Origin of the sequence: Flavobacterium columnare (assembly GCF_014844295.1) — a bacterium.
Taxonomy (GTDB): domain Bacteria; phylum Bacteroidota; class Bacteroidia; order Flavobacteriales; family Flavobacteriaceae; genus Flavobacterium; species Flavobacterium columnare.
In genome coordinates this window covers 473,872-589,214 of record NZ_CP054494.1, presented here as the reverse complement: position 1 = coordinate 589,214, position 115,343 = coordinate 473,872, and the positions used below count along the sequence as shown (strand labels likewise).

General features: G+C 32.9%; 75 protein-coding genes and 4 tRNA genes. 76 read left to right on the top strand and 3 right to left on the bottom strand.

Translation table 11 applies throughout. From position 1 onward, the window contains the following. Positions 1–190: 190 nt before the first annotated feature. The 20 genes from HUE53_RS02650 to HUE53_RS02555 all read left to right on the top strand — a co-directional run bounded on the left by HUE53_RS02650 (position 191) and on the right by HUE53_RS02555 (position 22,560). Positions 191–1,114: a 1-aminocyclopropane-1-carboxylate deaminase/D-cysteine desulfhydrase gene (locus HUE53_RS02650; RefSeq protein WP_014166200.1), complete on the top strand. Its 924-nt coding sequence runs from the start codon at positions 191–193 to the stop codon at positions 1,112–1,114. A gap of 177 nt (positions 1,115–1,291) precedes the next feature. Continuing rightward, positions 1,292–2,233 carry a glucosaminidase domain-containing protein gene (locus HUE53_RS02645; protein ID WP_065213106.1) on the top strand — a complete coding sequence of 314 codons (942 nt, stop codon included), beginning with the start codon at positions 1,292–1,294 and terminating at the stop codon, positions 2,231–2,233. Between the two features lie 151 nt (positions 2,234–2,384). After that, a complete protein-coding gene (gene hemL / locus HUE53_RS02640) occupies positions 2,385–3,671 on the top strand; it encodes a glutamate-1-semialdehyde 2,1-aminomutase (RefSeq protein WP_014166198.1) in 1,287 nt (428 codons plus the stop codon). 150 nt (positions 3,672–3,821) lie between these two features. Beyond that, positions 3,822–4,304, top strand: coding sequence for a c-type cytochrome (locus HUE53_RS02635; RefSeq protein WP_014166197.1), 483 nt, complete (start codon positions 3,822–3,824; stop codon positions 4,302–4,304). An 8-nt stretch (positions 4,305–4,312) separates the two neighbouring features. Then, positions 4,313–6,286 carry a Sec-dependent nitrous-oxide reductase gene (gene nosZ, locus HUE53_RS02630; protein ID WP_014166196.1) on the top strand — a complete coding sequence of 658 codons (1,974 nt, stop codon included), beginning with the start codon at positions 4,313–4,315 and terminating at the stop codon, positions 6,284–6,286. A 92-nt stretch (positions 6,287–6,378) separates the two neighbouring features. Next, complete coding sequence (locus HUE53_RS02625; RefSeq protein WP_060382935.1) at positions 6,379–6,957, top strand: hypothetical protein; 579 nt, start codon at positions 6,379–6,381, stop codon at positions 6,955–6,957. Next, positions 6,954–7,385, top strand: coding sequence for a nitrous oxide reductase accessory protein NosL (locus HUE53_RS02620; protein ID WP_060382934.1), 432 nt, complete (start codon positions 6,954–6,956; stop codon positions 7,383–7,385). Before HUE53_RS02625 ends, HUE53_RS02620 begins: the two co-directional genes overlap by 4 nt. Then, positions 7,349–8,587: a nitrous oxide reductase family maturation protein NosD gene (locus tag HUE53_RS02615; RefSeq protein WP_065213107.1), complete on the top strand. Its 1,239-nt coding sequence runs from the start codon at positions 7,349–7,351 to the stop codon at positions 8,585–8,587. The genes HUE53_RS02620 and HUE53_RS02615 overlap by 37 nt, the downstream gene beginning before the upstream one ends. A gap of 53 nt (positions 8,588–8,640) precedes the next feature. Further along, entirely contained in the window at positions 8,641–9,300 is a 660-nt protein-coding gene (locus HUE53_RS02610; RefSeq protein ID WP_317040006.1) for an ABC transporter ATP-binding protein, read from the top strand. 4 nt (positions 9,301–9,304) lie between these two features. After that, positions 9,305–10,072 carry an ABC transporter permease subunit gene (locus HUE53_RS02605; protein WP_014166193.1) on the top strand — a complete coding sequence of 256 codons (768 nt, stop codon included), beginning with the start codon at positions 9,305–9,307 and terminating at the stop codon, positions 10,070–10,072. 28 nt (positions 10,073–10,100) lie between these two features. Further along, entirely contained in the window at positions 10,101–10,544 is a 444-nt protein-coding gene (locus HUE53_RS02600) for a CopD family protein (protein WP_014166192.1), read from the top strand. Positions 10,545–10,831: 287 nt separating this feature from the next. Next, positions 10,832–11,200: a hypothetical protein gene (locus HUE53_RS02595; protein ID WP_060382923.1), complete on the top strand. Its 369-nt coding sequence runs from the start codon at positions 10,832–10,834 to the stop codon at positions 11,198–11,200. A gap of 98 nt (positions 11,201–11,298) precedes the next feature. After that, entirely contained in the window at positions 11,299–12,204 is a 906-nt protein-coding gene (locus HUE53_RS02590; RefSeq protein WP_065213109.1) for a hypothetical protein, read from the top strand. 6 nt (positions 12,205–12,210) lie between these two features. Beyond that, complete coding sequence (locus HUE53_RS02585) at positions 12,211–14,199, top strand: TonB-dependent receptor (RefSeq protein WP_065213110.1); 1,989 nt, start codon at positions 12,211–12,213, stop codon at positions 14,197–14,199. Between the two features lie 24 nt (positions 14,200–14,223). Further along, on the top strand, positions 14,224–15,108 hold the full coding sequence (locus tag HUE53_RS02580; protein WP_065213111.1) for an MbnP family protein: 885 nt from the start codon (positions 14,224–14,226) through the stop codon (positions 15,106–15,108). Positions 15,109–15,365: 257 nt separating this feature from the next. Further along, the gene (locus tag HUE53_RS02575; RefSeq protein ID WP_192188682.1) at positions 15,366–16,400 is read left to right on the top strand and encodes a cytochrome-c peroxidase; all 1,035 of its coding nucleotides are present in this window, start codon (positions 15,366–15,368) and stop codon (positions 16,398–16,400) included. Positions 16,401–16,426: 26 nt separating this feature from the next. Continuing rightward, positions 16,427–16,795, top strand: a complete 369-nt coding sequence (locus HUE53_RS02570) for a hypothetical protein (RefSeq protein ID WP_014166186.1) — start codon at positions 16,427–16,429, stop codon at positions 16,793–16,795. A 554-nt stretch (positions 16,796–17,349) separates the two neighbouring features. Then, positions 17,350–19,491: a TonB-dependent receptor gene (locus HUE53_RS02565; protein WP_192188681.1), complete on the top strand. Its 2,142-nt coding sequence runs from the start codon at positions 17,350–17,352 to the stop codon at positions 19,489–19,491. Between the two features lie 86 nt (positions 19,492–19,577). Further along, positions 19,578–21,146 carry a PepSY domain-containing protein gene (locus HUE53_RS02560; protein WP_225556168.1) on the top strand — a complete coding sequence of 523 codons (1,569 nt, stop codon included), beginning with the start codon at positions 19,578–19,580 and terminating at the stop codon, positions 21,144–21,146. 58 nt (positions 21,147–21,204) lie between these two features. Further along, the gene (locus HUE53_RS02555) at positions 21,205–22,560 is read left to right on the top strand and encodes a glycoside hydrolase family 19 protein (RefSeq protein ID WP_014166183.1); all 1,356 of its coding nucleotides are present in this window, start codon (positions 21,205–21,207) and stop codon (positions 22,558–22,560) included. A gap of 174 nt (positions 22,561–22,734) precedes the next feature. Here HUE53_RS02555 and lysS read toward each other — a convergent pair whose 3' ends face one another. Next, positions 22,735–24,426 carry a lysine--tRNA ligase gene (gene lysS, locus HUE53_RS02550; protein ID WP_065213115.1) on the bottom strand — a complete coding sequence of 564 codons (1,692 nt, stop codon included), beginning with the start codon at positions 24,424–24,426 and terminating at the stop codon, positions 22,735–22,737. Positions 24,427–24,599: 173 nt separating this feature from the next. Between lysS and HUE53_RS02545 the strand changes: the two genes are divergently transcribed. The 3 genes from HUE53_RS02545 to lipB all read left to right on the top strand — a co-directional run bounded on the left by HUE53_RS02545 (position 24,600) and on the right by lipB (position 25,923). Then, a complete protein-coding gene (locus HUE53_RS02545) occupies positions 24,600–24,797 on the top strand; it encodes a hypothetical protein (protein WP_065213116.1) in 198 nt (65 codons plus the stop codon). A gap of 140 nt (positions 24,798–24,937) precedes the next feature. Further along, complete coding sequence (locus tag HUE53_RS02540; RefSeq protein WP_075348551.1) at positions 24,938–25,201, top strand: hypothetical protein; 264 nt, start codon at positions 24,938–24,940, stop codon at positions 25,199–25,201. Positions 25,202–25,224: 23 nt separating this feature from the next. After that, a complete protein-coding gene (gene lipB, locus HUE53_RS02535) occupies positions 25,225–25,923 on the top strand; it encodes a lipoyl(octanoyl) transferase LipB (protein WP_192188679.1) in 699 nt (232 codons plus the stop codon). Positions 25,924–25,997: 74 nt separating this feature from the next. Here lipB and HUE53_RS02530 read toward each other — a convergent pair whose 3' ends face one another. Beyond that, entirely contained in the window at positions 25,998–26,657 is a 660-nt protein-coding gene (locus tag HUE53_RS02530; protein ID WP_014166180.1) for a ribonuclease HII, read from the bottom strand. 198 nt (positions 26,658–26,855) lie between these two features. Between HUE53_RS02530 and HUE53_RS02525 the strand changes: the two genes are divergently transcribed. From HUE53_RS02525 to HUE53_RS02395, 27 genes are all read left to right on the top strand, one after another. Further along, positions 26,856–29,843, top strand: coding sequence for a SusC/RagA family TonB-linked outer membrane protein (locus HUE53_RS02525; RefSeq protein ID WP_077225853.1), 2,988 nt, complete (start codon positions 26,856–26,858; stop codon positions 29,841–29,843). Between the two features lie 10 nt (positions 29,844–29,853). Next, entirely contained in the window at positions 29,854–31,269 is a 1,416-nt protein-coding gene (locus HUE53_RS02520; protein ID WP_065213118.1) for a RagB/SusD family nutrient uptake outer membrane protein, read from the top strand. Between the two features lie 74 nt (positions 31,270–31,343). After that, positions 31,344–33,260 carry a putative porin gene (locus HUE53_RS02515; RefSeq protein ID WP_065213119.1) on the top strand — a complete coding sequence of 639 codons (1,917 nt, stop codon included), beginning with the start codon at positions 31,344–31,346 and terminating at the stop codon, positions 33,258–33,260. A 150-nt stretch (positions 33,261–33,410) separates the two neighbouring features. Continuing rightward, positions 33,411–34,772 (top strand): pyridoxal-phosphate dependent enzyme, encoded by a 1,362-nt coding sequence (locus HUE53_RS02510; RefSeq protein WP_065213120.1) that lies wholly within the window; start codon positions 33,411–33,413, stop codon positions 34,770–34,772. A gap of 209 nt (positions 34,773–34,981) precedes the next feature. Then, positions 34,982–36,256, top strand: a complete 1,275-nt coding sequence (locus HUE53_RS02505) for a DUF2851 family protein (protein WP_192188678.1) — start codon at positions 34,982–34,984, stop codon at positions 36,254–36,256. A 44-nt stretch (positions 36,257–36,300) separates the two neighbouring features. Continuing rightward, entirely contained in the window at positions 36,301–36,522 is a 222-nt protein-coding gene (locus tag HUE53_RS02500) for a hypothetical protein (RefSeq protein ID WP_014166174.1), read from the top strand. A 2-nt stretch (positions 36,523–36,524) separates the two neighbouring features. Beyond that, entirely contained in the window at positions 36,525–37,421 is an 897-nt protein-coding gene (locus tag HUE53_RS02495; protein ID WP_106425337.1) for a ComEA family DNA-binding protein, read from the top strand. 25 nt (positions 37,422–37,446) lie between these two features. Continuing rightward, entirely contained in the window at positions 37,447–38,616 is a 1,170-nt protein-coding gene (locus HUE53_RS02490; protein WP_014166172.1) for an acyl-CoA dehydrogenase family protein, read from the top strand. A gap of 308 nt (positions 38,617–38,924) precedes the next feature. Then, positions 38,925–40,265, top strand: coding sequence for a flavin monoamine oxidase family protein (locus tag HUE53_RS02485; RefSeq protein WP_192188677.1), 1,341 nt, complete (start codon positions 38,925–38,927; stop codon positions 40,263–40,265). Positions 40,266–40,578: 313 nt separating this feature from the next. Then, positions 40,579–40,773, top strand: a complete 195-nt coding sequence (rpsU, locus tag HUE53_RS02480; protein ID WP_014166170.1) for a 30S ribosomal protein S21 — start codon at positions 40,579–40,581, stop codon at positions 40,771–40,773. 89 nt (positions 40,774–40,862) lie between these two features. Next, positions 40,863–41,756 carry a tyrosine-type recombinase/integrase gene (locus HUE53_RS02475; protein WP_014166169.1) on the top strand — a complete coding sequence of 298 codons (894 nt, stop codon included), beginning with the start codon at positions 40,863–40,865 and terminating at the stop codon, positions 41,754–41,756. A 37-nt stretch (positions 41,757–41,793) separates the two neighbouring features. Next, positions 41,794–42,096: a ribosome hibernation-promoting factor, HPF/YfiA family gene (gene hpf / locus HUE53_RS02470; RefSeq protein WP_014166168.1), complete on the top strand. Its 303-nt coding sequence runs from the start codon at positions 41,794–41,796 to the stop codon at positions 42,094–42,096. 100 nt (positions 42,097–42,196) lie between these two features. Further along, positions 42,197–42,270 (top strand) — tRNA-Thr (locus tag HUE53_RS02465). Positions 42,271–42,338: 68 nt separating this feature from the next. Next, a tRNA-Tyr gene (locus tag HUE53_RS02460) sits at positions 42,339–42,419 on the top strand. 78 nt (positions 42,420–42,497) lie between these two features. Then, positions 42,498–42,569, top strand: a tRNA-Thr gene (locus HUE53_RS02455). Positions 42,570–42,623: 54 nt separating this feature from the next. Next, positions 42,624–43,811 carry an elongation factor Tu gene (tuf, locus tag HUE53_RS02450; protein ID WP_014166167.1) on the top strand — a complete coding sequence of 396 codons (1,188 nt, stop codon included), beginning with the start codon at positions 42,624–42,626 and terminating at the stop codon, positions 43,809–43,811. Positions 43,812–43,864: 53 nt separating this feature from the next. Beyond that, positions 43,865–43,936, top strand: a tRNA-Trp gene (locus HUE53_RS02445). A gap of 15 nt (positions 43,937–43,951) precedes the next feature. After that, positions 43,952–44,149, top strand: a complete 198-nt coding sequence (gene secE, locus HUE53_RS02440) for a preprotein translocase subunit SecE (RefSeq protein ID WP_041253503.1) — start codon at positions 43,952–43,954, stop codon at positions 44,147–44,149. 9 nt (positions 44,150–44,158) lie between these two features. After that, the gene (nusG, locus tag HUE53_RS02435) at positions 44,159–44,710 is read left to right on the top strand and encodes a transcription termination/antitermination protein NusG (RefSeq protein ID WP_014166165.1); all 552 of its coding nucleotides are present in this window, start codon (positions 44,159–44,161) and stop codon (positions 44,708–44,710) included. Positions 44,711–44,773: 63 nt separating this feature from the next. Continuing rightward, positions 44,774–45,214 (top strand): 50S ribosomal protein L11, encoded by a 441-nt coding sequence (gene rplK / locus HUE53_RS02430; RefSeq protein WP_014166164.1) that lies wholly within the window; start codon positions 44,774–44,776, stop codon positions 45,212–45,214. A gap of 6 nt (positions 45,215–45,220) precedes the next feature. Further along, a complete protein-coding gene (gene rplA / locus HUE53_RS02425; RefSeq protein WP_014166163.1) occupies positions 45,221–45,910 on the top strand; it encodes a 50S ribosomal protein L1 in 690 nt (229 codons plus the stop codon). Between the two features lie 25 nt (positions 45,911–45,935). Beyond that, on the top strand, positions 45,936–46,439 hold the full coding sequence (gene rplJ / locus HUE53_RS02420; RefSeq protein ID WP_014166162.1) for a 50S ribosomal protein L10: 504 nt from the start codon (positions 45,936–45,938) through the stop codon (positions 46,437–46,439). 57 nt (positions 46,440–46,496) lie between these two features. Next, on the top strand, positions 46,497–46,862 hold the full coding sequence (gene rplL / locus HUE53_RS02415) for a 50S ribosomal protein L7/L12 (RefSeq protein ID WP_014166161.1): 366 nt from the start codon (positions 46,497–46,499) through the stop codon (positions 46,860–46,862). Between the two features lie 260 nt (positions 46,863–47,122). Next, positions 47,123–50,935: a DNA-directed RNA polymerase subunit beta gene (gene rpoB / locus HUE53_RS02410; protein WP_014166160.1), complete on the top strand. Its 3,813-nt coding sequence runs from the start codon at positions 47,123–47,125 to the stop codon at positions 50,933–50,935. A 76-nt stretch (positions 50,936–51,011) separates the two neighbouring features. Further along, the gene (gene rpoC, locus HUE53_RS02405; RefSeq protein WP_041253501.1) at positions 51,012–55,316 is read left to right on the top strand and encodes a DNA-directed RNA polymerase subunit beta'; all 4,305 of its coding nucleotides are present in this window, start codon (positions 51,012–51,014) and stop codon (positions 55,314–55,316) included. A 72-nt stretch (positions 55,317–55,388) separates the two neighbouring features. Continuing rightward, positions 55,389–55,661, top strand: coding sequence for a hypothetical protein (locus tag HUE53_RS02400; RefSeq protein ID WP_014166158.1), 273 nt, complete (start codon positions 55,389–55,391; stop codon positions 55,659–55,661). A 223-nt stretch (positions 55,662–55,884) separates the two neighbouring features. Further along, the gene (locus HUE53_RS02395) at positions 55,885–56,199 is read left to right on the top strand and encodes a DUF3467 domain-containing protein (protein WP_192188676.1); all 315 of its coding nucleotides are present in this window, start codon (positions 55,885–55,887) and stop codon (positions 56,197–56,199) included. Positions 56,200–56,702: 503 nt separating this feature from the next. Here the strand turns inward: HUE53_RS02395 and HUE53_RS02390 are convergent. Next, positions 56,703–58,292, bottom strand: a complete 1,590-nt coding sequence (locus HUE53_RS02390) for a peptide chain release factor 3 (protein ID WP_014166156.1) — start codon at positions 58,290–58,292, stop codon at positions 56,703–56,705. Between the two features lie 123 nt (positions 58,293–58,415). On the opposite strand from HUE53_RS02390, the gene HUE53_RS02385 reads away from it, so the two are divergent. From HUE53_RS02385 to HUE53_RS02260, 26 genes are all read left to right on the top strand, one after another. Further along, positions 58,416–60,110, top strand: coding sequence for a sensor histidine kinase (locus HUE53_RS02385; RefSeq protein WP_077225848.1), 1,695 nt, complete (start codon positions 58,416–58,418; stop codon positions 60,108–60,110). Continuing rightward, a complete protein-coding gene (locus HUE53_RS02380; RefSeq protein WP_014166154.1) occupies positions 60,110–60,721 on the top strand; it encodes a response regulator transcription factor in 612 nt (203 codons plus the stop codon). Before HUE53_RS02385 ends, HUE53_RS02380 begins: the two co-directional genes overlap by 1 nt. Positions 60,722–61,063: 342 nt before the next feature. Next, positions 61,064–61,216 (top strand): hypothetical protein, encoded by a 153-nt coding sequence (locus tag HUE53_RS02375; protein ID WP_158308445.1) that lies wholly within the window; start codon positions 61,064–61,066, stop codon positions 61,214–61,216. Between the two features lie 46 nt (positions 61,217–61,262). Then, the gene (locus tag HUE53_RS02370) at positions 61,263–63,092 is read left to right on the top strand and encodes a T9SS type A sorting domain-containing protein (RefSeq protein ID WP_192188675.1); all 1,830 of its coding nucleotides are present in this window, start codon (positions 61,263–61,265) and stop codon (positions 63,090–63,092) included. A 797-nt stretch (positions 63,093–63,889) separates the two neighbouring features. Beyond that, positions 63,890–74,341: a T9SS type B sorting domain-containing protein gene (locus HUE53_RS02365; RefSeq protein WP_192188674.1), complete on the top strand. Its 10,452-nt coding sequence runs from the start codon at positions 63,890–63,892 to the stop codon at positions 74,339–74,341. Positions 74,342–74,395: 54 nt separating this feature from the next. Next, positions 74,396–75,310: a PorP/SprF family type IX secretion system membrane protein gene (locus HUE53_RS02360; RefSeq protein WP_065212963.1), complete on the top strand. Its 915-nt coding sequence runs from the start codon at positions 74,396–74,398 to the stop codon at positions 75,308–75,310. Positions 75,311–75,320: 10 nt separating this feature from the next. Further along, positions 75,321–77,276 (top strand): OmpA family protein, encoded by a 1,956-nt coding sequence (locus tag HUE53_RS02355; protein ID WP_014165035.1) that lies wholly within the window; start codon positions 75,321–75,323, stop codon positions 77,274–77,276. A gap of 143 nt (positions 77,277–77,419) precedes the next feature. Beyond that, positions 77,420–79,375 (top strand): peptidylprolyl isomerase, encoded by a 1,956-nt coding sequence (locus tag HUE53_RS02350; RefSeq protein WP_077225907.1) that lies wholly within the window; start codon positions 77,420–77,422, stop codon positions 79,373–79,375. Positions 79,376–79,394: 19 nt separating this feature from the next. Beyond that, positions 79,395–80,747 carry a peptidylprolyl isomerase gene (locus tag HUE53_RS02345; RefSeq protein ID WP_014165037.1) on the top strand — a complete coding sequence of 451 codons (1,353 nt, stop codon included), beginning with the start codon at positions 79,395–79,397 and terminating at the stop codon, positions 80,745–80,747. Positions 80,748–80,850: 103 nt separating this feature from the next. Next, positions 80,851–82,497, top strand: a complete 1,647-nt coding sequence (locus tag HUE53_RS02340) for a hypothetical protein (protein WP_077225908.1) — start codon at positions 80,851–80,853, stop codon at positions 82,495–82,497. Positions 82,498–82,646: 149 nt separating this feature from the next. Continuing rightward, the gene (locus tag HUE53_RS02335) at positions 82,647–83,600 is read left to right on the top strand and encodes an AAA family ATPase (protein WP_014165039.1); all 954 of its coding nucleotides are present in this window, start codon (positions 82,647–82,649) and stop codon (positions 83,598–83,600) included. 2 nt (positions 83,601–83,602) lie between these two features. Beyond that, the gene (locus HUE53_RS02330; RefSeq protein WP_014165040.1) at positions 83,603–84,286 is read left to right on the top strand and encodes a carboxylesterase family protein; all 684 of its coding nucleotides are present in this window, start codon (positions 83,603–83,605) and stop codon (positions 84,284–84,286) included. A gap of 214 nt (positions 84,287–84,500) precedes the next feature. Next, positions 84,501–87,269 (top strand): bifunctional aconitate hydratase 2/2-methylisocitrate dehydratase, encoded by a 2,769-nt coding sequence (locus HUE53_RS02325; RefSeq protein WP_014165041.1) that lies wholly within the window; start codon positions 84,501–84,503, stop codon positions 87,267–87,269. A 427-nt stretch (positions 87,270–87,696) separates the two neighbouring features. After that, a complete protein-coding gene (locus HUE53_RS02320; RefSeq protein WP_097609473.1) occupies positions 87,697–92,724 on the top strand; it encodes a hypothetical protein in 5,028 nt (1,675 codons plus the stop codon). A gap of 28 nt (positions 92,725–92,752) precedes the next feature. Beyond that, a complete protein-coding gene (locus HUE53_RS02315; protein ID WP_192188673.1) occupies positions 92,753–98,095 on the top strand; it encodes a SprB repeat-containing protein in 5,343 nt (1,780 codons plus the stop codon). A gap of 11 nt (positions 98,096–98,106) precedes the next feature. Then, complete coding sequence (locus HUE53_RS02310; RefSeq protein ID WP_097609471.1) at positions 98,107–100,185, top strand: fibronectin type III domain-containing protein; 2,079 nt, start codon at positions 98,107–98,109, stop codon at positions 100,183–100,185. A gap of 57 nt (positions 100,186–100,242) precedes the next feature. Further along, positions 100,243–102,714: a hypothetical protein gene (locus HUE53_RS02305; protein ID WP_107317255.1), complete on the top strand. Its 2,472-nt coding sequence runs from the start codon at positions 100,243–100,245 to the stop codon at positions 102,712–102,714. Between the two features lie 79 nt (positions 102,715–102,793). Continuing rightward, complete coding sequence (locus tag HUE53_RS02300; RefSeq protein WP_192188672.1) at positions 102,794–108,235, top strand: DNA/RNA non-specific endonuclease; 5,442 nt, start codon at positions 102,794–102,796, stop codon at positions 108,233–108,235. A gap of 1 nt (position 108,236) precedes the next feature. Beyond that, positions 108,237–108,962: a hypothetical protein gene (locus tag HUE53_RS02295; RefSeq protein ID WP_065213135.1), complete on the top strand. Its 726-nt coding sequence runs from the start codon at positions 108,237–108,239 to the stop codon at positions 108,960–108,962. A 175-nt stretch (positions 108,963–109,137) separates the two neighbouring features. Then, the gene (locus tag HUE53_RS02290) at positions 109,138–109,692 is read left to right on the top strand and encodes an REP-associated tyrosine transposase (protein WP_192188671.1); all 555 of its coding nucleotides are present in this window, start codon (positions 109,138–109,140) and stop codon (positions 109,690–109,692) included. A 627-nt stretch (positions 109,693–110,319) separates the two neighbouring features. Further along, entirely contained in the window at positions 110,320–112,440 is a 2,121-nt protein-coding gene (locus HUE53_RS02285) for a hypothetical protein (protein WP_065213144.1), read from the top strand. Next, positions 112,440–113,171, top strand: coding sequence for a hypothetical protein (locus tag HUE53_RS02280; RefSeq protein WP_065213145.1), 732 nt, complete (start codon positions 112,440–112,442; stop codon positions 113,169–113,171). The genes HUE53_RS02285 and HUE53_RS02280 overlap by 1 nt, the downstream gene beginning before the upstream one ends. A 165-nt stretch (positions 113,172–113,336) precedes the next feature. Continuing rightward, complete coding sequence (locus HUE53_RS02275; RefSeq protein ID WP_155761334.1) at positions 113,337–113,507, top strand: hypothetical protein; 171 nt, start codon at positions 113,337–113,339, stop codon at positions 113,505–113,507. A 5-nt stretch (positions 113,508–113,512) separates the two neighbouring features. Continuing rightward, complete coding sequence (locus HUE53_RS02270) at positions 113,513–114,214, top strand: hypothetical protein (RefSeq protein ID WP_065213146.1); 702 nt, start codon at positions 113,513–113,515, stop codon at positions 114,212–114,214. Positions 114,215–114,391: 177 nt separating this feature from the next. Further along, complete coding sequence (locus HUE53_RS02265) at positions 114,392–114,547, top strand: hypothetical protein (RefSeq protein WP_155761332.1); 156 nt, start codon at positions 114,392–114,394, stop codon at positions 114,545–114,547. A 5-nt stretch (positions 114,548–114,552) separates the two neighbouring features. Beyond that, positions 114,553–115,302, top strand: coding sequence for a hypothetical protein (locus HUE53_RS02260; RefSeq protein ID WP_192188670.1), 750 nt, complete (start codon positions 114,553–114,555; stop codon positions 115,300–115,302). Positions 115,303–115,343 lie beyond the last annotated feature (41 nt).

Here is a 115,343-nt window from a genome sequence, read left to right as displayed (position 1 = left end):
CTACAAACAATAACACTTTTTTGTTTAATTTTTTTTATCAAAAAACAAGGTAAACACTGGGAATTGTTTAATTATTTGATTATTAGAGGTTTTTTTTTGAACTATCTTTATTTTTGTGTGAAATTTCTCATTTATTTAATAAAGTGAATATTCTAAAAACGTAATTTGTAAAAAAATATACCTTTGTCTAGTGAATAGCCTAATACAAAAAATAAATATCTCGTTACCTGATGGAATAACGCTTTTTATGAAGCGGGAAGATCAGATTCATCCTTTTATTTCTGGAAACAAATACCGGAAACTTAAATATAATTTAGACCATCTACAAAATAACCACTATGATACATTGGTAACCTTTGGTGGCGCTTTTTCAAATCATATTGCTGCAACTGCTTATGCTTGTAAAGAAAAAGGAATAAATTGTGTAGGTGTAATCAGGGGCGAAGAACTCTGGAAAGAAGTAAATCATAATCCAACCTTACGATTTGCACAAAAATGGGGTATGAAATTTGAATTTATAACTCGTGAGCAATACAGGGATAAAGAAAATGATGAATTCAAAAAAAGGATACAGTCTAAATATGGTATTTGTTATTGGTTACCAGAAGGAGGAACCAATGAGTTGGCCATTAAAGGATGCGGTGAAATTCTTAATACATCGGATGCGATGTATAATTATATATGTACAGCAGTAGGAACAGGAGGAACCGTTTCGGGGCTAATCAATAGTGCTTTATCCCATCAGAGAATTTTAGGCTTTCCAGCATTGAAAGGAGATTTTTTAAGAAGCGAAGTGCAATCATGGATATTAAATGATAATCAATGGGATATTATAAACGATTATCATTTTGGAGGCTATGCTAAAGTAACAGAAGAATTAATTTGTTTTCTAAATGATTTTTATACCCAAACGACCATACCGCTAGATCCTATCTATACAGGTAAGATGTTGTTTGGTGTAATTGATATGATCCATAAAGGGTATTTTGAACCAAGAACAAAAATTTTAACTATCCATACTGGAGGGTTACAAGGGATAGAGGGAATGAATCAATTGTTGGCTAAAAAAAATAAAACACTAATTCATTATGAAGATAGTTTAAAAAATCAATAATTTTGAGTTTTATTTTTGAAGTATGTATAAGAAAAGCCGATAGAGTTTTAAACCTTTTGATAGAAATAGAAAAAATACAAATATTTTAAAAAGAATGAAATTTTTAAAAATGAAAAACAAAATATAAAAGAGTTCGTTTAAGTTATATAACAAGAAAATATAAAATAAAATTACTCCATGAAAAAAATAATACATTTCTTTTTAGTTCTCTTCTTAGTGAGTTGCGGAGCTTCTAAGCCAACGATTCAAACGACTAAAAAAATAGTACATCCTACTAATCAAAAAAAAGGAACTCAATCTGAAAAAGAAATTACAAAGGATCAAAATCTTCGTAGATCAGAAGAATTAGTAGCAACCTCAAAAGTAAAAGTTACCCCCGAGATAGTCAATGGGTATGTTATGCAATTCAAAGAGGTAGCTATGAATAATATGAAAGAGCATAAGGTACCCGCTAGTATTATTTTAGCTCAAGGAATTTTAGAATCAGGTGCGGGTACTGGTACGCTTTGTCGTACTGCCAATAATCATTTTGGAATCAAATGTCATAAGGAATGGACGGGTGAATATGTGCGTTATGACGACGATGCCGCTCAGGAATGTTTTAGAAAATATCAAAACCCTTCTCACTCTTATCGTGATCATTCCTTGTTTTTAACCTCTCGTTCTTGGTATGCTCCATTATTTAAGCTTGATCCTTACGATTACAAAGGGTGGGCGTATGGACTAAAAAAATCTGGATATGCAACTGATCCTAAATACCCTGAAAAACTAATCTCTATTATTGAACGTTACAAGCTTCATGAATATGATTCTAAGGTTTTAGGTTTTGTTTTTATTCCCTCAGAAAAAACAGAAGGGACAGTAAAAGAAACGAAAACGATCGCACAAACCTCTTTGTCTAAAGAGGTATCCCCTCAAGTAAAAGACACAGTAAAAGTTTTAATAAAATCAAATACAATGTCAGAAATACCTACTACAGGTACAACTCATACCGTAGCACAAGGAGAAACGTTGTATGCTATTTCAAAAAAGTATAATACTACGGTAGAACAAATTCGTCAAAAAAACAATTTGATAGATAATGCAATAGCTATCGGACAAATATTAATAATTTTTTAGGAGCCCACTTTAGGGCTATTTTTTTAACGTAGTTTCCCGCTGTACAGCGCATCTGTTATTGTGAGTTAAAGAACTTTGTGGAGTAACAATACGATTTCACAATGGTTAGATGCTACCTTCATCGGGGCTAGATGCAAACATTAAGAAAAAAATGATTTATCAAAGAAGCAGTCAGTTATTTCAGGAAGCGGCAGAAGTTATTCCAGGAGGTGTTAACTCACCTGTACGCGCTTTTAAGTATGTAGGGGGAACCCCTATTTTTGTAAAAGAAGCCAAAGGAGCTTATTTATATGACGAAGATGGTAATCGATTAATCGATTATATCAACTCTTGGGGGCCTATGATTTTAGGTCATGCCTATGAACCTGTAGTAAAAGCCGTAATAGAAAAAGCACAAAAAGGAACCTCCTTTGGAATGCCTACTGAGTTAGAAACACAAATAGCAAAATTAGCGGTTTCTATGGTGCCTAATATTGATAAGATTCGATTTGTTAATTCAGGAACAGAAGCCTGTATGAGTGCTATTCGTTTAGCACGTGGGTTCACGAATCGTGATAAAATAATTAAATTTGCAGGATGTTATCACGGACATTCTGATTCGTTTTTAATCCAAGCAGGTAGTGGCGCTATTACTTTTGGTTCGCCCAATAGCCCAGGAGTAACAGAAGGAACAGCTAAAGATACCTTATTAGCCAATTATAATGATATTGATAATGTAAAAGCTTTGTTAGAAGCTAATAAAGAGCAAATAGCAGCCATTATCATAGAACCTGTTGCAGGAAATATGGGATGTGTACCCCCTAAAGAAGGTTTTTTACAAGCATTAAGAGAGGTTTGTGATGTTCATGGCACATTATTGATTTTTGATGAAGTAATGACAGGATTCCGTTTAGCAAAAGGAGGAGCACAAGAATTATTTAATATCAAAGCAGATATCGTTTGCTTTGGTAAAGTAATAGGAGGAGGACTACCAGTAGGAGCTTTTGCCGCACGAAATGAAATTATGAATTATTTAGCCCCACTAGGACCTGTTTATCAAGCAGGAACTTTATCCGGAAACCCCTTAGCAATGGCTGCTGGATTAGCTATGTTGCAAGCTTTAAATGAAGATTCAGAAATTTTTAATCGCTTAGATCAAAAAACAGCTTATTTAGAAAAAGGAATTCATGAAGTATTAACTAAAAATAATATTCTATACACAATTAATCGCGTAGGATCTATGATTTCAGTTCATTTTGATCAAACAGAAGTGATTGACTTTGAAACATCTAAAAAAGGAGATAATCAATATTTTAAAGATTTTTTCCATGGATTAGTACAAGAAGGCGTTTATATTGCACCATCGGCTTATGAAACCTGGTTTATTACTGATGCCTTGACCTATGAAGATTTAGATTTTACTATTCATGCCATAGACAAAGTGTCAAAAAAGCTATAAAAATAGAGTTGTACAAAAAGAAAGCCCGATGATCAATCATCGGGCTTTCTTTTTGTACGGAAATTCAATTGTTTTTTTTATGATTAGAGTCATAAGAGATTCGTTATGTTCGTAGGAAATTTGTATAACAATTATAAATAATGAAGAATTATGAAACGAATTTCATTAATCATTTTAGGCTTAACAATCCTAGTTTCATGTGGAAAGAAAGAGGGAAAAACAGAAGAATTTTCTAAATCAGCACAAGAGCAAGTAACTAAGCAAGAATCTAATTCAGACGCTTCTTCATACGATCCTAATAGAGGAGAAGGAAAGTTTGATAAAATTGAACTAGGAACTTTAGACCTAGCAAAAGCAACTGAAGGAGAAAAAGTTTCAGAAATAAAATGTACTTCTTGTCATAAAACTACAGATGAAAAACTAGTAGGACCAGGTTGGAAAGGAGTCACAGAAAGAAGAAAGCCAGAATGGATAATGAACTTTATAACGAATCCAGATCCAATGATTGATAAAGATCCAGAGCTTCAGGCGCAATTAGAAATTTGTTTAGTACGAATGCCTAATCAAGGACTAACAGATGACGAAGCTAGAAATATTTTAGAATATATGCGTAAAAACGATGGTGTTAAATAAGAGGAATTATGAATAAAAAGATTTCAAAGTTCGGATGGTTAATTTTAGTAACAGGAAGTATTTTTTCCTGTAAACCTAAAAATTCAGGTGATGCCGTAAGTGGCGATGCCGCTCAAAAGACTTATGTAGCACCAGGTAAATACGATGAGTTCTATAATTTTGTTTCAGGAGGATTTAGTGGACAATTAAGTGTGTACGGATTGCCAAGTGGTCGATTATTTAGAGTAATTCCCGTGTTTTCTGTAGATCCCGAAAAAGGATGGGGATATAGTGAAGAAACAAAGCCAATGCTGAATACTTCCAATGGATTTGTGCCTTGGGATGATCTGCACCATACGGAATTATCTCAAACAAATGGTGAAGTTGACGGACGATGGGTTTTTGGAAATGCTAATAATACGCCTCGTATAGCACGTATTGATCTAAAAACTTTTAAAACAACTGAAATAATTGAATTGCCCAACTCAGGAGGCAATCATTCATCGCCATTTATTACAGAAAATACAGAGTATGTAGTCGCTGGAACACGGTTTAGTGTACCAGCGGATTATTCAAATGGAGATGTTGAAATTAATACTTTTAAGAAAAACTTTAAAGGACACATAAGTTTTGTTAAAGTAGGTAAGGAAGGAGAGATGGATTTAGCTTTTCAAATCGTAACACCAGGCGTAAATTTTGATTTATCTCATGCGGGTAAAGGAAAATCTCATGGTTGGTTCTTCTTTTCTTGTTACAATACAGAGCAAGCGAATACGTTATTAGAGGTTAATGCTTCTCAAAAAGATAAAGACTTCATAATGGCAGTAAATTGGAAAAAAGCAGAAGAATATTTAAAAGCAGGAAAAGCCAAAAAAGAAACTGTAAAATACGCTCATAATAAATGGAATGATAAAACACATTCTGCTACTTCAGAAATTAAAAATGAAGTTATGGTTTTAGATGCAGCAGAACTAAAAGATATTTGTTATATGATCCCTTGTCCTAAGTCACCACACGGTTGTGATGTAGATCCTTCAGGAGAATACATTGTAGGTTCAGGAAAATTAGCGGCCTTAGTTCCTGTATTTAGTTTTGATAAAATGATAACAGCTATTAATCATAAAAAATTTGAAGGAACATTTGATGGAATTAACGTAATAAAGTACGAAGAAGCATTGCACGGAGAGGTTCAAAAACCAGGTTTAGGACCTTTGCATACAGAGTTTGATGAAAGAGGCAATGCCTATACGACATTCTTTGTATCGTCAGAAGTTGTAAAATGGGATTTGAAAACACTAAAAATACTAGACAGAGTACCAACCTACTATTCTGTTGGTCATTTATGTATTCCTGGAGGAGATACTAAAAAACCTTTTGGTAAATACTTAATAGCTTATAATAAAATTACAAAAGACAGATACCTCCCAACGGGACCTGAATTGGCTCAATCAGCTCAAATTTTTGATATTAGCGGAGAAAAAATGCAAATGATCTTAGATTTCCCAACAATAGGAGAACCTCATTATGCACAAGCAGCACCAGCAGATCTAATCAGAAATAACGGACAATTGAAGTATTATAAAATTGCCGAAAATAAGCATCCTTTTGCAACAAAAGGAGAAAAAGAAGCTAAAGTAGTAAGAAAAGGAAAAGTCGTTCATGTATACATGACCTCTATCCGATCGCATTTTGCTCCTGATAATATTGAAGGAATAAAACTAGGAGATGAAGTATATTTTCATGTTACCAATTTAGAACAAGATTGGGACGTTCCGCATGGTTTTGCTATCAAAGGAGCTGATAATGGAGAGTTACTCATTATGCCCGGCGAAACCGCTACCTTACAATGGATCCCTAAGAGAGTAGGTATGTATCCTATGTATTGTACTGATTTTTGCAGTGCTTTACATCAGGAAATGCAAGGTTATGTAAGAGTATCTCCCGCCAATAGTAAAGTACCCATTACTTATAGTGTAGGAACCAATTTACCTAATACAAAATAAAATTACTTACAAGACTGTCTAAGTGTATAGTACTTAGTAATAAAAGTCTATTGTTTAGACAGTCTTTAGTTATTATGCTAATATTTTTCAAAATGAAAAATCAAAGAGTATCATTAGTATCAAAAGGACTTCTAATAATTGTGTCAGGACTTTTTATGGGATCCGTTTTTTTTCCGCTATGGCAAATACAACTGGATGCCCCTCAGTACCCTGAAGGACTGGTTCTAAGATTATATGCTGATAAAATAGGAGGAGATGTTGATATAATCAATGGTTTAAATCATTATATAGGGATGGCAACCCTTCATACAGAAAACTTTTTTGAATTTAGGATCCTTACATTTATAATTGTAGGTTTTGGACTAGTTTCCCTACTACTCCTATTTTTAGATAAAAAAAAATATGTGGGATCTTTTTTAGTGCTATTTTTTTTATTCGTAATTCTATCAGCAATAGATTTTTACCGTTGGAATTACGAGTATGGACATAATCTAGATCCTAATGCTGCAATAAAAGTACCAGGAATGAGCTATCAACCTCCCTTAGTAGGTTATAAACAGTTATTAAACTTTGGAGCCTATTCTATTCCTGATAAAGGAGGCTGGATGCTAATAACTGCTGGAATAATACTGTTTTTTATAATGATTAATGAAAAAAATATACAATCATGAGAGTATTATATAGAATTTTATTGTTTTTCAGTTTTATTTTCTCATTATCGTGTGGCTCTGATAAACCCCAGCCCATAAAACTAAATATAGATTCTTGTGATTTTTGCAAAATGACCATTTCAAATCCTCAATTCTCTTGTCAGATAATTACAGATAAAGGAAGATGTTACAAGTTTGATGATCTCTCCTGTTTGCTTCAATACATTAGGAATACAAAAATAAAAGCAGTATATGTGTCAGATTATTTAAATAAAAACATGATTTCTGCAAACGATGGTTTTTTTGTAAAACATATCAATTTTAAAAGCCCAATGAATGGAAATATTGCTTGTTTTTCAAATTTAAAAGAAAGTAAAAAATATCAATCAAAACTTCATACAGATGTACTAAATTGGAAAGAATTAACTCAAATATACAAATCATATTAACTGCTTTAGCCTTAATTTTTTTTCAGAATTTGCAAGCAAAAACAATCGTCGTTAGCTATTCTATTAAAAAAGCTATAGAGCAGAGCGCAGACAATGATACAATTATTGTTCCTAAAAAAATATATCGAGAAGGAAATATCATGATTTCCAAAAAAATTGTTTTGATAGGCAAAGATTTTCCTCTAATTGATGGTGAAAACAAATTCGAAATTTTTTCAATAAATGCCGATAATGTTACCATAAAAGGGTTTAAAATAGTTAATTCAGGTTTTGCCGCACTTCAAGATCCTTGTGGAATTAGAGTGTATGACAAAGAAAATGTTGTTATAGAAAACAATATTTTAGATAATAACTTCTTTGGAATTTATATTCAAAATGGAAAAAATTGCCTGATTAAAAATAATAAACTAAAAGCTTATGGTCAGAAAGAACAATTAATAGGAAATGGTATTCATTGTTGGAAAAGCAAAAATTTAAGAATTATAGGCAATACAATAGAAGGACATAGAGACGGTATCTACTTTGAATTTGTAACAAATTCTGTTATTTGGAGAAATAGATCAAATAATAACATTCGTTACGGTTTGCATTTTATGTTTTCTCATGATGATGCTTATATAACAAATGTGTTTAAAAACAATGGAGCAGGTGTAGCCGTAATGTTTACTAAAAACGTTAAAATGTTTAATAATTATTTCGAAGAAAATTGGGGCGATTCTGCTTACGGATTATTATTAAAAGAAATATCAGATAGTTATATCTACAATAACAAGTTTGTTAGCAATACTTCGGGTATTTATATGGAAGGAACCTCCCGAATTTGGGTAGAAAAAAACCAATTCAAGAACAATGGATGGGGAATGAAAATTCAAGCCAGTTGTATGGATAACATTATAACGGATAATAATTTTATTAAAAACACCTTTGATGTAAGTACGAATGGGAGTTTAGTGATGAATACCTTTACTAAAAATTATTGGGACAAATACGAAGGATACGACATAAATAAAGATGGTTTAGGAGATGTACCTTATCATCCATTAAGTTTATTTGCTGTTTTAACAGAAAACATACCTTCAGCAATGCTATTGTATAGAAGTTTTATGATCATGCTTTTAGATAAATCCGAAAAAGTTTTACCAACCATTACACCCGATAATTTTGTTGATAATCACCCCAAAACAAAACCTTTGCTTTTATGATTGTAATTGATAATTGTAATAAAAAATTCGAAAAATTAAACGTGCTAAAAAACATGTCGATCACTTTAGAAAGCGGACAATGTGTTGCACTGATAGGCCCTAACGGTTGCGGAAAAACAACTTTAATCAAATCAATATTAGGAATGGTTATTCCTGATTCGGGAGCCATTTTTGTAAAGAACCAATCTATACAAAAAGATTTTTTGTACAGAAATAATATAGGTTATATGCCACAAATAGGACGATATCCAGAAGGACTAACCATTGGCGAAGTTATAGAAATGATAAAAGAACTAAGAAATTCAAAAGACAAATTAGATGAAGAGTTATTGCATTCTTTTGAAGTTCAAAAAATGTTTGATAAACCAATGGGCACATTATCAGGAGGAACTACACAAAAAGTAAGCGCTGTTTTAGCCTTTTTATTCAATCCTGATATTCTGATATTAGATGAGCCAACCGCAGGTCTAGATCCTTTAGCGGCTGAGATCCTAAAAACAAAAATTAATAAAGAAAAAGCAAAAGGAAAACTCATTATGATTACTTCTCACTTATTAAGTGAGTTAGACGACCTAATTACGCATATTATTTTTATGCAAGAAGGAGAAATACAATTCTATAAAACCATTAATGAACTAAAAAGTCAAACAGCTGAGGAAAAAATAAGCAAAGCCATTGCAAAAATTCTAAAACAAAAACTTTTTACAAATTAGAAAAATGAATTCGTTACTAAAAATAATTACAAAAGATATTTACAAGAATAAAATAATAGTAGCCTATACCATTATTTTATCTATTTTAAGTTGGAGTTCTTTTTTATTAGAAGACAATTCGTCAAAAGGAATACTAACCATCCTAAATGTAATTTTATTTACAGTACCTCTTGTTTCTATTTTATTTGCAACAATCTATTTATACAACAGCGCTGAATTTATAGAACTATTGTTAAGTCAACCTATTAAACGAAAAAAAATTTGGTCTAATTTATACCTAGGAGTATCCCTTTCATTAACCACTGCCTTTTTTATAGGAGCAGGAATTCCGTTGCTTATAAATTTTCCTGATAGTATAGGGATACTAATGTTAATTGTGGGGATCTTACTATCTATCATCTTTATTTCTTTAGCCTTTTTAGGTGTTGTTTTTATTCGAGATAAAGCCAAAGGAATTGGTGTTGCAATCATGATATGGTTATACTTTTCTATTTTGTTTGATGGAATAATTCTTTTTTTATTATTTCAATTTTCTGAGTATCCAATAGAAAATGCAATGGTTGGAATTACAATATTTAGCCCAATAGATTTAGCTCGTATTCAAATTTTATTGCACCTAGATGCTTCTGCCATGATGGGCTATACAGGAGCTATTTTTAAAGACTTTTTTGGAACGACATTAGGCGTAATGTTTTCCTTTTTATTCCTTTGTTTGTGGGCTTTTATACCTTTTGTAATTTCTTTAAGAAAATTCAAAAACAAAGATTTATAAGAACCCATTCAATCTAAAATAATACGATATGACACACCATCTTTTATTGATAATCCACCTATTAGCTGCTAGTGTTTGGGTAGGAGGACATCTTATCTTACTCATTAGATATCTGCCAAAAGCCTTAAAAAACAAAGACGTTGAAATTATTAAAAATTTTGAAAAAAAGTATGAACCTATAGGACTACCCGCTTTATTGATTTTGGTAGGAACAGGCGTATTAATGGCCTATCAATACAATGTTACACTAACAAGCTGGTTTTCTTTTGAATCGAATATTGAAAGAGTGATATCAATCAAATTATGTTTGCTCATGTTAACTTTAGTTCTAGCCATTCATGCGCGACTATTCATTATTCCTAAGTTAACTTCTAAAAACATTATTTTAATGGCTGTTCACATTTTACTGATAACACTTATTGGTATAAGTATGTTAATTGTAGGAAGCTTTGTTAGGTTTGGAGGATTATAGGTTGTACTTGTGATAGTATAAAATTTTAAAAATAAATAGAATTGTATGAGTTTACAGATATAAAAAATAGAAGATAACGTAAAAAATATTATTTCAAAAACAAATTGTTAAATGATAAATATCATAAGGGTTTAATTAAGATTGGCTTACATTTGTTTTACCTTATAAAAAAAGAATTATCGCATTTAAGTTTTATTAAAAAACCGATTGTGTTTGATCATAAAAAAGAAAACCAAATTTGTTTTTTAGTAAAGCTTATCTAAATTGTATACATTTGTACTTTAATAATGAAAGGGTTATATACCATATTGGCTTTTTTAATACTGTTGCGTCCTGTAATGCCAGTTATTGATTATGTAGTAAATTACAACTACATAGCTGAGGTATTGTGTGTAAATAAAGATAAACCTACGTTAGAATGTAATGGAAAGTGTCACTTAATGAAAGAGCTGGCAAAAGTTTCTGAAACTGAAAAACCCACACCAGATAAAAAAAATAACCTTTCAGAACGATATGAAATACTATTTTGTCAAAGTATTTTCGAGTTTGAATTTATAAAACCTATTGATATACAAATTCACCCATTTAGTAATTATACAAATTGGTATCAACTTCTTACTAAATGTAGTATCCTCAAACCTCCTATTTTTAGATAATTATTTATCGTCCCAATTTTTTTAATCGCGTACAGATGCTATAACATTTTAGCACTGTTCACTTGCGTTTTGCATAAAAAATAATCATTTAAGAAAGTATGAAATTTCTAAAGTATTGGAGTATTGTATTAGTTTATACAATGACTTCTTGTACATTGGAAAAAACAGATTATGAAGCAGAAATAGCAACTGTGGTAACTGAATACGCTGCTTTTAGAGAAGTTACTTCTTTAAAAGTAGGTAATTATAATATTTGTATTGAAGCACTTAACGGAACTTTTTATAAAGGATATAACGAAATTCATGTAAAAGTTTTTGATTTCAATACAAATAAAACAGTAGTTCCTACTTCAGTATCTTTTTTACCAATTATAACATTGGCAAATGATACAAAATCATCTTGTCCTCATCAATATAATATGAAGTACAAACCAGCAGAAGAATATTTTGCAGGGTATTCTGTCTTTACTGATGAAAATAAAGAAGGAACTTGGCAAATAAATATTAAAATGACAATCAATAACCAAGTGATGAGCGGTACCCAAACGATTCCAGTTCTTCCTCAAAAGAATAAAAATCTAGGTATGACCACTTTTACGGGAAATGATGGCGAAAAATATTATATAGCTTTGGTCGCCCCACAAAAACCTAAAGTAGCAGAAAATACATTAATTGCAGGAATTTATAAATACAATAAACCTACAATTTCGGAACCCAATGAATATTCTTTTACGGAAGTTAGGAATCATACGTTAAAGTTAGATCCAAGAATGCCAGAACCCTCTATGGGCAATCATTCGTCTCCTAATAATAAAGATTTGACACAAGAACAAGATGGTTTCTATCACGGTATAGTTAACTATACTATGACGGGCAATTGGACGCTCAATATGATATTATTAGACTCAAACGGAAAAGTAATAAAAGGAACCAATGTTCCAGAAGACTTTACTCCTGGAGTTCAAGGATTAAAGAGCTCTCTTTTTATTGATATTCTATTCTAAGACCTTATGAAAAAAATAGGATTACTAATATTTGTTAGTATTTGCTTTTTAACAAATGCACAAAGTATAGAGGTTAATAAGGATTCAGTAAAAGTGATAAAAGAAATTTATTTGAAAAAAATTCAGAAAAAAAAGAAGATCGAAACAGATCTAAAATTGGCTGTTTCAATAGACGAATTTCTAGCATCATCTCATACGATATCTTTTGTCAAAAGAGGCGCGTATGCTTGGGAACCATTATTAAACAATATGAGTAGCGAACGCTCCACAATTACTATTGATGGAATGCACATTTTTGGAGCCTGTACAGATAAAATGGATCCTGTTACCTCCTATCTAGAAGTAAATAATTTAGCTACTATTGATATCAAATCAGGACAACAAGGAGGATTACACGGAGCCACTATTGCAGGAAATATCAATTTAGTTAGAAAAAATAGCTCTTTTACTGAAAAAACAAAAATAGTAGGGAGTTTTCAAGGAGGATTTGAATCCAATAACCACCAGCTTTTTAATTTGGGAAATATAGCTTTTACAAACAACAAATTTGTGTTAGATGGAAGTATCGCTTATAGAGAAGCAGGTAATTATTTTGATGGTAAAAATAGAGAAATAAAACATTCTCAATACTCTAAATTCAACTCCTCATTAGGTTTAGCTTATAAAACAGGATTGCTTTCATCTTTAAAAGCGGATGTCGTTTTTGATATGGCAAAAAATGTAGGATTTCCTGCCTTGCCTATGGATTTATACCTTTCAAGAACCCTAATAACATCAGCCGCTTATAAACAGCTTTTTGATGACAAACGAATCAAAGTATGGGATACGAAAGTCTACTTCAATGCTATTGAACATTATATGGATGATACAACGCGCCCTGAAAATTTGGTTCACATGGATATGCCCGGATGGAGTACAACCTATGGATTGCTCTCTAAAGTAAGCATGAAAATGAATAAACTCTCCTCAGAATTTCAGTTCAATGCGTATACTAATTTATCCATTGCAGAAATGAGAATGTACCCACAGGACCGTAGTAACAGAACAATGTTTGCCTATAGTTGGCCTTGGGTAACTACACAATTTGCAAGTGTAGCTGTACAGAACTCATGGGATTTTTCAACAGAACGTCAGTTGTCTTTTGGTGTTTCTTTAGGAGCTCATTACAACTTTTCTAAATACATAGAATTTAATAGAATTTTTTATCCAAATAGTTCTCAAGAAAAAAATCGAATTTTGCCTAGTCTTAATTTAAATTATCAATACAAGAAAAAAGAGTATCATTTTTCTGTAGGCACAGGATATGGCCATAGAGCACCTTCTATTTCAGAAGGATATGGCTATTATATCTACAATAGTTTTGATAGATACGACTATATAGGAAACCCAGATTTAAAAAATGAAATTTCCTATGAAGTAAATGCAAGTGCAGGCTATAAAAATGCTACTGTAGGATTAGAAGCTAAGGTTAACCATTTTTACATTGAAAATTATATTGTGGGCAAAATCCTAAACATAGGAAGTCCTATGAATTACCAATCTATAGGCGTGAAAGGGTACACTTCCTTAGATCATGCAAAACTTTATAATGTAGTAGTTAGCTCCTTTTATAACTTAGGAGAACATATTCGTTGGGAAGGCTCACTAACTTACGCCAGAGGTATAGATAGTAAAGGGATTAATCTCCCGTTCATTAGACCGTTAAGTTATCTAACCTCCCTGCAATACAAACATTGTAATTTTGGTGCAAGAACAGCTATAAATGGTGATTTAGATCAAATACATTACAGCTCTTTATACGGCGAAGATCAAACACCTAAATACCTATTATGGGGAGCCTCAGTAGATTATGCAATTCTCTTTAACGAATACAAAATAACGTTGCAAACAGGAGCAGAAAACATATTAAACGAAAATTATAGCACGTATGCTGATTGGGGAAATATTAATAGAATGGGACGAAATATTTTTATCTCATTAAAACTCAATTTTTAAAAAAAATAAACACTTTAATTATTTATGAAAAATTTAAAAAAATATTATTTATTAGCTATATCATCATTCTTATTTTTGTCTTGTAGTAAAGAAGAAGATCAAAAAATACTTGAGCCAAACACATTTGCTAATGATGTAACATTGGTTTTTGAAAACACCTTCAAAAGTACCCCTATTGTACTTGGAGAACCTACTTCAACCGCTGTAACAACGAACGTTTCAGTAAACAACCAAAAACACCTCTTTAAAGAACTAAAGTATGTAGTTAGTAATATAAGACTGATAAAAGAAGATGGTACAGAAGTGCCTTACAACGTATCAAATCTTGATTTAGGAGCTATTGTAATAGACCAATCAAAGCCTGAAACACTAAGTTATACTTTATCAAAAATCCCTTATGGTAGTTATAAACAAATTAAATTTGGCTTAGGAGTAAAAAGTGATTTGAATAAAGTAGATCAAACAAAATTCCCTAAATTTTTTGCTAACGCTGGAGAAAATAAAACACAAATGATGTGGGAATGGGGAGCAGGTTATCGTTTTGTGAAAATTGAAGGTTATTATAGTGATGAAAACAAACCTCTTTCAATTCATACAGGAAGTACTGAAAAAAAAGATCCCAACAAAAATTTTGTTCAAGGAGTAGATGCTTATAGAGATATTACCTTGAATCTTCCAGTACAAGCAATTGTGAATAAAATGAACCCTAAAATTATTATAAATGCTGATTTTGATAAGTTATTAAGCGGAACAGAAAAAATAACGCTGATAACGAATGATAAAAATGATAACAATGCAACCCCAAGTGTTCATTCAGCTGTACAAATGATGCGTTTTGTAAACAATATAGGAGGAAACGGTACTACAAATGTTACAGGTATGTTTTCTGTTAGTAAAGTTCAAAATTAAAGATTAATATGGGGGGATTCAAAAAAACACAAACGTTTTGTTTTACTCATAAAGAGAAATAAAATAACGTGAGTAATAGTTTCATACGATAGTCAAAAACAAGAAACTATTGTTTTTTTGAGTTCCCTCTTTTGTAATTTTGATATGACGGTTTGAGTATGTAAAGAAGTTCATTGAACACCTATGATGAATTCAGGTTCGTGAAGTAAATACCAAAAATAAAAGCATACGATATTTACCGTTAAAAAAATAAAAAAATGAAATCATATATTTTACTTCTAATACTAGTGTCTACCTTATCCTCTTGTTCTAAGGACAAAGAAATAGACGTAGAACCAACATTTATTTCTGAATTTAATAATCCAGAAATTCTGATAGAAGCCCCTAAGTATTTTCCTCTATTGAATGGTTTTTTTCTTAAAAACAAACCCACAAAATACGGCGTACAGTTAGGCGAAAAATTGTTCAATGATAAAAGATTAAGTAGTAATAACTCTATTTCATGTGCAAGTTGCCACATTCAAGAAAATGCATTTACAGATAAAAAAACAAAAGCGATCGGAATTTTAGGACGAGTAGGATTACGTAATACACCTCCAATTCAAAATTTAGCCTTTATGAATTTTTATATGTGGGATGGAAACGAATTAGAATTAGAGCACCAACCTATCGTACCCATTATTACGAAAGAAGAAATGGGGTCTTCTATTCTAGAAATAATAACAAAAATACAAGGAGACAAAGAGTACCAAGAACTGTTTAAAAAAACGTATGGAGAGGATAAAATAACACAAGAAAAAATATTTAAAAGCATTGCACAATATGAATACACTTTAGTCACTTCTAATAGTAAATATGACCAAGTCATGAAAAAAGACCAAGATTTTACTCCTAATGAAAAAAAAGGATATGAGACGTTTAAACAAAAATGTGCCAATTGCCATGCCACAGAATTATTTACAGATCAATCGTTTCGAAATATAGGGTTTCCTATAAATCCTGATAAAGATGAGGTTGGAAGAGCAAGAGTAACAGGAAAAAAAGAAGACATACAAGCCTTTCGAGTACCCTCTTTAAGAAACATACAATATACAGCTCCTTACGGAAGTTTTGGGCAGTTTGCCTCATTAAAAGAAGTATTAGATTATTTTGATAAAGGCGTTTTAGATGCAGATAATTTAGATCCTATTCTTAAAAATAAAAACAACAAAATTGCATTAACAGAAGAAGAAAAAACAAATCTTATTCACTTCATGAATACATTAAGTGATCCAACATTCGTTAAAAAATAATTTTAAAAATCACTTACAAACCCTAAATGAAATTTACCCTTCTAATCTTAGTTTTATCATTTCTGCTACGTCCCGTAGAACCTATGGTTTCTTATATTATAAACTATGATTATATAAGCAACGTATTGTGTGAAAACAATGATAAACCTGAATTAAAATGCAATGGTAAATGTTATTTACAAAAACAAATGGCTAAAATAGCCGAAGAAGAAAAACCACTTCAAAAAGATACAAAACAAGTAAAAGTAGAACACGAAACCTTGTTTCTTTATCCCGTTTTAGAGAGTTTAATACCCATCAAAATTTTTAATTTCCAAAAAAATCATTTTGTATATACCAACCTATATAACTTTTTAAAAGAAAACCTCATTTTTCACCCACCTTCTTTATTTTAGAGGATTTTCAAAAAAAATATTTTTTAATAAAGCTTCATTTGTATTTCAGAATAGAAGAAGACATATTATTAGCTTTGTCCAATTTTCGTTCCTTTTTTTTAACCAAAGAAAATCTGAACAAAGTTAGACATACACCCTTTTTTTGAACCTTCCTCGTCAGTTAGCATAATAGGTATAATTATCTAAAAATAAAAACCAAGTAATATATTGTTAGAGAATACAAAAAAAACGACCTCTACAAAAACTATTTATCAAATAAAGATAAAAACAAACAAGGTTATTTCTTTTTAGATAACAAACCTCATAATCTTATGTCTTAGTCTAAAAAAAAACATAGTATTCATTTCATATTATGTATTCGACTTTATGATGCAAATAAAAAGAGTAAAGAAGATAAAAAAGACCCCAAAGTTTTTCCACAAATGAAGTTTTACTACATTCAGGACAAAAGAAGAAGAACCTTTTTAGATTCAAAATCATTTTATCTGTAATAAATTTCTAATACGTAATCTGGGGATAAAAAGAATAGTATGCTATAAAACAAAAATCTTCCAATGAAAATAAAAATAAAGATCATTACTCTTTTAGGAGTTATGAGTGTATGTGCACAAAATAAGAAAAATCAAGACACAACAAAAATCAACCAGATAGAAGAAATAGTTGTAACATCTAGTAGAATACACACTAAAAAAACAGAAACACCTGTTGCTATTTCTAAACTCACAGAAAAACAAATTACAGAAACAAAAGCAACAGCTGTGTATGAGTTAGTAAATAAAACAGCAGGCGTTTTAATGACTAATTTAGGAAATGAACAACATAGCATGTCTATCAGACAACCCATGACAACAAATGCTTATTTTTTATATCTAGAAGACGGTTTGCCTATTCGTCCCTTAGGTGTTTTTAACCACAATGCACTATTAGAAATCAATCAATTCAACATTGAAAGCATAGAAGTAGTCAAAGGTCCTGTTTCCTCATTATATGGGCCAGAAGCCGTAGGAGGAGCTGTTAATTTTATTTCAAAAAAACCGTCTGATAAACCACAATTAAAATTAGGATATCAAGGCGATCAATTTCATTTCAACCGCTTTCAAGCAATGGGTTCAGGAACTATAGGTAGGTTAGGATACCACATTGCCAGCTTATCATCCGTTCAAAAAAATGCTTGGATGACCTATTCAGACTATGATAAAAACAATATAAACGGGCGATTTGATTATACTTTTAATCCCAATCATAAACTTATTGCTACGGTTTTTTATGGAGAATATTATACCCAAATGAGTGGAAGTGTAAATGAACAAGATTTTTATGAGAGAACCTATAAAAGCCAAACTAATTTTGCTTACCGAAAATCAAAAGCATTGCGGACAAAATTAATCTATGAACTAAACTGGAATCAGAATACTATGACTTCTCTAACAACTTTTATGCGAGAGAACGAATTGGGTCAAAATCCATCGTATGCTATTAGACTTTCAGAAGATAAAAAAACTGCTACAGGAGAAATTAATTCTAATAATTTTACCAGTTATGGTATTGTAGCACAACACAATCAAAAGTTTAATTGGCTTAATACAACCCTAGTAGTAGGAGGTTTGTTAGATCGTTCTCCTATTGATTATGAGTCGTATAGAACGGATTTACAACCGATACTAAAACCAGGAACAACAATTGTTTCGCAATACGATTTTATTGCAGAACGACCAGATATTAGATTAAAAGTATACAACGGAACCATCTACAATTACGCAGTTTTTACACAAATAAAAACCGTGCCTATAAAAAATCTCGTTCTTACATTAGGAGGACGATATGATAAAATGAATTTAGAGTATTATAATGATATTAGTAAAAAAAATGGGACAAAAGATTATAATCAATCCACTTTTAAAGCAGGAATTAATTATAATCCATTAAAAACAGCAGGTTTTTATGCTAATTACTTACAAGGTTTTTCGCCTCCTAGTGTTTCTACTATTTTTGAAATCAAAGCAGGTACAGGAGGAAAAACAGGAGTTCCAGCTGAATTTAATTACGATCTAAAGTCTGCATTATTTTATAATTATGAAATAGGAGGTTGGTTATCCCTAATAAATTCCAAATTAAAAATAGATTATTCTTTGTACTATATGAAAGGGGAAAACGAATTAATCAACACCCGTTTAGTAGATAACTCAACAGATTATCGCTCTGCGGGAAAAACATTACACAAAGGAGTAGAATTTGGATTAAATTATGGCATCTCAAAATCTATTAATCTCAGAATAGGAAGTGCTTACTCAGAACATCAATTTGTAGAATTTGAGTTTCCAGAGAAATCTTTAGAAGGAATAAAAAATTTAAATGGGAAAGAAATGCCTTCAGCACCACGTTGGATAGCTAATTCAGAACTTAGTTACCATCCAAAAGAGTTGCCAAATTTTAGGATCTCAGCAGAGTGGCAGTACGTTTCAAGTTTTTTTCAAGATCAAATTAATACAACAAAATACCAAGGATATAACGTAATCAATGGAAGAATAGGCTACAAAATAAAAGGAATAGAAGCCTATTTAAATATAATAAATCTTACAGATCAATTATATGCTTACAATGTATCTAGAGGAAACTCATCAAAATCTTCCGCAAATTATACAGTAGCAGCACCCAGAACTTTTGTTTTTGGTGTGCAATACAACCTATCCTTATAAACTTAATAAAAATGTAAAATTTCTAAAATTCTAATCCCATACATTAATAATACTTTGAGTTTTAACTCATGAAACCCTATACAATAATGATAAAAACAATTATTCAAAAAATAAAGAAAAAAATAAAAAAGCGTATTTATAAAGGACATAAATTACTAGCCTATATAACCTTTATTCCTGTTGTATTGTGGTGTTTTTCAGGAATTACGCATCCATTTATGGCACATTTTTTTAAACCCCAGATAAAAAATGAATGGATTGAACCAAAGGTAATTAACATACCCAAAATACAAGTTTCTCTAAAAGAAATTTTGAGAAAAGAAAAAATTGAAACCTTCAAAAACTTTCGTTTCATTGAAATGAATAATGATTGGTTCTATCAGATAAAATTGATAGATAATTCGCTGGTTTATTTTAGTGCCACCAATGGCAAAAAAATAGAAAAAGGAGATGAAAAATATGCACAATATTTAGCACAATATTTTTTAGAGGATTATCAAAGTAAAATTTTAAAAGTCGAATACCTTACAGAATTTGATCATCAATACAAATATATAAATCGCTATTTACCCGTTTATAAAATTACTTTTGATAGAAGTGATAATATGCAAGTATATGTAGAAACAACCTCCAGTAAATTAGCCACCTTTAATCCGCTTTCTAGACAAGTTTTTATATGGTTTTTTGATACCTTCCATAATTGGTCATTTTTAGATGCTATTACGACCAATGAAATACGAATAATCCTTATGATTATTTTGCTAGGAACCATTATCGCATCTGCTTTATCAGGAATTATTATATACGGTTTTTTTTGGAAAATTTTTAAAAAAACACAAATTTCATCGGAAAACAAAACCCGGATTCACCATCGAAAATTAGGAATATGGTTTTCTCTACTGACCATTGGATTTGCGTTTAGTGGTGCATTCCATCTAACAAAAAAGTGGAATCCAAAGCCTGTTCAAGATATGGTATATGAACCCGTTTTGAATAGCAATAAAATAAAAATAAATCCAATAGAAATTGCCGTTAATAAAACAAAACTTCAAAATGTAAGCCTCATACAATTTGAAGATACAATTTATTACCGTTGCCAATTACAAGCTAATTTTAAATCTTTTGACCAAGATAAATCCAAAAAAGAAAAAAAGAAATTAGCTCCTGTAGCAGATGTTGTATATCTAAATGCACAATCTAACACTCTTGCCAAAGGTCTAGATCTGAAATATGCGGAATTTTTAGCCCATTATTTTGAAAATCCTTCAGTAGAAAACGCTCCTTGTTGTGAAAATCAAACCTCAGAAGAAACTAAAACGTGTGGTATTGATAGTGTTGAACTACTAGAAATTAAAGTTCTAACTGATTTTGATAATAGGGAATACGGTTTTGTAAATAAACGATTACCTGTCGTAAAATTAGCATACAATACTCCTGAAAAAACAACATACTTCGTAGAAACAGCAACTTCTAGAATTGCTTCGGTGATACAGAAAACAGATAGAACAGAAGGATACTCATTTGCAATTCTTCATAAATTTTTATGGATGGATTGGGCAGGAAAACCAATACGTGATTTAGTCATGACATTTGCAGCTATTACATTGCTAATATTAACTTTTTTAGGGATTAAATTATTAATTAAAAAAGAATAAATTTTTGTATTACAATCAAGATTGGTTAGTTTTATAAAACTAACCAATCTTTGTATTTATGAATTTTAAATTACTCAAATTCCGTTTTTTAACAATTGTTTTTGCCCCTTTCCAATTGCTGTATTCTCAACAAAAATTGTCAAGTATAGCAGATAAACAAAGTTTGTTAACAAACGTCCAATGGGAATCGTTATTTCCTAATCGAGCAGGATTAGCTTCTGGGCATCCACAAGGATATAGCACAGATTTTTTTTCCTATAATAATTTTATACAAGCCCGTAACGAAATGGCTGATTATTGGGTTAAAATTAGAAAAAAACAAGGTGTATATGGAGAACTCATAACCATAACTAAAAAATCTTCGCAAGTAGTCTATAATTATTCACAAGTAGACCCTTCATGGTATGCTAATACAACAGCTGAAACCGTCATTAATGTTGATTTTGCAGATTTTGTTAATACCTCCAACACCTTAAACAATACCCGAGAATTAGGCGCCTTTTTAGCGAATATATCAAAAGAAACCACAGGCGGATGGCAAACACCAGTAGGAGGAGGAAGTTTAGGAGATTATGCTAAATGGGGATTGTATTTTGTACATGAATTAGGGTATAATACAACTAATTCAGCAGGAGCATACAGTCAAGCCAGTACAGAATACCCCGCCAATCCTACAAAAGGATATTACGGACGAGGACCTATTCAATTGTCATGGAATTATAATTATGGACAATTTAGTAAGTTTTTATACAACGATAAAAATGTGTTATTAGATAATCCTGATTTAGTACAACAAGATGGCGTTTTAGCTTTTAAATCAGCTATTTGGTTTTGGATGATGCCGCAATGGCCTAAACCTTCTTGTCATCAGGTTATGCACGATCTTTGGGTGCCAAGTATAGGAGAATATGCTATGAACAAAATGTATTTAAAAGGATTTGCTCATACGAATAACATTATTAACGGGGGATTAGAATGTAGAGGTTCATCTAGTGCTGCTTTTACTGTAAAAGTAGTTTTACGTTCTGATTTATATAAATATTATTTGGGAATATTAGGTTTAAATCCTAATCAAATAGCTGCGGAAGATTCTGGACAATATACTACTACTTGTTTTCAAGATGCTTCTAACGCCATGCAAGACTATCAGAGTGCAAATGTTTTAGCAACGAAAGGATTTGATCTAGAAAGTTTTTCTTATGGTCCTAATCCCGTTCAAGAAAATCTTAAAATAAAATATAAAAAAACGATAGATCAAATAAATGTCTACGGATTAGATGGGAAAGAAATTCAGAAATTACGTGTTCAAAAGGCAAATTTTGAATTGGATTGTAGCAAATTTGAAAAAGGAGTTTATTTATTACAAGTTATAAGCGAAGGGGAATCGGCAATTTTTAGGATTATAAAAAACTAACCTTCTGGAATAGATAAAAAAATGATTTAAAAGAAATGTTTTAGTATTCAAATTATCACATCGACCATACGGGAAGTCACAGGATTAGTTTTTGCGATTTCTCCTTAGGGTCGATATGATTTACTTTTTTGCCAGCCTATTTGTATAAAATACAGCAATACAAGAAATGTTTAATTATAAAAGAACAACCGTTTTACTTTCGCCCTCAACGACTACTTTCGTCAAGCCCGCTTTTGTTAATTCTTTCATCGAAGCATCCCATTTTTTGCCACTCAAGCCTGATTTTTCTTTTAAAAGAGCTAAAGTTTGATTGTCTTCAACTTTTAGTAATTCAACGATAGTCTTTGCATCATCACTTATAGCTAATGGCTTTACTTCTGGACGCATTTGAGGGAAGAATAATACCTCCTGAATAGACGCATTATTGGTTAAGAACATAATTAAACGATCCATACCTATACCTAATCCCGAAGTAGGAGGCATTCCATATTCTAAAGCTCGTAAAAAATCTTCATCAATAATTCCATTGGCTTCATCATCTCCTTTTTGGGCTAACTCCATTTGCGCGACAAAACGTTCTCGCTGGTCAATAGGATCGTTTAGTTCTGAATAAGCATTGGCTATTTCTTTTCCACAAACCATTAACTCAAAACGTTCCGTTAACTCAGGATTATTGCGGTGTTCTTTAGTTAAAGGAGACATTTCTTTTGGATAATCCGTAATAAAAGTCGGCTGAATGAAATTACCTTCACATTTTTCGCCAAATATTTCATCAATTAATTTTCCTTTACCCATGGTATCATTTACCTCAATGCCCATAGATTTTGCTGCTTCACGTAATTCTTCTTCAGTCTTACCCGTTATATCAAAACCTGTAAATTGTTTGATCGCGTCAGTCATCGTAACACGAGCGTAAGGAGCCTTGAAATTTACTTTATGTTCACCAAAAGTAGCTTCCGTAGTACCATTAACTTGTAATGCACAGTATTCTAATAAATTTTCAGTAAACGCCATCATCCAGTTGTAGTCTTTATACGCTACATAAATTTCCATAGCGGTAAATTCTGGATTATGAGTCCTGTCCATACCTTCATTGCGGAAGTTTTTAGAAAACTCATATACGCCGTCAAATCCACCTACAATTAATCGCTTTAAATACAACTCATTAGCAATACGCATATATAAAGGGATATCTAAACTATTGTGATGTGTAATAAATGGGCGTGCTGCCGCTCCTCCGGGGATAGACTGTAAAACAGGTGTTTCTACTTCCATGTAACCAGCGTTGTTAAAAAATGTACGCATGGCAGTAAAGAGTTTCGTTCTTTTTACAAATACCTCTTTTACTTGTGGATTTACTACCAAATCCACATAACGCATACGGTAACGTAGTTCAGGATCTATGAATTCGTCAAAAACCTTACCTGTTTCGTCTGTTTTAGGCATTGGTAAAGGACGTAACGTTTTACTTAAAAAAGTAAAGTTCGTTACACGAATACATTGTGCGCCTACTTGTGTAGTAAATAATTCACCTTCTATTCCTATAAAATCGCCTAAATCCACTAACTTTCTAAAAACTGTATTGTATAAGGTTTTATCCTCTCCAGAGCAAATAATATCTCGGTTAAAATATGCTTGAATACGTCCTTCGCTATCTTGAATTTCACTAAAACAAGCTTTTCCTTGGTCGCGGTTACTCATCAAACGACCCGCTACTACAACCTTCTTACCTTCTTCAAAAGATTCCTTTATTTGTTTCGAAGTATGATCTACTGGATACAAATTAGCGGGATACGGATTGATACCAAGTTCACGTAACTTGGTCAACTTTTCTCTTCTGATGATTTCTTGTTCTGAAAGTTGCATAACATTATTTTTTTAAAGACAGCAAAGATAACCATAAGTTTAAAAGTTTAAAAGTTTTAAAAGTTTAAAATTCAAGTATTGTATAACTATATTATTTGTTTTTGTGATTTATTTGAAAAATATTGATTTTTTGAGAGTTTTAGAATCTGTATCTTTGGCAAAAAGAAAATGAGATGAAACGTTTTTTATGTTTATTATTGCCCTTGGTTGTGTTAACAAGTTGTGTTTTTACAGAAGAAATAGAAATAAATCAAGACGGATCAGGGAAATATGCTTTTGCTATAGATGGCTCTAGTTTGATAGCTATGATGCCAAAAGATAGTTCAAATTTAGGAAAAACAATTGCTATTTTCTTTGGAAACATTTTTTAAATCCGTAACAGATTTACAACAGTTAATAGAAGGAATGGAAAGCTTTCAAAAATTGACCAAATCCAGTAAAATACAACAAATACAACGAATAGGGAACTTAAGTGTTTTGTTAGAAAACGGAGTTAAAATGAATTATTTGTATGATGGTAAAAAATTCTTTAGAAAAGCCATTACTACCAATCAACCGTTTAAAAAAAATAGATGCCAATTTCTTAGCGAAATATAAAACGATTTTAGAAGCATCTAAATATGTGGTAAAATACCATTTTCCTAAAGCAGTTAAAACCGTATCAAACAAATCCGCGGTATTTTCTAAAGATAGAAAAATAGCAACCATAGAATTTAAATGGGATGAAATAGTGAAATCCCCAGAATGTTTAAATTTAGAAGTCCAATTCAAATAAATTATTTATAATTAAATACAATAATGAGTAGAAAAGTAAAATTCCAAGATTTGGGATGTCAAGATTATAAAAAGACATGGGATTATCAAGAAAGCTTATTTGCTGAAATTGTAGCCCAAAAAATGCTAAAGAGAGACGATTCAAAAGTAGAAACAGATAATTATTTTTTGTTTGTAGAGCATCCTCATGTTTATACTTTAGGAAAAAGTGGAGATTTATCAAATCTATTGTTGTCTGAAAAACAATTAGAAGAAAAAGGAGCCACGTTTTATAAAATAAACAGAGGAGGAGATATAACCTATCATGGACCAGGACAAATTGTAGGTTACCCAATTTTAGATTTAGAAAACTTTTTTACCGATATACATAAATATTTGCGATTACTAGAAGAAGTTATTATTCAAACTTTAGCTGAATATGGCATAGCATCCGAACGAAGTGAAGGAGAAACAGGAGTATGGATAGGAGTAGGAACTCCCTTTGTTAGAAAAATATGCGCTATGGGGGTTCGTGCCTCTCGTTGGGTAACCATGCACGGTTTTGCATTAAATGTAAATGCTGATTTAGGGTATTTTGATCATATTATTCCTTGTGGTATAAAAGGAAAGGCAGTAACCTCTCTTCATGTTGAGTTAGGAAGACCAGTAGATGAAGAAGAAGTAAAAAAGAAAATATTAAAATATTTTAATGATTTGTTTAATACGGATTTAGTATCGTTATAGACTCAGAATAACAAACAAAATCGTGAAACTTTAATTTGTTTTCTACGATTTTGTTTGTCTAAAAAAATAATTATTTATAAGTCCAATACAAACTGTTCAGGGAGTAATTTAAAAGACTTCCTGTGGTATTTTGTGACCCCATATTTAGCAATAGCTTCTCTGTGATCTTTTGTAGGATATCCCTTGTTTTTACTCCAATTATACATTGGAAATTCTTCATGAATTTTATTCATATATTCGTCTCTATGCGTTTTAGCTAAGATAGAAGCAGCAGCTATATTCATGTATTTACTATCCCCTTTTATAATACTTTCGTTAGGGATGGATTTTAAAAAAGCTATTTCTTCAAGCTTTAAGTTGTAGCCAGTTAGGGTTTTGATTCCTAGTTTTCCCAATAAAGGACGGTTTCCATCAATAATGATAAAATCGGGTTTTTGCTTCAACTTCAAAATGCTTTCCTGCATAGCCTTCATAGAAGCATTAAGAATATTGATTTCATCAATTTCTTCATTCAAAATATGCGTTACCGCAAAGCCCAATGCTAAATTTTCAATAGTAGGTCTTAAAACATCCCTCTTTTTTTCAGATAATTGTTTAGAATCGTTTAAAGAATCAATATTAAAATTTTCTGGAAGTATAATAGCGGCTGCTGTAACGGGTCCTGCGAGGCACCCCCTGCCGGCTTCGTCACATCCGACTTCTATTGCGTAATTGCTGAATTTTAAGGATAACATAGTTTGTATAGTAATAAAAAGTGCTTAATTTTTAGGTTTATTGAAAAGTAAATAATAAGTTTTTATAAAAATTATAGAAGCAGCAAAGGTACTTTATAAAGTTTAACATTTATAAAAAATGAATATCTATAGATAATATTTGGGAAATTAAGAAATATTTAAGAAGTTTGCGGGATAACTAACTCAAATAAAATTAATATGAGATCAAAGTTCAAATGGATTTTTACGCTACTGTTAGCGTTAACAATGCAGTTTTCTTTCGCTCAAGAGAAAGCAATAACTGGGGTGGTTACAGACGCAAATGGTCCACTACCAGGGGTAAATGTTGTAGTAAAAGGTACACAACGTGGGGTTTCATCCGGATTTGACGGTAAATATAGTATTAAGGCAAAAGAAGGCGAAACTTTAGTTTTTTCATTTATGGGAATGAGAGAAGTATCTAAAGTGGTGGGTGCTTCTAATGTAATGAATACTGTAATGCAAAGTGATGCAAAACAATTTGGAGATGTTGTTATTGTAGGTTTTGCTAAACAAGAAAAGAAAAAAATGATTCAGTCAGTGGTAACTGTAGGATCTGATAAAATTAAAGATGTTCCTGTTGCTTCAGTTCAAGATGTTCTTCAAGGTCAAACTTCAGGTGTTCAAGTTGTTTCTTCTTCAGGAGTAATTGGTTCTGCACCCGTTGTAAAAGTAAGAGGTGTTGCCTCTATTACGGCAGGAGCTAGGCCTTTGTATGTTGTTGATGGAGTGCCATTGAATGATGTTAATTTAACTTCTGCTCAAGGAGGTCAGGCTTTAAATCCAATTGCAGACCTAAATCCTGCAGATATAGAGAGTATGTCTGTATTAAAAGATGCTGCGGCAACTTCAATTTATGGATCTCGTGGGTCAAATGGAGTTATTCTTATTACTACAAAAATGGGTAAGAGAAATCAAGATGCTAAAGTTGCGGTTGGTTTTACTACTTCCTTTACAAATTATACAGATGCAATGAAAATGATGAACGCGTCTCAGTATAAGGAATATAATGCTAAATTTCCTCAAGCGTTAACAAATTCAGGAGTTTCGATTGATGACATAGGGGAGACTAATTTTGATTGGTTAAATGCTGTTTCGAGAACAGGTGTTTCTATGGGTTCGGATGTTTCAGTTTCAGGAGGTTCTGAAAAAACAACTTATTTTTTAGGAGGGAGCTATGCTAAACAATCGGGCTTTATTGTTGGTAACGGATTAGAGAAATCTGCAGGAAGGCTTAATATTAATACAGAGGCAAATTCTTGGCTAAAAGTTGGAATGAATTTAGGGGTAACTACTTCTAAAATAGATAGAGTTGCTTCTGAAAATTCAGTAAATGCTCCGTTTACATCTGCTTTTTTACAAGAACCTTACGTAACACCCTACGATTCGAATGGTAATTTTCAACGTACAGGTTTTATAGCTAACGTTGTAGCAATAGAAGCTTTAGATATAAATGACTTAATTACGAATCGTATAACAGGTAATGTATTTGCAGATTTTAAATTATTTAAGCCTTTAACCTATAGAGTAGAAATTGGTTTAGATAGATCTTCAATTGAGGAATTTAGACGTGAAAAAGATATTAATCAAGCAGGTGGTTCTGCTTCGGATTATCAAGCTGTTCAGCAGAAGACTGTTTTTACAAATACTTTAAATTTTAATAAAAAGTTAGCTGAAAAAATTAATTTAAATGCCTTAGTAGGTTTTACTGCAGAAAATACTGAAGTAAGAGATATTAGCGTAGCAGGTACAGTTTTTGCTTCTGATGATTTCTTGAATGTTACTTCTGCAGTTATAAAATCAACTACTGATAATACTAACGCTCAATCTAGATTAAATGGTTATTTTTCACGTTTAAATCTTGATTATGATTCAAAATATTTATTAGAGGCTTCTTTTAGAAGAGATGGGTCTTCTAGATTTGGATCTAATAATAGATTTGGTAATTTTTGGGCAATTGGAGCAGCTTGGAATATTGCCAGTGAAAACTTCTTAAAAGAAAGTAAATATATTAGTGAATTAAAATTAAAAGCTAATATGGGAGTTTCTGGTAATGATAGAATTGGAGATTATGTTTGGAGAGAGCGTGTTAATGGTGGCGTTTATCCAAATTATAATGAAACTTCTGGTTTAGCATTATACAGATTTAGTAATCCAAATTTAAAATGGGAAAGATCAGAATCTATTGATTTTGGATTGAATTTAGGTATGTTTAGCGATAGAGTTAAAATTGCTGTTGATGTTTATAGAAAAGTAACTTCAGATTTATTGTTAAATAAATTGTTGTCTACAGCTGATAATGATGGTGTTAGAACTTATTTGATCAATGCTGGTAAAATGGAAAACAGAGGTTTAGATTTAGATTTTAATTTTGATGTTTTAAGAGATTCAAAATTGAAATGGACTACAAATTTAAATTTTAACTTTAATAGAAATAAAATATTAGAACTAAATTCTGATGCTTCTGTGGATGCGCAAGGAAATAAATTTATAGGAGGATCTACTTATCAAAGAGCAATCGAAGGATATTCTGCCAATACTTTTTACTTAGTGCCTTATTTAGGAGTTAATAAAGAAACGGGACATGCTGAATGGTTAGATATAAATGATAATCCAACTACTACTTATTCTACAGCAAATAGAAGAATTGTTGGAGATGCAAACCCTGATTTTACAGGGGGATGGTCTAATAATTTGAAGTATGGTAACTTTGATTTATCTACATTAGTTAACTTTAGTTACGGGAATGATATATTTGTTGACGGATTACGTTTTGTTGATCGTGCAACGTACTCTTACAATCATAGAGAAGTTGTAGGTAATGTGTGGCAAAAATCTGGAGATGATGCATTTACTCCAAATCCTACTTCTCCTACATTCAGAACCGTTCAAAATGCTTCAACTAGACAATTGAAGGATGGTTCTTTTGCTAGATTGAAAAATGTAACTTTTGGGTATAATTTTCCTATGAATAAGTTTAGTAAAAGTTTTATATCATCTGTAAGAATTTATGCAACTGCACAAAATTTATATACATTGAAAAATAAAGAGTTAGAAGGTATTGATCCAGAGGTGTCTAATTCGATTTCTGCTGGTATCCAAGGTGAAACATTTTTTACTGCCCCTCAAACTAAAACGTTTTTGTTTGGTACACGTTTAACTTTTTAAGCTTTTAAATATGAAATATATATATATATCAACACTTTTTCTAACATTTGCAATTGGTTGTCAAACGGATTTAGATGTTAAAGCACAGGATGAATCTTCTCGTGAAGTGGTATTAACTACAGGACTGGGAGTGAAGTCTTATGTAACAGGATTATACGGATTAGCACAACAAGAAGGTGCTTTTGGGGGGGTTCCACAATTGTTAGGAGACTGGCAGTCAGATAATATTGGTTTTAGAGGTACCTTTCCAACGCTACAAGAAATAAGAGATTATACAACTGTACCAACAAATGGGAACGTTGCTTCAATATGGCAAGATCATTATGAGATAATAACTCAGGCTAATACGGTGATTAATAAAGCTTACTCAGCTCCAGATGTTAACTTTTCAAAAGAAGAAAGGGATGAGGCTGTAGGTGAGGCTAAGTTTATGAGAGCTTTAGCTTATTTTCAACTAAATTGCTTATTTGCACAACCAATTCAAACAGCTGGAGTTAACGGTTTGTCTGTTCCATTAATTACTAAGCATATTAACTCTGTAGACGAAATTGGTATAAGAAATACTCCTAGAGCTACTATTGGTCAAGTATATGCTGAAATTGAAGCAGACTTATTAGATGCAATTAGTAAAATTAAAACTTTTAATAGAGCAAGAGCTAATGTAGGAGCTGCTAAGGCTTTATTGGCTCGTGTTTATTTATATCAAGATAAATTTTCCCAAGCAGCAGATTATGCAAATCAAGTTATAGGAATGAACAATGAGTTTGTATTAGCTACAAACTATTTATTTTACGATAATAAGGATTCTTATGAGCACATATTTAATTTAGTTAGTTTGTCTAATGATAGTCAGTCGGGGAGTAATGAAAATGGACCATCAGTTAGTTTCTCAACTCTAACTAATTCAGCTGCTAATGGAGGAAGAGGAGATTGTCCTTTTTCTGCAAATTTGAATGCCGCTTTTGCGAATTCAGGAGATTTACGTTACACATTAAAAAGAAGAGATGTAGAAAAAACAGGAGTTCCTTTTTACACAACGAAATATAATGACGGACTTAATCAGTCGTCAGATTATTCTGTAATTCGTATTTCTGAAATGTATTTGATTAGAGCTGAAGCTAATTTAAGAGCAGGAACAGTAATAGGAGACACTCCAGTTAATGATGTTAATAAAATTAGAAGACGTGCAAATCTTCCTGATTTGACAGTTGTAACATTAGATGATATTATAAATGAAAGACGTTTTGAGTTTTGTTTTGAAGGTCATAGACGAATGGATTTATTACGTAATGGAAAGCAACTAAGATTATCAGGAACTGTGCCAGCACCAGCTGAAACAGCCCCTGGTAAACCAAGAGTGATTTTACCAATTCCTCAAAGAGAATTGGACTTAAATAAGAATTTAGTTCAAAATCCTAGTTACTAATAAAAAAGCCCTCGCTCAGCGAGGGCTTTTTTATCTCTTCTCTTTTCCCTATTTTTGTACTTCATTAAAAACCTATGAAGTATTTTTTTTATTTAATTATTGCTTTAGTTGTTATACCAACATTTGGACAAAATGACTTGTCTGAAATTAAAAACGACACAGTTCGTAAATCCCTACGAGAAGGTCGAAAAGAAAACCCTAAAGCCCCTCATAACTGGTATAAAATTTATAATCTAAAAAGAGACACTACTTTTGTTGATACCTCACTTACAATAAAAAGTGATTATAAGTTTAATCTACTCAGAAAAGATAACTTCGGCTTGTTGCCGTTTGCTAATGATGGTTATGTATATACTGTTCTAAACTATGGTTTTAAAGCACCTAATGCGTTACCCGCTATAGGTTTTAATGCTAAACAATTTAATTATCTGCAATCAGAAGACATCTTCTATTATAATGTACCAACTCCCTTGACAGAATTGTATTTTAAAACTGTTTTAGAACAAGGACAAAGTATAGATGCTTTTATTACATTAAATACTTCTAAAAATCTTAATTTTTCATTAGCCTACAAAGGATTACGATCATTGGGGAAATATCTAAATTCATTATCAAGTACAGGAAACTTTAGATTTACTTCAAGTTATCAAACTCTCGGTAAACGTTATGGATTTAATGTACACTTTACAAGTCAAGATTTTACCAATCAAGAAAATGGAGGAATTCTAAATGATACCGATTTTATTTCTGGGGATCCTCAATTTAGTCAACGTTCAAGATTAGATATAAAACTAAAAGAGGCAAAATCCCTTTTTGAAGGAAAACGTTATTTCGTAGATCAATATTTTCGTTTAAATCGTAGTCAAAAAGCTAATAATATATTATTGGAACATCAGTTTAAGTACGAAATATTTAATTTTAGTTTCGAAAAAACTACTAAAACAGATTATTTTGGTCTAGGCTATGAAAATTCTAACTATTCAGATTTGACTAAATCATCTGTCCTTTATAACAAAATAGGAGCTACTTTTTTTAACACCTCAATAGGCAAGTTTAATGTGTTTATTGAAGACAATCGTTTTCGTTATGGGTATAATCGTTTAGTGATTGAAAACCAGCAAATAAAAGTTCCAGCTCGAAATGATTTTTCAGTTCAAAATATAGGAGGGAAATATTTTTATCTAACAAAAAAGATGAGAGGAGAAGCCCTTTTTTCAAAAGCTTTTTCAAAACACACAAACTCTACTATAGATATATTTACAAAATACACTTTAAATGATAAAAATAGTTTTTCAGCTAGATACACTAATTTAAGCAAATTGCCTGATTTAACCTCCTCCCTTTACCAAAGTGATTTTGTAACATATAATTGGAAAAATTCATTTGATAACGAAAAAATTAATTCATTTCATTTGAATGCCCAAACACAATGGGGAGCAGTTGAAACTCAGTTTGTACTGCTTCATAATCATATTTATTTCAGTAATGATGATTTAACACAAAAAACATTGCTGACAACACCTAAGCAATATAAAGGATCTATAAATTATTTTTCAGTAAAAATACAAAAAGAATTAAAGGTTGGGAAGTGGTCACTCGATAATAGTATTTTATATCAACAAGTAGCCCAAACAGAACAAATTTTAAATGTTCCCAAATTTTTGACACGCAATAGTTTGTATTTTTCAGATCAATATTTTAAAAAAGCTTTATTCTTACAAACAGGGATCACCTTTCAGTATTTTACTAATTATTATGCTAACGGTTATAATCCTTTGATTGGTGATTTTTATACCCAAAATCAAAGTCAGATAGGAAATCATCCTATAATTGATTTTTTTGTTAATGCTAGAGTACGTCAAACAAGAATTTTTTTGAAAGCAGAACATCTTAATACTACTTTCAGAAATAATGATTTTTTTGCAGCACCAGGTCAGCCTTATAAAGACTTTCTAGTGCGTTTTGGATTAGTGTGGGATTTCTTTCAATAATCATGAATTTCTAATACTGAAAATCATTAGATTAAGCTACACTTTCAAATCTCTTGAAATTTGAAATCTGTATTCAGAATATTTATACCTTTGCAAAGAGGTTGGTAAAGAATAGTTTAAAAATAAGAAAAACATTATAAAAATAAAAGTATGCAATACGCAAAGAACATACTAGAAACAATTGGTAATACACCTCTAGTAAAGTTGAATAAAGTAACGGCTGAGATTAACGCATTGGTTCTAGCAAAAGTTGAAACCTTTAATCCAGGTAATTCTGTAAAAGACCGTATGGCTATCAAAATGATTGAAGATGCAGAAGCGGATGGTCGTTTAAAACCTGGAGGAACTATTATTGAAGGGACTTCTGGAAATACAGGAATGGGACTAGCTTTAGGCGCCATTATTAAAGGCTATAAACTAATCTGTGTAATTTCAGATAAACAATCAAAAGAAAAATGTGATATACTAAGAGCAGTAGGAGCAAAAGTAGTGGTTTGTCCAACAGATGTTGAACCTACAGATCCTCGTTCGTATTACTCTGTTTCAAAACGTTTAGCAGAAGAAACACCTAATGCGTGGTATGTAAACCAATACGATAACCCAAGTAATGCACTAGCCCATTACGAACAAACAGGACCTGAAATTTGGGAACAAACAGAAGGGAAAATTACACATTTTGTAGTAGGTGTGGGTACAGGAGGAACTATATCAGGAGTTGCTAAATACTTAAAAGAGAAAAATCCAAATGTTAAAATTTGGGGAATTGATACCTATGGTTCTGTATTTAAAAAATACCATGAAACCGGTATTTTTGATGAAAATGAAATATATTCCTATATAACAGAAGGCATTGGAGAAGATATTTTACCCAAAAATGTTGATTTTTCTCTTATAGACGGTTTTACAAAAGTTACAGACAAAGATGCTGCCGTCTATACACGTAAGATAGCCCTAGAAGAAGGGATATTTGTTGGGAATTCAGCAGGTGCAGCCATTAAAGGATTATTACAACTAAAAGACGAATTTAAGCCAGATGATGTAGTAGTCGTTTTATTTCACGATTCAGGAAGTCGTTATGTAGGCAAAATGTTTAATGATGATTGGATGCGCGAACGAGGCTTTCTAGAAGAAGAACTAACCAAAGCAGAAGATTTAATAAAAGACCATATCGAAAAGCCACTTGTTATTGTCCGTACTGAAGAATTAGTTTCACACGCCATAGAAAGAATGCGTAAATATAAAATTTCTCAAATACCAGTTGTTGATGTAAATGGATTTGTTGGATCTGTTGATGAATCAGACCTTTTTCAAAGCTATATAACAGATAAAAAGACTGCTGAAAAACCAATTAAAGAGGTAATGGGAGCGCCATTTCCAATAGTAGCTAAAGGAACCCCTATAGACGAAGTTTCTAAATTAATTACTAAAGATAATCAAGCGGTATTAGTAGATTTAGGAGAAGGAAAACACCATATCATTACAAAATATGATATCATTAATTCGATAAAATAATAAAATATAAAATCAAAAGAATATGTGATATTTAAATTACATAGTTCACATAATAAAATTCAGTTAAACCTAATTAATTCATTTATAATGAGTTTTTTAGGTTTTTTTTGTAAATTTATGATAGAAATAAAGTCAAACCCTATACTGCTAAAAAAAGCTAATATAGTTAAGACTTTTTGTACGCCTTATTAATTTTATACGCCTTTACCATGAAAGAAGAATTTTTACATTATGTATGGAAAAATAAAAAATTTCCTTTACACTCTTTAAAAACCGCACAAGGAGAAAATCTTCAAGTGCTTCATTCAGGAGTTCAACTAAATCAATCAGGTCCTGACTTTTTTAATGTTCAACTGATAATTGATGGTCAAAAATGGGCAGGAAATGTAGAAATACATTTAAAAACTTCAGATTGGTACCACCATCACCACCACCTAAATGATCAATATGACAATTGTATTTTACATATAGTATGGGAACATGATATATCTGTTTTTAGAAAAGACAATACAGAAATTCCCGTTTTAATACTTCAAAACTATGTTCCAAAAGAATTAATTACTCAATATGAAAAGCTAAAAATAAAAAAGAAATGGATAAATTGTGAGGGAAAATTAAACCAAATCCCTGAATTTATTATTTCTAATTGGGTAGAACGTTTGTATTTTGAACGGTTAGAACTAAAAAATGAATCCATAAAAAAACTACTAGAAGAAACAAACTACGATTGGGAAGCCGTTTTTTTTATAACCCTAACTAAAAACTTTGGGTTAAACGTAAATGGAGAGGCTTTTTTGAGTCTAGCTCGAACGATTCCTTTTTCGATACTTAAAAAAGAAAGTTTTGATCTAAACTATATAGAAGCCCTATTGTTCGGTATGGCAGGACTTCTACCACTCGAGCCTCAAGAAAATTATGAGAAAGATCTAGTAGAATTGTATGAATACATCAAAATCAAATATCGGCTAAAACCAAATCATATAGAACGTTTTGAGTTTTATAGATTACGTCCTGATAATTTTCCAACGATTCGTATTGCTCAAATAGCAATGCTTTATCATATTCAAAAAAATATTTTTACGTTAGCCACAGACGCAACTAGTGTTGAAGATTTTTATAAAATTTTCTCAGTTGGAGTTTCCGATTATTGGGAATCCCATTACAACTTTCAAAAAAAATCGAATCATAAAGAAAAAAAAATATCCAGAATGTTTGTAGAATTATTACTTGTCAATGCTATCTTACCCATTCGGTTTGCTTATACACAATATAAAAATAAGAATGATATAGATCTAGATCTAATGCTAATCGAAAAAATCAGACCTGAAAAAAACAAAATAATAGATTATTTTGAACATTATGGCGTAAAAGCTAAAAATGCAATGCAATCACAAGGCCTAATTCAGTTAAAAAAGAAATACTGTGATGCTAATCGTTGTTTACAATGTGCCATTGGTGTTGAATTTTTGAAGTCTGAAAAATAAATTGTAGATTTACTAAAGTATTTTATCTCATTTTTTATTGCACAATGATATTAAAACTTAAATATTTTTTTGAACGACAAGGGTTTCATATCGCTTCAAGATTAGCTGATCGTTTAGGTATGAGAGCAAATAGTATACGTTTGTTCTTTATTTATATTTCGTTTGTTACTGTAGGACTTTGGTTTGGAGTCTATCTTACGATAGGATTTCTAATGAAATTAAAAGATTTACTCAGAGCTAAAAGAACTTCTGTTTTTGATTTATAATTATGCTTCAATCACTCAAACATTATTTTGAATATACAAGAAATCAACGCATAGCACTGTTGTTCTTGATTGTTTTGAGTGTACTGCTCCAAATGGCATATACCTTTATTGACTTCTCAGAAGATTCCAATCCAACAGCAGAAGAAAAAAAATGGCTTGCTCAACAAACTGTGATAGATTCGTTAAAAAATAAAAACACACAAGAGGAATACAAAATACATCCTTTCAACCCCAATTTTATTACTGATTTCAAAGGTTATAAGCTAGGGATGTCAGTAAAGGAAATCAATCGTTTGTTTGCTTATAGAAAAAGAGGTAAATATGTTAATTCAGCAGAAGAATTTCAGAAAATAACAAAAGTATCAGATTCTTTATTAGGTTCAATATCATCTTATTTTAAATTCCCCGACTGGGTTTCAAAAAAAAAACATTCGGATAATGTGAAATACAGATCATTTACCGAAGCCCAAAAGACGATAAAAAAAACAAATACTTGGGTACAGAAAGATATTAATTTAGCTACGAAAGAGGATTTAATGAAAATATACGGTATAGGAGATGTTATTTCAGATCGGATACTCAAAAGTAGAGAATCTTTGGGAGGCTTTGTATCTATGGATCAAATACAAGAGATATGGGGATTATCTCCTGAAGTTATTACGGAATTAAACAAAAAATTCACATTATTTAAAGTCCCAGAAGTTTTAAAAATAAAAATTAATGAAGCCTCTACCAAAGAACTTTTAAAAATCCCCTACATAAAATATCCTGTAGCCCGCGAAATAATTGGGTTTAGAAGTATGAATAACGGAATTCATTCAGTAGATGATTTACTTGAAATTAAGAATTTTCCAGTTGATAAAGTAAAAATAATTACCTTATATTTGGACTTTAAATAAATAGCAAGAAGAACAATACAACTTTATGAACTCAATTTATTTTACAGAAGACCATCAATTATTCAGAGAGAGTTTTCGCGATTTTTTACAAAAAGAAGTAGTACCTCACATTGAAAAATGGGAAAAAGAAGGAACGATAGAACGTTTTATCTGGAAAAAATTTGGAGACATGGGATTCTTTGGATTAAATTATCCTGAGGCTTACGGTGGGTCAAATCTTGACTTATTCTATACAGTTATATTTTTAGAAGAACTACAAAAAGTAAAATCATCAGGTTTTGCCGCTGCTATGTGGGCTCATGCCTATTTAGCAATGACACACTTAAATGCAGAAGGAGATGAACGTATTAAGCAAGAGTATTTAGCTCCAAGTATTGCAGGTAACAAAATAGGTGCGCTTTGTATTACAGAACCTTTTGGAGGTAGTGATGTGGCAGGTATGCGAACAACAGCAGAACGTAAAGGAAGTAAATTTGTGATTAATGGCTCTAAAACATTTATTACAAATGGAGTCTACGCGGATTATTACGTTGTGGCTGCGAAAACGAATCCAGCTCTGGGAAATAAAGGAATTAGCATATTTTTAATAGATGCTAATACACCAGGTATCTCAGCAACTAAATTAAATAAATTAGGATGGAAAGCGTCTGATACAGCAGAATTAGCATTCGATAATGTAGAAATTCCTTTAGAAAACTTAATGGGAGAAGAAGGAAAGGGATTCCCTTACATAATGCAACATTTTGCATTAGAACGCCTAATAATGGCAATTAATGCACACGCTCGAGCTGAATATGCAATAGATTATACATTAGGATATATGTCAGAACGAGAAGCTTTTGGAAAATCAATTAATAAATTTCAAGCTTTACGTCATACAATGGTAGAACATACAACAGAAGTTGAACATTGTAAAGTCTTTAATTATGCAGCTGTAGCTCGTTTAAACAAAGGAGAATATGTAGTAAAAGAAGCTACTATGGCAAAATTAAAGTCAACTAAAGTAGCGGATTTAGCAATTTATGATTGTTTACAAATGCTAGGGGGATACGGTTATATGGAAGAATATCCCTTAGCCCGTTTGTTAAGAGATAGTCGATTAGGGCCCATTGGAGGCGGAACATCTGAAATCCTAAAAGAAATTTTATCAAAAATGATTATTGATAATAAAGATTATCAACCAGCAGTAAAGTAATACCTAAAAAAGCATAATATGTTTAAGTGAGATACTAAAAAAGTTTTCGCTCCACTAATTATTTTTTCCAAATTACGCATTAGCCTTTCTAAAGAAAGATAAAATCATGAAAAATACATAAAAATTATGCCTTGGTATAAATTTTATATTGAGGATAAAAAAGTAAACGTATTTTCAGATTTAAAGACAGTTTTTCTTACAAATAAATTTTTAATGCGTAATTTTGGTTTAACAGAAAAGGAAGTTTTTTAAGCGACTATCGTTATCAGACTATATCTTTTTTATAAAACCAACTTAACTAAAAATTAATGGACAGACGTAAATTTTTAAAACATTCAACTGCGGTATTCGGTGCTTCGGTTTTGATGCCTTCAATGGTAGTCTCTTGTGTTTCTGAAACACAAGAAAATAATCCAAAAAATGTAAAAGTATTAATCATTGGTGCAGGAGCAGCGGGATTGTTTGCTGGATACACACTAAAGAAAAAAGGAGTAAGTTTCGAAATTTTAGAGGCTTCTTCAAAATATGGTGGACGACTAGGAAAACAATCAGGTTTTGCCGATTTTGATATTGATCAAGGAGCAGAATGGTTGCATTTAGAAGATAGTATAATTGGCAAAATAATTAAAGAAACACAGACCAAAATAACTTTAGATGATACAGAATTAAAATATTGGTATAATAATAAAATTACTTCAACTTTACCTCTACAAACAGATATTTTTAGAAGTGAAACCGAAGTTTTTCAAGATGTCAGTTATTGGGAGCACGCACATCAAAAAGGCCTAGATAATTCATATAATAATATTATAGAAGCTTATGCAGGAGATCAAGGGGCAAGTGCTACCAATATTTCAGTAAAATGGGATAACGAAGAAGCGAAAAAATCAAATAGTCAAGAGAAAAATTATAAATTCGAAAAAACTTATTTTGATGTTTTCGAAAATAACATAATACCCTTTGTTAAACAAGACATAAAATTAAATACAATTGTAAAAAAAATTGATTATTCAGGAAACTCAATTGAAGTAACAGATCTAAATGGAACGGTCTTTATTGCAGACAAAGTAATTGTTACAGTGCCAATTACCATTCTGAAATCAAATGATATCATTTTTAAACCATCTTTGCCTAACGAAAAAACCATGGCTTTTCAAAAAATAGGAATGGAAGCAGGAATGAAGGTGTTTTTAAAATTTAGTGAAAAATTTTATCCAAGTAATTTTGTTTATGGGGGCTCCGTTTGCGCTGCGTACGGTGATGTTACCCTAGGAAAACAGACTAAAGATAATATTTTGTTGGCGTTTGTTATGGGCAAACAAGCTCAAACTCTTTCAGATCTAAATAGTCATGAGGCGATAACCAGTGCATTGTTAACAGAATTAGATTATATGTTTAATGGGAGAGCAAGTGCTAGCTTTGTTAAATCTACTGTTCAAGATTTTACAAAGCATCCATTCATAAAAGGAGCCTATTCTTATAGTTCTGTTGGTATGGGAAATGCTAGGGAAATTTTAGCACAATCTGTAGGTGATAAAATATTTTTTGCAGGAGAAGCAACTAATTTGCAAGGTGACCATCAAACGGTTCATGGAGCTGTAGCTACTGGTGTAGAACAAGCAGAAAAAATAGTATCCTTATTAAAATAAGAACCCAAGAATTAGTAGTTTTTCGATAGGGTAGATAAAAATATCAAGATAAAGATTCTTAATGATGAAAAAATAAGGAGGTATATTTCATAACCTTGATTTATAAAATTCATTTAGAATTAACCATAATATACGATTCAAGGCTAAAAAATACCCCGTAATCAATTTTTACTACCTTATTGTTGAAAATAGAATGAAATGTAGAAGGTGGGTGTAAGGCAAAAATTCTACAAAAATAATTCAAAATTTATGATTTATAATTTAAAATAAATCCTTAGGTTTGCATCCACAAATGAAAGGGGGTGTCAAAACTATGTTAATTATACCAATTAAAGACGGAGAAAATATCGATAGAGCATTAAAGCGCTATAAAAGAAAATTCGATAAAACAGGAGTTGTGCGTCAATTAAGATCACGTCAGCAGTTTACAAAACCTTCTGTATCAAGAAGAGCTGAAGTTCAGAAAGCACAATACATCCAAGGATTAAGAGATGCTGTAGAAAATTAATAGCAAATTATAATCATAATATAAAATCGCTAGTTGTAAAAGTTGTACTTTTAGACTAGCGATTTTTTTATGGATTCAATTGGGGAATTATGAGTGAAAATTTAGTTCGTTTTGAAGATTATTTGTTAAAAGAAAAAAAATATTCATTACATACAGCCAAGGCTTATGTGAAAGATTTGTGGCTTTTTTTTGATTACCTAGTAGAAGTGGAAGGAGGAGGGTTAGAAGAAGTTAGTTATTCTTTGGTTAGAGGATGGATAATAAGTTTGGTTGAGTCAGGAGTGTCTAATCTTACGGTTAATAGAAAAATGGCCTCTTTAAAAGCTTTCTATAAATTTCTATTAAAAATTAAAGTAATTGATGTTTCGCCTATGTTGCAACATAAATATTTAAAAGCCGAAAAGAAAATTCAAGTCCCTTTTTCCGAAAAGGAATTAGAATTAGCATTGAATCAAATAGAATATAATCAAGATTTTGAAGGTCTTCGCGATAAATTAATTATTGATTTGTTTTATACAACAGGTATTAGGCGTTCGGAATTGATTAATCTACAGCTAGTTGATGTTGATTTTGATTTAAAAGTGCTTAAGGTTTTGGGAAAACGCAATAAAGAACGAATTATACCTGTTTTAGATGTGATTTTTTTAGAAATTAAGCAATATTTAGAGAAAAGAAAAGCTTTGCCCCATGTATTTGATGAAGAATATTTATTTCTTCTTGGGAACGGTAAGAAAATGAATGAAACTTTTGTTTACAGGTTAATAAATTGCTATCTTAGTGTTGTCTCGGAAAAAGTGAAAAAGAGTCCTCATATGCTTCGTCATACTTTTGCGACTCACATGTTAAACCGAGGTGCAGATTTAAATTCAATAAAAGAGTTCTTAGGGCATTCTAGTTTAGCGTCTACACAGGTATACACGCAATCTAGCTTAGGGCAAATAAAAGAAGTGTATAAAAATGCGCATCCTAGAGGTCGGAAGTAATTCTTTTTAAATTGTTTAACCTTAAAAAGATTTAATTATGAAGGTAAATGTTCATGCAGTTAATTTCAACATCGACAAAAAATTGGTTTCTTTTACAGATGAAAAAGTAAACAAATTAGAAAAATTTTATGATAAAATTGTCTCTGCGGATGTGTTTATGAGGGTAGAGCAGACCAGTGAAAAAGAAAATAAAGTAGTTGAAGCTAAAATTTTGGTTCCAGGAGATGAATTTGTTGTTAAAAAAACCTGTAAATCATTTGAAGAAGGTGTGGATTTGTCAGTTGATGCTTTGGAACGATTGCTTGTAAAACGTAAGGAAAAACAGAGAGCTCATGCTTAATAGAGAAAAAAATAAAAAAAAAGTTTAAAAAAATTTTTGAAATCTAAAATATATCTCTACATTTGCAGTCCGTTAGAAATAGCGGACTTTTTTACTGAATGCCGGTGTAGCTCAGCTGGCTAGAGCAGCTGATTTGTAATCAGCAGGTCGTGGGTTCGAGTCCCTCCATCGGCTCTTTGAAATATTGAAAAAATGTTTTATATTTGCACTCTCAAATCAAGAGTCAAATAAAAAAGTAAGGCGGGGAGATACTCAAGCGGCCAACGAGGACGGACTGTAAATCCGTTGGGAAACCTTCGCAGGTTCGAATCCTGCTCTCCCCACAAAATAAGTTTGAGAGTTTCAAGTTTCAGGTTGCATTCGAAACAGGATACTTTTGATTGAAAACCTAAAACTTTACCGCCGGTGTAGCTCAGGGGTAGAGTGCTTCCTTGGTAAGGAAGAGGTCACGGGTTCAAATCCCGTCATTGGCTCACAAGATTTTTTTGAACACTAATTATTATAACTAAGATTAAAAATTAAGTAAAATGGCAAAAGAAAGTTTTAATCGTTCGAAACCGCACTTAAATATCGGTACTATCGGACACGTAGACCACGGAAAGACTACTTTAACTGCTGCGATCACTAAAGTATTATCTGATGCAGGTTACTGTCAAGCTAAGTCATTCGACCAAATCGATAACGCTCCAGAAGAGAAAGAAAGAGGTATTACTATTAATACATCTCACGTAGAATATGAAACTGCTAACCGTCACTACGCTCACGTAGACTGTCCAGGTCACGCGGATTACGTTAAGAACATGGTTACTGGTGCTGCTCAAATGGACGGTGCTATCTTAGTAGTTGCTGCTACAGATGGTCCAATGCCACAAACTCGTGAGCACATCTTATTAGGTCGTCAGGTAGGTATTCCTCGTATCGTTGTATTCATGAATAAAGTGGATATGGTTGATGATGCTGAGTTATTAGAGTTAGTAGAAATGGAAATCCGTGATTTATTATCTTTCTATGAATACGATGGAGATAATGGTCCAGTTGTTCAAGGTTCTGCTTTAGGTGGATTGAATAACGATCCAAACTGGGTTCCAAAAATCATCGAATTAATGGAGGCTGTTGATGCTTGGATTGAAGAGCCAGTTCGTGATAACGAAAAACCATTCTTGATGCCAGTTGAGGACGTATTTACAATTACAGGTCGTGGTACAGTTGCTACAGGTCGTATCGAAACAGGTGTTGCTAACACTGGAGATCCAGTTGAAATCATCGGTATGGGTGCTGACAAGTTAACTTCTACTATTACTGGGGTTGAGATGTTCCGTAAAATCTTAGATAGAGGTGAAGCTGGAGATAACGTAGGTTTATTATTACGTGGTATTGATAAGGCTGATATCCGTCGTGGTATGGTTATTTGTAAGCCAGGTTCAGTAAAACCACATGCTAAATTTAAAGCAGAGGTTTATATCTTGAAAAAAGAAGAGGGAGGTCGTCACACGCCATTCCATAACAACTACCGTCCTCAGTTCTATGTTCGTACAACTGACGTAACAGGTACAATTTCTTTGCCAGAAGGTGTTGAGATGGTAATGCCAGGTGATAACTTAACAATCAATGTTGAGTTGCTTCAACCAATCGCTTTATCAGTAGGTTTACGTTTCGCTATCCGTGAAGGTGGTAGAACAGTAGGTGCTGGTCAGGTAACTGAAATCGTTGACTAATTATAGTTGATATATAAAAAACCAGCAGTTTATGCTGCTGGTTTCTCTAACAAACGGGCGTAGTACAAGGGTTAGTATAGTGGTCTCCAAAACCATTGATGGGGGTTCGAATCCCTCCGCCCGTGCAAATAAGAAATATAATGAACAAAGTGACTAATTATATATCAGAAGCTTTTGAAGAGTTTAAGTCAAACGTGACTTGGCCAGGATGGGAAGAGGTTCAAAAACTAACAGTAGTTGTGGCCATCTTCTCTGTCATTTTTGCGCTAGCCACTTGGGGTATTGACGAAATTTTTACTAAAACAATTGAGGGTTTCTTTAATTTGTTAAAAGGATAAAATAGAGTTATGGCTGAAACAAGTGTGAAGAAGTGGTATGTTGTAAGGGCTGTAAGTGGTCAAGAAAATAAAGTAAAATCCTACATCGAGCAAGAAATTAATCGTGTGGGAATGGCTGATTATATATCACAGGTATTGGTGCCAACAGAAAAAGTGGTAACGGTACGTGATGGTAAAAAAATTAGTAAAGAAAGAGTTTATTTTCCTGGTTATGTAATGATCGAAGCAAACTTAACAGGAGAAATACCTCATATTATAAAGTCTATTACAGGTGTAATTGGTTTCTTAGGTGAAGTAAAAGGTGGAGATCCTGTGCCTTTACGTCAATCAGAAGTTAATAGAATGTTAGGGAAAGTAGATGAATTGTCAACTACTGTAGATCATGGATCTATACCTTATTCTATTGGTGAAACGATTAAAGTTATTGATGGTCCGTTCAATGGATTTAACGGTACTATTGAAAATATAAATGAAGAAAAACGTAAGCTAGAAGTAATGGTTAAGATTTTCGGAAGAAAAACACCTTTAGAATTAAGCTTTGTTCAAGTAGAGAAAGTATAATATTTATTTATATAATTCACATCAATCGCTTCCAATGATCGATGTGCTTAATTTTTTTTAAAAATGGCTAAAGAAGTTAGTAAAGTAGTTAAACTACAAGTAAAGGGAGGTGCTGCGAACCCGTCGCCACCGGTTGGACCTGCTTTGGGAGCTGCTGGGGTTAACATCATGGAGTTCTGTAAGCAATTTAATGCTAGAACACAAGATAAACCAGGCAAAGTATTACCAGTACAAATTACTGTGTACAAAGACAAATCGTTTGATTTTGTTGTTAAAACTCCACCTGCTGCTATTCAATTATTAGAAGCTGCTAAAATTAAATCAGGGTCTGGACAGCCAAATCGTAAGAAAGTAGCTAGCGTATCTTGGGATCAAATCCGTACAATCGCTGAAGACAAAATGCCTGATTTAAATGCTTTCACAATTGAAAAAGCAATGAGCATGATAGCTGGAACAGCTAGATCTATGGGTATTACTGTAACTGGAGATTCTCCTTTAAACTAAGAGAAAATGGCAAAATTAACGAAAAAGCAAAAAGTTGCAGCTTCAAAAATTGAAAAGAATAAAATGTATTCTTTGAAAGATGCCTCATCTTTGATCAAAGAAGTTGCTTCTGCAAAATTTGATGAATCAGTTGATATCGCTGTTAAGTTAGGTGTAGACCCTCGTAAAGCGAATCAAATGGTGAGAGGTGTGTGTTCATTACCACACGGTACAGGTAAAGATGTAAGAGTATTAGCTTTAGTTACTCCAGACAAAGAAGCTGAAGCAAAAGCTGCTGGTGCTGACCATGTAGGTTTAGATGAGTACTTGCAAAAAATTAAAGACGGTTGGACTGATGTAGATGTTATCATCACTATGCCAGCTGTAATGGGTAAACTAGGTCCATTAGGGCGTATTTTAGGACCTCGTGGTTTGATGCCAAACCCTAAAACAGGTACTGTAACTATGGAAGTAGGTAAAGCAGTAGAAGAAGTGAAATCGGGTAAAATTGACTTTAAAGTTGATAAAACAGGTATTGTTCACGCTGCTATCGGTAAAGTTTCTTTTGACGCTCAAAAAATTCAAGAGAACGCTCACGAAATTATTCAAACATTAATTAAATTAAAACCAACTGCTGCAAAAGGTACTTATATTAAGTCTATTCACTTATCAAGTACTATGAGTCCAGCTATTGCTTTAGATCCTAAAGCAGTGTAATTGGTAGTTAAAAAATTTTAGTATCATGACTAGAGAAGAAAAATCATTAGCGATTCAAGATTTAACTGCACAGTTAGCTGGAACTAATATCGTTTATTTAGCAGATATTTCTGGGTTAAATGCAGAAACTACTTCAAATTTAAGAAAAGCTTGCTATAAAGCAGGTATTAAATTAGAAGTTGTTAAGAATACGTTACTTGCTAAAGCAATGGAAGCTTCTGATAAAGAATTTGGTGATTTACCAACTACTTTAAAAGGAAACACTTCAATCTTAATTGCTGACATTGCTAATGCTCCGGCTAAAGTAATTAAAGAGTTCCGTAAAAAAGGAGATAAACCTTTATTAAAAGGAGCTTATATCAATGAGGAAGTATATATCGGTGATAACGAATTAGAATCGTTAGCGGCTCTTAAATCGAAAGAAGAAGTTATCGGAGATATCATCGGATTATTACAATCTCCAGCTAAACGCATCATTTCTGCTTTGCTTAACAATGCAGAACAAAAAGGTGAAGAAACGGCTGAATAATTAGCGCACTAATTAAATTATATAAATTTTACAAATCATTTAAAAAAGATAGAAAAAATGGCAGATTTGAAACAATTCGCAGAACAATTAGTAAATTTAACAGTTAAAGAAGTAAATGAATTAGCTGCAATCTTAAAAGATGACTACGGAATCGAGCCTGCTGCTGCTGCAGTTGTTATGGCTGGTCCTGCTGCTGAAGCTGCTGCTGAGCAAACAGAATTCACAGTAGTATTAAAAGATGCTGGTGCTTCTAAATTAGGTGTAGTTAAAGCTGTTAAAGAATTAACTGGTTTAGGATTAAAAGAAGCTAAAGATTTAGTAGATGCTGCTCCAACAAACGTTAAAGAAGCTATTTCTAAAGACGAAGCTGAAGGCTTGAAAAAAGCTTTAGAAGAAGCTGGAGCTGTAGTTGAGCTTAAATAATTATACATAGTATAAACTATAGGTTTAGGCCTTGAGTAAAGCACTCAATGGCCTAAACCATTTTTTCGTATAGTAATGTTATTCTTTTCTAGAATGGCTTCCTAGCGAATTTTAACTTAACACGAAGAAAGAAACTAAAGTTTATCAATACACTTGTTTTCAAAAGATGTGTGAGTTATAAATAAAAAAGTATTGATTGTTTTAAATGTTAATCACTAACATAAAAATTACTTTTTTTTTAATCATAATTTTGTCCATAGATGATATTAAATCAGACTGAAAGATTGAATTTTGCCTCGACAAAAAACATTCCGAACTATCCCGATTTCTTGGATGTTCAAGTGAAGTCGTTCAAGGATTTCTTTCAATTAGAAACGAAATCTGATGAAAGAGGCAACGAGGGGTTGTACAACACCTTTATGGAAAACTTTCCAATCACTGATACGCGTAATCAGTTCGTATTAGAGTTCTTAGATTATTTTGTTGATCCTCCTCGTTATACAATTGAAGAATGTATAGACAGAGGTCTTACATACAGTGTGCCACTTAAAGCACGTCTGAAATTATACTGTACTGATCCAGAACACGAAGATTTTGAAACCATCGTTCAGGATGTGTATTTAGGTACTATTCCTTATATGACTCCGAGCGGTACTTTTGTTATTAATGGTGCTGAGCGCGTAGTTGTATCCCAATTACACCGTTCGCCAGGTGTATTCTTTGGTCAGTCTTTCCATGCCAATGGTACAAAATTATACTCTGCTAGAGTAATTCCTTTCAAAGGTTCTTGGATTGAATTTGCTACCGATATCAACAGTGTGATGTACGCTTATATCGATAGAAAGAAAAAATTACCTGTAACTACATTATTCCGAGCTATTGGTTTTGAGCGCGATAAAGATATCTTAGAAATTTTTGACTTAGCGGAGGAAATTAAAGTATCTAAATCAGGTTTAAAGAAATATATCGGTCGTCGTTTAGCTGCGCGTGTTTTAAATACATGGCATGAAGACTTCGTAGATGAGGATACAGGTGAGGTGGTATCTATCGAGCGTAATGAAATTATCTTAGATCGTGATACGCTTTTAGATAAAGACAATGTAGAAGAAATTGTTGATGCTAATGTTAAGTCAATTTTATTACATAAAGAAGATTTAAATACAGCTGATTATTCAATCATTCACAATACTTTACAAAAAGACCCTACCAACTCTGAAAAAGAAGCAGTAGAACACATTTACCGTCAATTGCGTAATGCTGAACCACCTGATGAAGAAACAGCTCGTGGAATTATCGAGAAATTATTCTTCTCTGATCAGCGTTACAACTTAGGGGATGTAGGTCGTTACAGAATGAATAAAAAATTAGGTCTTGATATTCCTATGGATAAGCAGGTGCTTACTAAAGAGGATATCATTACTATCGTTAAATATTTAATCGAGTTAATTAACTCTAAAGCAGAGATTGATGATATTGACCACTTATCTAACCGTCGTGTACGTACAGTTGGGGAGCAATTATCTGCTCAGTTTGGTGTTGGTTTAGCTCGTATGGCTCGTACTATTCGTGAGCGTATGAACGTTCGTGATAACGAGGTGTTTACACCAATTGATTTGATCAACGCGAAGACTTTGTCTTCTGTAATCAACTCATTCTTCGGTACGAACCAGTTATCTCAGTTTATGGACCAAACCAATCCATTAGCAGAGATTACACACAAACGTCGTTTATCCGCTTTAGGTCCTGGAGGTTTATCTAGAGAGCGTGCTGGTTTCGAAGTTCGTGACGTTCACTATACGCATTACGGTCGTTTATGTCCGATTGAAACTCCAGAGGGACCAAACATTGGTCTTATCTCTTCATTAGGGGTATATGCTAAAGTTAACGGAATGGGATTCATCGAAACTCCATACCGTAAAGTAACGAATGGTCAAGTAGATTTAGTCTCAGATCCTATTTACTTAAGTGCAGAAGAAGAAGAAGGTAAGTTAATTGCTCAAGCTAACATCGAAATGGATGATACAGGAGTAATTACTACTGATAAAGTAATTGTTCGTGAAGAAGGGGACTTCCCTGTAGTTGATCCTTCTGCGGTTCATTATACAGACGTTGCTCCTAATCAAATTGCTTCTATTTCAGCTTCATTAATTCCTTTCTTAGAACACGATGATGCAAACCGTGCCTTGATGGGGTCAAATATGATGCGTCAGGCGGTACCTTTATTACGTCCCGAATCTCCTATCGTGGGAACAGGTTTAGAACGTCAAGTAGCGTCTGATTCAAGAGTGTTAATTAATGCAGAAGGAAATGGAGTAGTAGAGTATGTAGATGCTGATAAGATTACTATCAAATACGAAAGAACAGATACTGAAAGAGCAGTAAGTTTTGATTCAGATGAAAAAACATATCAGTTAATAAAATTCCGTAAAACGAATCAAAGTACTACTATCAACTTAAAACCAATTGTTAGAAAAGGAGATAAAGTTGTTAAAGGACAGGTACTTTGTGAAGGATATGCAACGCAAAATGGGGAGTTAGCTCTTGGTAGAAACTTACAAGTAGCTTTCATGCCTTGGAAAGGGTACAACTTCGAGGATGCGATTGTGATTTCTGAAAAAGTGGTTCGTGATGATATCTTCACATCTATTCATATTGACGACTATTCATTAGAAGTTCGTGATACAAAATTAGGTAATGAAGAGTTAACAAACGATATACCTAACGTTTCTGAAGAGGCTACAAAAGACTTAGATGAAAACGGTATGATTAGAATTGGTGCCGAGGTAAAACCAGGTGATATTCTAATAGGAAAAATTACACCAAAAGGGGAATCTGATCCTACTCCAGAAGAAAAGCTATTAAGAGCAATTTTCGGTGATAAAGCAGGAGATGTAAAAGATGCTTCATTAAAAGCTTCTCCATCTTTACATGGTGTTGTTTTAGATAAAAAATTATTTGCAAGAGTTGTAAAAGACAAGCGCAAGCGCTCTCAAGAAAAAGATGAGTTAGCGGCTCTTGAAATGGAATACGAAACAAAATTTGTTGAACTAAAGGATCGTTTAATTGATAAATTATTCTTGATTGTTGATGGTAAAACCTCTCAAGGGGTAATGAACGATTTAGGTGAAGAAGTATTGCCAAAAGGTAAGAAATACACCAAAAAAATGTTACAAGCTGTTGAGGATTTTGCTCACTTAACAAAAGGGCAATGGGTTGCTGATGACGAAACAAATGAAATGGTTAATGACTTAATTCACAATTATAAGATTAAGTTAAATGACTTACAAGGGGCGTTACGTCGTGAAAAATTTACGATTACTGTTGGGGACGAATTACCATCAGGGATCTTAAAGTTAGCAAAAGTTTATATTGCTAAAAAACGTAAACTTAAAGTAGGTGATAAGATGGCAGGTCGTCACGGTAACAAAGGTATCGTGGCACGTATCGTTCGTCAAGAGGATATGCCATTCCTAGAAGATGGAACACCAGTAGATATCGTATTGAATCCACTAGGGGTACCTTCTCGTATGAACATCGGTCAGATTTATGAAACCGTTTTAGGTTGGGCAGGTAAAAAATTAGGTAGAAAATATGCTACTCCAATTTTTGACGGTGCTTCTCTTGATGAGATCAACGCCTTAACAGATGAGGCTGGAGTGCCAAGATTTGGTCATACCTACCTATATGATGGTGGTACAGGAGAACGTTTCCATCAGCCAGCTACTGTAGGTGTTATCTATATGTTGAAATTAGGACACATGGTTGACGATAAGATGCACGCTCGTTCTATTGGTCCTTATTCATTAATTACGCAACAACCATTAGGAGGTAAAGCTCAGTTTGGGGGTCAGCGTTTTGGAGAGATGGAGGTTTGGGCACTTGAAGCGTATGGAGCATCAAGTACTTTACGAGAAATCTTGACTGTTAAGTCAGATGACGTGATAGGTAGAGCTAAAACTTACGAAGCAATCGTTAAGGGTGAAACTATGCCTGAGCCAGGATTACCAGAATCATTCAATGTATTAATGCACGAATTAAAAGGTCTTGGTTTAGACATCCGTTTAGAAGAATAAGATTAGTTGATGGTTGATGGTTGAAAGTTTTTTTCAGCCAGCAACTAACAACCAACAACTTAAAAATTCAAAAAAGATGACAACAAATAGAAATAAAGATAAAAATACCATCAAACGTTTCAATCAGATCTCGATTGGTTTGGCTTCTCCTGAATCTATTTTAGCGGAATCACGTGGTGAGGTATTAAAACCAGAAACTATCAATTATCGTACGCACAAACCAGAACGTGACGGACTATTCTGTGAACGTATCTTTGGTCCTGTAAAAGACTATGAGTGTGCTTGCGGTAAATATAAAAGAATCCGTTACAAAGGAATCGTTTGCGACCGTTGTGGGGTTGAAGTTACTGAAAAGAAAGTACGTCGTGACCGTGTAGGACACATCAATTTAGTGGTGCCTATCGCTCATATATGGTATTTCCGTTCATTACCAAACAAAATCGGTTATATTTTAGGATTACCATCTAAGAAATTAGATATGATTATCTATTATGAGCGTTATGTAGTAATTCAACCTGGTATTGCTAAAAATGCAGATGGTGAGCCATTACAAGCAATGGATTTCTTAACAGAAGAAGAATACTTAAATATTTTAGATTCTCTTCCGTTAGAAAATTTATATTTAGATGAAAGTGATCCTAATAAATTCATCGCTAAAATGGGGGCTGAGTGTATTATGGATTTATTGGCTCGTGTTGATTTAGATTCATTATCATATCAATTACGTCATGCAGCTAACAATGAAACATCTAAACAAAGAAAAACAGAAGCGTTAAAACGACTTCAAGTGGTTGAGTCTTTCCGTGAGGCTAATTTAAATCGTGAGAACCTTCCTGAATGGATGATTCTTAAAGTTATTCCAGTGATCCCACCTGAATTACGTCCGTTAGTACCACTAGATGGGGGGCGTTTCGCAACGTCTGACTTGAATGACTTATACCGTCGTGTAATTATCCGTAACAATCGTTTGAAACGATTAATGGAAATCAAAGCACCCGAAGTGATCTTACGTAATGAAAAACGTATGTTACAAGAAGCGGTTGATTCGTTATTCGATAATACAAGAAAAGCTTCTGCAGTTAAAACAGAATCAAACAGACCATTAAAATCATTATCTGACTCGTTAAAAGGTAAACAAGGACGTTTCCGTCAAAACTTACTGGGTAAACGTGTTGACTATTCAGCTCGTTCCGTAATTGTTGTTGGACCTGAGTTAAAAATGTATGAGTGTGGTTTGCCAAAAGATATGGCTGCTGAGCTTTACAAGCCTTTCGTAATTCGTAAATTGATCGAAAGAGGTATTGTAAAAACAGTGAAATCGGCGAAGAAAATCATCGATAAAAAAGAGCCTGTAGTATGGGATATTTTAGAAAATGTAATCAAAGGGCATCCCGTATTGCTTAACCGTGCTCCTACGCTTCACAGACTAGGTATTCAGGCGTTTCAGCCTAAGTTAATTGAAGGGAAAGCAATTCAGTTACACCCGTTGACATGTACAGCATTTAACGCCGATTTCGACGGTGACCAGATGGCGGTTCACCTACCATTAGGACCTGAAGCAATTCTTGAAGCACAACTATTGATGTTAGCGTCACATAACATCTTGAACCCTGCTAATGGTGCACCTATAACAGTACCATCTCAGGACATGGTTCTTGGTTTGTATTATATGACTAAAGAGCGTTTATCTACTCCTGAATTAACAATAAAAGGAGAGGGCTTAACTTTCTATTCTGCTGAAGAAGTACATATAGCTTTAAATGAAGGTAGATTAGAATTAAATGCTCGTATCAAAGTGAGAGCTAAAGACTTCAATGAAAATGGAGAATTAGTATATAAAATTATTCAAACTACTGCGGGTAGAGTATTATTCAACGAAGTAGTACCTGAAGAAGCTGGTTATATCAATGAAGTATTAACTAAAAAATCACTTCGTGATATTATTGGAAAAATTCTAGCAGTTACGAATGTACCTACAACAGCAGCCTTCTTAGATAATATGAAGGATATGGGGTATGGATTTGCATTCAAAGGAGGATTGTCATTCTCTTTAGGGGATATTAAAATTCCAGATCAAAAACAATCATTAATTGCAGAGGCTAGGGAGCAAGTAGAGGTTATCTCTATGAACTATAACATGGGTCTTATCACAAATAATGAGCGTTACAATCAGGTGATTGATATTTGGACTTCAGCAAATGCTCAATTAACGGAGGCGGCTATGAAAAATATCCGTGAGGACCAACAAGGTTTCAACTCGGTATACATGATGCTTGATTCTGGAGCCCGTGGTTCAAAAGAACAGATTCGTCAGTTAACAGGTATGCGTGGTTTGATGGCTAAGCCGAAAAAATCAACCGCTGGTGGTGGTGAAATTATCGAGAACCCGATCTTATCGAACTTTAAAGAAGGTCTTTCAATCTTAGAATACTTCATCTCTACGCACGGTGCTCGTAAAGGGCTTGCGGATACGGCGTTAAAAACGGCGGATGCGGGGTACTTAACGCGTCGTTTACATGATGTTGCTCAAGATGTAATCGTAAATCAAGTAGATTGTGGTACATTAAGAGGAGTTGAAGTAACTGCTTTAAAGAAAAATGAAGATATAGTAGAAAGTTTAGGGGAACGTATCTTAGGACGTGTTGCGTTACAAGATGTAGTAAATCCTTTAACTTCTGAAGTTTTAGTAGCTGCTGGTGAGGAAATCACAGAAGCAATTGTTAGAGAAATTGAAGCTTCTCCAATTGAAGCAGTAGAAGTACGTTCTCCTTTAACTTGTGAAGCAACGAAAGGAATTTGTGCTAAATGTTACGGTCGTAACTTAGCTACAGGTAAAATGACTCAAAAAGGTGAAGCAGTAGGTGTAATTGCAGCACAGTCAATTGGTGAGCCAGGTACACAGTTAACACTTCGTACGTTCCACGTTGGAGGGGTTGCTGGAGGTATTTCAGAAGAATCTAGCATTATTGCTAAATTCCCTGGACGTTTAGAAATCGAAGATTTAAAAACAGTTAAAGGGGAAGATGCAGATGGAGAAGAAGTAGATATCGTAATTTCTCGTTCTACTGAGTTAAAATTAGTAGATGAAAACACAGGTATTTTACTAAGTACTCACAATATTCCTTATGGTTCGAGCATCTTTGTAAAAGATGGTCAAATAGTAGATAAAGGAAATATAATTTGTAAATGGGATCCATATAACGGAGTAATCATCTCGGAATTTACAGGTAAAGTAGGTTACGAAGATTTAGAACAAGGGCAATCTTATTTAGTTGAAATTGATGAACAAACAGGTTTCCAAGAAAAAGTAATTTCTGAAGCAAGAAATAAGAAATTAATTCCAACTTTACATATTTATGGAAAAGATGGCGAGCTAATTCGTTCTTATAACTTACCAGTAGGAGCTCACTTAATGGTTGAAGATGGAGAAAAAATTAAGTCAGGTAAAGTATTAGTAAAAATCCCACGTCGTTCGTCTAAAGCAGGCGATATTACAGGAGGTTTACCAAGAATTACGGAGTTATTAGAAGCTCGTAACCCTTCCAACCCAGCAGTGGTGTCTGAAATTGATGGTGTGGTATCATTCGGTAAGATTAAAAGAGGGAACCGTGAAATCGTAATCGAATCTAAGTTTGGTGAAATAAAGAAATATTTAGTAAAACTTTCTAATCAAATCTTAGTACAAGAAAACGACTTTGTAAGAGCGGGTATGCCATTATCTGATGGAGCAATTACACCAGACGATATTCTAAGAATTAAAGGACCATCAGCTGTGCAACAGTATTTGGTAAATGAAATTCAAGAAGTTTATCGTTTACAAGGGGTAAAAATCAACGATAAACACTTTGAGGTTGTTATCCGTCAAATGATGCGTAAAGTACAAGTAAATGATCCAGGAGATACTTTGTTTTTAGAGGAACAATTAATTCATACAAAAGATTTTATCGAAGAGAATGATAAATTATATGGTATGAAAGTAGTGGAAGATGCAGGTGATTCAGTTAATTTAAAACCGGGTCAAATTGTTACTCCAAGAGAGTTACGTGATGAAAACTCATTGTTAAAACGTGAAGATAAAGATTTAGTTGTAGCTCGTGATGTAATTACAGCAACGGCTACACCAATTCTTCAAGGTATTACAAGAGCTTCGTTACAAACTAAATCATTTATTTCAGCAGCTTCATTCCAAGAAACAACAAAAGTATTAAATGAAGCAGCCGTAGCTGGAAAAATTGATACTTTAGAAGGTCTTAAAGAGAATGTAATTGTAGGTCATAGAATCCCAGCCGGTACAGGTATGAGAGATTATGATAATACAATTGTTGGTTCTAGAGAAGAATATGATGAATTAATGATTACCAAAGAAGAATATAATTTCTAATATTTTAGAAATAAAATTAAAGCTGTCCAAATGGGCAGCTTTTTGCATTTAATCTATAAACGTACAAATAGAATGAAACAAAATAAAAATATAACTTCTGAAATAGAAAGGCAAATTGAAAATGGTTTTTCAGAAAAAGGGATTATTCAAAATTTAATTTCCATGGGGTATTCTAAATCTGAAATTGATGAAGCATTAAAGGGAATAAATATTCCTGAGCCAATTTATCAAAGAGGTTCTTCTGAGGATAATTATGGAGGAATCAGTACAAGACAAATGGTTGTAGGTGCAATAGTAGCAATACTTATTGTTTTTAGAATAATAAGAATTATTTCTAGATTCTAATGAATCCAAATTAAGAGAAACAGGTATTGGAAATAGATGAAATATTTTTTTTAGTATTGTATTTATGAGAAACAACTATAAAATGATTAATAGGTTTTAAAGAAGAATGTAATTCCTAATAATTAGAGTATTCTACAAAATATAAATCCGAACCTTGTGAACTCTTGGATTTTTTTACTATTATTGTTCTAATAATACTACGTAACATTTAAATAAAAATATAATGAGTAATCTTAATCAAGAGCAAGAGGGACAGATAAATATAGAATTAGAAGAGACAATTGCTGAAGGAACTTATTCTAACCTAGCCATAATCAATCATTCTGATACCGAGTTTGTAGTCGATTTTATTAATATTATGCCAGGTATGCCAAAAGCAAAAGTCAAGTCAAGAATTGTATTAACTCCTGAACATGCTAAACGTCTAGCACAAGCTCTAATCGAAAATATTCACAGATTTGAAAAAGCACACGGAGATATTAAGGAGGGAGAGCATCCTCAGATTCCTTTGAATTTTGGTCCAACAGGGAAGGCGTAATGATAATAATTTATATTTGAGATAAACGATCCGATTTTAAAAAGAGGCTGTCCTAAAAAAATTTTGGAGGCAGATTCAGAAGTAAGCCGAATATAGGTAGTATATAAGGGTTATATGGTAGTTTTTTGATAATTGAATGGTAGTAAATGGTAGTTTTTGTACATTTTATTTCGGGTATAAAAAAAGACTTCATTTGTTGTTAAGCCTTGTGTTTATTGGGGTTTTCTATTTTTTTATATTTAATGTATTTGTATATTTTAATTGTTTGCCCCTAACAGGCAATTGGTACTGAAATTCGCTTAAACGTTGTATTTTTGCCATAGCATTTAAAGAAAAACCCCGTTTTTGACTCTTTTTGAGTTTTTTCGGGGTTTGGTTCTTCTGAAATAAGACTTATTTTATTGATAAGCAAGTGTTTATGTTGTTATGAATGTGCCTTAGTAGACACAATTCTCAGAAAAAGAGTTCCTATTTTAGGATAGTCTTATTCTATATTGGTTTTTCTATTCAAATTCTGACGTAAAATGTAATTTAACACTTGGGTATTTTTGTTGAGTCATTTGAATTGAAAAATCTGAATCCGCTAAGAAAACCATTTGACCATATTTATCTTTTGCTAAGAATTTTTGCTTAATACGCTTAAATTCTGCAAATTCTTCGTTTTTAGGATCATCTGGTTGAATCCAACAGGCTTTAAAAACAGGAAAGTTTTCATAGGTACATTTAGCTCCGTATTCGTGCTCTAATCTATATTGTATGACCTCATACTGAAGAGCTCCTACAGTACCAATTACTTTTCTTCCATTCATTTCAAGTGTAAATAACTGTGCAACCCCCTCATCCATTAATTGGTCAATTCCTTTTTCTAATTGTTTTGCTTTTAAGGGATCAGCGTTGTTTATATAACGAAAATGAAGAGGAGAAAAGCTAGGAATTCCTTTGAAATTCATTTGTTCGCCCTCTGTAAGAGTATCACCAATCTTAAAATTGCCCGTATCATGCAAGCCTACGATATCCCCAGGATATGATATGTCAACAATTTCTTTTTTCTCAGCAAAAAAAGCATTTGGACTAGAAAATTTTAAGTTTTTACCATGACGAACATGTAAATAAGGTTTGTTGCGTTCAAATGTTCCTGAAACAATTTTGATGAATGCCAAACGATCTCTATGTTTCGGATCCATATTAGCATGTATTTTAAAAACGAATCCTGAAAACTTATTTTCGTCTGGTTTAACTTCTCGAGTATCAGAATGTTTAGGTCTGGGAGAAGGGGCAATTTCAATAAAACAATCGAGGAGTTCGCGAACACCAAAATTATTTAATGCAGAACCAAAGAACACAGGTTGTAAATGGCCTTTTAAGTAGGCTTCACGATCAAAAGAAGGGTATACTTCTTCAATAAGCTCTAATTCTTCTCTTAATTTAAGAGCGGCCTTTTCGCCTATTATCTTTTCTAATTCGGGATTGTTAACATTTTCAAAAGCAATTGTTTCTTCAATGTTTTTTCGGCTATCGCCTTCAAATAAATTAATGTTCTTTTCCCAAATATTATAAATTCCTTGAAAATCATATCCCATGCCAATAGGAAAGCTGAGAGGTGTAACATGAAGACCTAATTTTTTTTCTACTTCATCCATTAAGTCAAAAGCATCCTTCCCTTCACGGTCTAATTTATTAATAAAAACGATCATAGGAATGTTGCGCATACGACAAACCTCTACCAGTTTTTCAGTTTGCTCCTCAACCCCTTTTGCTACGTCTACTACAACGATAACACTATCAACGGCTGTTAAAGTTCTAAATGTATCTTCTGCAAAATCTTTGTGACCAGGTGTGTCAAGAATGTTGATTTTTTTGTTTTTATAATTAAAGGCTAGAACCGAAGTAGCCACGGAAATACCTCTTTGACGTTCAATTTCCATAAAGTCAGAAGTAGCTCCTTTTTTTATTTTATTACTTTTTACAGCTCCCGCTTCTTGAATAGCTCCTCCAAAAAGTAAGAGTTTTTCAGTTAAAGTGGTCTTCCCAGCATCGGGGTGCGATATAATTCCAAAAGTTCTTCGGCGTTGTATTTCAGTGTTGAAACTCATTGTTAAAAGAAAAAATTAAGTATTTTTGCGTTAAATAAATGTAAAAAACTTGCTTTTCTAAAAAAGGTAAATCGTAAATTTTTGTTAAAAAAGCCTGTAAGTCTGCAAAATTAATAAATAAACATGAATAAGCTTCAAAATAAATCTTACTTAAGCCTTATTGTAATACTTTTATTGCAAATACTCTTTTTCTATCTGGTGTTTTTAGAATATAAAGGAGAAAAACAATTATTAGTAATTACACAACAAGATAAAGTTGATAGAGAATTTAAAGATAAAGCACAAAAGCTTTCTGATTTGATTGAAGGAACTCAATCGTATTTTAATAAATATATACTTTTTAGAGAATTACCAGATCTTAAAAAATATAATGAAAGCCTTGTTTTAATGGCTAAACATTTGAATGATCTTATTACAGATCAAAATCAAAGTATAAAACTAAAGGATAAGATAAGAAAGAATGTGACTCTTAATGAAAATTTAATAAATTTAAAGCAAAAAACAGATTCGATAATTAATGACCGATCAACAATTTCTCAACAACTTAACTTAGACGAGTTTTTGAAACCAAGTAATTATAAATTTGAAGATGTCTTAAATAGTGTTGAATTTGAAACGGATAAAAAAGTAGACAGTGTAAAGAAAAAAGGCTTATTTTCAAGATTAGGAAGTGCTTTAAAGGGACAAAATGATGTACAGAAAGAACAAATTAATAGCATACTTCGTCTTAAGTTTGGGAAAAAAGTAGTTTCAGGAGATATAAAACAGCAGTTTAAAAATGTTTTATTAGAGTCACAGAAACATTATAATAAACAATTTGGAGCTATTAGTAGAAGTTTAACGAATATTAAAAAAGGAGAAAAAAACTTAGTTCAAAAAAATCAAGCACTAGTTTCTGCTTACCGTCAGATAAATGATAAATTGAAGCTAATGATAGATGATGTATTAGATGATAATTCAGTAAAAATAGATGAACAAGCTAAAGTAAATAAAAAAGTACGATTCTATTTAATTATAACTGTTATGGTTCTAATAGTACTGATGTTGTTTGTATTATTGAAATATATAACAGACGTATTTAGAGTTAAAAGAAAATTATCAGAAGCAAAAGATCAAATAACAAAAGATTTATTTTTGAAAAATCGTATTATTTCAACATTAACCCATGAAATAAAAACCCCTGTTAGTATTATTAATTTATATGGGGCGTTTATGGGGAATAAAAATAAAGATATCGAATTGCAAGAATTTTTTGACACGGTAGTCTATACTTCTAATACATTAACACATATATCGAATCAAGCATTAGAATTAGTGAAAAATAATGAAGGAGAAACCAAGTTGAAATTGGAACCCGTTAATATGTCAGAAGAAACCACAGCAATTGTTAATTCATTAAAGATTTTTGCTTCTTCAAAAAATATTGATTTAATATTTAAAAATGAATTGCCTGCTAGTTGTATTGTACAATACGATAAAGCTAAGTTCTACCAATTGGTATATAATATAGTTGGTAATGCAGTAAAGTTTGCAAAATCAAAAATAGAAATTATAGCTAAATTGGAAAAAAACGAAGACATACAATCTTTTTCTTTTACAGTGAAAGATGATGGAATAGGGATTTCGAAAGAAGATAAAGAAAAAATATTTGATTTAGAGTATCAGAGTAAAAATAATAAGTCTGTTGATGCTTTAAGTCTCGGATTGGGATTGTATTTGTGTAAAAATATCATAAAAGCAAGTAATGGCACAATTTCTGTTGAAAGCGAATTAAATAAAGGAAGCCAAATTAAGTTTAATCTGAATTTTAATAAATAATGAATATAAAAGGAGAAAAGAAAGTTTTGATTGCAGATGATCATGCAGTAGTATGTCGTGGGATAGAAGTATTGGTGAGACCTGCATTTGAAAAAGCAACATTTTCTTATGCTAATTCAATTCAACAGGTTTTAGAAGCAATAGAACAAAATCAATATGATGTATTGTTGTTAGATGTAAACTACGCAGATGCTAATTTAACTCAAAAAATTTCTGAAATCAGAGCAAAGTCAGCTCAAGCAAAGATTGTTGTTTTTACAAGTGGATTATCGTTCAAAGAATTTAATATCTTAAAGAAAGAAGTAAATGCTATTCTAACCAAACAGTCAGAAGCATCTGCTTTTATACATACACTCGAAACGGTTTTTAATACAGGAGGCTTTGTAAGTTCACCCTTAAATGAAGAAAAGGTAAAAAGACTTGAAACACTTACGGAAAGAGAACTCGATATATTAGAATGTATGTTAAGTGGCATGGGAAATAAAGAAATGGTTTATCATTTAGATATAAAAGAATCGACCATATCAACTTTACGTAAAAGAATTCTAGGTAAATTGGATCTAACTAATAACGTTGAATTGTTGAATTATTTTACAGAAAATATTTTGTAAAATAGTTTTAGGGTGTTAATCATTCAATTTAAAAGATTATTTTAGGATAAAAACCTATGCTTTAATTTATTTAGGATAAATTAGATTTTATTTATGGTAAAACGAGTATGTATTAGTTTTTTTTATAGATAGTGTTGTCTATGGTTTTACTGAGGGATTGTAAGAAAATAAATAAATTTAGTAAATGAAAAATCCAGTTTAAGTTGATTTTAATTTTGTTTTATTTCCAATAGAATATATTCTGTATAGATTTTTTTATGTAGAAAATTTTCTAGTAAAAAAGAAAAGAAAAAAATAAAAAAAGAATTACTTTTACAATGTAATTTGTTTAAAAAGAATCATATGAAGCTTTTTGTAGACCTTAAAAACGCACCTCCAGCTCCTTTTGATGCGACTCCTCCTGTAGGTTTGAGTGTTGGGTGTAGTGAAAGTGTCCTTATTATTATGGCATTTTTTTTATGGTTGTATCATTCCTATAGAAAAAAAATAGGATGATATTTGGATTAGATGCTTTGGGTTATAGTGCTTAAATATGTATGTTATGAGAAAAAAAACTATTTTTCTTTTTTATTTTTTATTTTTTTTATCTAGTAAAAACTATTCGCAATTATATGTAGGAGGAGATCCTAATAAATATTTCTTTGTACAAGACGTACTTGTAACAGTTCAAGGAAATGTGAATTTAGCTAGTTCTGAAGGAAATTTCTTTTTGAGAAAGGAAGGACAACTGATGCAAACATCTTCAGGAACTTCTACTAATGTAGGGTTGGGTAATCTTTCTGTTTTTCAAGAAGGAACGGTAAATAATTTTCAATACAACTATTGGTGTTCTCCTGTAGGTGAACCTAGTTCAACAACAGGTAATTCTAAATTTGGAATTAGTAGATTAAAGTTGCCTCTTACTTCGTTAGGAAAGTCAGATGCCGTTATAACTTCAGGACTCGATGGTGTTTCAACAAATGGAGGACTAACAATTGCTAAAAGATGGATACATACCTATCAACAATCTAGTGTATACAACGGATGGGTATTCAAAGGAGATGCTATTGATATAAAAGCAGGAGAAGGCTTTTCAATGAAAGGTACAATGGGAACCGATAATATGATTCCTATGACGGGACTAACTCAGAATAATTCAGGAAGTAATCAGCGTTATGATTTTAGAGGAAAACCGAATTCTGGTGATATAAAAGTGCCAATAGCAGACGGAAAACTAACTTTAACAGGTAATCCATATCCTAGCGCAATAGATTTAAACTTATTTCTTAATGATCCTGCGAACGTTCCTTTTTCAGATGGAACCGCGTTGTTTTGGGAACACGATAAAACAGTAAATTCACATTATTTAGGTGAGTACAGGGGAGGATATGGGGTGTATAATTCAACTACAAGTGTTTATACTCCTGCTGTTTTTTATACCTATGATTCTGCGGGTAATAAAGGGGCTATTTACAGTTCCCCTGGGCATGATTATAAAAGGCGTTTTTCACCTATTGGTCAGGGATTTATGGTTCGAGGAAAGGCTAATGGTGAGTTAACTATAAAAAATTCCCACCGTGTATTTGTAAAGGAAAATGTGGTAAATACAACTTCACAATTTGAAAGAAATACTAACAATAAAAACATCAATTCCTTTTATCCTCCAATTCCTAATGTTGCAGGAGTTGATTATACAAAAGAAAGAGTGGCTAATCCAAACATTAAGTTAAAAGTTTCGTTTTGCGAAGGAGTTGCTACTAAAGAATTAGCATTGGTATTAATGAACGGATGTGAGGTAGGCGTTGATAGAGGCGATTCAAAATCACCTTCAATATACAGCAAAGATATAAATTTAACAATTAATCAAGAATCCTTCATTCATGATTGTAGACCATTTAATGAAAATACAAAATATTCTTTAAAATGTGTATCTGATCAAGACTGTGTTTTTAGAATTCAAAAAGCATCAGAAGAAGGAATGGAGAATTCTAAAATATACTTACACAATATAAAAGAGGATCAGTACTATGATTTAAACGGGGATCCCGTTGGGTTTTTTGTAAAAAAAGGGGAAGATTACGAAACTTATGAAATTGTATTTGATAAAAAATCAGAAGTTTTAAATACGGATGAAATAAAGTTGGCTCAAGATTTAATTGTCTATTATAACAAAGAACAAAGATCTATTATTATAGACAATAAACAAGAACACGATTTGCAAGAGGTATGTTTGTTAGACCTCACAGGAAAAAGTATTAAATGTGCCTCTTTACAATCTAATGAAAAATCCAAATATACATTAGCGGTTGATCATATTCAAACTCAAACATATATTGTCAAAATTCAAGATAAACTCAAAAGGATAGTATCTAAAAAAATAATTATTAATTAAGTACTTATAGAAAAAATGAGAAAAGGATTATAAAAACAGTTTCTCATTTTTTGATTTATATGTGTAAGGAGATAGAACTGTTTTTTTTATTCGTATTTATTTCATTAAAAAATTAGACCTTAATACATAATAAATGTATTCCTATCAGGGACTGTAAAGTACAATCAAAAAGAGAACTAACTTATTCAAGTGTTATTGTCTTTTAAAAATAGTCTAAATAAGAGTTTTTTTTGCCCCTAATTTAATAGTTGATGAGAAAATGTTCTAATCTTCGTTCTATTGCTCTTTGTGTAGTGTTTATCAATTAAGGCTTCTTTAAAGTTAGATAAAATCAATATAAAGGATATTAATCAGAAAGTATAATAATTTTAATAACTTCTTAGTATACAGTAAAAAACTTGTTGTATCTTAACTAAGAACCGCTTTAGTGTATAATAATTAAAAAATAGATGATATGATATAAAGAAATAAAATTCGAGTAATTATTTTACAATTCATTTCTAAAAATGAATTATTTTACTAAAAAATGGGGTCATAAATTTGAAGTAATAATCTTATGATTTTATTGATAAGATGTTCGATGATATTAATTTTTTAGTTGATTATGGGTATTATAGGTTGTATTTAACCTTATAAAGAAGGTAAAAGTTTTATTGAAGATCAATATACTTTTAGTTATGTCTTTTTAATCTTAATAATGAGTTTGTTTTAAAACATTAAAGAGATAATATTTTAAATAATATAATATGTGAAAAACATATTTTTAAAACCTTATTCTAAAATTTAAAATTTAATATATGGTCGAAAAAATACCAAAAACATTTAGAATTAAGTTTAGAGGCTTAATTTTTCTAATTTGTCTTACCACATTATTCTTTTTACCTGTTCAAAAGTCATATTCGCAATGTGGAACTGGTTTTCAACAAGGAGGCTTTTTGATGAATGTAAGCAATAATATTTATTCTGTTAATATTAGAACAGGTAAGTCTACTTTTATAACTACTAGTCCTTTTGTAAGTGGAGTAGGATCGGCAGGTATGAATTCTTTTGCTACTGATGCGGCAAATAGAGTAATGTATTATACCGATACTAATAATAATGTATCTAATGCTGCTTTGTATGCTTACAATATAGCTACTAATACGCATGTTGTAGTATCTCCAAATGTCACAGCCCAAGGGATAACATTAGGAACAGCAGGTGTAGGTTCTGGAGGAGCCGCTTTTGATGGAGGGTTTTTATATTTGGCGATAGAACAATCCCTTACAGGGACGGCTAATGCTGATACAGTAATTTATAGATGTACGATGTCAGCTGATGGTTTGACATTAGTTAATGCTGTGCCTGTAATTCAGATAGATGAAGCTGAATCTATGGGAGATTTTGCTGTTATAGGAAATCTAATAGTTAGAACTTTTGGTGGTAAAATTTTTGAGTATACAATACCAACAACTTACACCTTTGGTGTCAATACAGCAGCTTCTACTACAGTATCAGGAAGTAATACTTATATATCTCAAATAGCTCAAGATCATCTGAATAATTTATGGCTAGTTGGAGATAGAGTTAGACAATATGATCCAGCTACTCATACTATCTCAGGAACAGAAGTAAATACTACATCTGATGGAATTTTAGATATACCAAGCCCGAATGATGCAGGTGGATGTGTTGCTGCAGATGCTGTTATAGGACATAGAGTTTACAGAGATTATAATAATAATGGTGTTTTTGATGGTGTAGACGTAGGAATAGCAGGAGCAACAATTAATATTCATGATGATATAAATAAGAATGGAGTTGTTGATGGAACAGATCTTTTATTAACGACTGTTACTACTGGAGTAGGGGGTTTTTATACTGTAAATGGTTTGCTTCCAGGTGATTATATTATAAATGTAACCGATACAGGAAATGTTATCGGAGGAAGTGCTATCTCAACTACAGGAGGTAATATACAAACAGAAGAATTGTTTATATCAGAGTCAAATTTAACACATGATTTTGGATATTTTACCCCTAATTCAAATTTAGGGATAACAAAAACAGTAAGTAATGCTACACCAAATGTAGGTAGTAATGTAACTTTTACACTAACAGTGACTAATGCAGGACCAAGTACTGCAACGGGAGTTACCGTAAATGATTTACTTCCATCGGGATATACTTTTGTTGGTAGTTTACCTTCTGTAGGAACGTATAATTCAAGTACGGGAGTTTGGACTATTGGTACATTAGCAAATGGAGCTATAGAAACATTAAATATTGTAGCAACGGTTAAAGCTACGGGGAGTTATGCAAATACAGCTACTGTGACAGGAACTGAAGTAGACCCTTCATTAGGTAATAACTCCTCAACGAGTATACCTATTCCTAAAAATGTAATAGATGCAGTAAATGATCCATTGGTTACAGTTGTAAGTCTAAATACACCGGTTGTTGTTCCAGTAAACGTAACAGCTAATGATAAGATAAATGGAGTAGCAGTAACCCCAGTTAATACCAATGTAACTCCTGTTACAAATGGTTCATTAAGTGTAGATGCAAATGGAAACATAACAGTAGCGGCAAACACTCCATCAGGAGTTTATAATGTTACATATCAATTATGTGAAGCAGATTTAGTTACGGGCTTAAATATAACTCCAGCAAACTGCGATACTGCAACTGCCATAGTAGAAGTTAAAAACGACTTAATAGCTAAGAATGATAATTTAGGTACGATTGCTACCTCAGCCACAGCAACTACTGCCGCAGGAAGCGTTTTAGCGAATAATGGAAACGGAGCCGATACGTTAAACGGTGTTGCTGTAACCACAGCCAACACAGATGTAACCCCTGTTACAACAGGTTCTATTCGTATTGATGCAGATGGTAATATAACGATCCAGCCAGGTACACCAAGTGGTACTTACACGATTCCTTATACAATTTGTGAAACAGGAGCAACTCCAGTAAACTGTAAAACAGCCAATATAACTGTAGAAGTTAAAAACGATTTACTAGCTAAGGATGATAATTTAGGTACTATTGCTACCTCAACTACAGCAACTACTGTCGCAGGAAGCGTTTTAGCGAATAATGGAAACGGATCAGACACTCTAAACGGAGTGGCAGTAACCGCAGCCAACACAGATGTAACCCCTGTTACAACAGGTTCTATTCGTATTGATGCAGATGGTAATGTAACGATCCAGCCAGGCACACCAAGTGGTACTTACACGATTCCTTATACAATTTGTGAAACAGGAGCAACTCCAGTAAACTGTAAAACAGCCAATATAATTGTAGAAGTTAAAAATGTTATTGACGCTATAGACGATGCTAAAGTAACTGTTGCCTCAGGAGGTAATACCCCCAATGTAACGTTAAACGATAAGTTAAACGGATCAAACGTTACGATAGGTGCAGCAGCAGGTCAAGTAAGCCTAGCAGGTGTAAATGTTCCAGCAGGCTTAACATTAAATGCCGATGGTACGATTACTGTAGGCGCTACCACACCAAGTGGCACATACCAAGTAGAGTATCAAATCTGTGAGAACGGAGCAACTCCAGTAAACTGTGATAAAGCAATTGCTATAGTAGAAGTTAAAAATGTTATTGACGCTATAGACGATGCTAAAGTAACTGTTGCCTCAGGAGGTAATACCCCCAATGTAACGTTAAACGATAAGTTAAACGGATCAAACGTTACGATAGGTGCAGCAGCAGGTCAAGTAAGCCTAACAGGTGTAAATGTTCCAGCAGGCTTAACATTAAATGCAGATGGTACGATTACTGTAGGCGCTACCACACCAAGTGGCACATACCAAGTAGAGTATCAAATCTGTGAGAACGGAGCAACTCCAGTAAACTGTGATAAAGCAATTGCTATAGTAGAAGTTAAAAATGATTTACTAGCTAAGGATGATAATTTAGGTACTATTGCTACCTCAGCCATAACAACTACTGCCGCAGGAAGCGTTTTAGCGAATAATGGAAACGGATCCGATACGTTAAATGGCGTTGCTGTAACCACAGCCAACACAGATGTAACCCCTGTTACAACAGGTTCTATTCGTATTGATGCAGATGGTAATGTAACGATCCAGCCAGGTACACCAAGTGGTACTTACACGATTCCTTATACAATTTGTGAAACAGGAGCAACTCCAGTAAACTGTAAAACAGCCAATATAACTGTAGAAGTTAAAAACGATTTACTAGCTAAGGATGATAATTTAGGTATTATTGCTACTTCAGCCACAGCAACTACTGCCGCAGGAAGCGTTTTAGCGAATAATGGAAACGGATCCGATACGTTAAACGGTGTTGCTGTAACCACAGCCAACACAGATGTAACCCCTGTTACAACAGGTTCTATTCGTATTGATGCAGATGGTAATATAACGATCCAGCCAGGTACACCAAGTGGTACTTACACGATTCCTTATACAATTTGTGAAACAGGAGCAACTCCAGTAAACTGTAAAACAGCCAATATAACTGTAGAAGTTAAAAACGATTTACTAGCTAAGGATGATAATTTAGGTACTATTGCTACCTCAACTACAGCAACTACTGTCGCAGGAAGCGTTTTAGCGAATAATGGAAACGGATCAGACACTCTAAACGGAGTGGCAGTAACCGCAGCCAACACAGATGTAACCCCTGTTACAACAGGTTCTATTCGTATTGATGCAGATGGTAATGTAACGATCCAGCCAGGCACACCAAGTGGTACTTACACGATTCCTTATACAATTTGTGAAACAGGAGCAACTCCAGTAAACTGTAAAACAGCCAATATAATTGTAGAAGTTAAAAATGTTATTGACGCTATAGACGATGCTAAAGTAACTGTTGCCTCAGGAGGTAATACCCCCAATGTAACGTTAAACGATAAGTTAAACGGATCAAACGTTACGATAGGTGCAGCAGCAGGTCAAGTAAGCCTAGCAGGTGTAAATGTTCCAGCAGGCTTAACATTAAATGCCGATGGTACGATTACTGTAGGCGCTACCACACCAAGTGGCACATACCAAGTAGAGTATCAAATCTGTGAGAACGGAGCAACTCCAGTAAACTGTGATAAAGCAATTGCTATAGTAGAAGTTAAAAATGTTATTGACGCTATAGACGATGCTAAAGTAACTGTTGCCTCAGGAGGTAATACCCCCAATGTAACGTTAAACGATAAGTTAAACGGATCAAACGTTACGATAGGTGCAGCAGCAGGTCAAGTAAGCCTAACAGGTGTAAATGTTCCAGCAGGCTTAACATTAAATGCAGATGGTACGATTACTGTAGGCGCTACCACACCAAGTGGCACATACCAAGTAGAGTATCAAATCTGTGAGAACGGAGCAACTCCAGTAAACTGTGATAAAGCAATTGCTATAGTAGAAGTTAAAAACGATTTACTAGCTAAGGATGATAATTTAGGTATTATTGCTACTTCAGCCACAGCAACTACTGCCGCAGGAAGCGTTTTAGCGAATAATGGAAACGGATCCGATACGTTAAACGGTGTTGCTGTAACCACAGCCAACACAGATGTAACCCCTGTTACAACAGGTTCTATTCGTATTGATGCAGATGGTAATATAACGATCCAGCCAGGTACACCAAGTGGTACTTACACGATTCCTTATACAATTTGTGAAACAGGAGCAACTCCAGTAAACTGTAAAACAGCCAATATAACTGTAGAAGTTAAAAACGATTTACTAGCTAAGGATGATAATTTAGGTACTATTGCTACCTCAACTACAGCAACTACTGTCGCAGGAAGCGTTTTAGCGAATAATGGAAACGGATCCGATACGTTAAACGGTGTTGCTGTAACCACAGCCAACACAGATGTAACCCCTGTTACAACAGGTTCTATTCGTATTGATGCAGATGGTAATGTAACGATCCAGCCAGGCACACCAAGTGGTACTTACACGATTCCTTATACAATTTGTGAAACAGGAGCAACTCCAGTAAACTGTAAAACAGCCAATATAATTGTAGAAGTTAAAAATGTTATTGACGCTATAGACGATGCTAAAGTAACTGTTGCCTCAGGAGGTAATACCCCCAATGTAACGTTAAACGATAAGTTAAACGGATCAAACGTTACGATAGGTGCAGCAGCAGGTCAAGTAAGCCTAGCAGGTGTAAATGTTCCAGCAGGCTTAACATTAAATGCCGATGGTACGATTACTGTAGGTGCTACCACACCAAGTGGCACATACCAAGTAGAGTATCAAATCTGTGAGAACGGAGCAACTCCAGTAAACTGTGATAAAGCAATTGCTATAGTAGAAGTTAAAAATGAATTAGTTGCTAAGAACGATAACTTAGGTATTGTAGCTACTTCTGCTACCACGAGTACCGCCGCAGGAAGCGTTTTAGTGAATAATAATGGAAACGGAGCCGATACGTTAAACGGTGTTGCTGTAACCACAGCCAACACAGATGTAACCCCTGTTACAACAGGTCCTATTCGTATCGATGCAGATGGTAATGTAACTATCGAGCCAGGTACACCAAGTGGTACTTACACGATTCCTTACACAATTTGTGAAACAGGAGCAACACCAGCAAACTGTAAAACAGCTGATGTAATTGTAGAAGTTAAAAATGAATTAGTTGCTAAGAACGATAACTTAGGTATTGTAGCTACTTCTGCTACCACGAGTACCGCCGCAGGAAGCGTTTTGGTGAATAATAATGGAAACGGAGCCGATACGTTAAATGGTGTTGCTGTAACCACAGCCAACACAGATGTAATCCCTGTTACAACAGGTCCTATTCGTATCGATGCAGATGGTAATGTAACTATCGAGCCAGGTACACCAAGTGGTACTTACACGATTCCTTACACAATTTGTGAAACAGGAGCAACACCAGCAAACTGTAAAACAGCTGATGTAATTGTAGAAGTTAAAAATGAATTAGTTGCTAAGAACGATAACTTAGGTATTGTAGCTACTTCTGCTACCACGAGTACCGCCGCAGGAAGCGTTTTAGTGAATAATAATGGAAACGGAGCCGATACGTTAAATGGCGTTGCTGTAACCACAGCCAACACAGATGTAACTCCAGTTACAACAGGTCCTATTCGTATCGATGCAGATGGTAATGTAAGCATCGAGCCAGGTACACCAAGTGGTACTTATACGATTCCTTACACAATTTGTGAAACAGGAGCAACACCAGCAAACTGTAAAACAGCTGATGTAATTGTAGAAGTTAAAAATGAATTAGTTGCTAAGAACGATAACTTAGGTATTGTAGCTACTTCTGCTACCACGAGTACCGCCGCAGGAAGCGTTTTAGTGAATAATAATGGAAACGGAGCCGATACGTTAAATGGCGTTGCTGTAACCACAGCCAACACAGATGTAACTCCAGTTACAACAGGTCCTATTCGTATCGATGCAGATGGTAATGTAAGCATCGAGCCAGGTACACCAAGTGGTACTTATACGATTCCTTACACAATTTGTGAAACAGGAGCAACACCAGCAAACTGTAAAACAGCTGATGTAATTGTAGAAGTTAAAAATGAATTAGTTGCTAAGAACGATAACTTAGGTATTGTAGCTACTTCTGCTACCACGAGTACCGCCGCAGGAAGCGTTTTAGTGAATAATAATGGAAACGGAGCCGATACGTTAAACGGTGTTGCTGTAACCACAGCCAACACAGATGTAACCCCTGTTACAACAGGTCCTATTCGTATCGATGCAGATGGTAATGTAACTATCGAGCCAGGTACACCAAGTGGTACTTACACGATTCCTTACACAATTTGTGAAACAGGAGCAACACCAGCAAACTGTAAAACAGCTGATGTAATTGTAGAAGTTAAAAATGAATTAGTTGCTAAGAACGATAACTTAGGTATTGTAGCTACTTCTGCTACCACGAGTACCGCCGCAGGAAGCGTTTTGGTGAATAATAATGGAAACGGAGCCGATACGTTAAATGGTGTTGCTGTAACCACAGCCAACACAGATGTAACCCCTGTTACAACAGGTCCTATTCGTATCGATGCAGATGGTAATGTAACTATCGAGCCAGGTACACCAAGTGGTACTTACACGATTCCTTACACAATTTGTGAAACAGGAGCAACACCAGCAAACTGTAAAACAGCTGATGTAATTGTAGAAGTTAAAAATGAATTAGTTGCTAAGAACGATAACTTAGGTATTGTAGCTACTTCTGCTACCACGAGTACCGCCGCAGGAAGCGTTTTAGTGAATAATAATGGAAACGGAGCCGATACGTTAAATGGCGTTGCTGTAACCACAGCCAACACAGATGTAACTCCAGTTACAACAGGTCCTATTCGTATCGATGCAGATGGTAATGTAAGCATCGAGCCAGGTACACCAAGTGGTACTTATACGATTCCTTACACAATTTGTGAAACAGGAGCAACACCAGCAAACTGTAAAACAGCTGATGTAATTGTAGAAGTTAAAAATGAATTAGTTGCTAAGAACGATAACTTAGGTATTGTAGCTACTTCTGCTACCACGAGTACCGCCGCAGGAAGCGTTTTAGTGAATAATAATGGAAACGGAGCCGATACGTTAAATGGCGTTGCTGTAACCACAGCCAACACAGATGTAACTCCAGTTACAACAGGTCCTATTCGTATCGATGCAGATGGTAATGTAAGCATCGAGCCAGGTACACCAAGTGGTACTTATACGATTCCTTACACAATTTGTGAAACAGGAGCAACACCAGCAAACTGTAAAACAGCTGATGTAATTGTAGAAGTTAAAAATGAATTAGTTGCTAAGAACGATAACTTAGGTATTGTAGCTACTTCTGCTACCACGAGTACCGCCGCAGGAAGCGTTTTAGTGAATAATAATGGAAACGGAGCCGATACGTTAAACGGTGTTGCTGTAACCACAGCCAACACAGATGTAACTCCAGTTACAACAGGTCCTATTCGTATCGATGCAGATGGTAATGTAACTATCGAGCCAGGTACACCAAGTGGTACTTATACGATTTCTTACACAATTTGTGAAACAGGAGCAACACCAGCAAACTGTAAAACAGCTGATGTAATTGTAGAAGTTAAAAATGAATTAGTTGCTAAGAACGATAACTTAGGTATTGTAGCTACTTCTGCTACCACGAGTACCGCCGCAGGAAGCGTTTTAGTGAATAATAATGGAAACGGAGCCGATACATTAAACGGTGTTGCTGTAACCACAGCCAACACAGATGTAACTCCAGTTACTACAGGTCCTATTCGTATCGATGCAGATGGTAATGTAACTATCGAGCCAGGTACACCAAGTGGTACTTACACGATTCCTTACACAATTTGTGAAACAGGAGCAACACCAGCAAACTGTAAAACAGCTGATGTAATTGTAGAAGTTAAAAATGAATTAGTTGCTAAGAACGATAACTTAGGTATTGTAGCTACTTCTGCTACCACGAGTACCGCCGCAGGAAGCGTTTTAGTGAATAATAACGGAAACGGAGCCGATATGTTAAACGGTGTTGCTGTAACCACAGCCAACACAGATGTAACTCCAGTTACTACAGGTCCTATTCGTATCGATGCAGATGGTAATGTAAGCATCGAGCCAGGTACACCAAGTGGTACTTACACGATTCCTTACACAATTTGTGAAACAGGAGCAACACCAGCAAACTGTAAAACAGCTGATGTAATTGTAGAAGTTAAAAATGAATTAGTTGCTAAGAACGATAACTTAGGTATTGTAGCTACTTCTGCTACCACGAGTACCGCCGCAGGAAGCGTTTTAGTGAATAATAATGGAAACGGAGCCGATACGTTAAACGGTGTTGCTGTAACCACAGCCAACACAGATGTAACTCCAGTTACTACAGGTCCTATTCGTATCGATGCAGATGGTAATGTAAGCATCGAGCCAGGTACACCAAGTGGTACTTACACGATTCCTTACACAATTTGTGAAACAGGAGCAACACCAGCAAACTGTAAAACAGCTGATGTAATTGTAGAAGTTAAAAATGTTATTGACGCTATAGACGATACCAAAGTAACTGTTGCCTCAGGAGGTAGTACACCAAGCGTAACGTTAAACGATAAGTTAAACGGATCAAACGTTACGATAGGTGCAGCAGCAGGTCAAGTAAGCCTAACAGGTGTAAACGTTCCAGCAGGCTTAACATTAAATGCCGATGGTACGATTACTGTAGGCGCTACCACACCAAGTGGCACATACCAAGTAGAGTATCAAATCTGTGAGAACGGAGCTAACCCAGCAAACTGCGATACCGCAATTGCTATAGTAGAAGTTAAAAACCCAATAGTTTTAGGAGGTCCTGATAAAGAATTAATAGTATCAGGTACTACAGGAACAGTGTCTATTTATAGTAATGATACATTTAATGGAAAGCCATTATTATCTACCATAGGAACAGGAGTAGGTCAGGTAACAGTCACAACAACAGGATTACCACAAGGGATGATACTTAATTCTAATGGAACAATTACAGTAGATAATACAGTTGATAATAATACGTATACTTTTACTTATACTGTTTGTGAGAATGGGGCTTTAGTTCCAAATTGTGTTACGCAAACAGTTACTATTGAGGTTTTAGCTAAGGTTGATGCAAACGATGATGCATTTGTTACAACAAATGGAGGTTCGGGTTCGGTAGTAGGGAATGTTTTAGTAAATGATGCTATAAACAACTTAAGTCAAGGTTCTGCAACAATTAGTAATGTGGTATTAGCCCAAAGTACTTTTGCCCAGCCAGTAATTACTGTACCATCAAAATCTCCAGTGCCGTATCTAAATGCTGCTACAGGAGAGGTAATAGTTCCAATAGGAACGCCAGCAGGTACTTATAGTTTTACATATAATGCATGCTTAGTAATTAAACCTGGTATTTGCGATACCGCCACTGTAACAGTAACGGTTCATCCATCAAACAATGAGGAAGTTGTAGTGTATAATCACATGACCCCTAATGGAGATGGAGATAACGATGTCTTTTTTATAGATGGTGTAGATAAATTTCCTAATAACTCAGTAGAAGTTTACAACCGATGGGGAGTATTAGTATATGAGGCAAAAGGATATAATAATAATGATCGAGCATTCCGAGGGATATCATCAGGACGAGTTACGATCAAACAATTAGAAGAATTGCCAGAAGGGACATATTATTATATGTTTAAGTATGAGAACACGAGTGGTGTAACCAAAGAGAAAGCAGGTTATTTATATATCAATAGATAGAGAATTAATATACCTCCGCCTTTAGGGCGGAGGATATTTAAAAAATAATATGATATGAAAAACAAAATTATATATTTACTACTTTTAATGAGTGGAGTTGGTTTTGCTCAACAAGAAGCACAGTATACTCAATATATGTATAACACTGCTAATGTAAATCCTGGTTACACAGGTACCCGCGGTTGTTTTAGTGCTTTAGTAATGCACCGCTCCCAATGGGTAGGATTAGAAGGAGCCCCAAAGACAAATACAGTCGCAATGAGTACCCCTTTAGGTCTTAACAATAGGATGGGATTAGGAGTAAGTGTTATAAACGATAAAATAGGTCCATCAGATGAAAATGCTATATCAGTAGACCTTAGTTATAATATTAATACTTCCGAGAATTCTAAATTGTCGTTTGGTATAAAAGGAACAGCCAATTTTTTTAGTGTTGATTTTAATAAGACTAAGATTCATAATGTATCCGACGGTTTGATAAGACAAAATGTAGACAATCGTTTTTTTCCTAATATAGGAGCTGGAGCATTTTGGTATTCAGATAAGACCTATGTAGGACTATCCATCCCTTTTATATTAGAACAAAAATATTATGATAATGACGTGCAATACGTAGCCAGTGAACGTATGCACCCCCATTTAATAGCGGGACACGTATTTCGTTTAAGTAGCGAAGTACAGTTTAAACCCACAACGATGATTAAATATGTTAATGGAGCCCCATTACAAGTTGATTTATCAGGGAATTTTTGGTTTAATGAAAAATTTTCATTGGGAGCCGCCTATCGTTGGAGCGCTGCGTGGAGTGCCATGGCAGGATTTCAGATTAATGACTCATGGTTGATAGGATATGCCTATGATCGAGATGTTACCAGATTAGGAAATTTTAACTCTGGCTCACATGAAGTATTTTTACGTTATGAATTGTTTAAACGTGTAGAAAAAGTGGTAGCCCCACGTTTCTTCTAAAACTATTATTATGAAAAAAATAATTTTATTTACCGTATTAGGATTGTCTTTGCACGGAGGATATGCACAAGAGAAAAAAATCATAAAAGCAGGTAATCACTATAATGGTTTAGCATACGTCGATGCAATTGACACCTACTTAAAAGTAGCTCAAAAAGGATATAAATCCAAAGAGTTATTCCAACGCCTAGGAGATTCGTATTATTACAATGCTAAATTAGTAGATGCTCATAAATGGTATGCTGAATTATTTGCTTTAGGCGAAACAGTAGAACCCGAATACTATTATCGTTATGCACAAACCCTCAAATCGGTAGAAGATTACAAAAAAGCCGATGAATATATGAGTAAGTTTTATGAATTAACATCAAAGGATACAAGAGCCAATATTTATAATAATCAAAAAGATTATAAAAATATTATCGCAAAAAATTCTGGGCGTTTTGAAATAAAACCAGTAAGCATTAACGGCAGTTCTTCCGATTATGGTACCGCATTTTATGGAGACAAAGTACTTTTTGCATCTACTAGAGATACCATCGGCGTTTTCAAAGCAAAAGCTAAATGGACAGGGAAATCATTTACCAACCTGTATGCTGCTGATAAAAATGAAACAGGAGACGATCTTCTTAATACAACTCGTTTTGCTAAAGAAATCAATTCTAAATATCACGAAGATTCTCCCGTTTTTACCAAAGATTTAAAAACGGTATACTTTACCCGTAATAATTTCAATGAAGGAAAAGTAGGAAGAGATGATAAAAAAATCATCAATCTGAAAATCTATCGTGCTAATTTAAATGCAAAAGGAGAATGGATTAATATAGTAGAACTACCATTTAATAGCGATCAATACAGTGTAGCCCATCCGGCTTTATCCCCTGATGAAAAGACTTTATATTTTGCTTCTAATATGCCAGGAACATACGGAGAATCGGATTTGTTCAAGGTAGCTATTTTAGGAGAAAATAGCTACGGAACACCTATTAACCTAGGAAATACAATCAATACAGAAGCCAGAGAAACCTTTCCTTTCATAACTGACAAAGGTGTACTATATTATGCAACCGATGGTCAACAAGGACTAGGAGGATTAGACATCTATGCCGCACAATTAGATGAGAAAGGCATGGTATCCAATTTAGTAAATGTAGGATCTCCAGTAAATGGTCCGATGGATGACTTCGCCTTTATCATAGACGAAAAAGGAAAAGGCTTCTTTTCATCAAACCGTTCAGGAGGCAAAGGATTAGATGACATCTATAGCTTTATAGAAAAATCACCACTCAATCTAGAAATTCAACACGAACTAGCAGGTGTTGTTACAAATTCTGAAACTAGAGAAGTAATTCCTGGAGCCACAGTAACATTATATGATGAGACGTTTAATGAAATAGGAAAAGTTCTTGCTGATGAAAAAGGTTTTTATGATTTCAAAAAAGTTCCTGCGGGTAAAAAATATTACGTAAGAGCAGAAAAAGAAGATTATGAAACCAAAGAAAAACCAGTAGACATTCCAAATAAAACAGGAAAAACAAATCTACCTATTGACACCGCTAAAAAAGTACGTGTAATACAAGAAGGATCCGATTTAGCTAAAATATTTGAAATTAAAATCATTTATTTCGATTTAGATAAATCGTTTATCCGTGCTGATGCAGCTGTAGAATTAGCCAAGATTTTAGAAGTAATGAAGCAATATCCAACCATGAAGGTAGATGTTCGATCACATACCGACTGTCGTCAAACAGTAGCCTATAATGCTAAACTTTCAGATCGTAGAGCAAAAGAAACAGTAGCTTGGTTAGTTAAAAACGGTATTGCTAAAGATCGTTTAACAGGACGTGGTTATGGCGAATCACAATTAGTAAATGATTGTGGTTGCGAACCAACCAATCAATCTTCTTGCACAGAAGAACAACATCAAGCAAACAGAAGAAGTGAATTTATCATTGTAAAAATGTAATAAAATATAAAAGCTTGGTTAAAAAGCACCTCATAGGAGGTGCTTTTTTCGTTAATAATTTTTTGTTAATAGATTTATCTTTACTTGTTTAATGTGTTCTAATTCTTATTTTTGCTTTGCTATTTATAAATAACAATAGAATAATGAATCTAAAAGAGTTTTTAACTACTGCATTATTTGCAGTTTCTACTGTAGGTTTTTCACAAAGTACAAATAAGGACATATTATTTACCATTGATGATAAACCGTATTATACAGATGAATTCTTACGAGTTTATAATAAAAATATTGATTTGGTTAAGGATGAATCGCAAAAAGATTTGAATGCTTACTTAGATTTATATGTAGCTTATAAATTAAAAATTCATAAAGCTAATAAATTAGGATTGCAAAATGGAATGCAATACAAAAATGAGTTGCGTTCTTATAGAAATCAATTAGCTAAAAATTATACTTCCGATAGTAAGGTTACAAAAGCATTAATTGATGAAGCCTATTCCAGAATTCAAAAAGAAGTAAAAGCATCACATATTCTTATCTTATGCGATGAAAATGCAACAGCTCAAGACACACTAAAGGCTTATAAAGTAGTTCAAGAGATAAGAAACAAGGCTCTGAAAGGAGAGTCTTTTGAATCATTGGCAATTCAATATTCTCAAGATCCTTCTGCTAAAGAAAATAAAGGAAATTTAGGATATTTTTCTGCTTTTCGTATGGTGTATCCTTTTGAATCAGCAGCTTATAACACAAAAATAGGAGAAATATCTATGCCAGTACGTACAAAGTTTGGATATCATCTACTAAAAGTGCAAGATATAAGAGAAAATAGAGGAGAGCTAACAGTAGCCCATATTATGATCTTAAAGACGAAAAGTACTACAGATGCTGATAGTATAAAATCTAAAAACTCAATTTTTGATATTTATTCAAAATTAAAACAAGGCGAAAATTTCGCTACTTTAGCAAATCAATATTCAGAAGATAAAAGCTCTGCTCCTAAAGGAGGAACTTTGCCTCGTTTTAGTTCAGGTCAGTTGAGTTCAGAAGTTTTTGAAAATAAAGCATTTGAATTAAATAAAGCAGGAGATTATTCAGAACCTTTCGAAAGCCAATTCGGATGGCACATAGTTAAACTTATTGAAAAACATCCCATTAAGAAATTACAAGAGATGGAACGTGAGCTAGACACTAAAATTAGAAAAGATGATCGCTCCAAAATAATAGTTTCTGCATTAACATCTAAACTACGTGAAAAATATCCTGTAAGACGTAATGAAAAAATGTTTTCAGAAATTAGAAATAGTATAACAGATAGTTATTATACTACTGAGTGGAAAATGCCAGAAGATAAAAAGCAATTTGATGGGGAATTAGTAAAATTAGCAGATAAATCTATTCCAGGAACTGCTTTTCTAAATGAATTAAGTTCGCAACAAAAAGCAAAAACAAAAATAAAACCTATTGAAAAATGGATAGATCAAGTATATTCCAATTTTATAGATAATCAATTAAATCTTTATTATAATGAAAATTTAGAAAAAGAATTTCCTGATTTTGAAAATATCGTAGCAGAGTATAGAGATGGTCTGCTCTTATTTGATCTAATGGAAAAAGAAATTTGGAATAAGGCCAAACAAGATTCTATTGGACTTAAAAATTATTTCGAACAAAATAAATTGAACTACCAATGGAAGAATAGAGCAAAAGTAATAATAGTATCTTCTACCAATGAGCAACTTGTTAAGAAAGCTCAAAAAATATTAAGAGAAAATACTACCGTAGATCTATTGAAAGAAAAAATAAATACAAAAGAAGTCGTTCATGTTATACCTAAAGAAGAAACAATCGAAGAAGGGATGAACCCTAATATAATTTTGAAAGAAGGAGTTTCTAAGATTTATAAAGAAAAAGAGTATTTTTACGTTAATAAAGTATTAAAGGTTTTACCAGCTGGACAAAAGACATTAGAAGAAATAAAAGGAAAAGTTATTAGTGATTATCAACAATATCTTGAAGATAGTTGGGTTTCTGAACTCAAAAAAGAATTTAAAGTTAATGTTAATAATAGTATTTTTGAAAAGTTAAAAACATCCAAATAAAAAGTAATAAAGCAATAAAATGAAATTAATTCAAAAAGTAAGTGTTTTTCTAACTTTATTCATTGCCGTTTTTTCGACTACTGCTCAAAAAACAAAAGTAGATGGGGTAGTTGGAGTAGTTGGAGATTATATAATTTTAGATTCAGATATTGACAAAACGTACATTGAACTCAAACAACAAGGAATTAATACAAAAGAAATTTCTCGCTGTCAAATGTTGGGTAAGTTGTTAGAAGATAAATTATACGCACATCAAGCAGTTCAAGACAGTATAAAAGTAACAGATGCAGAAGTCAATCAAAAACTAGAAGAACAGCTAGATTATGCTAAACAACAATTAGGATCCATGGAGAAAGTAGTTGAATACTACAGGAAATCTAGCGAGCAAGATTTGAGAACGGAATTATTTGATATTATTAAATCAAATAAATTAACGGCAGAAATGCAAAAAAAGATTGTAGACCTCGTAACTATTACTCCTGAAGAAGTTCGTGATTTTTATAAAAAAATTCCAAAAGAAGAATTACCCGTTTTTGGAGCAGAAATGGAATTAGCTCAAATTGTTGTAAAACCTGAAATATCTAAAGACTCGAAACAGGTTATTATAGATCAACTAAAATCATTAAAAAAAGAGGTTTTAGAAAATGGAGCTAGTTTCTTTACAAAAGCCGTTCTGTATTCTGAAGATCCAGGGTCTAAGAATAACGGAGGATATTACAAAATGAATCGAAAAACTCAGTTTGTAAAAGAATTTAAAGACGTAGCTTTTAGTTTACAAGAAGGAGAAATATCAGAACCTTTTGAAACTGAATTTGGCTATCACATTATCCAATTAGAAAAAATTAAAGGACAAGATTTAGAATTACGACATATAGTAATTGCTCCTAAAGCCTCTGATAAAGCCATAAAAGAAGCAAGGGAAAAAGCCGAAAAAATTAGATCACGTATTTTAAATAAAGAATTAACTTTTGCTCAAGCAGCTCGCCAATTTTCAGATGAAAAAGAAACTAAAAATGACGGAGGGGTTTTGCTAAATCCTAAGACACAAGACACTCGTTTTGAGTTGACTAAGATGGATCCCTCTATTTATGGAGTCGTAGCAAACCTAAAAGATGGTGAAATATCCTATCCAGTAACAGATGAGGATAGAACAGGAGCTAAATTTTTTAAAATCATGACCGTAACCAATCGTTTTGAAGAACATACGGCTGACTATGCTAAAGATTACTTGCGTTTAAAAGAATTAGCGTTAAAAGAAAAGCAATTAAAAGAAATTGCAAAATGGAGTGCAGATAAAATAAAAGAAACCCATATTAAAATTAATGGAGAGTACCGTGACTGTACCTTCACAAATAACTGGTTAAAGAAATAATTTTTTATTTTATTTAAAAAGAGTTAATTTTATAGTTTTATAGAATTAACTCTTTTTTATTACTATTTATTTTAAGAGGGTGAGTTCGTAATTATTACTATCTATGCATACTCTTGCTTCCTTTTTAAAAGAAAATAATACAAAACTAAAACAAATAAAGAACCTAACTGTTCGTGATTTAGATGAGTTAGAACCGAACTCGTTCGTTGCTTATGTAGATCAAAAAGATAAAAGTTATGATGTGCAAATAAAAATCAATTCCAAGAAACAAATCGAGTCAACCCTTTGCGATTGTTCAGATAATGGAGTTTGTATACATATAATAGCATTAGCTTCTTTCCTTAAAAATCAAACAACAACCGAAAAAGTAAAAAAAAGAGTCGTTAAAAAGCAATCCGAATCAGATCAATTATTAGAAACGATTTCAGATCTTGATTTGCGAATTTGGATAGCAGATTTATTAAATACCAATAAAGAAATAGCCTTCGTTTTTAAAAATCAATTCTCTAAAGAAGAAATTCAAATTTCCGAAGAAAAACTTACCACAATTATTAATGAATCCATAAAATCTATTATAGGAAAAAGAAAAACAGTACAAACCAATGAGGTTAAAAAAATTATAGATACCCTTCAAATAAGTCTAAGACCTTATATTGATGCCCTTTTACAAAGTCAAACTCTAGAAAATCTAAAACTTATTAATTACATAGCCAAAGAACTTTGGCAATTTTATAATGACTATTATTTGCATACAACTCGAATTGAAACCTTTATTAATAAAATAAAAGAAACTTTTATTACAAACCTTTTACTCCTAAAAGATTTTGATCTATGGTGCGAAAGAGTAGAGTCCTTGATAGTCTTTGAAATAACAGATAGAGAAGAATATACTGATTTTTTTTATACGGATAAAATTTATAAATTTTCAAAAACAAACGAGTTAAAACTTGCTTTTTTCTTGAATAAATTGGAAGAACAAGCGAAACCTTTTTTAGAAAAAAAAACAGATTGGGGATTACAAAACTTTCATTTAAGAGAATTTGTTTTACCTATTTACATTGAACATGGGATGTTTGCTAAGTATGTAAAAATCTTTGAACCCGTAAAATTTCAAAACGACTATAACCTCTTACTCATTCAAGCATTAAAAGAGTTAGGTGAAAATGAAAAAGTAGAAAAATATGCTTTAGACCAAATAGATAGTAATTATTATGCGGAATTTAACACCCCTTATGTGAAAATTTTAGATGAATTGTATCGCAAACTAGAGCAAAATGATAAATTAGCCTTATTACTAGCACGACACGGGAAATATATTTTTAGTCTAAATAACTATGAATTAATAAAAAAATATGCTCCTTTAGAAGATTTTAAAAAGTACCGACAAGCTTTGTTGATAAATGCAACTAATGCCATAGTTTCTGGAAACCAAGAAGCATTTGAGTTATATTATCAACTAAAAAAAGAAGAAGGAAAACAAGAATTTCTTTTTGATATTTTAAATAAAACAGATAGTTACACCATTTTTAATCAATACAAAGAAGATGCTTTTAAAATGTCAGAAATTAAATTCTTAAAAGCATTATGCAATATCCGTAGTTCGTCATTACACGAGAAAAAAGAGGTGAACGAAATTGTTCAATTTATAATAAAAAATTATGATGAAAAACAATTGGAATTTTATCTAAAACAATTCAGAGGTTTTAACGAAGTGCTAAGAATCTTACGAAAAAAGAGTTTAGATGAGTAATTAGCTTTATTTCAAATTTTTTTAAATCAAATAAAAACATTAGCTTTAACTTTTCTAAAGGTAAAAAAAAATCTTATAAGTGAGTTATGATTTTATATGTTTTCAATTTTAAAATCAAAATTCAAAAAATATAAAATAACATAGATAGAATGTCAGATGTAACAGCTATAGAACGATTAGTTCAGAAACAAAAAGAATTAAAAGCAGAAATTGGTAAAATAATTGTAGGACAAGAAGAAGTAGTCAATCAAATTGTATTAAGTATATTTTCTGGTGGACACGCACTTTTAGTAGGCGTGCCAGGATTAGCAAAGACATTAATGGTAAATACCATCTCGCAAGCATTAGGATTAGATTTTAAACGTATTCAGTTTACTCCAGATTTAATGCCGTCCGATATTTTAGGAAGTGAAATTTTAGATGAAAATCGCACCTTCAAATTCATAAAAGGACCTATTTTTTCTAATATTATTTTAGCAGATGAGATAAATCGTACACCGCCAAAAACCCAAGCAGCACTCTTAGAAGCTATGCAGGAAAAATCAGTTACGGTGGCTGGTCATCATTACAAATTAGAACTGCCTTTTTTTGTATTGGCTACTCAAAACCCAATAGAACAAGAAGGAACCTATCCTTTGCCAGAGGCACAGTTAGACCGATTTATGTTTGCTATCAAGTTAAACTATCCAACCTTTGCAGAAGAAGTTTTGGTTGTAAAAAATACCACCTCTGATTTAAAAGTAAACGTAAATCCATTATTTACCCCAAGTGAAATTATTGAATTCCAACAATTGATTCGTAGAATACCTGTTACAGATAACCTGATAGAGTATGCCGTAACTTTAGTGTCTAAAACTCGTCCTGATAATGTTTTAGCTCCAGAGTTAGTCAAAAACTATATTGACTGGGGGGCAGGGCCACGAGCATCTCAAAATTTAATTTTAGCTGCCAAAACACATGCTGCTCTACAAGGTAAATTTAGTCCTGATATAGAGGATGTACAAGCCGTAGCAGTGGGAATTTTACGCCACCGTATTGTAAAAAATTATAAGGCAGATGCCGAAGGTATTACAGAAGAAAGTATTATTCAAAAATTGTTTTAATTATGAGATGGATAGGAGTAATTATAGCCTTATTTTTCTTATCTTTTCAAGAAAAACCTAAAAAAATAGAAGCCGTTAAAGGAAAAACCTCCTATCCTTTTTGGGTACAAGCCCCTAAAGAAGGAGAAAAATTACCTTTATTACTTTTTTTACACGGTAAAAGTCTCTCTGGTACCAATTTGAATCGTGTAAAACGATACGGCGTTCTGCGTGCTATAGAACGCGGACGTAAAATTGATGCGGTAGTAATGGCACCCCAATTAGCTAAAGGAGCTTGGAATCCTGATAAAGTATTAGAACTTATTCAATACGCAAAAGAAAACTACGCTGTAGATCCAACCCGTATTTACGTTTGTGGAATGAGCTTAGGAGGATATGGAACCTTACATTTTGCAGGAAAATACCCAAATGAATTAACAGCAGCCGTTGCTATATGTGGAGGAGGCAATACCGCAGATAGTTTTAACTTAGCACAACTTCCTTTATGGATTATTCATGGTGCAAAAGATTTTATAGTACCATTAAGAGAATCCTCAAAAGTATATGAGGCTATAAAAAAATGTATACCAGAAGCAGATGCTACTTTTACCATAGAGCCCAATGGAAATCATGGCAGTGTAGAACGCTATTTTCATAAAGATGCCTTTTATGACTGGTTATTTAAATATATAAAAGCCAAAAAATAATAATAAAAATATTTTATAAAACTAAAACAGGTTGTATTTCGTTAAAATACAACCTGTTTTATTTATTTATTTTTAAATATAAAGTGCTTAATTTGATATTTTGGTAAAAAATAATGAAAGATTGCGATATTTGTTTTGAAAATTTTTAAGCAATCTGAACATTTCGTAAATTTGAACAACAAAAATGATAACCTTATATTTATAGTAATTAGATATGGAATTGTATAAAGAATACCTTAAAGAAATTGAAGAGCGAAAAGGACAAGGATTGCATCCAAAACCTATTGATAGTGCTGAATTATTAAACGAAATTGTACTACAAATTAAAGATGTAAAAAATCAAGATAGAGAAGATTCTCTAAAGTTTTTTATTTACAATACCTTGCCAGGAACAACCCCAGCAGCAAAAGTAAAAGCTGATTTTTTAAAAGAAATAATTTTAGGAGAACTAGTTGCCGAAATTTCATCCGCTTTTGCTTTCGAATTGTTGTCACACATGAAAGGGGGACCTTCTATAGAAGTATTGCTGGATTTAGCTTTAGGAAATACTCCCGAAATAGCCAAACAGGCAGCAGAAGTATTAAAAACACAAGTTTTCTTATACGATGCAGATATGGATCGTTTAAAAGTAGCTTTTGAAAAAGGAAATACAGTAGCTAAAGAAATACTAGAAAGTTATGCTAAAGCTGAGTTCTTTACAAAGTTACCAGAAGTAGCAGAAGAAATAAAAGTCATTACTTTCGTAGCTGGTATAGGAGATATTTCTACAGATTTACTTTCTCCAGGAAATCAAGCCCACTCACGCTCTGATAGAGAATTACATGGTAAATGTATGATCTCTCCTAAGGCACAAGAAGAAATAGAAGCTTTAAAAGCACAACATCCAGATAAGAGTGTAATGTTAGTGGCAGAAAAAGGCACAATGGGAGTAGGATCTTCTCGTATGTCAGGTGTGAATAACGTAGCCCTATGGACAGGTAAACAAGCAAGTCCTTACGTACCATTTGTAAACTTCGCTCCAATTGTAGGTGGAACTAACGGCATTTCCCCAATTTTCTTAACTACAGTTGACGTAACAGGAGGTATTGGTATTGATCTTAAAAACTGGATAAAAAAGACAGATATAAATGGAGAACTAGTTCGAGATGAAAATGGAGAACCTGTATTAGAACAAGTCTATTCTGTTGAAACAGGAACTGTTTTAACAATCAACACAAAAACAAAAAAATTATACAACGGAGATGAAGAATTAATTGATTTATCAAAATCATTTACTCCACAAAAAATGGAATTTATCAAAGCAGGAGGATCTTATGCTATTGTTTTTGGTAAAAAATTACAAACCTTTGCAGCAAAGACATTAGGGATAACAGCACCTGTAGTTTTTGCTCCTTCAAAAGAAGTTTCTATAGAAGGACAAGGATTAACAGCCGTAGAAAAAATATTCAATAGAAATGCAGTAGGTAGCACACCAGGAAAGGTATTACACGCAGGTTCTGATGTTCGTGTAACAGTTAATATTGTAGGATCCCAAGACACTACAGGTTTAATGACTGCCCAAGAATTAGAATCAATGGCAGCAACCGTAATTTCGCCAATTGTTGATGGTGCTTACCAATCAGGATGTCATACCGCTTCCGTTTGGGATAAAAAAGCACAAACAAACATTCCAAAATTAATGAAATTCATGAATGATTTTGGTTTGATTACAGCGCGTGACCCTAAAGGAGTATACCATTCAATGACTGATGTAATTCACAAAGTGTTAAATGATATTACAGTTGATGATAGAGCCATTATTATAGGAGGAGATTCACATACACGTATGTCTAAAGGAGTGGCGTTTGGTGCTGACTCCGGTACAGTAGCTTTAGCTTTAGCTACAGGAGAAGCCTCTATGCCAATTCCAGAGTCTGTAAAAGTAACGTTTAAAGGAAATATGGCCAATTATATGGACTTCCGTGATGTCGTTCATGCAACACAAGCACAAATGTTACACCAGTTTGGAGGCGAAAACGTTTTTCAAGGTAGAATTATTGAAGTTCATATAGGTACACTAACAGCAGATCAAGCCTTTACTTTTACAGATTGGACCGCAGAAATGAAAGCCAAAGCATCTATCTGTATTTCTGAAGATGAAACTCTAATAGAATCATTAGAAATTGCAAAGTCTAGAATCCAAATCATGATTGATAAAGGAATGGACAACAAAAATAAAGTACTACAAGGTTTAATTGATAAAGCAAATCAACGTATTGAAGAGATTCGTTCAGGGAAAGAACCCGCATTAAAACCAGATGCAAACGCTAAGTACTATGCAGAAGTAGTAGTAGATCTAGATGTGGTAAACGAACCAATGATTGCCGATCCAGATGTAAACAATAAAGACGTTTCTAAACGTTATACACACGATACCATTCGTCCATTGTCTTTCTATGGAGGAACTAAAACCGTTGATTTAGGATTTATAGGTTCTTGTATGGTACATAAAGGCGATATGAAAATATTAGCTCAAATGTTGAAAAACGTAGAAGAACAAAAAGGAGAAGTAAAATTCAATGCACCGTTAGTAGTAGCACCGCCAACTTATAATATTGTAGATGAGTTAAAAGCAGAAGGAGATTGGGAAGTGTTGCAAAAATATTCAGGTTTTGAATTTGATGACAACAATCCTAAATCAAGTGCACGCATTGAGTATGAAAATATGTTGTATTTAGAACGTCCAGGATGTAACTTATGTATGGGGAACCAAGAAAAAGCAGCTAAAGGCGATACCGTTATGGCTACATCTACTCGTTTGTTTCAAGGAAGAGTAGTAGAAGATACGGATGCTAAAAAAGGAGAATCATTACTTTCTTCTACGCCAGTAGTAGTATTATCGACTATTTTAGGTAGAACTCCAACTATTGAAGAATACAAACAAGCAGTACAAGGAATAAACCTGACTAAGTTTGCCCCTTCTCATAAGTTGTTAGTAAAGTAATAAAATTTTAAAATCAATCAATCAAGCTGTCCTTAACTCTTTAGGGACAGCTTTTTTATATAATTTAATCCAGATTATGCGTTAGACTTTGTGATGAAAAGAAAAAGAGTAAAGAAAGTTAAAATGCACGAAATTTTTTTATCGAAGCTATCTTGTTACTATATCAAGGACAAAAAAGGAATATTTTTTAGATTCAAAGTCATTTTTATCTGTAATAAATTTCTAATACCTAATCCGGGTTAAATAGATAAAAAGCGTTACAAATCTACTGTTTAGGTAAATTATTTAGTGTTAAAATAGTATAGTCACATGAGGTTGTATTTTCTAAAAAAAAATAAAAAGAGTAGTTATTTGATGAGATTTTAAGAAAAAGTTTATTTTATTCTTTTTAAATTTTACTTTTGTTTCCAAAAACAAACGAGATTTCATGAAACTTAAAATAACCGTTTTTATTTTAGTAACATTTACTTCATTATTTTCATATTCCAATGTTGTTTTAAAAACGAGGGACACATTAAGAACAGTTAATAAAACATCTAACTTTTCGAGATTAGATACAAAAATAGCCTTCAAAGAAGTTTTTTCGTCTAACAAAGATCTAGAGCGTATTACTCCTTTTTTTACAGGAACAGATAACGTTTTGCCAGAGTATATAAAACAATTTTTTGGTGTAGAAAAAAGGGTAATTAAGGATGATTTTTTGGATAAACTAAGCAAAATCTTCAATGAAAAAACGCTTAAATACGTTCAAAATATATCAAAAGAAGAATTAGTACAACTACCAATAGGCTTAAAAGGACAAACAAATGATGGCTTTAAAGCAGAAATGGTTATAGTAAAAGCCAAAGTTACCCCCGAATATTTAGAATTAACAGCCTTTGCACGTTTAGAAACCCAATTTTTAAATACGCACTTATATTTTGCAGCAGAAGATTTAAAATTATCCCATTCTGGAGGTATTATAGGAGACTGGAAGTTACATTCTTTAGGTAATACAAGTTTACCCCAATTAGGCAGTAAAGTTTTATTAACTATTTTAGGAGGAGATATAGATCGCAAAGAAGGATCGATAAAAGGCGATAGTTATATAGAATTTGATTGTAATGGATTCAAAGCTTTATCCTTTAAACTAGATGTTCGATTATCCCGTTCGCTGGTAGTACCAATTGATACAGAGGGAAAACGTAAAGAATATGGTTCAGATTTATCGAAAGATAAAGAAAAAGCAATTGGAAATGATCATTATGTAGGAGCTACTTTAGGAATAAAAGGAGGCGGATGGAATGATTTATTACTCCAATTAGACCTACCTACTTTTGAGATAACGAAGTTAAAAAACTGGAGTTTTAAACTTAAAAAAGCGACAATAGATCTAAGTGATGTTAAAAACAACCCAGAGGTCGATAAAAGTTTTCCAAAAGTGTATGATACGAATGGTTTTTTTCCAGAAGGAAATAAAAATATATGGAAAGGTTTTTTTGCGGAAGAAGTAGAAATTACTATGCCCAAACAATTTTCAAATAAATCCACAGGAGAAAGAACGAAAATTCAAAGCACAAATTTATTGATAGACAATTTTGGTGTAAGCGGCACTTTTGCAGGATATAAACTTTTAGAAAAAGGGAGTGCATCAGGATGGCAGTATAAATTAGATTATGTAGGTATAGGTTTAGAATTAGGACGGATAAAATCAGCAAAAGTATTAGGCTATATAAAACCATCTGCAACAGGTGATTTTATAGAAATTTTAGGAACTTTTAATGAAGATAAATACTTGTTTCAAGCATCTGTTACAAAATCTAATTTCAAGATGTTTAAAGGGAAGTTAATCTTTGAAAAGAATTCTTGGGTAAAATTAGAAATGGATGATAGCAATGCTGAGTTCAAAGCTTCCGCTTTTTTAAATGGAAAAATGGCTTTTAAAGGGGGAATAGAAAAAAATAATACCGGTCCGAACGATGATAGCACAATTTATACCTTTGGTAGTTCTGATAGTAATGTAGATCAGGCTTTGGGAGGTGTTCAAACAGGTAGTCAAGTAGTTGTTACGAAAGTGCACGATTATTTGAATGATAATTTTTCATTTATTAAAGCAGATCCCAAGAAAAAAGCCGTTGAGCAACTTAAAGAATATGTTGATAAAGGATATGATGAGTTGAGAGTTTTTGTTCAAGCCCAGGTTTTTTCTTATGCCGCGGAAATAGCAAGTGAAAAAAATATAGAAGCAAAAAAAGAAAATAGTCAGGAAGAGAAGGATAAAGAATTCTATAATTTTCAAGGCATAGTTTTTCAGAATTTAAAATTACAATCCCACGCATTGCCTTATATAGAGGCAGATTATTTTGGTTATCCAGCCTCAGCAGAGCAAAAATTTGGAAATTTTTCGGTTGCAATAAGTAATATTCGTCTAATAACCCCATCAAAAGAAGAATTAGGATTAGCATTTAATATGAAAGTGAACCTAATGGGAGGAGGTTCCCAATCAGATACAAACGGATTTATATCAGCAGAAGCAGGACTCAAGATTTTAAGCAAATTTGAAAATAAAACATTCCATTCTTATAAATTTAATGGAGTAGCTATAGATGAAATAAAAATAGATGTAGAAAAAAGTGGTTTTACACTAAAAGGAGGTTTAAAAGTATTTAATGAAGATCCTATTTATGGCAAAGGATTTCAAGGAGAATTAGCTGTAGAATTAAAGAAGTTAGAGGTAAAAGGCATGGCCAAAGGAATTTTTGCCAAGAAAGACTTTGCCCATTGGTTTGTAGATTTTCAAATAGAAAATACAGGATCTTCAGGAAAGTTTGGTTTACAACGTGTAGAAGGAGGATTATCTTATCGTATGAAACGTGTAGATGGAAATATGATGGGGTCTATAGGAACTAATGTATACAAACCCGATGCAAAATCAGGACTGGGCTTTAGAGCAGGGGTAAAAGCAAAATTTGGCGAATCTACTTCATTTAAAGCGAAAGTATTTTTAGAGATGGAGTATAACCACACAGGAGGATTAAATCGCATTTATTTTCTAGGCGAAGGAGCCATGATGTCTGGTAATGGTCAAACAGAAGGAAACCTTCGAGATACATGGGCAAGTTATGACAAAATATTTTCAGGTAACGAAGCGAGTGAAATGAATAATTATCTTGCTAATGGTAATATGTTGGCCATTTCTAAACGTACCCACCCAGTATCAGAAATAGCCAAAGATGGAAAAGTAGGCGTATTTGTGAGTATAGAAAAAGATTTTGTTCATGATTCTTTTGATGGACTCTTTGAATTATACCTCAATTTAGAAGGGATAAAGGGATCTGGAGAAAATCATAAATTTGGTATGGTACACATGTATTCAAGTCCTACCAAAAATTATTTGCATGTAGGGACTCCTATGGATAAGTTAGGGGCCATTTTTAAAATAGGATCATACGATGTAAATGTAGGCGCATATTTTATGACAGGAGATGTGCTGCCCTCCCAAACCCCACCACACCCAAGAGTTTTAGAAATTCTTGGTCCAGATATCATGAACGATAATCGTAATTTAAGTTTATTAAACGATGGCAAAGGTTTTGCATTCGGATTAAACTTTAGTGTTGCCATTTCGTATGATGGAGATTGGTTTTATGCGTTTCTAGAAGCAGGAGGAGGATTTGATATTACCCATAGAAAGCTAAATGGAGTGAGTTGTGCAGGACGTCCGGGGTTAGTGGGGAATGATGGATGGTACTCTATGGGACAGGTGTATGCCTATATTTATGGCGAAGCAGGATTGCGTATAAAGATATTCGGTATTCGAAAAGATATAAAAATACTAGGGGTAGGTATAGCCGCCATGTTACGAGGAGAATTTCCTAATCCAACCCACATGGAAGGTTATGTGGGAGTGTATTACAATGTGCTAGGAGGTATGATAAAAGGACGATTTAAATACAAAGCGGAAATAGGAGAGAAATGTGAATTTATAGGAATGTCACAACCTCTATCAATCCCACTAATAGCAAGTGCAAGTCCAGATGGAGAAACCAATGTAGATGTGTTTAAAAAACCACAAGTAGCCTTTAATTATAGCATGTTAGAACCTTTTTCAGCTGAGGATATGAATGGGAACCGTAAATTAGTTCGTATCAATCTAAAAAAATACGTACTAAAAGTAGACGGAACCCCTTTGTTAGGAGATATTCAATGGATGGATCATAATACAAAAGTCAACTTTGTATCTTCAGAAGTACTTCCACCGCAAAAAGAAATAGTAGCAGAAGTAGAAGTAGGAGTAGAAGAAAAAATAGGTTCCTCATGGATTGCACTTCAGGGAGGAAATACAGATACAGAAAAAAAGACGTTTACCTTTAAAACAGGTAATGCACCAGAATACATACCTTTAGAAAATATTAGTTATAGTTATCCCGTAGTAGCTGCAAACAACTTTTATCCAGAGGAACATAAAACTGTTTATATAAAACTAAAACAAGGTCAGAAATATTTATTTGATGGTTCAGTAGAAAACTGGGTTTTAAAAGGAGAAGTAAAAGAAGGAACTCAACTGAAGGTTCAAGCGGCTTTAAACTATGAGGCGAGTGCTAAAAAAGTAAGCTTTACCTATGATAAATTAGCAACCCAAAAGAATTATCAATTGCAATTAACAGCCTATCCAGTAGGTACGGTAATAAGTACAGGAACAAGTGTAGATTCTACTCAAAATTCAGGAACAACTACTATGGTTACTGATGCTAGCTTTACTAATGAACAAATCATTACTCAAAACACAGCATTGGCTCAGAATAATACAAATTTAACCAAATCGTTTTTAACCTATGAGTTTAAAACCAGTAAGCATGCTACGTTTACAGAAAAGATAAAAAGTATAAAGACAGAAGATAATTTCTTTATACCTGTTTCAGCAGACGTTCATAAAATACAATTAGCAACAAATAAGTATGAAAATTTTAATGAAGCAGAATTGTTTGGAAACCAGTATACAAATGGCAAAGCCTTGATTAGTGTAGAGGCGGTTTTAGAAGATTCTTATTATAAAGAAATAATTTCACCGTTGATTTATCAAAATTATCCACTTGAAAAAGGGAAAATTACCATAAAAAACAGAAATATATTCGAGTTAGGATTGCCCCCAGTTCGAGACATCAGTATTATAGAATATTACAGGAATGAGATGTCTAATAATTCCAATTCAATATTTATAAACCAGCGATTTCCTTATGAATATAGTTTGGTGAAAACCTACAAACAAGATTTTTTAAATATAAGAGATCAAGTAATCAATAGCTATTTAAGTACTCCTATTAATTGGGAAAAATACAATCAGTATAAGGATCTAATAAATGGTGTTTTTCCTATATTGATGAAAGGAGAATATTTAATAAAGTTGATTTATCAAAATAGTCCAGAAAAAGAATTTTCTAGAGAGGTTATAATAAAATATAAGCGAATAAATTAAAAGATGGATTCGTGTCTAATTTAAGATTATGAAAAAAGTTTTATTTTTTTTTATTTTATTTCCAGTATGCTTTTTAGCACAAGGATCATATAAATATTTGGTCGTTACTAGAGATAAAATTTATGTAAATCATGGGCAAAGAAATTCTGGACTAACTTCGGAAGGATCAAGTAGTCTAAATCTAGATATTTATTCCCACAGTAATAAAAAAATATATTCAAAAAATTTTTATACTCAAGTTCTTGGTATTTATAGGGAGTATTATTCAGAAAATTTGTATCCTACGCGTAGGAGGTCTGAAATATTAGAAATTTCTTCAGATCAATATCCAATTCGAGTAGAGTATTCTACTAATAAACGCTATTTAGGTAATGATTGTTCAGGTAATTCAACAAAAATTATAAAACTTGAGGATGCTACCCAAAATATTTTTTTTGATGTTACAGAGGGAGAAGATATTTGTGAAATACCTCCAGCAATAGGGGATTTAAATTATTTCAGTGATACTGTTTTTGGATATTCTTTATCAAGTAAAGATTATCCCAAATGTGATTCTTTTGAATGGGAAAATAATGTTAATTATCTTGTTGATTATTATGAATATAGTTTTGATAAGATAAATTTTTATAAGTTGCCTATAAGATCAGATTCGAGAGTTTATTTTGAAGATCTTGTAGGTTTGTCGTCAAATCTACCTCAAACAATCTTTGTTAGAGGAATTTATAAAAATAGCTCAAATTATTTGTATAGTTCTAATTTTGGCTTTCCTTTGTATACAAATGTTGCTGTATATACTTTTTACAGATGTCCTCCAAAATTAATTTCATCAATTGGTGTTGATACTAATTGTTCAAGTATTTCAGACGGCTTAATAAGGTTTAAATTTGATAATGATCTAGAGCCTGATGAAATTTTACATCTCCTTTTAAAAGATGCAAATACTAGTGGTGTCTTTGGACAAAAAGATATCTTTTCAACTGAATTTAATAACAATAGAGGAAATTTAGTTTGGAATGGTTTACCAAAAGGGAATTATATTTTAGAGTATCAAACTATAAAATCAGGAAGTCAACCTTCCAGTTTGGTGATTAGCCCAACGATTCAAATTGATTCCCCCTCAAAACTTACCTTTACCACTACATCAACGCCTGTATTATGTTATGGAGATAACAGTGGGTCAATAACAATCAACGCCATTGGAGGGAAAGGCAATTATCAATACAGTAAAGACGGAGGAAATAGTTGGCAACCCTCAAATGTATTTAATGGATTAAGATCTGGGAATTATTCTGTACAAGTAAAAGACAGCAATGGCTGTTTAGCTCCCGATGGTGCACAAGATGTATTAATAAATCAACCTAGTGGATTATTAGGGATCGAGTTAGTCAAAACCATTTCCCCCTCAACAGATGTATCTACAGATGGTCAAATAGATGTGCGTATTATAGGCGGAGTAGCCCCTTATACTTATTTTTGGCAATCTACCACAAATAACCTCAATGGTCAGATAAACAATGAAGACATATCCAGTTTATCAGGAGATGCGACTTATACTTTGATTGTTAGAGATAAAAATAATTGTACAGCCTCTTTTACTCAAACTTTAGAAGCTCCTGAACCCATAGTCATAAAATTTGACAATCCTGTGATTAAATGCCATGGAGGCACCGTTAGATTAACAGCAACCGTATCAGGAGGAAATCTACCTTATAAAAATTTAGAATGGATACCTAATAATTATCTACCAATAAATACTGCTAATACTTCTAGTATAAGCAATCTATCCGCAGGAGATTATCTATTTCGAGTAGTAGACCAAAGAGATGTTATCCGAACAGCCCTTTACAAGGTTGATACAGCCCCTTCAAAACTAAATATAACAGGATTAAATACTACAATTATAAGGGGTATTTCTACAGTTTATCAAAAATGTTCCAGCGATACCAATACAAGAATAGACGTAACCATTCAAGGTGGAGTAGCCCCTTATAACTATGTTTGGACCAATAAAGACCATCCTAGCGTCGTACTTAGTACTACTGAAGATCTAATGGCACCAACCCCTGGTAGTTATCAGTTGAATGTAACTGATGCTAACAGTTGTACAACAACCCAGTTATTTAATGTGGTAGGAGCTACCCCACTTGATTTTACCCCATTAATTGAAACGGCTATACTTGATCCCGGTACAGCTACAGGAGCCATACGTATCAACGCCAATGGCGGTACAGGAGATTATACCTATAGTAAAGAAGGTGTCAATTGGCAACCTTCAAACATTTTTACTAATTTAAAAGCAGGTAACTACGATTTTTATATAAAAGACACAAACGGTTGTATAATAGGCCCTAAAAGAATCACTCTTACAGAACCACCAGTATTTCAAGTAACCATTCAAAAAATAGAAGGGATTAAATGTTTTGGAGAAGCAACAGGAAGTCTCAAAGCCATCGCAATAGGAGGAACCCCTAATGCCACTGCTCCTTTTTATAATTATAGTTGGACTCATACTACTACAGGTACGGTTTATACAGGAGAAACCCTATCAGATTTACCAGCAGGGACATACACAATACTAGTAACAGATAAAAATAATGTTACACGTTCAGCTCAATATGAACTGTTATCTCCAAGTGTATTAAACGTTACTACTACTACCAAACAAGTGAGTTGTTTTGGAGCTAATGATGGTCAAATTAGTCTAGATGTACTAGGAGGAACCCCTCCGTATACATATTATATAAATGATACAATATATCCAAATGCCATAATAAGCGGTTTATCACCAGGTAATTACATACCCAAAGTAAAAGACGCAAATAATTGTATTTCAGAAAAAGCAGTAATAATACTAACACAACCTGATCCATTAAAAGCCACAGAAACGATTCTTCCTGTTTCCACATTAACAACACCAGACGGAGCCATACAAGTTACCGTGAGCGGAGGCACGCCCCCTTATAATTATAGTTGGACCCCTGATTTGGGTAACACAAACAATCCTCGAAATCTTCTAAAAGGAGAATACAAACTTAGATTAACCGACGGTAAAGGATGTCATTTAGATAAAGTATACAACGTTGGACTCATAGAACCACTAAACCTACATTTAGATGAAACAAACAGTCATTTAGATTTAAATTGTTTTGGCGAATCAACAGGTAAAATAAGCATACTTATAAGTGGAGGAAGACCAGGACCTATAGAAGCACCTTATACAATAAGGTGGTATGATGCTAAAAATCAGCAGATAGGAGATAAAGAAACTATTAGTAATCTACCAGCAGGAAATTATAGCGTTACGATAACCGATTTTAATACTCCGAAAGGAGAAATAAAAAAAATAGTTACAATTACTCAACCTTTCGCGGCTTTAGATTTACAACTCACACAAACAAAAGCAGTAATTTGTAATCAACAAAAAACAGCCGAATTGCAAGCAATGGTTCAAGGAGGAACGCCCCCTTATACTTATCAATGGAAAAATTCATCCAATAAATTAATAGCAACAACAAAACTACTATCTAATATAGGGGCAGGAAGCTATACCCTTTTTGTAGAAGATGCCAAAGGCTGTAAGACCAATCAAAACAGTATAATTACGGAACCAGCAGTTTTACAAGGAGTATTAAAATCTACTATGGTTACTATTTATGGGCAACCAACAGGAAGTATAGAACTACAAGAAATTTCAGGAGGAACAAAGCCCTATCGTTATAAGATGAATGCTGGTAGTTGGCAAACCACAACAAAATTCGAAAAATTAAGAGCAGGAAATTATACCATAACGGTTGAAGATGCCAATGGATGCTCACTAGATTTAAAGACCAAAATAACAGAACCAGAAGAACTCATAACCCGTATTTTAAATACCAATCAAGGCATTATTCAATGCCATGGTGATCAACCAGTCAATTTAGAAAGTATAACAACAGGAGGGATACAACCTTATTTTTTTCAATGGAAAAAAAATGGAATAACAATTCCAAATGCGCAATTAAACAAACTGAATTCAGTAGGAGCAGGCACCTATGAAATACAAATAACAGACAATGCAGGTGCTCAATCTTTCGCATTGATAACAATAAAAGAACCAGAAACATTACGAGCTATTTATACTAAAGTAGATGCCTCATGTGAAGCTCCTTTAGGAGGGAAGATTACCCTAGAAGTAAGCGGCGGAACAGCACCCTATACCTACCTATGGAGCAATGGATTCAAAGGAACCAACTCCCTAGCTACAGATTCCTATCATGAATTAAAAAATATAGGTATAGGAAATTATAGCGTGCAGGTTACCGATGCAAATCATTGCGTTTTAGTAGATCCAAAACTCACTAATATAAATATAAAAACCACTGGAGGATTACAATTAAACGAAAAAGTTACAAATGTAAGCTGCGGTCAAACCAATAACGGAAGCATCCTTTTAAACCCTAGTGGAGGAACAGGGAAATACCATGTAGAATGGGATAATCCATCTTGGCAAGGTTTAGAATTAACAAATCTAGAAGCAGGAACGTATAAAGGAACGTTGACAGATCTAGGCAGTAATTGTAAGCTACCATTTACATTAACCTTACAAGGATCAATCCCTTTAGTAGTAAATCTAGGAGAAGATATAGTGTTATGTAAAGGACAATCCCATACAATAGATGCAGAGATCAAACTACAAGGGTTGGATTATTTATGGACTTCTGAAAAAGGGTTTAGTTCAACCAATCCAAAAGTCACCTTCACTCAAAGTGGTACATATACCCTTCAAGTAAAAAATGGACACTGTGTGTATAGCGATCAAATTGTAGTTAACGTTTTAGATCAAGCCATTGAAGCAAATTTTATGATAGCAACCCAAACCTATCGAGACCAAGAGATTGTTTTAGTAAATATTAGCAACAATTCTACTCCCAATACGTATGAATGGATCTTGCCAAATAGTGCAGAAATTATAGCGCAAAATAAAGATAACATTATTGTAAAATTCAAACAAAATGGGAAATACCAAGTAGGAATTAAAAGTAAAACAACTTCAGGTTGCCAAGAAGAACAACTAAAAGAAATTATAGTAGAAGAAAACACAAAAAATACAACAACCCATGCAAGCAATTTATTAATTAAGAATTATAAAATTTACCCTAATCCATTAGAATCAGATGATAAAGAAATGAATGTAGAAGTAGAATTAGCATTTGATTCTCCTATTACCCTATCAGTATATCGTATGGAACTAGGAGCCTTAATTTTAGAATTAGAAAAACCAGCAAGTAAAAATCACGTAGAAAAAATTCCATTCCAACACGCTGCTGGGGTGTACTATGTGATAATGAAAACCAATGGAGCAGTTCAAGCCAAAAAAGTAATAAGAAAATAATAGTAATAAAAATGGAAAAAAAAATAAGAACGTTACTCATTATTATCGTAATCTTAGTATTTATCCCAAAAAAAATCTCAGCACAGGTAGATACAACAATTGTAAAACCCGCCGTTTTTGTAAAAGGGAAAATAGTCAATGGAAAAATCCTATTAAAATGGAACGTTAACGACCCCTATTATTGGAAAAAGTCGTTAAATTTTGGTTATAAATTACAACGTAGCACGGTACTTCGTGATGGGCAACCAATTAACAAAGAAGAACATGTGATACTAAAAGAAGTTTTAAAACCCTTACCATTAGCTCAATGGGAACCCTTAATCAAACAAGATTCACTTACTGCTGTTTTAGCACAAGCAATATATGGTGATGATTTTGAAACCACCACAAAAGAAAAAGGATTTGCAAAAATGATGATGCTAAATGATCAAAATCAACAACGTTACGCATTTTCCATGCTAGCATCGGAGCAGTCCTACCTAGCCACAAAAGCCGCGGGTTGGGGATATGAAGATACCAGTGCAAAACCCAATGAAAAATATGTATACACCCTTACTTTGCTAGGAGTAAAAGAAGGAGAAGTAACACACGGAAGCCTTTATATAGGTCTATCAGACCAAAATGATAACACCCCCCCAGTTACCCCAGAAGCCATTTTTGGCAATCAAACGGTCATGCTATTTTGGGATTTTGTATCCCAGAAAGAATTGTTTTCATGTTACAATATAGAACGCTCCATTGATGGGAAAGTATTCAAGAAATTAAATGACATCCCCATATTTCCTACGATAAGCAAGTCATCCTACACAACATTTACAGATAAACTACCTGAAAATAATGTAAAATACTATTATCGTATTCGAGGTATAGATACCTTTGGTTCTTTGAGTGAACCTTCTAAAATAATCTCCGGAATGGGAGCTGATTTCTTAGAATATTCACCCCAAATCACAGCCAAAGCAGCTTTAGATGACCAAACAGTAAATTTAGAATGGGATTTTCCCAAAGAAGGCGATGAAAAAATCAATGGTTTTAATATTTTACAAGCCGATCAAGAAAGCGGTCCCTTTGAAATGGTTAAAAAAGAACTACCCGCTACTACCCGTAAAATAGTTTTTAAAGCCAAATTAAAACCATCTAATTACTTCAAAGTTCAAGCGGTAGCCAAAAAAGGAGGTTTTAAAGAATCGTATGCCATGTTGGTCCAACCCATAGACTCTATTCCTCCCATTGCCCCACAAGGATTAGAAGGAGTAATAGATACATTGGGCATCATAAAATTAAAATGGAAACCCAATACAGAACCCGATTTATACGGTTACAAAGTATTTCGAAGTTATGAAAAAGAAGGCTTATATGTAGAATTATCCACAAAGGTTTTTAATAAAACTCATTATCAAGACACCATCACTATAAAATCTTTAAATAAAAAAGTATTTTATAAACTAAAAGCTTTGGATATACGCTATAATGAATCGCCCCTTTCGAATGCTTTCGAAATCAAGAAAAAAGACAAAATAGCCCCATCTATTCCTGTACTATCCGATTACGAACTAGAAGAAAAAAAAATAAAAATTCATTTTCTACAAAGTCAGTCAGAAGACGTTAAAAAACACAGTTTATACAGAAGAAGAGAAGATGAAAAACAATGGAAAGTTATTTTTGAAACCACAGATCCAAACATAAGAGAATATGAAGATCAATCAGTAGACAATAAAAAGAAATATTATTATGCGATGACTGCAACAGATCAAGAGGGCAACGAAACAGAACCATCAGATCCCCTAATCTTAGAAGCCCTGCCAAGTATATTACAACCCGCTATAACTACATTTAGTGGTATGGCAGATATATCCTCTAAAGCCATTGAATTGTATTGGAATACAAAATCAACAGATCTAGTAGAATATCATTTATACAAACGAGTAAATGAGGGACAAAATATCTTATTTAAGATACTACCGCCAAGCAAAAAAAATCAATTCATAGATACCACTTTAAATATAGGGAACACCTACTATTACAGTATAAGAGGCGTTTTTAAAGACGGGAGTTTTAGTGCATTTAAAGAAGTAAAAGTAGTCTATTAAATACTCATAGTAACGATTTTTGATAACAGAATTAAGAAAACAAAAAACAAGCAAGCATTGCAAACTAAAGTAAATCTAAGATTAATTATTTTAAATAGTTTATTCCTACTAGGAATAAACACTACAGCTCAAACCATAGATTTAGGCGCTTTTCAAGGAAAACCTTTAAAAATAGGAGGCAGCGCATCAGTTGGTTCCACCTTTTCTGAATCGAATAGAGATTCCAGAGCCCCCTTTATTTATAATTTTACAGGAAACCTAAATGTTTCCCTCTATTCTTTTTCGATGCCTATTACCTATAATTTTTCCAATATGGGAGGAAAATTAAGTTACCAAGTACCTTTTAACTTCAATCGTTTAAGTCTAAACCCCCGTTATAAATGGATTTCGGTTTTGATTGGTGATGCTTCTATGACCTTTTCTCCCTATTCTTTAGCAGGTCACATGTTCACAGGAGGCGGAATAGAACTTACCCCCGATGGTCCTATAAAAATATCGGCAATGTACGGTAGATTGCTAAAAGAAGTAAATGATATCCACAATCCAAACAGTTTACCTGTATTTGAACGTTGGGGATACGGAACAAAAATAGAACTCATAAAAAATAAATATAAGCTAGGATTTATAGGTTTTTATGCAAAAGATAAAGAAAACCCATTGTTATACCAATCGGTGGCACCTAATGTAGAAAATTTGAGTCCCAAAGAAAACCTAGTGATAGGTTTAAATTTTGAAACACAAGTATCCAAAGAAGCTAAAATTTATGGTGATTATACCAATTCATCACTAATACAAGATGTTCGATCAACAGGAAAAAGCAGCCCTCAAGGAGTTGCTTCTTTACTACTAAAAGGCAATGCCTCTACCCAAAATTTTAATGCCTTCAAGTTAGGATTCGACTATAAAATTCAAAAAATGATGGTAGGAGCCAGTTTTGAACGTATAGATCCAGGTTATCAAACCATGGGAGCCTATTTTTTTTCCAATGATTTGCAAAACATCATGATTAATGCCTCTAGACCATTGTTTAACGATAAAGTACAATTAACAATGAATCTTGGGATTCAAAAGGATAATTTAGATCATAAAAAAGCACAGACAACCAATAGATTCGTAGGAACTGTAAATACAAATATTAAGATAAACGAAAAGCTCTCAACCAATCTTAGTCTTACCAATCAATCTACTACAACTAATGTAAATCCAGATCAATTCGTACAAATTAATCAAAACAATCCTGCTATTAATGCTATTAACCAATTAAATTATAGACAATTGTCCAATAGCTTGATATGGAATGCCAATTACCAACTCCCCGAATCAAAACAATCAAAACGCAATTGCAGTTTCAATTATAATTACAACGAAGTAGAGAATGAACAAGGCGGACAAATAAGCCCCAATCAAAAAACAGCCATTCATAACTTGAATGCCCTCTACACCCATTTTTTAATGAAAACAAAATGGGCATTCAACACCTCTTTAAATTATACAATAAGCCAAATAACAGGTCAGAACATCCATACATTTGGTCCCGTACTAGGGATTAGCAAAAAATATTTTAAAGATAAATTAACCACCCAATGGGCCACTTCATATAATTCAAGTAAAAGCCCTTCTAGTAATGCTCACAATTTTAATTGTCGTTTTAATGCAACCTACAAAATGTTAGAAGAACATAACTTTAATTTTATGGTATCTCAACTAATAGCAAATTCTTCAAACGCTTCAACATCCAATAGTATCAATGATTTGACAATCACTATTGGTTATAACTTTAATTTTGCAGGAACTAAAAAGAAACAAAAAGAAGAAGAAGAAAAAAAAGTATCCCTAGAATCACTAGAAAAACCCAAGATCACCCTTAATATATCAGGAATCAGTACAGATTTAGACTCAAAAGCCATAGGCATCCTCATAGAAGAAAAAAACAATGCCATAGATTTTGAAGGATTAGAACCCCTTCAAGAAATACTATCAATACAAAAAAAGAACTTACAAGAAAACGTATCGAAATATGATCAAAGCACAGATCCAAAAGAAAAAAACAAAATTGAAAAAACAATAAAAAAAGAATTTCATCTTTGGGATTTAGAATTGCAAAAAATAGCAGCGTTTAATGACTTATACAAAGAATCAAAAAATAAAGCTTTCAGCAAAATAAAAGAAGAAATAAAAGAGAACCTATCCGTTAATAAAAAACATTTAAAAACCCAATACAAGTCAGAATTTTTTAAAGAAGATGACGAGGATAGCCAAGGAACTTTTTTAGCCTTTGAAGAAGAAATGATCAAACAAAAAGCCAAGCCCACCCCAAAAGATCTTTTTGCAATGGCACAAATCAGTCTATACTTTCAATTAGAAAATCTAGATTGGAACAATTCCTACAACAAAACACTAATAAATGTTAAAAATCAGTATTACCAACAATTCAAAAAGGCAAAAGAACCGCTAGGAATCGTTGAAGCATTAGTAGTTAAAGGAATAGACACTTATGTAAAAAAATACAAAGAAAAATTTAAAAAATAAGTCATAAAGTCAGGAGTCATTTTTTACTCCATATAACTGATTAAAAATAAAACAAACAAAATTCAATAAAAAATTGAATATGAATAGATTAAAATATTTTTTCTGCCTTCTGTTACTACTGTTAAATAGCGTAGGATGGTCACAACTTTACCCAGTACAAGTAAACAGTAGCGTATTACCGCCTTATTTATCTAGTGTGTCGAGCTATGCTACAACAGTTGATCAAAAATATCTAGTTAATATCTACACAGCGGATCTAAATGTTGTTCATCGTCAAGTACGATTACAGTTATACATAGAAGGAAATGGTATTCAAGCCCAATCCCTTCCAATGGTACAAGGTGCGCCCATTATGTACCTAAACGGAGGCGAAACCCTACAACTATCCAATCTAGATCTAGCCCCTTATTTTCAATTAGAAAACCTATCCGGAATTAATCAAAACCAATACAGCGGTACCTTACCACAAGGCAATTACAAATACTGTATAGAAGTATATGATTTTATAACCAACCAGCGAATTTCACAAAAATCCTGTACCTTCTATTATTTTGTATACAATGAACCCCCGTTACTGAATAGCCCTAGTAATCATGAACTGGTTCGTTTTCAAGAACCCCAAAACCTTATTTTTACCTGGACCCCCCGACACCTCAATGCCGTAAATATAGAATACGAATTTGAACTAGTAGAACTCCTAGACCAGCAAGTACCCTCTAACCATGCCTTTCTAACCAGCATACCCTTATACAAAACCACCACCTCCACGACCGTTTTACATTACGGTCCCGTAGAGCCCCAACTAATTGCAGGACGTAAATACGCTTGGCGCGTAAAAGCACTAAGTCAACCTGGATTTGGCGATAAAGCCATATTTAATAACAATGGTTATAGCGAAATTTTTGATTTTATCTACCCAGGTAATTGCCCCCCTCCAAAATTCGTACTAGCTATTTCCCTTAATGCCACCCAATCCAAAATTACGTGGCAAACCAATCCCGACTTTGTAGATTATAAAATAGAATACCGTAAAAAAGGAACCAATAGTTGGTACCCAACAGCCTACTACAATAACGAAGCCAAACTATACGATCTAGAAGCAGGAGCAACCTACGAATATCGAGTAGGAGGAGAGTGCATAGGAGGACTTGTAAATTATACCCCCATAGAAGAATTTACCCAACCCCGTAAAGAAGAAATAGCCATCAAATGTGGCATAAAACCCAGTATAGATTTAAGTAATACAACCCTTTTTGAAAGAGAATTACCCAATGATCAAATCATTCTTGCAGGCGATTTTTCCATCAAACTCACCGAAGTAAGCGGTAAAGGAACCTATAGTGGCAAAGGCTACGTGAGCGTCCCTTATTTATCCTTTGTAAAAATAGGCGTAGAATTTAAAGACATTACCCTTAATACAGACTTTAGGTTAGTAAAAGGCGAAATCAAAGCCCTATATGATCCAAGTTGGAAAAATATAATAGATCTCAGTAGCCTATACGATCAAATAGAAGACGGTTTTGATCTTCTTTCCCCCGATACCGAAGAACATCAATTTCAAACCAATTTTGATATTCCCGATCTGTCACATATTACAGTAAACAGTAATGAAGTAGTAGTCACCGGTACTAATGGACAAACCCAAAGTTTTGATCTAGACCCCAAAGAACTCATAATCATCCGCGACCCCAAAGGAAACGTATATGCAGTGCCCCCAGGAAGCGATAAGTCCGTGGTTTTAAATGAAGGACAAGCCGCAGGATTTATTCCTGATGCTTCTAATACACAAGGTATTACCAGCGCAGGCATGGTAACAAAGCTAGCTCCTATAGCCGCTCGTGTTACTTTTGAGCGATCGGCAGAAAGTAAGTATGCTGACGATGTAATGCCTGCAAAAGCACATCCTGACATTCAAAAACTATACAAAACCATTGCTGACGGAGCGACACCTTATACTTTATATCATAAAGGAATCCAAAATGATGGAAAAGGAAGTCGTAGTTTTGATTTTATAGATGCAGTAATAGCCGTTAATGGTACAACAATAAAGCCTGAGAGTATCCTATTTAATATCAAAGGCAGCGTGGCTAAAAAAATAGGGGGGCTGGTTATGAAAAATGGCAAGGCCTATCAACGACTAGAAGTACCCGTATATCATAGCTCAACCCCTGAGGAACTATTGGCACTAATACCAGGAAAAGACGGAGCCAAGCACCAAGTATTAGGCGCGGCAAAAATTATTCCAATCAAAACACAAACGGATGTAAATATAACCTTAGTACCCGTAAATAATGCGACCATACCTGATGGGATCGCTACGCAACTTAATGCCATTTATGCAGATGCTGGAGTAGAATTTAAAGTGACAATTGCGCCCAACCATGAAGTAGCAAAAAACACCTTAGAATGTGGTAAAGATGCCCTATTAGAAAAATTATCCGAAGACCAATCGCAATTTGTAGAGCAATACAAAGCCGGCAAAGACATCAAAAAAGACCAATACTATGTGTTTGTTACCAAGGGGATTACCCCAAGTAGAGCCATTTCAGGTTTCATGCCACGCCATTCACAATTTGGTTTTGTGTTTACCAATCAAAGTGGAGATGAGGTAAAAGCAGGCAATGACCTAGCAACAATAATTGGGCACGAATTAGGTCACGGCGTATTCGAGTTGGAGCACCCATGGGAACAATTTTCTACAGGTGATAAAAACAGTAATACTCCATGGTTAATGGATTATGCTTTAGGCACAAAACTAGCGTATCCACACTGGCAACGCATTAGTCACCCTAAATTTGGGGTGTATGTGTTGGATGGAAGTGAGAAGGGGGAGTTGGCTGGAGGATTTGCCATAGCACCAAATTTGACTTTTGTTAAAAGCCAACTGAATACCGTAGCTTCATCTTTACAATATATCGCTCCATTAGGTACCCTAGGTGGATTTGAGGATAGAATTAATGATAAGGAAGTTGTTTACTTGTGGGATAGCACTAAAGCCAAATTTATTGCAAAAACAAATGAAAACGGAATCGGAAAAGAAATAGAATATACTATAAAAGTTAGTCCTTCAAGTGATAATGATGTTATTTGGTTATTTTATGATAATGAACTGAGTTGTAACGGTAGAAAGTATATAAAAACAACGTATGGACTAATAAAAAATAAAATTAATAGTTTACAATCCTTGCAAGAATATGTTGACACGGTCAAAGGTAAAGCTGAATTAAAGAAACAAGAGAATGACAAAAGAAATGTTTATTGGGGAGTTTTACCATGTAATGCTAATTCTAATTCTAATTCTGGTTCGGGATCAGGATCAGGTTATGCTAATTATATAAATAATCTTGGGAAAAAAGCAAATCAAGCGTATTCACCAGATAATAAACCAGTAAATACTTCAGAAAATCATTTGTTTGATTATACTAAGGTAATTTCAGATGCTGAAAAGCAAAAAGTTTTTTCTGAATTGCAAGCTATAAATACTTCTAGTAAGTTGGTATGCAAAATTTATTTGACAGACACTAAAACACCAGAACAAAAAAAGACTGAAATAGCTACTTACGTCCATGATTTACCTGGTAAGCAAATTGCACTTTGGATTGATTTTGATGCACAAGGAAAAGCGTCTATAAAAACGTTTTTAGGAAAAGAAATTAAAGGAAGAGATGCAGAAGGAACAGGTATATATATAAAATATCTTTCAGATGTTTTAGCAACACTTGATTTACCAGAATTAAAATTCAATCCCTTAACAGCACTATTAGACGGGCTTGCAGGATTAATAGAGGAAGCAAAAATACCTGAGCGTTTTTATAACCCAGATCATGCACAATACAACCCATTACCATCTATGGTGTATTCTTTAGCTAGTTTATCCATCATAAATGACGAAATGGATAAGTTCATGAATTCAGGTAATACAGATGTAGTAAAGTATTCTCAAAGTCGTCAGCAATTTGCTTTACTATGCGGTGTTTGGAATGGCTTTGTGGAGTTGGTGGCGGGTGTTCCTCAAGGTTTATCACTTGTAGTTAAAGCTGATGAAGGACTCATGAATTTGATAACCAATAAAGATAATGCCCGTGCAAAATTAAAAGAGGCTTTTGATAAATTCAGTTGGTCTGCCTTAGGTGATATGATTGACGAAGAATGGAAAAAGGCAACTGCAAATCCATGTATGGTAAGTCATTTGAGCGGTAAAGTTGTTTTTGTTGTAGCTTCTTGTTTTATTGGAGCAGGTGAAGCCAATATAGCCTCTAAGTTTTTACAAACAGTCGAACGATTGGATGTTATAGGACAAGCAATGAGTAATTTCGCTAAATTATCGAGCCCTATCGTAAAAGCAGCCTTTAATAAAGCGGGTAAACTAAAAATATTACCACTGGCAAAATTAGAACCTCAATTCAGTATTCGTTTACGAACTCTATTTAAGGAGAATGTACGTCAATTATTGAATCGTACCTCAGATCAAGTAGCTTTAAGTTTACATGCTTTAGATAATGGGAATTTTTTATGGGATACTATTGAAGTAAGCCCAGAGGAATTAGCAGAAATTTTAGCTAAAAAACTGGATCCAAATAAAAAAGAGATTGTACTTTTATCTTGTAATGATTTAGCCAGTGCCCAAGCACTTGCCCAAGCTACTGGTAAAAAAGTTTATACCACTGATGGTGCTATAACGATCTTTGAAAATGGTATAAAACGTGCTGATAATACCAAATGGTATGAGGTGTCACCAGACGGCACAGCAACAGAACTATCTTCTCCGCCTGTTAAAGAATGTTCGACTTGTACAGGTGAAGGGGTTGAAATGGGGAGGTCTTTTTCTAATAATTTGAGTGATGATGTCTTACAGAATCTTGAAAATACTTTAGGAGGCACTAAGCTTGCTGAATTACTTGAAATTACTAAACAATTACCAAGTACTTGGACAATTAAAAGAATAGAAGGAAAATTAGTTTTAGTTGATAAAGAAGGAAAACAATGGGCAGAGATTCTGAATAATGAAATACGCGCTACAGCGGGGGATGCTGGACAGGGATGGAATAAATTTCTTAACGTTGCACCGCCATTGATGAAGAACTTCCGATATGTAGTTGATAATGGTAGATATGTTTTTGAAACTGATGAATTGGGAAGAGTTAATAAAGCTATAATGGAAGACATAGACTTCACTACTAGAGCAAGAAATGAAACCTATCAGCAAGAGACTAAATTAGTAAAAGATGGTTATTCAAATGATGATGGTGGGCATATTTTTAGAAATGAGTGGGGAGGGCCAAGTGAGCAGATAAACTATTTTTCCCAAAACGCAGCACAGAATAGAGCTGGTGGAGAGTGGTATAATATGGAAAAAGCTGTCTCAGATTTTAAAAAGCTAAATCCAAATACCAAAGTTAAAGCAGAAATTCATTTTAAATTTTCAGGAGACTCTAAACGACCTTATGAAGTTGGTGTGGATATCTATACAGGTGGAAATTATAGTGAGAGTTTAAGTGTAAAGAAAATTAAAAATCCATAAGATGAGTATAAATATTGAAAAATTAGTTAATGCAATTTATAGCTATTACAATGAGCACGCATACAAAAGAATTAATGTAGAATATCTATTTACAGAATCGGGAAGCTATAAGTTTTTTGTCAAATATATTATGTCTTCGGGAGATGTAGTATCAACTACGAAAAGTCCGAGACCAATTGATGATGAAATAGAAGTAATATCTGAATATTTTGATAAAACAATTAATACAGTAGAGAGATTTAATAAATTTCTGATTGAAATAGATAATAATAAGAATTTTTCAGAAAAGCATTTTTGGGATGAAGGTAAAGAGAAACAAGATTTATTAGACTATGCTGAAATTTTTTTTCAATGGGCAAATGACAGAATGATGTCTATGATATTTGAGTATGAGAAAGATAATAATTTGCTGCTAACACAATATGATAATGATGGAGATTTAGAATACTTGAGTTCTTGGGATCGTGGAGTGTTTACTTTTTACATTAATGAAAATAATGAATTAGAGTATAAAATAGTCCTTATCAAAGATGAAGTTGAAAGAGTCTTGGAAATGCCATTGAAGGATTATTTTATCGAAGGTGTTTTAGAGCATCATAAAATAACAAATACTGAACTTTTAGATGTTTGGAAGCCTTGGAATACATTAATAATTAGGTCTCCCCACACCGGAATACCGTACGATAAAGTGGATGAATATGTAGAATATAAAACTGTTATGTCCTAAAAAAGTATCTTATCCCGATCGCTCGGATTTACACAATCCAAATCTAAACGTCTAGTTTTCAACGAAACAGTTAGCGCAGAATTGTATTCTGTGCCCACAAAGACAAGAAAATAAACTAAAAAAACACAATTTATAATTGTGTTTTTTTAGTTTTGTAGTAAATAGTATATAAGCCATGTCAACAAAATACAAAGCCACTACAACAGAAGATTGCTATTTCATTACCATTACAACTGTAGGTTGGATAGATGTTTTTACAAGATTAAATCAAAAGCAAAATATCATAAGCGCATTACAATACTGCCAATCAAACAAAGGTTTGGAGATTTATGCCTATTGCATTATGTCAAATCACATACATATACTCTGTAAAGCTACAGCAGGATTTATACTAAGTGATGTTATTCGTGATTTCAAAAAATTCACTTCCAAGAAAATTATTCAAACTATAATCGATGAACCTGAAAGCAGACGCGAATGGATGTTGGATTATTTTAAAAAATCTTGTGAACATTTAAAAAGACATCAAACGTATAAAGTTTGGCAAGATGGATATCACGCAGAACATATTTTTAGCAATAAATTTATAAAACAGAAATTAGAGTACATTCATTTTAATCCTGTAAAAGATAAGATTGTCGATTTACCTGAGGATTATTATTTTAGTTCTGCAAGAAATTATGTAGGTTTAGAAAATGATCTAGAAGTGATACTTTTATATTTGTTTTGAAAGCCAATAGGAGTGGGCACAGAATGCAATTCTGCGCTAACTGTTGCGTTGAGAAATATGTTGAGTAGATCTGAGCGATCGGGGATTTATGCCTATTGCATTATGTCAAAATCCCGATCGCTCGGATTTACACAATCCAAATCTAAGCGTCTAGTTTTCAACGTGGCAGTTAGCGCAGAATTGTATTCTGTGCCCACAAAGACGAGAAAATAAACTAAAAAAAACACAATTATAAATTGTGTTTTTTTAGTTTTGTAATAAATATTTAGATAAGTCATGTCGACAAAATACAAAGCCACAACAACAGAAGATTGCTATTTCATTACCATTACAACTGTAGGTTGATTTACCTGAGGATTATTATTTTAGTTCTGCAAGAAATTATGTAGGTTTAGAAAATGATCTAGAAGTGATACTTTTATATTTGTTTTGAAAGCCAATAGGAGTGGGCACAGAATACAATTCTGCGCTAACTGTTGCGTTGAGAAATATGTTGAGTAGATCTGAGCGATCGGGTTTTTAGAGCGACTCTCAGAATTAGATCTTAATTATTTTGCTTATAAAGACGAAAAAACAAGTATTAGTGATCAGGGAGAGATTAGTTTTGAAATAGAATGGACTACATTTATGCTTAGTCATGGAAGTGTAAAATATGAAAATTTAAAACCTTTTACTATATTAAAAACTATTTTAGAGAATGATGAAGCCATATTAAATGCTAAAAAGGGTGATGTTGTTTATCTACCGGCTTTCTTTATGTCTTATTTAGTACATGAAAAATTTAAGAGAGAGGCTATTGATGCGGTTAACGTAGGAATTATATTAGGAACACTTGGGTCTGGCGCCATAGCTCAAGGTGGAGCAACTGGTGCATGGGCTACATTTGATATGGCATATGCAGCTACTGCTCTTACTGTTGATAGCTTTAGAAATCAAATTTCTACTACTTCAGAAGGGAAAGTTTTCTTAGCTGGCTGGGAGACTTTTAACAAAGCATTTGTGTTATATGCCGCATTAAAATTATCAGTAGCCACATTTGAAGGTACAGTAAATACTTTTAAAAATGTATGGAATACATATAAAAGTTCTAAAGGTTACATAAATTTTAAACAACTTAATCCTGCTGCGGCAACAAGATTAGAAGAAGAAATTACAGTATTATTTAATGAAGCCACTGCGAGTGTTAATAGCGGAAAAACATTACAAGTATTTGAAAATACCGCAGGAGGAATTAAGTTTACACCTAATACTACAGGAACAGCTGTGTCAGTAGAAAATGGAGCATTGACAGTGATTAAAAATTGTACAAAAGAAGGAAAAATAAGTAGTACCTACAATTCACCTACGTTTTCAAACTCTTTTGATGGAAATGCAGCATTAAAATTGGATTTGTATCCAGAACTTAAACTTGTGACTAATGCAGAAACTAAAGTGATACAAATGCCTAAATCAAACACTGCTACAGGTTACATTGAAGCAAGTGAAAATGCAACTAATTTAATTTCTTATAATCTTAATTATTACAAAGGAATACAAGGGACCATACAACTTATTATTGCAAGAGAACAATCAGCCACTGCTAAACCACAGGTTGTATATGCAGCTCCAGAAACTGCTAAAAAGCTTAAAGAAAAAGAAGAAAACAATGGAAAGTGTACTATATACGATAAATTTGGACAACCTACCTGCTATAAGTTCAAAGCTTTATTGACTGAAACTAATGATAAATCTGGAGTTGATAAATTATACAATGGATTGCTACAAACTAATGTGAATGCCGTAGTTGATGGTGTGATCGCTTTAAATACTGATGCAAAAGTATTTTTAAATGATATTCAACAAACAAATGCTACCATTTCGGGTAAAATACCACAGTATAGTAAGAATACTATAGCTATATGGGATGTATTATATGATAATAAAAAGCAATTTGCTAGAAAAGATTGGACAACAATAGTAGAATTGAATAAGTTGAATAATGAAGTACGTACTCAAATCATTAAATTTTCAGATGCCACAAATACCTCTAGTACCTTAAAAGAATTCACCGCAGATTTAGAAAAAGTTAATGGTTTTTCTGATTTTCTAAACAAGCACCCTCAGTTCGCTCGTGGTTTTGTTGGTCACAAACAAGACCCTCTTTATAAAGCAGAAGATTATGAGTTGCTTACTCCTGAATCTATAGAGGAAATACCATTAGATACTAATCTAATAACAACTATTAATGATTGGTTAAAGTATTCGAAAGAAGATGCAAATAGGAGAAATTACTTTAAGATGGGTAAAGACTTTGAAAACTATATTATAAGTAAACTATCTTCTCCAGAATCTTTGGAATATAAAGCATTAGAACAAAAAATTCCAGATTTATCAGAACGATCTATCTATACACAAGTATATTTTTGTATTAATGGAGATCAAACAGGTAACTGTACCAATGAAGGCGATTATTTTATAGCAGATTTTGTTTTTGTTAGAGAAATAAAAGATGATATTACAGGAGAGGTAAAATTAGATGCAAGAATAGCCGATACTAAGCTATCTGTGAATACAGATTTTACTAAGAATCAGAAAGAAGCATTCTTAAAGCCTTTATATTTACGGTCCACAGATAGGACTCCTATAAATGGTAAGAAAATAGAACGCTTTAATAAGCCTGCTCTTATACAGAACAAACAGCCTTTTATCAAAATCTACAGTGGAGGTTCTGCTACAAGTTTTGGAGGCGTAAAAATTAATGGAGAATAATGAAAAAACAAATAAAAGAACTCAATCATAATCTTACGCAAAATGTTAATTTTTCTTCCTACGGATTTTCCTTATATGAGGAAGATGAAGTAGACTTTGCCTATAAATATCAACGGAAGGAAAACGATAAGATAGACAAGATAACATATTCGTTTGAAAAAGATAAATGGAGAGAAAAATCTTCCTTATCATCTATTGGTTTTGGAATTGTTTTTCCTATAATCAATACAATAATAGAAAATATAGAATTTGAAGAAAAATTTTATTCTCCAAAGGATGAGTATACGGTAATTCAAATCCCTAACTATGATAAAAAAGTTGACTACTATAGCAATTTAATTGGCAGTACAAGTATTATAGAAAACAAGGAAATAAATTTCCAGCACTATGAATATGTAAAATCGGAATTTATAAATCAACTAAAGGAAAATGTTTTGCCTTTTTTCTCTAAATTCCAATCCTTACAAGATATAAACGATAAAATACTTGAGAAAGAAAAATGGCAGGATTGGAGTAACTATATATTCGGCAAAACTTATTTTAAAGCAATGATTATCTTAAAATTGGCAGGCAATGAAAAAGGTTATCAAGAATTTACTGCTATGTACATTTCAAGAATAGAAGAGGGCATAAAAAATGGGAGAGATGATTTGCAACAATATTTAGATGATGTTATTAGATTACATCATTATCTTGAAAGTGGAGCCTATAAAAATTTGTTAAAAGAGTAAAGATAATGATCGAGCTATTAAAATAAACTGTACCAATGAGGGCGATTATTTTTATTTGTTAAGGAAATAAAAGATGATATTACAGGAGAGGTAAAATTAGATGCAAGAATAGCCGATACTAAGCTATCTGTTAATACAGATTTTACTAAAAATCAAAAAGCAGCAATGAATTTATCAAAATATTATATTAGGTCAATCCCAACTGAATCAAGAAGTAATCCTATAAAAGGAAATCCTTTGCCTAATTTTCAAAAAGGGGCTTCAGTGTCTAAATCTGGCAGTTTTATTAAAATATACAGCGGTGGTTCTGCTACAAGTTTTGGAGGAATAAAATAGAATTTATGAACAATAAAATCGAACAAATACAACATAAAATATCTTATCTGATGGGCATAACTTCTTTAGGGTTTGAGCTAAACTCTTTTGAAGATTATTTTGCAATTTTCTTAAAGCCAAAAAAAGATATATCTTATAAAATCGTTTTTTCTCTTTTTCCTGTAAATGATAGAGTTTTTTTTAGCCAATTAAACTATAGTGTTATTTCGTTAAATGTTAACTCTTTGATGTCTTTTTTAGACAAAGGGTTTAATCTTTTGGAAGATACATTGATAGATAGAAAAGGATTTCATAACTCTCAAAAGATTAGGGAGGATATAAATATTCTGGTTTTACATAATACAGAAATTATAGAAAATAATATTTTAGTAGTAGGTGATATTTTTAAAAAATATTATTCAAACTATGCACTCCCTTTCTTTTCTGAATTCCAATCCTTACAAGATATAAATGATAAAATACTTGAGAAAGAAAAATGGCAGGATTGGAGTAACTATATATTCGGCAAAACTTATTTTAAAGCAATGATTATCTTAAAATTGGCAGGCAATGAAAAAGGTTATCAAGAATTTACTGCCATGTATATTTCAAGAATAGAAGAAGGTATAAAAAATGGGAGAGATGATTTACAACCATACTTAGATGATGTAATTAGATTGCATCAATATCTTGAAAGTGGAGCCTATAAAAATTTGCTAAAAGAGTAAGGTAATGATTGAGCTACTAAAATAAACTATACCAATGAAGGAGAGTATTTTATAGCAGATTTTGTTTTTGTTAGAGAAATTCAGATCGGTAATACGATTGTTTTAAATATACGTGTAGCTGGTACAAAATTAAGTTCAAAGACTAATTTTACCGATAACCAGAAAAAAGCAAATGAGATGACTGATTTTTATGTAAAATCTATAAATAATGAAGCCTTGATAAAAGGAACCGTCATAAAAGATTTTGTTAAAGATAAAAATGTTAAAAAAACAGGAAAGATAACAAAGATATACAGTAACGGTATTGGTGGATACGGGAATATAACAGAGTAATAGATATGGAAATATTAAATAGTTTAGATAAAGAAATTGCATCTGGGTTATCAATTACTAAAAATGAATTCTCTCATTTATCTTATGATAAAAATTATAATATAGGTTTATTCTTTAGAGAAAATAAAAATAAGACAGATATTATCACCTATGGTTTTGGTTATGATTATAGAAAGTATAATCCTACAACTTTATGTAAAGAGTCATTCAGAGCGGGCATTCACTTCAAAGAAGTAGATAGGATTTTATATAGAATATTGGGTGGAAAAACAATTTCAAAAGACATCTTTTTTTACAGTAGTCATGAGGTTACTATAAAAGAAATTCTAGCTCCAGATATAACCACAGATACTCAGCATACTATAGTTTTTGCAGATAGTATAATAAAGGAAAAAGAATTAGAAAGAGTTGTTGCTGAAACAGATAGTTTTATTAATAGATATTATATTCCTTTTTTTTCTGAATTCCAATCCTTACAAGATATAAACGATAAAATACTGGAGAAAGAAGAATTTTCTAATTACTACAAGTATATTTTTGGTGAAACTGGTGCAAAGGTTTTAATAATTATGAAATTATGCAATAGTAACAAATACCAAGAATATAAGAAATGGTCAGACAATATTATTGCAAAACAGATTGCAGATCCAATGTATGAAGATTACAAAGATATTTTAATAAACCAACAGGCAACAATGGATAAACTTTATAATTATCTTGAAAGTGGAGCCTATAAAAATTTGCTAAAAGAGTAAGGTAATGATTGAGTTACTAAAATAAACTATACCAATGAAGG

What these genes read in the sequence shown, in the direction of transcription:
- HUE53_RS02645 (WP_065213106.1), top strand. Translation starts at nt 1,292, where the DNA reads ATGAAAAAAATAATACATTTCTTTTTAGTTCTCTTCTTAGTGAGTTGC.
- hemL (WP_014166198.1), top strand. Translation starts at nt 2,385, where the DNA reads ATGATTTATCAAAGAAGCAGTCAGTTATTTCAGGAAGCGGCAGAAGTT.
- HUE53_RS02635 (WP_014166197.1), top strand. Translation starts at nt 3,822, where the DNA reads ATGAAACGAATTTCATTAATCATTTTAGGCTTAACAATCCTAGTTTCA.
- nosZ (WP_014166196.1), top strand. Translation starts at nt 4,313, where the DNA reads ATGAATAAAAAGATTTCAAAGTTCGGATGGTTAATTTTAGTAACAGGA.
- HUE53_RS02625 (WP_060382935.1), top strand. Translation starts at nt 6,379, where the DNA reads ATGAAAAATCAAAGAGTATCATTAGTATCAAAAGGACTTCTAATAATT.
- HUE53_RS02620 (WP_060382934.1), top strand. Translation starts at nt 6,954, where the DNA reads ATGAGAGTATTATATAGAATTTTATTGTTTTTCAGTTTTATTTTCTCA.
- HUE53_RS02610 (WP_317040006.1), top strand. Translation starts at nt 8,641, where the DNA reads ATGTCGATCACTTTAGAAAGCGGACAATGTGTTGCACTGATAGGCCCT.
- HUE53_RS02605 (WP_014166193.1), top strand. Translation starts at nt 9,305, where the DNA reads ATGAATTCGTTACTAAAAATAATTACAAAAGATATTTACAAGAATAAA.
- HUE53_RS02600 (WP_014166192.1), top strand. Translation starts at nt 10,101, where the DNA reads ATGACACACCATCTTTTATTGATAATCCACCTATTAGCTGCTAGTGTT.
- HUE53_RS02595 (WP_060382923.1), top strand. Translation starts at nt 10,832, where the DNA reads ATGAAAGGGTTATATACCATATTGGCTTTTTTAATACTGTTGCGTCCT.
- HUE53_RS02590 (WP_065213109.1), top strand. Translation starts at nt 11,299, where the DNA reads ATGAAATTTCTAAAGTATTGGAGTATTGTATTAGTTTATACAATGACT.
- HUE53_RS02585 (WP_065213110.1), top strand. Translation starts at nt 12,211, where the DNA reads ATGAAAAAAATAGGATTACTAATATTTGTTAGTATTTGCTTTTTAACA.
- HUE53_RS02580 (WP_065213111.1), top strand. Translation starts at nt 14,224, where the DNA reads ATGAAAAATTTAAAAAAATATTATTTATTAGCTATATCATCATTCTTA.
- HUE53_RS02575 (WP_192188682.1), top strand. Translation starts at nt 15,366, where the DNA reads ATGAAATCATATATTTTACTTCTAATACTAGTGTCTACCTTATCCTCT.
- HUE53_RS02570 (WP_014166186.1), top strand. Translation starts at nt 16,427, where the DNA reads ATGAAATTTACCCTTCTAATCTTAGTTTTATCATTTCTGCTACGTCCC.
- HUE53_RS02565 (WP_192188681.1), top strand. Translation starts at nt 17,350, where the DNA reads ATGAAAATAAAAATAAAGATCATTACTCTTTTAGGAGTTATGAGTGTA.
- HUE53_RS02560 (WP_225556168.1), top strand. Translation starts at nt 19,578, where the DNA reads ATGATAAAAACAATTATTCAAAAAATAAAGAAAAAAATAAAAAAGCGT.
- HUE53_RS02555 (WP_014166183.1), top strand. Translation starts at nt 21,205, where the DNA reads ATGAATTTTAAATTACTCAAATTCCGTTTTTTAACAATTGTTTTTGCC.
- lysS (WP_065213115.1), bottom strand. Translation starts at nt 24,426, where the DNA reads ATGCAACTTTCAGAACAAGAAATCATCAGAAGAGAAAAGTTGACCAAG.
- HUE53_RS02545 (WP_065213116.1), top strand. Translation starts at nt 24,600, where the DNA reads ATGAAACGTTTTTTATGTTTATTATTGCCCTTGGTTGTGTTAACAAGT.
- HUE53_RS02540 (WP_075348551.1), top strand. Translation starts at nt 24,938, where the DNA reads ATGATGGTAAAAAATTCTTTAGAAAAGCCATTACTACCAATCAACCGT.
- lipB (WP_192188679.1), top strand. Translation starts at nt 25,225, where the DNA reads ATGAGTAGAAAAGTAAAATTCCAAGATTTGGGATGTCAAGATTATAAA.
- HUE53_RS02530 (WP_014166180.1), bottom strand. Translation starts at nt 26,657, where the DNA reads ATGTTATCCTTAAAATTCAGCAATTACGCAATAGAAGTCGGATGTGAC.
- HUE53_RS02525 (WP_077225853.1), top strand. Translation starts at nt 26,856, where the DNA reads ATGAGATCAAAGTTCAAATGGATTTTTACGCTACTGTTAGCGTTAACA.
- HUE53_RS02520 (WP_065213118.1), top strand. Translation starts at nt 29,854, where the DNA reads ATGAAATATATATATATATCAACACTTTTTCTAACATTTGCAATTGGT.
- HUE53_RS02515 (WP_065213119.1), top strand. Translation starts at nt 31,344, where the DNA reads ATGAAGTATTTTTTTTATTTAATTATTGCTTTAGTTGTTATACCAACA.
- HUE53_RS02510 (WP_065213120.1), top strand. Translation starts at nt 33,411, where the DNA reads ATGCAATACGCAAAGAACATACTAGAAACAATTGGTAATACACCTCTA.
- HUE53_RS02505 (WP_192188678.1), top strand. Translation starts at nt 34,982, where the DNA reads ATGAAAGAAGAATTTTTACATTATGTATGGAAAAATAAAAAATTTCCT.
- HUE53_RS02500 (WP_014166174.1), top strand. Translation starts at nt 36,301, where the DNA reads ATGATATTAAAACTTAAATATTTTTTTGAACGACAAGGGTTTCATATC.
- HUE53_RS02495 (WP_106425337.1), top strand. Translation starts at nt 36,525, where the DNA reads ATGCTTCAATCACTCAAACATTATTTTGAATATACAAGAAATCAACGC.
- HUE53_RS02490 (WP_014166172.1), top strand. Translation starts at nt 37,447, where the DNA reads ATGAACTCAATTTATTTTACAGAAGACCATCAATTATTCAGAGAGAGT.
- HUE53_RS02485 (WP_192188677.1), top strand. Translation starts at nt 38,925, where the DNA reads ATGGACAGACGTAAATTTTTAAAACATTCAACTGCGGTATTCGGTGCT.
- rpsU (WP_014166170.1), top strand. Translation starts at nt 40,579, where the DNA reads ATGTTAATTATACCAATTAAAGACGGAGAAAATATCGATAGAGCATTA.
- HUE53_RS02475 (WP_014166169.1), top strand. Translation starts at nt 40,863, where the DNA reads ATGAGTGAAAATTTAGTTCGTTTTGAAGATTATTTGTTAAAAGAAAAA.
- hpf (WP_014166168.1), top strand. Translation starts at nt 41,794, where the DNA reads ATGAAGGTAAATGTTCATGCAGTTAATTTCAACATCGACAAAAAATTG.
- tuf (WP_014166167.1), top strand. Translation starts at nt 42,624, where the DNA reads ATGGCAAAAGAAAGTTTTAATCGTTCGAAACCGCACTTAAATATCGGT.
- secE (WP_041253503.1), top strand. Translation starts at nt 43,952, where the DNA reads ATGAACAAAGTGACTAATTATATATCAGAAGCTTTTGAAGAGTTTAAG.
- nusG (WP_014166165.1), top strand. Translation starts at nt 44,159, where the DNA reads ATGGCTGAAACAAGTGTGAAGAAGTGGTATGTTGTAAGGGCTGTAAGT.
- rplK (WP_014166164.1), top strand. Translation starts at nt 44,774, where the DNA reads ATGGCTAAAGAAGTTAGTAAAGTAGTTAAACTACAAGTAAAGGGAGGT.
- rplA (WP_014166163.1), top strand. Translation starts at nt 45,221, where the DNA reads ATGGCAAAATTAACGAAAAAGCAAAAAGTTGCAGCTTCAAAAATTGAA.
- rplJ (WP_014166162.1), top strand. Translation starts at nt 45,936, where the DNA reads ATGACTAGAGAAGAAAAATCATTAGCGATTCAAGATTTAACTGCACAG.
- rplL (WP_014166161.1), top strand. Translation starts at nt 46,497, where the DNA reads ATGGCAGATTTGAAACAATTCGCAGAACAATTAGTAAATTTAACAGTT.
- rpoB (WP_014166160.1), top strand. Translation starts at nt 47,123, where the DNA reads ATGATATTAAATCAGACTGAAAGATTGAATTTTGCCTCGACAAAAAAC.
- rpoC (WP_041253501.1), top strand. Translation starts at nt 51,012, where the DNA reads ATGACAACAAATAGAAATAAAGATAAAAATACCATCAAACGTTTCAAT.
- HUE53_RS02400 (WP_014166158.1), top strand. Translation starts at nt 55,389, where the DNA reads ATGAAACAAAATAAAAATATAACTTCTGAAATAGAAAGGCAAATTGAA.
- HUE53_RS02395 (WP_192188676.1), top strand. Translation starts at nt 55,885, where the DNA reads ATGAGTAATCTTAATCAAGAGCAAGAGGGACAGATAAATATAGAATTA.
- HUE53_RS02390 (WP_014166156.1), bottom strand. Translation starts at nt 58,292, where the DNA reads ATGAGTTTCAACACTGAAATACAACGCCGAAGAACTTTTGGAATTATA.
- HUE53_RS02385 (WP_077225848.1), top strand. Translation starts at nt 58,416, where the DNA reads ATGAATAAGCTTCAAAATAAATCTTACTTAAGCCTTATTGTAATACTT.
- HUE53_RS02380 (WP_014166154.1), top strand. Translation starts at nt 60,110, where the DNA reads ATGAATATAAAAGGAGAAAAGAAAGTTTTGATTGCAGATGATCATGCA.
- HUE53_RS02375 (WP_158308445.1), top strand. Translation starts at nt 61,064, where the DNA reads ATGAAGCTTTTTGTAGACCTTAAAAACGCACCTCCAGCTCCTTTTGAT.
- HUE53_RS02370 (WP_192188675.1), top strand. Translation starts at nt 61,263, where the DNA reads ATGAGAAAAAAAACTATTTTTCTTTTTTATTTTTTATTTTTTTTATCT.
- HUE53_RS02365 (WP_192188674.1), top strand. Translation starts at nt 63,890, where the DNA reads ATGGTCGAAAAAATACCAAAAACATTTAGAATTAAGTTTAGAGGCTTA.
- HUE53_RS02360 (WP_065212963.1), top strand. Translation starts at nt 74,396, where the DNA reads ATGAAAAACAAAATTATATATTTACTACTTTTAATGAGTGGAGTTGGT.
- HUE53_RS02355 (WP_014165035.1), top strand. Translation starts at nt 75,321, where the DNA reads ATGAAAAAAATAATTTTATTTACCGTATTAGGATTGTCTTTGCACGGA.
- HUE53_RS02350 (WP_077225907.1), top strand. Translation starts at nt 77,420, where the DNA reads ATGAATCTAAAAGAGTTTTTAACTACTGCATTATTTGCAGTTTCTACT.
- HUE53_RS02345 (WP_014165037.1), top strand. Translation starts at nt 79,395, where the DNA reads ATGAAATTAATTCAAAAAGTAAGTGTTTTTCTAACTTTATTCATTGCC.
- HUE53_RS02340 (WP_077225908.1), top strand. Translation starts at nt 80,851, where the DNA reads ATGCATACTCTTGCTTCCTTTTTAAAAGAAAATAATACAAAACTAAAA.
- HUE53_RS02335 (WP_014165039.1), top strand. Translation starts at nt 82,647, where the DNA reads ATGTCAGATGTAACAGCTATAGAACGATTAGTTCAGAAACAAAAAGAA.
- HUE53_RS02330 (WP_014165040.1), top strand. Translation starts at nt 83,603, where the DNA reads ATGAGATGGATAGGAGTAATTATAGCCTTATTTTTCTTATCTTTTCAA.
- HUE53_RS02325 (WP_014165041.1), top strand. Translation starts at nt 84,501, where the DNA reads ATGGAATTGTATAAAGAATACCTTAAAGAAATTGAAGAGCGAAAAGGA.
- HUE53_RS02320 (WP_097609473.1), top strand. Translation starts at nt 87,697, where the DNA reads ATGAAACTTAAAATAACCGTTTTTATTTTAGTAACATTTACTTCATTA.
- HUE53_RS02315 (WP_192188673.1), top strand. Translation starts at nt 92,753, where the DNA reads ATGAAAAAAGTTTTATTTTTTTTTATTTTATTTCCAGTATGCTTTTTA.
- HUE53_RS02310 (WP_097609471.1), top strand. Translation starts at nt 98,107, where the DNA reads ATGGAAAAAAAAATAAGAACGTTACTCATTATTATCGTAATCTTAGTA.
- HUE53_RS02300 (WP_192188672.1), top strand. Translation starts at nt 102,794, where the DNA reads ATGAATAGATTAAAATATTTTTTCTGCCTTCTGTTACTACTGTTAAAT.
- HUE53_RS02295 (WP_065213135.1), top strand. Translation starts at nt 108,237, where the DNA reads ATGAGTATAAATATTGAAAAATTAGTTAATGCAATTTATAGCTATTAC.
- HUE53_RS02290 (WP_192188671.1), top strand. Translation starts at nt 109,138, where the DNA reads ATGTCAACAAAATACAAAGCCACTACAACAGAAGATTGCTATTTCATT.
- HUE53_RS02285 (WP_065213144.1), top strand. Translation starts at nt 110,320, where the DNA reads ATGCTTAGTCATGGAAGTGTAAAATATGAAAATTTAAAACCTTTTACT.
- HUE53_RS02280 (WP_065213145.1), top strand. Translation starts at nt 112,440, where the DNA reads ATGAAAAAACAAATAAAAGAACTCAATCATAATCTTACGCAAAATGTT.
- HUE53_RS02275 (WP_155761334.1), top strand. Translation starts at nt 113,337, where the DNA reads ATGAATTTATCAAAATATTATATTAGGTCAATCCCAACTGAATCAAGA.
- HUE53_RS02270 (WP_065213146.1), top strand. Translation starts at nt 113,513, where the DNA reads ATGAACAATAAAATCGAACAAATACAACATAAAATATCTTATCTGATG.
- HUE53_RS02265 (WP_155761332.1), top strand. Translation starts at nt 114,392, where the DNA reads ATGACTGATTTTTATGTAAAATCTATAAATAATGAAGCCTTGATAAAA.
- HUE53_RS02260 (WP_192188670.1), top strand. Translation starts at nt 114,553, where the DNA reads ATGGAAATATTAAATAGTTTAGATAAAGAAATTGCATCTGGGTTATCA.